This window comes from Psychrobacillus sp. FSL K6-1415, assembly GCF_038003185.1.
Lineage (GTDB): Bacteria > Bacillota > Bacilli > Bacillales_A > Planococcaceae > Psychrobacillus > Psychrobacillus psychrodurans.
This window is the reverse complement of the sequence record NZ_JBBOOQ010000001.1, coordinates 346,029-461,371: the sequence shown is the minus strand read 5'-3', so window position 1 is coordinate 461,371 and position 115,343 is coordinate 346,029. Positions and strand designations below refer to the sequence as shown.

The 115,343-nt window shown below is 36.0% G+C and carries 98 protein-coding genes, 5 tRNA genes, 2 pseudogenes and 1 riboswitch (2 of these 106 cut by a window edge); of the genes and pseudogenes, 48 read left to right on the top strand and 57 right to left on the bottom strand.

Features of this window, described 5'->3' with window-relative positions:
• The 3 genes from MKY60_RS02255 to MKY60_RS02245 all read right to left on the bottom strand — a co-directional run.
• Positions 1-1,944 carry the 5' portion of a response regulator gene (locus MKY60_RS02255; RefSeq protein WP_340928437.1) on the bottom strand. The gene continues 1,302 nt to the left of window position 1, outside the view, so only the first 1,944 of its 3,246 coding nucleotides appear in the window; the start codon lies at positions 1,942-1,944; its stop codon lies beyond the left edge, outside the window.
• A gap of 310 nt (positions 1,945-2,254) precedes the next feature.
• Positions 2,255-3,013, bottom strand: a complete 759-nt coding sequence (locus tag MKY60_RS02250) for a hypothetical protein (protein ID WP_340928435.1) — start codon at positions 3,011-3,013, stop codon at positions 2,255-2,257.
• A 27-nt stretch (positions 3,014-3,040) separates the two neighbouring features.
• On the bottom strand, positions 3,041-6,859 hold the full coding sequence (locus tag MKY60_RS02245; protein WP_340928433.1) for a DEAD/DEAH box helicase: 3,819 nt from the start codon (positions 6,857-6,859) through the stop codon (positions 3,041-3,043).
• A gap of 261 nt (positions 6,860-7,120) precedes the next feature.
• Here MKY60_RS02245 and MKY60_RS02240 point away from each other — a divergent pair, with 261 nt between their 5' ends.
• Both MKY60_RS02240 and MKY60_RS02235 read left to right on the top strand, forming a co-directional pair.
• Positions 7,121-7,531, top strand: coding sequence for a DUF485 domain-containing protein (locus MKY60_RS02240; protein WP_241597459.1), 411 nt, complete (start codon positions 7,121-7,123; stop codon positions 7,529-7,531).
• Entirely contained in the window at positions 7,528-9,051 is a 1,524-nt protein-coding gene (locus MKY60_RS02235) for a solute symporter family protein (protein ID WP_090564934.1), read from the top strand. The genes MKY60_RS02240 and MKY60_RS02235 overlap by 4 nt, the downstream gene beginning before the upstream one ends.
• 690 nt (positions 9,052-9,741) lie before the next feature.
• On the opposite strand, the gene MKY60_RS02230 is transcribed toward MKY60_RS02235, so the two are convergent.
• Entirely contained in the window at positions 9,742-10,299 is a 558-nt protein-coding gene (locus tag MKY60_RS02230) for a YhcN/YlaJ family sporulation lipoprotein (RefSeq protein WP_090564935.1), read from the bottom strand.
• Between the two features lie 136 nt (positions 10,300-10,435).
• Here MKY60_RS02230 and MKY60_RS02225 point away from each other — a divergent pair, with 136 nt between their 5' ends.
• The 12 genes from MKY60_RS02225 to MKY60_RS02170 all read left to right on the top strand — a co-directional run bounded on the left by MKY60_RS02225 (position 10,436) and on the right by MKY60_RS02170 (position 22,711).
• On the top strand, positions 10,436-11,605 hold the full coding sequence (locus MKY60_RS02225; RefSeq protein WP_241597462.1) for a M20 family metallopeptidase: 1,170 nt from the start codon (positions 10,436-10,438) through the stop codon (positions 11,603-11,605).
• A gap of 272 nt (positions 11,606-11,877) precedes the next feature.
• Positions 11,878-12,810, top strand: coding sequence for a DMT family transporter (locus tag MKY60_RS02220; protein WP_241597465.1), 933 nt, complete (start codon positions 11,878-11,880; stop codon positions 12,808-12,810).
• 19 nt (positions 12,811-12,829) lie between these two features.
• The gene (locus MKY60_RS02215) at positions 12,830-13,459 is read left to right on the top strand and encodes an alpha/beta hydrolase (protein WP_093493462.1); all 630 of its coding nucleotides are present in this window, start codon (positions 12,830-12,832) and stop codon (positions 13,457-13,459) included.
• Positions 13,460-13,685: 226 nt separating this feature from the next.
• Entirely contained in the window at positions 13,686-14,303 is a 618-nt protein-coding gene (locus MKY60_RS02210; RefSeq protein WP_241597468.1) for a TerD family protein, read from the top strand.
• Between the two features lie 13 nt (positions 14,304-14,316).
• The gene (locus tag MKY60_RS02205) at positions 14,317-14,892 is read left to right on the top strand and encodes a TerD family protein (RefSeq protein WP_241597470.1); all 576 of its coding nucleotides are present in this window, start codon (positions 14,317-14,319) and stop codon (positions 14,890-14,892) included.
• 125 nt (positions 14,893-15,017) lie between these two features.
• Entirely contained in the window at positions 15,018-16,148 is a 1,131-nt protein-coding gene (locus MKY60_RS02200) for an HpcH/HpaI aldolase/citrate lyase family protein (RefSeq protein ID WP_241597472.1), read from the top strand.
• Positions 16,105-17,466, top strand: coding sequence for a phosphoribosyltransferase domain-containing protein (locus tag MKY60_RS02195; RefSeq protein ID WP_241597474.1), 1,362 nt, complete (start codon positions 16,105-16,107; stop codon positions 17,464-17,466). Before MKY60_RS02200 ends, MKY60_RS02195 begins: the two co-directional genes overlap by 44 nt.
• Positions 17,456-18,571 (top strand): cysteine protease StiP family protein, encoded by a 1,116-nt coding sequence (locus tag MKY60_RS02190; RefSeq protein WP_241597476.1) that lies wholly within the window; start codon positions 17,456-17,458, stop codon positions 18,569-18,571. The genes MKY60_RS02195 and MKY60_RS02190 overlap by 11 nt, the downstream gene beginning before the upstream one ends.
• On the top strand, positions 18,568-19,374 hold the full coding sequence (locus MKY60_RS02185; RefSeq protein WP_241597479.1) for an HAD family hydrolase: 807 nt from the start codon (positions 18,568-18,570) through the stop codon (positions 19,372-19,374). Before MKY60_RS02190 ends, MKY60_RS02185 begins: the two co-directional genes overlap by 4 nt.
• Positions 19,375-19,399: 25 nt before the next feature.
• On the top strand, positions 19,400-21,013 hold the full coding sequence (locus MKY60_RS02180) for a YceG family protein (protein WP_241597481.1): 1,614 nt from the start codon (positions 19,400-19,402) through the stop codon (positions 21,011-21,013).
• A gap of 54 nt (positions 21,014-21,067) precedes the next feature.
• The gene (locus tag MKY60_RS02175) at positions 21,068-22,105 is read left to right on the top strand and encodes a toxic anion resistance protein (RefSeq protein WP_090565178.1); all 1,038 of its coding nucleotides are present in this window, start codon (positions 21,068-21,070) and stop codon (positions 22,103-22,105) included.
• Positions 22,106-22,132: 27 nt separating this feature from the next.
• Positions 22,133-22,711: a TerD family protein gene (locus tag MKY60_RS02170; RefSeq protein WP_241597483.1), complete on the top strand. Its 579-nt coding sequence runs from the start codon at positions 22,133-22,135 to the stop codon at positions 22,709-22,711.
• A 205-nt stretch (positions 22,712-22,916) separates the two neighbouring features.
• On the opposite strand, the gene MKY60_RS02165 is transcribed toward MKY60_RS02170, so the two are convergent.
• Entirely contained in the window at positions 22,917-23,837 is a 921-nt protein-coding gene (locus MKY60_RS02165) for an SDR family oxidoreductase (protein WP_241597487.1), read from the bottom strand.
• A 157-nt stretch (positions 23,838-23,994) separates the two neighbouring features.
• On the opposite strand from MKY60_RS02165, the gene MKY60_RS02160 reads away from it, so the two are divergent.
• On the top strand, positions 23,995-24,168 hold the full coding sequence (locus MKY60_RS02160; protein WP_241597489.1) for a hypothetical protein: 174 nt from the start codon (positions 23,995-23,997) through the stop codon (positions 24,166-24,168).
• Positions 24,169-24,242: 74 nt separating this feature from the next.
• Here the strand turns inward: MKY60_RS02160 and MKY60_RS02155 are convergent, their stop codons facing one another.
• Together MKY60_RS02155 and MKY60_RS02150 are read right to left on the bottom strand one after the other, a co-directional pair.
• Positions 24,243-25,502 carry a cytochrome P450 gene (locus MKY60_RS02155; RefSeq protein WP_241597493.1) on the bottom strand — a complete coding sequence of 420 codons (1,260 nt, stop codon included), beginning with the start codon at positions 25,500-25,502 and terminating at the stop codon, positions 24,243-24,245.
• 524 nt (positions 25,503-26,026) lie between these two features.
• A complete protein-coding gene (locus MKY60_RS02150) occupies positions 26,027-27,235 on the bottom strand; it encodes a NupC/NupG family nucleoside CNT transporter (protein ID WP_340931059.1) in 1,209 nt (402 codons plus the stop codon).
• Positions 27,236-27,524: 289 nt separating this feature from the next.
• On the opposite strand from MKY60_RS02150, the gene MKY60_RS02145 reads away from it, so the two are divergent.
• From MKY60_RS02145 to MKY60_RS02115, 7 genes are all read left to right on the top strand, one after another.
• Positions 27,525-28,226 (top strand): response regulator transcription factor, encoded by a 702-nt coding sequence (locus MKY60_RS02145; protein ID WP_241597499.1) that lies wholly within the window; start codon positions 27,525-27,527, stop codon positions 28,224-28,226.
• Positions 28,223-29,572: a sensor histidine kinase gene (locus tag MKY60_RS02140; RefSeq protein ID WP_241597502.1), complete on the top strand. Its 1,350-nt coding sequence runs from the start codon at positions 28,223-28,225 to the stop codon at positions 29,570-29,572. Before MKY60_RS02145 ends, MKY60_RS02140 begins: the two co-directional genes overlap by 4 nt.
• Before the next feature lie 72 nt (positions 29,573-29,644).
• On the top strand, positions 29,645-30,358 hold the full coding sequence (locus MKY60_RS02135; protein WP_241597505.1) for a PepSY domain-containing protein: 714 nt from the start codon (positions 29,645-29,647) through the stop codon (positions 30,356-30,358).
• 330 nt (positions 30,359-30,688) lie between these two features.
• Positions 30,689-31,255 (top strand): PepSY domain-containing protein, encoded by a 567-nt coding sequence (locus MKY60_RS02130; RefSeq protein WP_241597508.1) that lies wholly within the window; start codon positions 30,689-30,691, stop codon positions 31,253-31,255.
• A 175-nt stretch (positions 31,256-31,430) separates the two neighbouring features.
• Positions 31,431-32,852, top strand: coding sequence for an aldehyde dehydrogenase family protein (locus MKY60_RS02125; protein ID WP_241597511.1), 1,422 nt, complete (start codon positions 31,431-31,433; stop codon positions 32,850-32,852).
• Between the two features lie 646 nt (positions 32,853-33,498).
• Positions 33,499-34,476, top strand: a complete 978-nt coding sequence (locus MKY60_RS02120; protein WP_093493436.1) for a BMP family lipoprotein — start codon at positions 33,499-33,501, stop codon at positions 34,474-34,476.
• A gap of 19 nt (positions 34,477-34,495) precedes the next feature.
• Complete coding sequence (locus MKY60_RS02115; RefSeq protein ID WP_241597513.1) at positions 34,496-36,145, top strand: methyl-accepting chemotaxis protein; 1,650 nt, start codon at positions 34,496-34,498, stop codon at positions 36,143-36,145.
• Between the two features lie 102 nt (positions 36,146-36,247).
• Here the strand turns inward: MKY60_RS02115 and MKY60_RS02110 are convergent, their stop codons facing one another.
• Positions 36,248-36,901 carry an SIMPL domain-containing protein gene (locus MKY60_RS02110; RefSeq protein WP_241597515.1) on the bottom strand — a complete coding sequence of 218 codons (654 nt, stop codon included), beginning with the start codon at positions 36,899-36,901 and terminating at the stop codon, positions 36,248-36,250.
• A 115-nt stretch (positions 36,902-37,016) separates the two neighbouring features.
• Here MKY60_RS02110 and MKY60_RS02105 point away from each other — a divergent pair, with 115 nt between their 5' ends.
• Together MKY60_RS02105 and MKY60_RS02100 are read left to right on the top strand one after the other, a co-directional pair.
• Positions 37,017-38,309: a hypothetical protein gene (locus MKY60_RS02105; RefSeq protein WP_241597532.1), complete on the top strand. Its 1,293-nt coding sequence runs from the start codon at positions 37,017-37,019 to the stop codon at positions 38,307-38,309.
• Positions 38,310-38,557: 248 nt separating this feature from the next.
• Positions 38,558-38,773, top strand: a complete 216-nt coding sequence (locus MKY60_RS02100) for a hypothetical protein (RefSeq protein ID WP_093493428.1) — start codon at positions 38,558-38,560, stop codon at positions 38,771-38,773.
• 133 nt (positions 38,774-38,906) lie between these two features.
• On the opposite strand, the gene MKY60_RS02095 is transcribed toward MKY60_RS02100, so the two are convergent.
• Together MKY60_RS02095 and MKY60_RS02090 are read right to left on the bottom strand one after the other, a co-directional pair.
• Complete coding sequence (locus MKY60_RS02095; RefSeq protein WP_241597534.1) at positions 38,907-39,647, bottom strand: LysM peptidoglycan-binding domain-containing protein; 741 nt, start codon at positions 39,645-39,647, stop codon at positions 38,907-38,909.
• 129 nt (positions 39,648-39,776) lie between these two features.
• Entirely contained in the window at positions 39,777-40,391 is a 615-nt protein-coding gene (locus tag MKY60_RS02090) for a DUF2238 domain-containing protein (RefSeq protein ID WP_093493426.1), read from the bottom strand.
• Between the two features lie 107 nt (positions 40,392-40,498).
• Between MKY60_RS02090 and MKY60_RS02085 the strand changes: the two genes are divergently transcribed.
• Together MKY60_RS02085 and guaD are read left to right on the top strand one after the other, a co-directional pair.
• Positions 40,499-40,864, top strand: a complete 366-nt coding sequence (locus tag MKY60_RS02085; RefSeq protein WP_093493424.1) for a DUF2188 domain-containing protein — start codon at positions 40,499-40,501, stop codon at positions 40,862-40,864.
• 327 nt (positions 40,865-41,191) lie between these two features.
• A pseudogene (gene guaD, locus MKY60_RS02080) lies at positions 41,192-42,546 on the top strand (guanine deaminase).
• Positions 42,547-42,761: 215 nt separating this feature from the next.
• Here guaD and MKY60_RS02075 read toward each other — a convergent pair.
• Positions 42,762-43,541 carry a YqhG family protein gene (locus MKY60_RS02075; protein WP_241597539.1) on the bottom strand — a complete coding sequence of 260 codons (780 nt, stop codon included), beginning with the start codon at positions 43,539-43,541 and terminating at the stop codon, positions 42,762-42,764.
• Between the two features lie 26 nt (positions 43,542-43,567).
• A complete protein-coding gene (locus tag MKY60_RS02070; protein WP_420877788.1) occupies positions 43,568-45,106 on the bottom strand; it encodes a DEAD/DEAH box helicase in 1,539 nt (512 codons plus the stop codon).
• A gap of 235 nt (positions 45,107-45,341) precedes the next feature.
• Between MKY60_RS02070 and MKY60_RS02065 the strand changes: the two genes are divergently transcribed.
• From MKY60_RS02065 to MKY60_RS02045, 5 genes are all read left to right on the top strand, one after another.
• Positions 45,342-45,434 (top strand) — tRNA-Ser (locus MKY60_RS02065).
• A 157-nt stretch (positions 45,435-45,591) separates the two neighbouring features.
• Positions 45,592-45,666 (top strand) — tRNA-Met (locus MKY60_RS02060).
• A gap of 3 nt (positions 45,667-45,669) precedes the next feature.
• Positions 45,670-45,745: transfer RNA gene (locus MKY60_RS02055), tRNA-Asp, on the top strand.
• Positions 45,746-45,938: 193 nt separating this feature from the next.
• Positions 45,939-46,014: transfer RNA gene (locus tag MKY60_RS02050), tRNA-Phe, on the top strand.
• A gap of 5 nt (positions 46,015-46,019) precedes the next feature.
• Positions 46,020-46,090: transfer RNA gene (locus tag MKY60_RS02045), tRNA-Gly, on the top strand.
• A 50-nt stretch (positions 46,091-46,140) separates the two neighbouring features.
• Here the strand turns inward: MKY60_RS02045 and tlp are convergent.
• Positions 46,141-46,368, bottom strand: a complete 228-nt coding sequence (gene tlp, locus MKY60_RS02040) for a small acid-soluble spore protein Tlp (RefSeq protein WP_338106489.1) — start codon at positions 46,366-46,368, stop codon at positions 46,141-46,143.
• Between the two features lie 155 nt (positions 46,369-46,523).
• Between tlp and MKY60_RS02035 the strand changes: the two genes are divergently transcribed.
• The 3 genes from MKY60_RS02035 to MKY60_RS02025 all read left to right on the top strand — a co-directional run bounded on the left by MKY60_RS02035 (position 46,524) and on the right by MKY60_RS02025 (position 49,054).
• Positions 46,524-47,177, top strand: a complete 654-nt coding sequence (locus tag MKY60_RS02035; protein ID WP_093494118.1) for a hypothetical protein — start codon at positions 46,524-46,526, stop codon at positions 47,175-47,177.
• 123 nt (positions 47,178-47,300) lie between these two features.
• Complete coding sequence (locus tag MKY60_RS02030) at positions 47,301-48,176, top strand: radical SAM/SPASM domain-containing protein (RefSeq protein WP_090564995.1); 876 nt, start codon at positions 47,301-47,303, stop codon at positions 48,174-48,176.
• Between the two features lie 65 nt (positions 48,177-48,241).
• Complete coding sequence (locus MKY60_RS02025) at positions 48,242-49,054, top strand: aldo/keto reductase (protein ID WP_241597546.1); 813 nt, start codon at positions 48,242-48,244, stop codon at positions 49,052-49,054.
• A 51-nt stretch (positions 49,055-49,105) separates the two neighbouring features.
• Here the strand turns inward: MKY60_RS02025 and MKY60_RS02020 are convergent, their stop codons facing one another.
• The 5 genes from MKY60_RS02020 to xylA form a co-directional block, all read right to left on the bottom strand.
• Positions 49,106-50,164 (bottom strand): aldose epimerase family protein, encoded by a 1,059-nt coding sequence (locus MKY60_RS02020; RefSeq protein WP_340928413.1) that lies wholly within the window; start codon positions 50,162-50,164, stop codon positions 49,106-49,108.
• Positions 50,165-50,188: 24 nt separating this feature from the next.
• Entirely contained in the window at positions 50,189-51,181 is a 993-nt protein-coding gene (locus MKY60_RS02015) for a Gfo/Idh/MocA family protein (RefSeq protein ID WP_340928411.1), read from the bottom strand.
• Positions 51,182-51,240: 59 nt separating this feature from the next.
• Positions 51,241-52,224 (bottom strand): aldo/keto reductase, encoded by a 984-nt coding sequence (locus MKY60_RS02010; protein ID WP_241597555.1) that lies wholly within the window; start codon positions 52,222-52,224, stop codon positions 51,241-51,243.
• A gap of 63 nt (positions 52,225-52,287) precedes the next feature.
• Positions 52,288-53,787, bottom strand: a complete 1,500-nt coding sequence (gene xylB / locus MKY60_RS02005; RefSeq protein ID WP_241597558.1) for a xylulokinase — start codon at positions 53,785-53,787, stop codon at positions 52,288-52,290.
• A 30-nt stretch (positions 53,788-53,817) separates the two neighbouring features.
• Positions 53,818-55,140, bottom strand: coding sequence for a xylose isomerase (gene xylA, locus MKY60_RS02000; protein WP_241597559.1), 1,323 nt, complete (start codon positions 55,138-55,140; stop codon positions 53,818-53,820).
• Positions 55,141-55,317: 177 nt separating this feature from the next.
• Between xylA and MKY60_RS01995 the strand changes: the two genes are divergently transcribed.
• Positions 55,318-55,956, top strand: a complete 639-nt coding sequence (locus tag MKY60_RS01995) for a YesL family protein (protein ID WP_241597561.1) — start codon at positions 55,318-55,320, stop codon at positions 55,954-55,956.
• Between the two features lie 102 nt (positions 55,957-56,058).
• On the opposite strand, the gene MKY60_RS01990 is transcribed toward MKY60_RS01995, so the two are convergent.
• The 3 genes from MKY60_RS01990 to MKY60_RS01980 all read right to left on the bottom strand — a co-directional run bounded on the left by MKY60_RS01990 (position 56,059) and on the right by MKY60_RS01980 (position 59,261).
• Positions 56,059-56,880 (bottom strand): carbohydrate ABC transporter permease, encoded by an 822-nt coding sequence (locus MKY60_RS01990; protein ID WP_090565010.1) that lies wholly within the window; start codon positions 56,878-56,880, stop codon positions 56,059-56,061.
• A gap of 12 nt (positions 56,881-56,892) precedes the next feature.
• On the bottom strand, positions 56,893-57,771 hold the full coding sequence (locus MKY60_RS01985; RefSeq protein WP_090565012.1) for a carbohydrate ABC transporter permease: 879 nt from the start codon (positions 57,769-57,771) through the stop codon (positions 56,893-56,895).
• A 197-nt stretch (positions 57,772-57,968) separates the two neighbouring features.
• Positions 57,969-59,261: an extracellular solute-binding protein gene (locus MKY60_RS01980; protein WP_241597563.1), complete on the bottom strand. Its 1,293-nt coding sequence runs from the start codon at positions 59,259-59,261 to the stop codon at positions 57,969-57,971.
• A 164-nt stretch (positions 59,262-59,425) separates the two neighbouring features.
• Here MKY60_RS01980 and MKY60_RS01975 point away from each other — a divergent pair, with 164 nt between their 5' ends.
• From MKY60_RS01975 to MKY60_RS01965, 3 genes are all read left to right on the top strand, one after another.
• Entirely contained in the window at positions 59,426-60,625 is a 1,200-nt protein-coding gene (locus MKY60_RS01975) for an ROK family protein (RefSeq protein WP_241597565.1), read from the top strand.
• 204 nt (positions 60,626-60,829) lie between these two features.
• Positions 60,830-62,449 (top strand): glycoside hydrolase family 43 protein, encoded by a 1,620-nt coding sequence (locus tag MKY60_RS01970; protein WP_241597567.1) that lies wholly within the window; start codon positions 60,830-60,832, stop codon positions 62,447-62,449.
• Positions 62,450-62,539: 90 nt separating this feature from the next.
• Positions 62,540-62,713 (top strand): hypothetical protein, encoded by a 174-nt coding sequence (locus MKY60_RS01965; protein WP_241597570.1) that lies wholly within the window; start codon positions 62,540-62,542, stop codon positions 62,711-62,713.
• A 152-nt stretch (positions 62,714-62,865) separates the two neighbouring features.
• On the opposite strand, the gene MKY60_RS01960 is transcribed toward MKY60_RS01965, so the two are convergent.
• From MKY60_RS01960 to MKY60_RS01905, 11 genes are all read right to left on the bottom strand, one after another.
• On the bottom strand, positions 62,866-65,313 hold the full coding sequence (locus MKY60_RS01960) for a sensor domain-containing protein (RefSeq protein WP_340928405.1): 2,448 nt from the start codon (positions 65,311-65,313) through the stop codon (positions 62,866-62,868).
• A gap of 326 nt (positions 65,314-65,639) precedes the next feature.
• Positions 65,640-66,365, bottom strand: coding sequence for a 3-ketoacyl-ACP reductase (locus MKY60_RS01955; protein ID WP_241597573.1), 726 nt, complete (start codon positions 66,363-66,365; stop codon positions 65,640-65,642).
• 249 nt (positions 66,366-66,614) lie between these two features.
• Positions 66,615-67,739, bottom strand: a complete 1,125-nt coding sequence (locus tag MKY60_RS01945; protein ID WP_340928401.1) for an NADH-dependent flavin oxidoreductase — start codon at positions 67,737-67,739, stop codon at positions 66,615-66,617.
• Positions 67,740-67,892: 153 nt separating this feature from the next.
• Positions 67,893-69,302 carry a VWA domain-containing protein gene (locus MKY60_RS01940; RefSeq protein ID WP_241597597.1) on the bottom strand — a complete coding sequence of 470 codons (1,410 nt, stop codon included), beginning with the start codon at positions 69,300-69,302 and terminating at the stop codon, positions 67,893-67,895.
• Between the two features lie 216 nt (positions 69,303-69,518).
• The gene (locus MKY60_RS01935) at positions 69,519-71,243 is read right to left on the bottom strand and encodes a GMC family oxidoreductase (RefSeq protein WP_340928398.1); all 1,725 of its coding nucleotides are present in this window, start codon (positions 71,241-71,243) and stop codon (positions 69,519-69,521) included.
• 23 nt (positions 71,244-71,266) lie between these two features.
• Positions 71,267-72,040: a gluconate 2-dehydrogenase subunit 3 family protein gene (locus MKY60_RS01930; protein ID WP_241597601.1), complete on the bottom strand. Its 774-nt coding sequence runs from the start codon at positions 72,038-72,040 to the stop codon at positions 71,267-71,269.
• A 400-nt stretch (positions 72,041-72,440) separates the two neighbouring features.
• Complete coding sequence (locus MKY60_RS01925; protein ID WP_269923263.1) at positions 72,441-72,698, bottom strand: hypothetical protein; 258 nt, start codon at positions 72,696-72,698, stop codon at positions 72,441-72,443.
• A gap of 644 nt (positions 72,699-73,342) precedes the next feature.
• Complete coding sequence (locus MKY60_RS01920) at positions 73,343-73,981, bottom strand: GntR family transcriptional regulator (RefSeq protein WP_093493387.1); 639 nt, start codon at positions 73,979-73,981, stop codon at positions 73,343-73,345.
• 807 nt (positions 73,982-74,788) lie between these two features.
• Positions 74,789-76,600, bottom strand: a complete 1,812-nt coding sequence (locus tag MKY60_RS01915; RefSeq protein WP_093493384.1) for an ABC transporter substrate-binding protein — start codon at positions 76,598-76,600, stop codon at positions 74,789-74,791.
• Between the two features lie 30 nt (positions 76,601-76,630).
• The gene (locus tag MKY60_RS01910; protein WP_241597607.1) at positions 76,631-78,121 is read right to left on the bottom strand and encodes an ABC transporter permease; all 1,491 of its coding nucleotides are present in this window, start codon (positions 78,119-78,121) and stop codon (positions 76,631-76,633) included.
• 19 nt (positions 78,122-78,140) lie between these two features.
• The gene (locus tag MKY60_RS01905; RefSeq protein ID WP_340928395.1) at positions 78,141-79,586 is read right to left on the bottom strand and encodes an ABC transporter permease; all 1,446 of its coding nucleotides are present in this window, start codon (positions 79,584-79,586) and stop codon (positions 78,141-78,143) included.
• 563 nt (positions 79,587-80,149) lie between these two features.
• Between MKY60_RS01905 and MKY60_RS01900 the strand changes: the two genes are divergently transcribed.
• A complete protein-coding gene (locus MKY60_RS01900; protein WP_340928393.1) occupies positions 80,150-81,889 on the top strand; it encodes an ABC transporter ATP-binding protein in 1,740 nt (579 codons plus the stop codon).
• A gap of 398 nt (positions 81,890-82,287) precedes the next feature.
• Here MKY60_RS01900 and MKY60_RS01895 read toward each other — a convergent pair whose 3' ends face one another.
• On the bottom strand, positions 82,288-82,494 hold the full coding sequence (locus tag MKY60_RS01895; protein ID WP_093496688.1) for a twin-arginine translocase TatA/TatE family subunit: 207 nt from the start codon (positions 82,492-82,494) through the stop codon (positions 82,288-82,290).
• A 419-nt stretch (positions 82,495-82,913) separates the two neighbouring features.
• Between MKY60_RS01895 and MKY60_RS01890 the strand changes: the two genes are divergently transcribed.
• From MKY60_RS01890 to MKY60_RS01880, 3 genes are all read left to right on the top strand, one after another.
• Positions 82,914-83,171, top strand: coding sequence for a hypothetical protein (locus tag MKY60_RS01890; RefSeq protein ID WP_241597616.1), 258 nt, complete (start codon positions 82,914-82,916; stop codon positions 83,169-83,171).
• Positions 83,172-83,253: 82 nt separating this feature from the next.
• Positions 83,254-84,027, top strand: a complete 774-nt coding sequence (locus MKY60_RS01885) for a gluconate 2-dehydrogenase subunit 3 family protein (RefSeq protein ID WP_093496686.1) — start codon at positions 83,254-83,256, stop codon at positions 84,025-84,027.
• Positions 84,028-84,048: 21 nt separating this feature from the next.
• Entirely contained in the window at positions 84,049-85,764 is a 1,716-nt protein-coding gene (locus MKY60_RS01880; protein ID WP_340928391.1) for a GMC family oxidoreductase, read from the top strand.
• Between the two features lie 160 nt (positions 85,765-85,924).
• On the opposite strand, the gene MKY60_RS01875 is transcribed toward MKY60_RS01880, so the two are convergent.
• From MKY60_RS01875 to MKY60_RS01860, 4 genes are all read right to left on the bottom strand, one after another.
• Positions 85,925-86,089 (bottom strand): hypothetical protein, encoded by a 165-nt coding sequence (locus MKY60_RS01875; protein WP_340928389.1) that lies wholly within the window; start codon positions 86,087-86,089, stop codon positions 85,925-85,927.
• A gap of 139 nt (positions 86,090-86,228) precedes the next feature.
• Positions 86,229-86,636: an alpha/beta fold hydrolase gene (locus tag MKY60_RS01870; protein WP_340928388.1), complete on the bottom strand. Its 408-nt coding sequence runs from the start codon at positions 86,634-86,636 to the stop codon at positions 86,229-86,231.
• A 16-nt stretch (positions 86,637-86,652) separates the two neighbouring features.
• Positions 86,653-87,030: a PH domain-containing protein gene (locus tag MKY60_RS01865; protein ID WP_340928386.1), complete on the bottom strand. Its 378-nt coding sequence runs from the start codon at positions 87,028-87,030 to the stop codon at positions 86,653-86,655.
• A gap of 497 nt (positions 87,031-87,527) precedes the next feature.
• Positions 87,528-88,841 (bottom strand): sensor histidine kinase, encoded by a 1,314-nt coding sequence (locus MKY60_RS01860; RefSeq protein WP_340928384.1) that lies wholly within the window; start codon positions 88,839-88,841, stop codon positions 87,528-87,530.
• 196 nt (positions 88,842-89,037) lie between these two features.
• On the opposite strand from MKY60_RS01860, the gene MKY60_RS01855 reads away from it, so the two are divergent.
• Positions 89,038-89,856, top strand: coding sequence for a purine-nucleoside phosphorylase (locus tag MKY60_RS01855; protein WP_093496682.1), 819 nt, complete (start codon positions 89,038-89,040; stop codon positions 89,854-89,856).
• 102 nt (positions 89,857-89,958) lie between these two features.
• On the opposite strand, the gene MKY60_RS01850 is transcribed toward MKY60_RS01855, so the two are convergent.
• From MKY60_RS01850 to MKY60_RS01815, 8 genes are all read right to left on the bottom strand, one after another.
• Positions 89,959-91,332: a DUF4179 domain-containing protein gene (locus MKY60_RS01850; RefSeq protein ID WP_340928382.1), complete on the bottom strand. Its 1,374-nt coding sequence runs from the start codon at positions 91,330-91,332 to the stop codon at positions 89,959-89,961.
• Positions 91,325-91,846, bottom strand: a complete 522-nt coding sequence (locus MKY60_RS01845; protein ID WP_340928381.1) for a sigma-70 family RNA polymerase sigma factor — start codon at positions 91,844-91,846, stop codon at positions 91,325-91,327. The genes MKY60_RS01850 and MKY60_RS01845 overlap by 8 nt, the downstream gene beginning before the upstream one ends.
• 434 nt (positions 91,847-92,280) lie before the next feature.
• Positions 92,281-92,904, bottom strand: coding sequence for a hypothetical protein (locus MKY60_RS01840; protein WP_090565060.1), 624 nt, complete (start codon positions 92,902-92,904; stop codon positions 92,281-92,283).
• A gap of 189 nt (positions 92,905-93,093) precedes the next feature.
• Positions 93,094-93,672 carry a restriction endonuclease gene (locus tag MKY60_RS01835; protein WP_340878825.1) on the bottom strand — a complete coding sequence of 193 codons (579 nt, stop codon included), beginning with the start codon at positions 93,670-93,672 and terminating at the stop codon, positions 93,094-93,096.
• Between the two features lie 309 nt (positions 93,673-93,981).
• Positions 93,982-94,521, bottom strand: coding sequence for a VUT family protein (locus MKY60_RS01830; RefSeq protein WP_269923251.1), 540 nt, complete (start codon positions 94,519-94,521; stop codon positions 93,982-93,984).
• Positions 94,518-95,189, bottom strand: coding sequence for a 7-cyano-7-deazaguanine synthase QueC (gene queC, locus MKY60_RS01825; protein WP_340878824.1), 672 nt, complete (start codon positions 95,187-95,189; stop codon positions 94,518-94,520). The genes MKY60_RS01830 and queC overlap by 4 nt, the downstream gene beginning before the upstream one ends.
• Before the next feature lie 234 nt (positions 95,190-95,423).
• Entirely contained in the window at positions 95,424-95,924 is a 501-nt protein-coding gene (queF, locus tag MKY60_RS01820; RefSeq protein WP_090565066.1) for a preQ(1) synthase, read from the bottom strand.
• Positions 95,925-96,055: 131 nt separating this feature from the next.
• A riboswitch (PreQ1 riboswitch) is annotated at positions 96,056-96,102 on the bottom strand.
• A 452-nt stretch (positions 96,103-96,554) separates the two neighbouring features.
• Complete coding sequence (locus MKY60_RS01815) at positions 96,555-97,883, bottom strand: DNA cytosine methyltransferase (RefSeq protein WP_340928379.1); 1,329 nt, start codon at positions 97,881-97,883, stop codon at positions 96,555-96,557.
• A gap of 117 nt (positions 97,884-98,000) precedes the next feature.
• Between MKY60_RS01815 and MKY60_RS01810 the strand changes: the two genes are divergently transcribed.
• Positions 98,001-99,131, top strand: a complete 1,131-nt coding sequence (locus tag MKY60_RS01810; protein ID WP_340928378.1) for a DNA cytosine methyltransferase — start codon at positions 98,001-98,003, stop codon at positions 99,129-99,131.
• Positions 99,132-99,157: 26 nt separating this feature from the next.
• Here the strand turns inward: MKY60_RS01810 and MKY60_RS01805 are convergent, their stop codons facing one another.
• The 3 genes and pseudogenes from MKY60_RS01805 to MKY60_RS01795 all read right to left on the bottom strand — a co-directional run.
• Entirely contained in the window at positions 99,158-100,246 is a 1,089-nt protein-coding gene (locus tag MKY60_RS01805; protein ID WP_340928375.1) for an HpaII family restriction endonuclease, read from the bottom strand.
• 356 nt (positions 100,247-100,602) lie between these two features.
• A complete protein-coding gene (locus tag MKY60_RS01800) occupies positions 100,603-101,070 on the bottom strand; it encodes a DUF6985 domain-containing protein (RefSeq protein WP_340928374.1) in 468 nt (155 codons plus the stop codon).
• Positions 101,067-101,594 (bottom strand): annotated as a pseudogene (locus MKY60_RS01795) (HNH endonuclease); the annotation flags it as partial. The pseudogene MKY60_RS01795 and the gene MKY60_RS01800, both read right to left, overlap by 4 nt.
• A 469-nt stretch (positions 101,595-102,063) precedes the next feature.
• Here MKY60_RS01795 and MKY60_RS01790 point away from each other — a divergent pair.
• Positions 102,064-103,092, top strand: a complete 1,029-nt coding sequence (locus MKY60_RS01790) for a HAMP domain-containing sensor histidine kinase (protein ID WP_340928371.1) — start codon at positions 102,064-102,066, stop codon at positions 103,090-103,092.
• A 46-nt stretch (positions 103,093-103,138) separates the two neighbouring features.
• A complete protein-coding gene (locus MKY60_RS01785) occupies positions 103,139-104,437 on the top strand; it encodes a HAMP domain-containing sensor histidine kinase (RefSeq protein WP_340928369.1) in 1,299 nt (432 codons plus the stop codon).
• Positions 104,438-104,460: 23 nt separating this feature from the next.
• Here the strand turns inward: MKY60_RS01785 and MKY60_RS01780 are convergent, their stop codons facing one another.
• From MKY60_RS01780 to MKY60_RS21160, 4 genes are all read right to left on the bottom strand, one after another.
• A complete protein-coding gene (locus MKY60_RS01780; RefSeq protein ID WP_340928366.1) occupies positions 104,461-104,841 on the bottom strand; it encodes a hypothetical protein in 381 nt (126 codons plus the stop codon).
• Positions 104,842-104,907: 66 nt separating this feature from the next.
• Entirely contained in the window at positions 104,908-105,237 is a 330-nt protein-coding gene (locus tag MKY60_RS01775; protein WP_090565079.1) for a hypothetical protein, read from the bottom strand.
• Between the two features lie 175 nt (positions 105,238-105,412).
• Entirely contained in the window at positions 105,413-106,348 is a 936-nt protein-coding gene (locus MKY60_RS01770) for an alpha/beta hydrolase (protein ID WP_269915890.1), read from the bottom strand.
• A gap of 408 nt (positions 106,349-106,756) precedes the next feature.
• On the bottom strand, positions 106,757-106,939 hold the full coding sequence (locus tag MKY60_RS21160; protein ID WP_445677996.1) for a methyltransferase domain-containing protein: 183 nt from the start codon (positions 106,937-106,939) through the stop codon (positions 106,757-106,759).
• A gap of 368 nt (positions 106,940-107,307) precedes the next feature.
• Between MKY60_RS21160 and MKY60_RS01765 the strand changes: the two genes are divergently transcribed.
• Together MKY60_RS01765 and MKY60_RS01760 are read left to right on the top strand one after the other, a co-directional pair.
• Positions 107,308-109,299, top strand: a complete 1,992-nt coding sequence (locus MKY60_RS01765) for a catalase (protein WP_445677995.1) — start codon at positions 107,308-107,310, stop codon at positions 109,297-109,299.
• A 304-nt stretch (positions 109,300-109,603) separates the two neighbouring features.
• Positions 109,604-110,839, top strand: coding sequence for a mechanosensitive ion channel family protein (locus MKY60_RS01760; RefSeq protein ID WP_340928362.1), 1,236 nt, complete (start codon positions 109,604-109,606; stop codon positions 110,837-110,839).
• Between the two features lie 79 nt (positions 110,840-110,918).
• On the opposite strand, the gene MKY60_RS01755 is transcribed toward MKY60_RS01760, so the two are convergent.
• From MKY60_RS01755 to MKY60_RS01735, 5 genes are all read right to left on the bottom strand, one after another.
• Positions 110,919-111,668 carry an amino acid ABC transporter ATP-binding protein gene (locus MKY60_RS01755; protein ID WP_245402386.1) on the bottom strand — a complete coding sequence of 250 codons (750 nt, stop codon included), beginning with the start codon at positions 111,666-111,668 and terminating at the stop codon, positions 110,919-110,921.
• A gap of 43 nt (positions 111,669-111,711) precedes the next feature.
• Complete coding sequence (locus MKY60_RS01750; RefSeq protein WP_093496663.1) at positions 111,712-112,368, bottom strand: amino acid ABC transporter permease; 657 nt, start codon at positions 112,366-112,368, stop codon at positions 111,712-111,714.
• Between the two features lie 38 nt (positions 112,369-112,406).
• Positions 112,407-113,570 (bottom strand): saccharopine dehydrogenase family protein, encoded by a 1,164-nt coding sequence (locus tag MKY60_RS01745; protein WP_340928357.1) that lies wholly within the window; start codon positions 113,568-113,570, stop codon positions 112,407-112,409.
• Positions 113,571-113,608: 38 nt separating this feature from the next.
• A complete protein-coding gene (locus MKY60_RS01740; RefSeq protein ID WP_340928355.1) occupies positions 113,609-114,391 on the bottom strand; it encodes a transporter substrate-binding domain-containing protein in 783 nt (260 codons plus the stop codon).
• 637 nt (positions 114,392-115,028) lie between these two features.
• Positions 115,029-115,343: the 3' portion of an immunity 22 family protein gene (locus tag MKY60_RS01735; RefSeq protein WP_340928352.1), read on the bottom strand. It continues 51 nt past the right edge of the window; the window shows 315 of its 366 coding nt (coding positions 52-366); its start codon lies off the right edge, out of view — the gene reads right to left on this strand; the stop codon is at positions 115,029-115,031.

The following is a 115,343-nucleotide window of genomic DNA, read 5'->3' as shown; positions in this document are numbered from 1 at the left end:
GACATCTTTTACTACGTGAAACGTAAGGCCCTTTTCGTATGCAATAGCATTAAAGTTTCTTTCGACATAATCAGTAATATCTTGGATTTTCACTTCATTGACATGGATATCTAACTTTCCTGATTCAATTTTAGACAAATCGAGAATATCGTTGATGAGATCTAACAGATCGCAGCCAGCTGAGTTTATCGTATGCGCATATTCAACTTGCTTAGCAGATAAGTTACGAGAATTGTTATCTGCCAATAACTTCGATAAAATGAGTAGGCTATTTAAAGGTGTCCTCAATTCATGCGACATATTAGCTAAAAATTCTGACTTATATTTAGAAGTTAACTCTAATTGTGTCGCCTTCTCCTCTAACTCAGTCTTCGCTCTTTCTACCTCCCTGTTTTTTACCTCGTATTTTTGATTATGTTCTTCAAGTAAGATTGCTTTTTCTTCTAGTTCACTATTAGTTTGCTCTAATTCTCTTGCCTGCTGTTGAAGCATTAGCTCGGATTGTATTAATGCTGTTGTCTGAGTTTCCAATTCTTCATTAAAACGCTTCAATTCCTCATGTTGGGTAGATAACTCTTCCGACTGTGTTTGTAGTTCTTCTGTCATTGTTTGTGATTCCTGAAGTAATTCCATCATTTTGTGTCGACCTGCAATATTGTCAATTATGATACCTGAATAGTCCGCCAGCTCTTCTAATAACTTCCGTTCAATACTACTAAACTTTTGGAAGGAAGCAATTTCATAAACAGCTCTAACCTTGTCCTCAAATACTATTGGTATGATGAGAATTTGCTTGGGAATAGCTTGCCCGACTCCAGAAGCGATATGAGTATAGTTTGTTGGTATATCTACAAGGCTGATCGTTTCTTTAGACAATGCACTCTGACCTATCAAACCTTCTCCTAACCTAATAGTGCTATTTTTATCGTCTAGTTGCTTATATGCATAAGCACCAGTCAGACTAAATAAGGTCTCTCCATCATTTTCTTCATTTAAATAAAAGACACCATATTTACCACCAACTATTGGAGTAATTTCTTGCATAAAGGTGTGAGAAAATGAGATTAAGTCTTTTGAGCTTTGGAGATAAGTAGTTAAATTAGCGAGGTTTTTCATCATCCAGGCTTGCTCTTCATTTCTAGTACTTATTTCAAGTGCTTTTTTCACTTGATTTTCAAGCGCATCTGCCATGGTGTTAAACGAAATAGACAGTTGTCCTAGTTCATCATTGCTTATATTATCTATACGGCTAGACAACTTAGATTGTCCTGACGAAAAGTCACCCATAACACTTGAAATATGATTGATTCCTTTGACAATACCTCTCGTAATAATGATAGAAATAATAATGCCAACTGCAATTCCTATTAGAGCGAGAATAGTTAAAATCATTGAGGTTTTCTGGTAGTCAGAATCCGCTTTAACAAGTGCTGCATCCATGTCAATTTCATAGTAATTAACAAGGTTGAACAGTGAATTGAAGTACTCCTCTTGTATCAACTTTCCCTCAGTTCTAACAAGCTCAGATGCTTCCTGTTTGCTACCAGCTTGTACCAAAGTAATTTCCTTTTCCACAAAATCGTTAAAATTTATTTGTTTTTGCTTAATTTCTAATAAAAGTTTTTCTCCCTCTTCTGTATTGACTAATCTTTCAAGCTCCTCAATCGCCATACTCCCTCTATCCCCTGCTACACGGATATTATTTATTTCACTTTTAATTTCGCTTTCGGATTCATTTAATATGAGATAAGAAATTCCTTTTGCTTTATTATTGAATTCATAACGTATGTCAGATATAAGACCAATTTTTTTATATTCATCATTAACTATATCGTTCATTTTATTGAACGTTTCCATTACTGATCTAATCCCAATACCTGCAACAAGACTTAATATAAGTATTAACGCCAGGAATCCTAAGGTTAATTTTTTCTTGATATTCATATCCTAGTCTCCTAATAATCAAATTTATAGATTTTTCAAACTTTTATTTCGTACTACTAATTTACTTGAAGAACACTCAAAAAAATAGTACTAATCTACCTAAATACCATACTCTATATTTTTAAATTGGATCGAATATCCATAACGTTTTGCCTATAAATCGCTAAAATAATGATATTATCGCAACACCTTTTGAAAATCGAAAAGCCGATAAAAAAAGTCTATTTCGCAACTAAGCGAAACAGACTTTGATTAATATTCATATTTGATATTATTAAATTCTTCCAACAGGACAACCCATTACCTTTTCTTACTCTTTTAAATATTTCTCCCGCCAAACAACTCGTTCTCTTTCATTCAACTCATTTTCTAGTGTTTCATCCCATTGGTCAAGAAATGTATTCCATACCCGGGCGTATAGAAGATCCTCTGATTTATTATGCAAAATAAACTCAAAGCAGGGAACATCATCCACATATAATTCAGAGCTGGATACAATTTCAGAAACTACTGTTTGAAGGTCTCCATCCACAGTTTCCATCCCATTTGTTTGGAGGGCGTCTATTAGTACCGCATCTTCCCACTTTAACCTCACCTTTTCCTCAGAAGCATAACGATATAGGTTCAGTGTTTCCTCGCCGTCCAGTGCTGGTTTTATTTCACCTTGCAAAAAGCTACAATGACTTGGGCTATAAAGTAAATTTTGACTTCGGGCATCTAGTTCTTCTTCAAATATTCCTTCTTCCAGTTGATTGCACCCTTTTTCGGTCAGCGTAAGTATTTGGTTTTTTATTTCGATTAAATGAGTTCTCTTCATAATATTGATCAAGTCTTCCATAAAAAGCTGCTCTACAAGCAATAATTCACTGATTTGTTTACCACTTGTTAATTCTGCTTTTTGGCATGTTATCAACATCATTTTCATGAGAACATCCATTTTAATACGCTTTACAGGTTTGTATTCCACTTCAATTGTATGAAGTGGAATCGTCCATGCAGTGGACGAAACTATTTTAGCTTGTACATTTTGTTGTAATTCTTTTTTTAGACGTTTTTCTAAATCAATCATTTTAATATACTCCTATAGCTAAAAACGTTATTTATTACCGTCTTTCTGAAAGTTAATCAGTCCATTATTCCCTTTTACAATTTGAAGCAAGCGTTCATACATTTCTCTAGAGGTTCTTTGTTTTGCTCGTTTTGTGAACATATGGGAGCTTCCTACTAAGATAAGTAGCTCTCTTGCTCGTGATAATGCAACGTTTAAGCGGCGGTAATCATTGGCAAATCCAATATCTCCACTCTTTTCTTGATTGTTTCTAACCATACTTAAGAGAATGACATCCATTTCCATCCCCTGGAACTTGTCTACAGTTCCAGTTCTGAAGGTCAAATGTGATAAGTTTGCTTGTTGCCCTATAAGACGGTCAATTCGTTTAACCTGTTCTCCATAAAAACTAATGACCCCAATACTTTTACGTTCATCTGGATCCATTCTTCCTTCTTTTTTTGCATTAGCTGTAGCATCATTCAAATCGATTAGTACATCACGGATAGCATCTAACTCTGCTTGGTTGAATCTACTTTTGCCATCCTTCATACGTTCTTCAAAATATGGTTTTTCGCTTGGCATATCTAGCCATAGCAAATGGTCTTTTCTTTTCACATATCTGGACTCAAGTAGATGATCACGAGCAGTATCTGAATCGGCCAACCCGCATTGTAGTCGATAATTTTCTTCCTCATAAAATGGAGTGATAGTCTCCATTATACTTTCATGCATTCTATATTGAATTGCTAGCATCGTCTTGCTCGTCTTTGGTAAATTTTTGAATAAACGTTCGAATAATGATTCCTTCAAAAGCTTTTTCAACTCGTCTTTTTCTTCTAGATTATCACTTTCTTCTAGTATTGCCTGAAGTGTTTCATCTAGAGTGTCTTCACCGACTAGTGGAGGAAGCTGATGATGGTCACCTACTAAGATAATCTTCTTACCTTTTAACATTGGCAGAAGCAACTCAGGTGGTGTTGCTTTAGAAACCTCATCAATAATAACAACATCGAAAACAGGATAGTTTTCCATAAACTCTTTACGAGCTGATGCAACACATGTTGTTCCGATTACATTAGCATGTCGAACATATAGCTTACGAATTTCATCTAAATCGTGGTCATTTGCTTCTTTCAATAATAAGTACCACTCATTTTGAACTGCTTGGGTGATCGGAAGATGATCCTTCTCTAGTTGAAGTTTTACCATTTCCCCTTTAGTTCCTTTTATCGCTTCCACCGTATTTTCGAGTGCTTGCTCTGGATTTTGAAGCAATATTTCATCTAAAGCTTTTAGTATGCGCTCTTGCTCTAAACCATCTGCATTCACTTGTTTAGTTTTTAGTTCATTGTCTTGGAGAACTGCTTCTTTCTCTTCTAGTTCCTTGGTTACCTTTTGAAGATCTCTCTTTTTCATTTCCAGTTGTTCCATATAGCTTGTTACGGTTTCTTCCGTTTTTTTCAATGCTACAATAGAGCTTTCCATCTCCAATTTCTTGTCTTTTAGTTCTGCTGAGGTAGAAAGTAGTTTGGTTGTATCAATTTCTATCTCTAGCTGCTTCACTGTTTTTTGTAGAAAGTCTAATTGATTCTTTTCATTTATAGCCTTATTAGCTAATTCAGTTTTCAGATGTTGCAGTGACATCATCTCTCTATTGGTATCACTGAGGACTTGAGACTTAATCGATTGAAATTTAGTTATGGAACTATTTTTTGCCATTTGAACGGTTGATTTCTGTTTTATAACAAATTTTTCTCTTACATATAATCCTTCAAGTAAAATAGCTAACTTTTCGGTAGTAAGTTCATCATCAGCTGTCATTATATGTTTCATCCGATTCATAAACTGATGAATTTCTTTCACTGTGTATTCAGAATCAAATAGAATGCCACTTCTCCCCATATTATTTTTAACATTTTCAAAAGGAAACTTATATTTCTGAAGAAGCTTTTCTACATAATCTATTGCTGCGAATAAGCGAGAGTTTAGCTCTTGCCAATCAGTGAAAGCTAATATCTTACCAATTAGCTCGTCTAATTCAGTCATCTGAAACTGCAGCTGAGAAGAACATTCTATTTCATATTCATTCATTTTACTTTTCAGTTGATCAACCTTGCGAATAGAATCAATATCACTCTTTAACATTTCTAAATGATTTAGCTTGACCAGTACCTCTTGATATTTTTCTCTATATGTCTCCACATTTATTTCTGTTTGCTGCAGGGAATCTATAGTTTCTTTATATAGTATATAATTTTGAATATCCTTTATCTTTACCATAAATTGATCTATCTCTGAGTTTAGCTCTTCCCTTGTAGGATTAGTTTGGATAAATCGATCCATTGTTTCTAATTCATGAGCTAAAGCTTCCGACTTTACTCGTACGTCGTAAAGACTTATTTCTAGCTCCTCACGATCTTTTTTTAATAAAACTATTTGCTTTTTTAACTGTTTAATTTCTTCTAATCTAACTTCGTGTTCCACTTTTGCTTCCGCTTTTTGTTCAATAGCTTTTTTTATTAATATTTGTTCTTTACTAAGTTCTTCAATTCGACAGTCACATCCAGCTATTTGTTCAAGAAGCTGACCTTCTCTTAAAGAATGCTCGTCCAATTCTTTCTTTAAAGAAATTAACGTTTGCTCTTTCCAGTACAGTCCGACATTTTCTTCAATAAACCTTTTGCCTTCCTCTTCAATACTTTCTGTCCTACCGAATCGTAAAATACGAATTTCTTTGTTTGAAAGTAATCTACTAAGGGCATTGTCTACTGCTAAATTAGACTGGGATGCTACAAGTGTACGTAAGCCAGCCTTCGCATTTTGCTGACATATTTCAGAAATCACCGTCGTTTTCCCAGTTCCTGGTGGGCCTTGAATTACATATAAATCTTCAGCCGACATGGCACCAACAACCGCTTCTTGTTGAAATTCGTTTAGCTGGTTATGGAATTCTAATTCTCGACGTTTTGCATTCACGCGAATGGTTGGTCGATCTTCAAATAAGATCTTTTCCAGATTTGGATTGGCTGCGAGTCCATTTTGTAAATCTTCAAAACCCTTTCGAAGTCGTCTAATTTGGCTTAGGGATGCGAAATTACTAAAAACTACCTCTTTCGATTTGGGATTCCACTGATTTTTCCTTGCTAATTCTCTAAACTTTGGTTTAATCTCTACTTCAATTGTTTGTTTTGCCCGATCTGCTTTCAAAATATCTCCTACGTCATTTTGAAATCCCTTTAACGTCACACTGAGGCCTCTTAGGTTTTTCCATTCGTTGGCATTCATCGTGCAGCCATGCAATGTCATACGACTAAAATCCGCATTGAAAGCAAGTTTTGAATAAGGACTTGCTATATCTGCAATATCGGCATTACGTTCTTGAATCTTCAAGTAACCTTCCCAGCTAGAAATCCGTTTTTTTACATACTCTGAACGCTCTTCTGCAACAGGAAGATCTTGAATTTTGGTGTGCAACACAAGTGGCATTCCTGCTCCATTATTTCTAGTAGTAACAAAATCCAAATCAACCGCAAGACGACGATTAGTACGTACAGGAACTTTAGGACCTCTAACATGTAAACCCGTTGCGAGTAAACCATCCTTTTGCAGGATGCACTCCATCACGACTACTCGACTATCTACTTTTTCCGCTAACTTAACGTTCGTTATATTATCAAAATATATGGAAAGTGATGTATTTCCATGACTATTTACTGGGCGTTTTTCAATGTATACCTCAAAAGAATTTTGTATGTTAAAAAAGGCATGTTCATCAGTTGACCATTCCTGAATTCCTTTGCGTGCCTTATTTGTAATCATTAAATTGCAGCGCATCGTTTTAACTAAGGTTGCTGATTGGCTCATGAACAACCCTCCTTCTTTATTGTAGTGATTACGTAATTTGTCCAACTTGTCTATGTTATCATTTTTACCTTAGAAATTGCATAATCCAACTTATCTAAATTCTAAAAAGCACTACTTAAATATCATTTCAATAGTTTCTTTAGGTATATTTATGTATTTTTTGTGAATTTTTATTGTTATCTCTTTTAATGTTTATTATGATAGAATTACAGTTTTTGGCTGAAAATTCTAAATACTGAATATATTTTAGGAGGAACATGAATGGCTAATAATATCGAAAGCTCTGTTAACTCAGTAAGTTCCCTAGAAAAAAGGAAACAGAATTCGTCAAAAAGTTCTAATCTCAGACCTTCTCCAACTGTTGGTATGACAAATTATTCTGCAATAGCAGAGAGTGAAGAATTCAAAGCATTAAAAAAGAAAAAGAATAAATTTATTTTACCTATTACAATATTTTTCTTACTAAGTTATATTTTGCTACCTATTTTGACTTCTTATACGACTATTTTAAATAATAATGCTTTTGGTGATATTGCTTGGGTTTGGATTTATGCCTTTGCACTTTTTGTGATGACCTGGGTGTTATGCATGATTTATGTACGCAGAGCTAATGAATTTGATAAAGATGCTGAGAAGATTTTTGACAAAGAAAAGGCCGGTGATTATGAATGAATGCAATAGGATTATCTTTTTTTGTAGCAATAGTAGGACTAACTTTATTCGTTACATACATTGCCTCCAAACGGACAAACTCAGCTAGTGAATTCTATACTGCGGGCGGAGGATTATCTGGTTGGCAAAATGGGATCGCGATTGCCGGAGATTACTTATCTGCCGCTTCTTTCCTAGGTATCGCTGGAGCAATAGCACTTTTTGGTTTTGACGGTTTCTTTTATAGCATTGGTTATTTAGTCGCTTACTTGGTTGTGTTATATATTGTAGCTGAACCACTACGAAATCTCGGGAAATATACACTCGCTGACATGATTACTGCTCGATTTGATCAAAAGAAAATTCGCGCAGCTGCTGCAATAAGTACGTTAACAATTGTTTTATTTTATATGATTGCACAGCTAGTAGGTGCAGGCGCACTTATTCAATTATTATTAGGGATCGACTACTGGATTGCCGTTCTTTTAGTCGGTGTTATGATGACTATTTATGTACTTTGGGGCGGAATGGCTGCAACTAGTTGGGTACAAATTATAAAGGCTGCTTTGTTGATGATAGGGACTGTACTTATTTCTATTTTAGTATTGTGGAAATTCAATTTTAATATTTTAGGAATGTTTACAGAAATGAAATCTGTAACCGCTAATGGTGAAGCATACTTACATCCTGGTGTGAAATATACAAATGGCTTAGATACGATATCTATGATGATTGCATTAGTACTTGGAACTGCTGGTCTACCACATATATTGATGCGATTCTTTACTGTAAAAGATGCAAAAACTGCACGTAGCTCTGTTGTTTACGCTACTTGGATTGTAGGTATCTTCTATGTATTAACTATTTTCTTAGGTTTTGGCGCTGCTGCTTTTGTTGGTTCTGATGCAATTATAGCTGCTAATCCTGCTGGAAATATGGCTGCTCCTCTACTTGCTCAGGCTTTAGGTGGCGACATACTAATGTCATTTGTCTCAGCTGTTGCATTTGCTACAATTTTAGCTGTTGTAGCAGGTCTTGTTTTATCAGGAGCATCCGCTTTCGCACATGACTTATATGGACAAATTATCAAAAAAGGAAAAGTAACAGAAAAAGAACAAATGAATGCCGCACGTCTTGCTTCTGTTGGTGTTTCTGTATTCTCTATTTTGTTAGCACTTGGCGCACAAACAATGAACGTGGCATTCTTAGTTTCCCTTGCATTTTGTATAGCGGCAAGTGCAAACCTTCCTGTAATCATTTACACAATTTACTGGAAAAACTTTAATACAACCGGTGCCTTGACTGCTATCATCACTGGTCTGATTTCTGCTCTTGTTCTAGTTGCCCTAAGCCCTAATCTTTGGGCTGCAGACGGCTCCATGGCCTTCACCGGGGAAGCTCTCTTCCCACTTACTAACCCTGCCTTAGTCTCGGTTCCTCTTGGATTTTTAGGTGGTTGGATCGGCACACTAGTAGGAGCCCGTGCAGATCAACGAAAATATGCGGAAGTAGATGTAAAAGCAAACATTGGGTTAAAGTAATATTTAAGAAAACCCGGACTAAAAAGATGTCCAGCCCCCTTCAAGTTTCAAAGCCTGTTTTTAAAGTTGCCAAAGTGCTTCGGATAACTTGTTGCTATATAATGATTTTTTGGAGAGGTTGGTCGTGGCTTAGGTCACGACCAACCTCTCTTTTCTTATGACATTTATCTGTCCATCTAAGGAAGCCCCCGTAGATACAATTACGGGGCTCAAACGCTACTCTATACGGTAGATACCAGCTATTTTTATGTCGGATACTTTTTTACTAGTTGAAGACCCTTTTTGCAATCAAGGTACTATAAATACTGATTTTATGCACTCAAGTAGCATGAACATCCTTAAACTTAATGAATGATTTGATCTCACTTTACCTTTACTTGCTCTCACCAATTCTTTACTTGCTTCCAACTGTGTCTTACTTGCGGTCGTAGATGATTTACTTGCTCTAAGACTACATTTACTTGCGGTCTACTCCCCTTTACTTGCGGAATGGATAATTTTACTAATTCACAGCCTGGATGTGTAAAATCGAATTACAAATCGTTGCTCTCTACAAAGCCAAGTCCGGGGAAAGCGTCCGCCTGAAGCTGAAATCATATATCAAGAACCCTATGATCACGAGACATTTTTATATACCTTTTTAACAAAGAAAACCGATTCCTTTGAGGAATCGGTTTTCTTCATTCAAATTTACTGGGCTTGGTCGGGAAATACTCTTTCTACTGTATCTGTAAATTCATCAAAAAAGCCTTCAACTGGTTCATCTGCTCTAATTCTGTCACCGTAGTCTCTAAACTGTTGGCTAAAATCAGGGTTTGCAGAAACATATACATTGTTGAAATCAGCATTTTCTGCTTTTGCTGCATCGGAAATTTTAGTTTTTATTTCTTCCGTTTCTTCCGTACCTTCACTTAGCTCTACTGCTACGTATGCATTATTATCAGTAACTAGTACACTTGCTGACTCTACTTCCTCTAACTCTGTTATTACATCGGCTACTTCATCCGCTACTTCTACATTTTGGTCCTCTGTGTTGTTTGTAGTACCTTCATCACCTGTACCACCATTTGTAGCATCATCATTAGTAGTACCTGCATCTGTTCCATTAGCACCTTCATTTGCAGTGTCCGTGTTTTCTGTTGCATTATCCGTACCATTGTCTTTTGCCTCATCGTTATTATTATTTCCGCAAGCGGTCAATATACCGATTAGAAGCATCATAAATACTATTTTCAGTAGTTTATTCATTTACCTTTCCTCCTTATGATTTGCTATACAAATAGCTTGGTCTATTTCAAGTGAAATATGCGTAAGTTCATAAAAATGGAATCAATCTCTGATATAATTTATTTAATTAAAAATGGATAAGGGGAGATTATCAAAAATGAGTATGGATATTATAAAGCAGCTTGAGGCATCATACGATGAAATGGTCAGCATCCGACGCTATTTACATATGCATCCCGAAGTATCATTTCAGGAAACCGAAACAGCAAAATATATACAAAATTTCTATACACATTTAGAAATACCTTTCCAAGCTAACGTTGGCGGTAATGGGGTAGTCGCTCGAATAAAAGGTGCATTTCCAGGTAAAACCGTTGCGCTTCGAGCAGACTTTGACGCTCTCCCAATCCAAGACGAAAAAGACGTTTCCTACAAATCGACTTTTCCAGGAGTTATGCATGCATGTGGTCATGATGGACATACTGCCGCATTACTCATACTTGCCCGTACAATCAATGAATTCAAAGACCAACTCGCAGGTGAATATGTATTTATCCATCAGCATGCAGAAGAATATGCTCCCGGTGGCGCTAAACCGATGATTGAGGCTGGTTGTCTAGATGGAGTAGATGTAATTTTCGGTACACATTTATGGTCCCAAACTCCTTTAGGCACTATCGAATATAAGAGCGGACCCATTATGGCTGCAGCCGATCGTTTTTCTATCACAGTCCAAGGTAAAGGTGGACACGGGGCAAATCCACATGACACAAAAGATTCTATTGTAATAGCTTCTCAATTAGTTGTAAACTTGCAGCAATTAGTGGCAAGACGTGTAAACCCTACTGAATCTGCAGTACTTTCTGTCGGTTCTTTTATAGCGGATAACGCCTTTAACATTATTGCGGACACTGTGAAAATGACTGGTACCGTTCGAACATTTAAACCAGATGTTAGAGATTTGATGGAAAATGAACTAAAACGCGTTATAGAAGGCACATGCTATACAGCGGATTGTTCTTATTCTTTCCTATACGAAAGAGGCTATCCCCCAGTAATTAATCATAAAGAGGAGACAGAGTATATTGCAGACATTGCTAGAGCTGTTCCAGGAGTTAATAAAATCAATGAATCCGAATTATTGATGATCGGGGAGGATTTTGGTTATTATTTAGAAGAAATCCCTGGTACGTTCTTCTTTACCGGTGCTATGCCTGAAGGGGATGTATTCCCTCACCATAGTCCTATGTTCGATTTTGATGAACGCGCAATGCTAATAGCTGCCAAAACGTTGGGTATGGCCGCGATTAACTTTCAAGGTAAATAATATTATAGTCAAATTAAACAACTCAATTGCCAGTAATCCCAAGGAGTAGAGAACCGTGATTAATTTTGCGGTACTCTACTCTTTTTCATTATCACGGCTAAATATTGCTTATCATACTTAACAATTGACTACTTACTTTCTAACACCAAGCACTTGCGTATAGGATACTCAAAACCCTATCTCCCTCTACTTGTGGGATATAGGAATTTGTTGTACGATTAGTTGTTTGCATTAACAATAATTATTACTGTTAGAAAGTTTGGTGGAAGAAAATGAATACAAAAGCATTAACACTTGCATTATTCACCGTCGCTATTTGGGGTTCCTCTTTTGCAGCGATTAGCGCAAGTTTACAGGGTGGCTATTCTGCAGGGCATTTAATATTAGTTAGATTTCTGATTGCTTCTATTATATTTCTTGTTATCGCAATTTGGCCTGGAGTCAAATTTCAGTTACCTCAAAAGGAAGATATATTTAAAATTGTAATTCTCGGTTTTATCGGGATTAATATATACCATCTTTGCATCACGTTTGGACAACTGTCGATATCAGCCGGAACGGCTGGTATGCTGATTGGTTCAGCGCCTATCTTCACGACTATTATCGCTATTATTGTATTGAAGGAACGACTTGGTAAAATCGGTTGGTTCGGATTAGCTTTTGGATTTGTCGGTATTATTTTAATAGCTATAGGGACAGGCGGAAGCACTTTTGGTATTTCGCCAGGCGTATTTTTAGTTCTGATTGCAGCTTTTTCAACCGCAATCTTTTTCGTTTACCAGAAGCCTTTGTACAAAAAGTATAGTGCCATTGAATTGACGGCTTATTTTACCTGGGTAGGTACTATACCTTTTTTGTTCTTTGCACCTGGACTGTTCGAAGAAATTCAGCACGCGACTATAGAGGCTAATTTATCTGCAGTTTATATAGGAGTATTCCCAACTGCAATCGCGTATTTAACTTGGGCTATGGCATTGTCCTATAGTGAAGCAAGCTCTGTTTCCAATTCCCTGTATTTAGAACCGGTCGTTGCGATTATCGTGACGTGGATTTGGTTGCAGGGACTCCCTACAGCTCTTTCTATTGTAGGAGGATTCGTGGCAATCGCTAGCGTCATTATTGTTAATTTGTACGGCAAGAAAAATCAGCTAAAGCTTTCACAACAAGCTACCATCAATACTTATGATAAAATAGATATACTTTAATTGAAAGGAAGTACGATACATGAAATCTCCTTTTACATTTAACCATACAGCACCCATCAACACTTCAAAAAAACAACCTGCTATATTTTTACTACATGGTATGGGCAGTAATGAAGCAGATCTACCTCAGCTAGTGAGAGATTTCGAGAACACCCATCATATTTTTAGTTTACGTGGGCCAATAGTACAGAAACCTGGCTATTCATTTTTCGAAATTGAAGAAATCGGAAAACCAATTAGAGATATATTCGACAAAATCGTGACGCATATTCAGGCATTCATTCGAGAGGCAATTGTCGAGTACAACTTAAATCCTGATAACATTACGATACTAGGGTTTAGTCAAGGTGCTATCCTTGCCCAAACGGTGGCGCTGACAATGGGAAATGAAATTAGTAAAGTAGTTGCTTTAAGTGGATATATACCTGAGTTTGTAAAAACAGAATATAGCAAGCGAGACGTTAATCATTTATCCATCTTTATCTCACATGGCAATTATGACTATGTGATTCCTTCACAGTGGGGGATTGAAAGTAATGACTATTTTGAAGCAATGGGAGCAAAAGTAACTTTTAAATCATATAATGATGGTCATGGAGTTACACCAGAAAATCATCAAGACTTAGTAGAATTTTTAAATAAAAACTAATTATTTTCGAAGCCGAGAGTATAAGAAACATATTTCTCCGCTTCGATTTTTATTATGCACCAACCTGAAAATATTCACTAGGTGTTTGCTATTCAACTTAATAGCAAAAGCTGAAAAATTCTGATAAAATTATAATATCCTTTGCATAAGAATGCGTTGTTTTTTATGAAACTTATTGCATCGTATCCTCGTATAAATGGTATGACTAAAATTTGGAGGTAAAAGAATGGGCATTAATTTAGTTAAGGGTCAAAAAATTGATTTAACTAAGGGTAGATCTTCCCTTTCAAGTGTTATGGTAGGACTAGGATGGGACCCTGTGGAAAAGAAAAAAAGCGGTGGTTTTTTAGGTGGATTACTAGGTGGAGGCAGTGGTGGCGGAGCAGCTATCGATTGTGACGCATCAGTACTTTTATTAGATGAAAAGGGCAAATTAGTATCTAAGCAGCACGTTATTTATTTTGGAAATAAAACAAGTCAAGATGGTAGCGTTGTCCACTCTGGAGATAATTTAACTGGAGACGGCGATGGAGACGACGAAGTGATCAACGTGAATCTGAGTGCTATTTCGCCATCTGTACATAGATTGGTGTTTATAGTAAACATTTATCAAGCAAAACAAAGAAAACAAGACTTTGGACTAATTCAAAATGCATTTATCCGTCTAGTGGATAATGGTACAAAAGAAGAATTAGTTCATTATAATTTAAGTGAAAGCTATGCTGGTAAAACATCTCTTATTCCCGGAGAGCTGTACCGCAACGGATCAGATTGGAAATTCTCAGCAGTAGGAGAAGGTACATCAGATTTAGATATCGGTTCAATTGCAAACAAATACTTATAAGGAGTGGTTAAAAGTGGGCATTAACTTATCAAAAGGACAAAAGGTAGACTTAACAAAAACGAATCCTGGTTTAGTAAACGTAACAGTAGGCTTAGGCTGGGATACAAATAAATACGACGGAGGAAAAGACTTCGACTTAGACTCCTCTGTATTTCTATTAGGCAGCAACAGTAAATGTTCTTCAGAAGGTGACTTCGTATTCTATAACAACACTACTGGTGGTAACGGATCTGTTGTCCATACAGGAGATAATCGTACGGGTGATGGAGACGGAGATGACGAGTCAGTAAACGTGAATCTATCTACTGTTCCTACATCTATTGAAAAAATTGCTTTTTGTATCACTATTCATGATGCCGAAGACAGAGGTCAAAACTTTGGTCAAGTAAGCAATTCATACGTGCGTATTTTAAATGCAGATACACAAGAAGAATTGATTCGCTATGATCTTGGTGAAGATTTCTCCATTGAAACTGCAGTCGTTGTTGGTGAACTATATCGCCATAATAACGAATGGAAATTCAATGCAATCGGAAGTGGATACCAAGGCGGTCTTGGAGCATTAGTTTCAGATTTCGGCTTGAATTAATAACTTCTCTCAAAAAGCAAGGGCTTGCTTCCTTGCTTTTTGTTTTAGGTTTTAGTATCTGAAGAATGCCGAGGTATTTGGGTATACCTAATAACTCCCCTTCTTCATTCTTAGGAGTGGAAAATATGAGACAATTCAGAGGGGTTAGTGAGAAAGAGATACGTCAATTCTTTCATATACCACCTAGCGACTTTTCCAAAAATTTGGAGAGAAAAAAATTAGGGATGGCTATGGGAGCAGCTTTATACTTACCAGGTTCAATGCCCAATTTCACCGATAAACTATCAAAAAATAATTTAAAGAATTTAACAAGTGCTATCATTTGTTTAGAGGATGCTGTCTCCGATTCGGAACTTTTAGAAGCAGAACTAAACGTTGTAAATGAATTAAAATTAATTGAACAAAATGATCAAAATAGCTTAATAGATATAAATAATATTCCTCTCTTATTTATCAGAATAAGAACCGTCCAACACCTAGAAAAGGTTGCTACTTTATTAGGAAGTGCTATTCAATATATTACCGGATTCGTTTTTCCAAAGTGCACCTCCTATAATGCAAAAAGCTTTTTTTTATGTTTAGAAAGTATTAATCTTCAGTATTCTACTCATTTATATGGGTTACCTATTTTAGAAACTAAAGAAATTATTTATACAGAAACTAGAGAGCAAGAACTTTCTAAGCTTTATACAGTTTTAAAGCAGTTTGAAGACCTTGTACTCACTATACGAGTTGGTGCTACGGATTTCACCAGCCTTTTCAGTCAAAGACGTCCTGGGAATAGAACAATCTATGAACTGCTACTAATCACCAATTGTTTCACCGATATATTAAACAAATTTAATCGTAAAGAAGATAACTTCATCGTTTCTGGACCTGTTTATGAGTACTTTGAAACTCTAGATTCCTTTCGTCTCTTCACGGATGTAAATAGTATAGAGTCCATACTGTGGAATGAGGTTCAACTCGACCTTTTAAATGGTTTCTACGGAAAGACCTGTATACACCCTTCTCAAATCGATATCGTAAATAGTGGATATATAGTGCCTAAGGAGTTATTTGAAGATGCATGTTTAATCATTGAAAATAAGGCTGAAACAAATGGAGTTTTGCGGAGTTCTGCTAAAAACAAAATGAATGAGGTTAAACCTCACTACAGCTGGGCTATGAAGATTATTGCTCAAGCAGAAATATATGGGGTGTTAAAAGAAAATGTTACATCACTCGACTTCCTTCAATACATCAAAAACCTATAATTTACATGGAGATTTAAAGCTAGTAATAGACATTAAAGATAATCCTTATAATTTCTCGCCGGAAGCACTTTTCCAAATGGCTGTGAGAATTAATAAAAAACGCCAATTTTTATTCGTAAGTCGACTTCTTGGTAAGCATTTAGCAGTGGATCCAGCTATTTCACTAGGTACTGGAACTATTCTAGCTTCAATGCTTATGAAGAATGAAAGCTTAGATACTCACCCATTAGTAAATGAACTCGTTCAGATGATCAATTCAGGAATACCCAATCGAAAACTAAGTCTGGACTCTTTAAGCTATAAGTCCAACTTACCAAGTAAGACCGTATTCATTGGATTTGCGGAAACAGCAACCGGCCTAGGTCATGCAGTATTTCATCACTTTCAAGACGCTTATTATATTCATACAACTAGAGAAGAAATTCTACATATGGAACCTTCCTTCTATTTTGAAGAAGAGCATTCACACGCAACCTCTCACAGAGTCTATGCACCTGAGCAAACACTAAAGGATGCGGACACGATTGTGTTAATAGATGATGAAATAACGACAGGTCTTACACTCTCCAATTTAATCGTTGCATTAAATAAATCTTTTCCAGGTAAAAAATATAAAATTCTCTCTATATTAGACTGGAGAACTAAAGCACATCAACATGATTTTAATGAACTAATGAATACACATCAGATTTCTGCTGAAATTATTACGATTATGGGTGGCCAATTCACTCTACTAAATCAGGCATCAATCGAAGAAAAGGACACTCCTATTCTAAGCGGTATGCAACCATTTTCAGTTTTCGTTGACGAAAAATCAGCTCTAGAAATTACCTCTAAGCATCGGAGTGAGCATGGAATCTATTGTAACTTCACAGGGAGATTTGGTTTATCAAGCAATCTTCACGAAGAAATGGATGCTTGGATAGAAAGTTTTATAAATAAGCTTCCTAATTTAAATAAGAGCAAATCCACTCTAGTTATAGGCATTGGAGAAAACATTTATCTCCCGCTTAGATTTGCACTTGCCTTTGGAAATAATACAAAAGTACAAACTACCACAAGAAGTCCTATCTTAGCAAAAACAGAAGAATTATATCCTATCCAGCATAAATGTAAATTTATGTTACCTGATTCCAAAGGTATTAACCAATATTTATACAACCTCTCAGAAATTGATGCCGAACAAATCATTGTTATTTCTGAGTCTGTTCAAGAACCTGCCACCTGGTTTCCACTTCTTTCCTACTTGGAGACGTTAGCGCCGGTTTCGTGGGTATCTCTTACTCACCCAGTTAGAGGTGAAAACAATGACTATTAATACAGATGGATTGGTAAAATCAAGCTACTCTAAGGAAGACATCACTTTCTTACTTAAGGATTTATCGGGTGTTCAGATTGAGTCTTCTGTAGAATCTAGAGAACAACTATTTCAAACAGGCAGTCACTACTCCGAAACTTTGCCCATTGAAAATCGACCAACCTCTGAGTATACGGAGTTATATCAACAGGCTATGCAGGATTCGGCTGATCATATCGCACAATTAGTAGGGGTATTATGTAGAAGGGTAAGACGATATGCAGGTACTGATGACGTCGTGATCGTTTCACTCGCAAGAGCAGGAAGCCCAATCGGGATATTAATGAAGCGATACGCAGAAAAATTTATGAAACTTAAATGGCCACACTTTAGTATATCTATACTAAGAGGAAAAGGAATCGATGAGAAGGCTGTCCGAACTATTAGAGAGCAATATCCGAAAAGCCATATTCAATTCGTTGATGGGTGGACTGGAAAAGGTGCTATACAAAACGAGTTAACTAAGTCCATTCAAAAGTTAAATGCAGCATACAACCTTAACTTAAATGATGACCTCGCCGTTTTAACCGATCCAGGCGAATGTGCCACATTATTTGCAACAAGAGAAGACTTTCTTATTCCGAACGCTTGCTTGAACTCAACGGTCTCAGGATTAGTTAGTCGAACTGTATTGAATAATGCCTTTCAAGATGTAGATGATTACCACGGAGCTAAGTATTACGTTGATCTTGAGGAAATGGATGTATCCAACGAATTTATCGAAAATATATCCAGTCGATTCCAAGAACAGGAACCAATCATAACTGAACTTATAAAAAATTTTCCAATCACAAACATACGGACTTGGAAAGGCATGCAGGAAGTGGAGTCCATTGCCAGTAAGTTCTATAAGAATGCTGATATTAGTAAAGTAAAGCCAAGTGTTGGAGAAACGACTAGAGTGCTGTTAAGGAGAAAGCCTTTTAAAATATTACTTAGTGATGATAAACACCCATCCCTACGTCATATTCTCCTCTTATGTAAGGAAAAAAATATTCCAACTGAAATTGTACCAGGGCTCTTTTACCTTGCCATCGGGTTGATAGAATCGGAGGATCGAATATGACAATCCTATTTGCTAGTGATTTAGATCGAACACTTATATATAGTAAAAATTCAAGAGGACAAGAAGTTAGCAATGAAGATTTTGTAGCTGTAGAATGGGTCGATGAAAAACCAACTGCATTTATGACCATTAAAAGTCTACAGTTGTTTCAACATATAGCCTCCTCTACAACCTTTTTGCCCGTAACAACTAGAACAGCTGAACAATACAATCGAATTACAGGTTTATATCATACAGTAGAAAAACCAAAATATGCAGTTGTATCAAATGGTGCTGTTATTTTGCAGGACGGCGAACCGCTTGCAGAATGGTCAGATAAAGTAATCGCACAAATGCAGCAGAATCGCACCTCCATAGAACATGTACTCCCTCAGCTGGATGCATATATAAAAAACAAATTTGTCCTTAACGTTATGCAAGCAGAATCATGGTTTGTATATCTAATTATTGATGAACATGCATTTTCAGTCGAGGATTTTGAAAATCTTTCTCAAATCTTTTATCAGCAAGGCTTCTCTCTTTCCCACCAAGGGCGAAAGGTATATATCATGCCTACTTGCATAAACAAATCGTCTGCACTCCAATTTGTAGCAGAGCGAATTGCTGCAAATACGGTCATAGCCGCTGGGGATTCCATGCTCGACTTCGATATGGTTATAAGTGCCACTCATGGTTTTATCCCTTCCCATGGTGAAGCAAATCATAAAGGCGTACATCTTCCTCCTCACGTATCTATTACAACCCAAACAGGTGTATTAGCAGGAGAAGAAATATTAAAAAAGGTGAACGATTATTTGTTATAATATGTATGAATAGGAGGGAAAGCCCATGGTTAATTTAAATCCCATCAGGATGAAGTCGTGGGATTCATCTAATATCGGATTATGGTTGAAAGATTCTTTAGGAGATCCTTCTCAAGTAACATTAGACGGAGAGAACTTAAAATATCCTCAATTAGTTTGCCAGTATATTGGCATGTCCTTAGATGAAGATGAATATTTCTCAATTCTGCATACACAAGTTAATGAATCCTCAGGAAAACTAAGCATACTGACTGGGGTACTTAACAAAGGAATTTCTGCCGAGAAATTACGAGCACTCAACCAACTCTTTGATATGCATAGGAAAGAAAAAGGACTTTCTCCAAATCGAATGGTTGCCTTTCTTGATGGATACTCATTATTGCCAAATTTGAAAGATCTGGGTCTAAATAGACGAATTAGAACTGTCCTAATAGATTTACTAAAGAAGTTACAAAACAGCTACACAGAAGGCACACTTCATCATGAATTTCGCCGTATTACTACTGATCTTGTAAAGTGGATTTTCAATCATGTAGAACCAGTGTTAGAGAAAATAGATTTCGAACAAGGTCTTCCTGCATTTCTTTGGTACGGCAGTGCAACTCCTAGCGAAAAATGGTTTCTTACATACTTAGCTGATTTCGGTCTCCATGTAGTTATTTTCAATCCAAGTGATGAATCATGGCCCAAAAGCCTACTGGCAATCGCGGATGACCTTAGTTTCCGTTTCCCTAAGGTTTCTCAAGATATAAAACCGCTCCCAGATGAGATGCCAAAAATTGCAGGTACTGTAGCATTTAAAGCAACCCAAGAAATTAACGAGCTTTTACATCATGAAGATTCAGGACTTTATAAACCTTTTCAATTTAAAGCGTATTCCATTAACTCCATCCGTTTGAAAACTACAGAAGATGAAGCTTTCTTGATTTCTAAAGAAAGAGCAATGATTCGTCCTCACTTCCAGGTTAGCAACCGACAGGTAACAATTCCTGTAGTCTTCGCAAAACTGTTAGGTATAGACAAAAATAGAAAACGGTTTTGGAATAACGTTCATTCGTTAACAGAGCGAGATGACACACAAGTAATTCGCCAATTCCCTTTCACGAAGGAGCAAAAAACGAATCAGCTATTCCATTACCGAGATGCATTAAAAGCAGATGGTATGCTAGATCCCGAAAAAATGAAAGCTGCAAATTGGTGGACATATGATAAACTCCCTTTAGGCACGCAAACTGTTATCGGGGAGACAATCGCCAAACACGTAAGCGAACCAATACTTATTCTCCAGTCCAATGAAACATTGGAGGACCTCCAATTATACGCATTTGCACAATCCATGGTATTACCTGATTTTGTTATTCGTCTTTTACAAACATTTGATTACCCTCAATTTGTTCCAACAATATTTATTTATAACGAGGAGAATGGTCCTGAACTTTCAAGAACTGATGCCAACGCCTTATGTATGATGCACCATTTAGGTCTAGATATTGTTATCGTGAATCCTAAAGGGCATCTTGATATTGAAAAATGGGTACTAGAAGGCACCTTCGATATACACTGGATGGACGATAGAAGTTTCAATGATCCATTTAAAGAACCAAGTGTAGTTCAGAAGATTTTCAAGAAATTTCTATAGAAATGGGGAGAAAACGTGGAATTACAAAAACTAGAAATTGAACAGCAAGAACAAATGATGGAGGAAAGTAACGATTTAAAAGCACAGCTGAAACGTGACCCACAAGTATTACAGCTAGTAGCAAAAATTGACCCAAAAAACCAAGTTGGTCTATTAGAATTTGGTCGTGAGCCAGCTGATGAAATCTCCAAGTTTACAGGACAAATTTTAAGCACGATCAAGTCCAGTAGTATGGAAGAATCCAGTGAACTATTAAAACAGCTCGGTAAGATTATGGATAAATTTGACAAAAAAGACTTTGTTGAAAAACCCTCTTTCTTCGGTAAAATCTTTAAACAAGGTGAGAAATTAATCGAAAAGCTATTCAATAAATATCAAACAATGGGTGGCGAAATCGATAAGGTATTTGTTGAGATAACAAAGTATGAAACTGAGATGAAAAAATCTACAGTTACATTAGAAGATTTGTACGACAAAAACTTCAACTACTTTATGGAATTAGAAAAGTATATTGTAGCTGGTGAATTGAAGGTCAATCAGTTAAGACAACTCGTGCCTAATCTACAGCAAAAAGCTGAAAATGGTGATCAACTAGTACTGATGGAATTGAATTCATTGCAAAATGCGATTGAGCTACTAGATCAACGTATTTATGATCTTGAAATGGCGAAACAGGTATCCTATCAATCAGCACCACAAATCAGAATGCTTCAGCGAGGCAACACAAAGTTAATCGGTAAGATAAATTCAGCATTTGTAACAACTATCCCTATTTTTAAAACAGGACTTATCAATGCAATTTCGGCTAAAAGACAAAATCTTGTTGCACAATCGATGAGCGAGCTAGATCGTAGAACAAACGAAATGTTACTTCGTAATGCCAATGATATATCCAAGCAAAGTGTGGATATCGCTAGAATGTCAGGGCAACCTAGTATTAAAATTGAAACAATCGAACAAACATGGGATACGATTATGCGCGGGATGAACGAAACAAAAGCTATTGAAGAAGAAAATCGTAAAATGAGAGAACAAGGTCGTCTTCGTTTGGAAGAATTGCAAAAGAAATATGAGGATGGGCAAAGAAAGTAATTTAAAAATGGATTAGGGGGAAATAAAATGTCAGTTATTAACCTATCAAAAGGACAAAAAATTGATTTAACGAAAACGAATCCAGGATTAAAAAATGTCTTAGTTGGACTGGGCTGGGATACAAACAGATATAGTGGCGGTGAAGACTTTGATTTAGATGCTTCAGCTTTTATTGTAGATGGTAATGGAAAAGCCTTTAATGAAAAGAGCTTTATCTTTTATAATAATCTACAAAGCGAAGAAGGTTCAGTCGTCCACACAGGAGATAACCGTACTGGAGATGGAGACGGTGATGACGAGCAGCTTCTAGTTAAATTACCAATTGTACCCAACGCTGTTCAAAAAGTTGTTTTTACTGTAACCATTCACGATGCAGAACAAAGAAAACAAAACTTCGGTCAAGTTTCAAACGCTTTTATACGAATAGTAAACGAAGATACAAATGAAGAGATTGTTCGCTACGACTTAGGGGAAGACTTCTCAATAGAAACTGCACTGGTTGTTGGAGAAATATACCGCCACAATAATGAGTGGAAATTCAATGCAATCGGAAGCGGATTCCAAGGCGGTCTGGCATCACTAATTACTGAATTTGGATTGAGTTAAAGGAGATTGATTGACAGACAAACTTGATTAGATTACCTAAAAAAATGATATTAGTTGTGATATCCGTCACAACCAATATCATTAATAAACACACGGTAATCATAGAGCAAAACATCTGTCTAAAAGCCTTCGAATACAATAGAATTAGGTTTTGACCTTAAAGGATCGGGCGTCTTTTCGCCCGATTCTTTTTAATTAATATGCACTACGATGAAGTAAATTGTCCGCCGTTTACATGGAGCGTCTGTCCAGTCACAAAACGTGAATCATCTGAAGCAAGATACACAAACGTCGGAGCTACCTCAAAAGGTTGACCTTGACGTTGCATTGGATTGCCCGCTTGCGTCACTTCGTCCGCTGAAAAGCTTGCAGGTATTAGTGGTGTCCATATTCTTCCTGGCGCTATAGCATTTACCCGAATACCTTTACTAACTAAACTATTGGCAAGTGCCCGTGTAAAACCGATAATAGCACCTTTTGTTGCAGTATAATCAATTAGTTGTTCATTGCCATCAAATGCAACGACGGAAGAGGTATTAATAATTGTGCTTCCCGGATTTAAGTGTGGTAACGCTGCACGCGTTGTATAAAAATGTGAATAGATATTTACTTTAAAAGTATCGTCGAATTGCTCATCAGAAATGTCAAGTAAACTCAGCTGCTGAAATTGAATCCCAACGTGATTACAAAGAATATCAAGCTGCTGAAATTCTTGAACTGTTGCTTCTACTATCTCAACACACTGTTTTTTTTCTCGCAAATCTCCAGGTAATAATATACAACGTTGTCCAAGTTCTTCTATTCTTTTCTTTGTACGATTTGCATCTTCGTGTTCATCTAAATAAGAAATTGCAACATTTGCTCCTTCTTTCGCAAAAGCAATAGCGGTTGCAGCCCCTATTCCACTATCACCACCTGTAATGAGCGCAACTTTCCCTTTTAGTTTGTTACTTCCTTCATAATTAGGGTTTTCAATAATTGGATGCGGATTCATTAACCCCTCAACACCTGGTTGTCTTAGTTGACGTTGCTCTGGCACAGTAATTGGTACATCTTCATATCTTGTGATTTTCCCGTAATTAGGATACATTGGATAGATTTGATTTGTTTCGTTTTTATGGGACATAGTAATCCTCCTAAATGTAATAATCCAATTATCTTATGTCCCAATTACAGTTAAGGTGAATATATACGTATGATCTTAAGTGAGGATTGATGGACGTTACCATTGCAGGTAGCGCAGAATAGATTAGTAAGAAGTAATCTACTAAGGAGGAAACATTGTGCAAAGTTCAGTACCCAATAGAGAAGCAGAAGTACTACTGATCAATTATTCAGAGGATCAGGTTAAGGTATTATATAACTCCAATTCTAGTCCATTTTTGCTACCAAAAATTGGAATACGACCTCCCTTTTTCTATAATCCTAGATATGAACAGTATTATCCAATTATCTAGCATCGTGGTAATCATTATTAACTTTTTGGTAGGCTGGTCATAACTGACGTTACATCCAGCCTCACTTTTTTTCATCACATTATTCTTTGGATATTCTTTAGAACTATTCCGCTACGGGGGATACTTGGCATACTAACCAAGCTATAGCTCAAATCTTGTTCCGGAAGCTGATAAGCTAAATGATTAACTAAAAAATTGAGCGATACTTCCATTATTTCAATGGTCACAAATTCTCCCGCACAACGGTGTCCCATCATATAATCTCCTCCACCTTGAGGTATAAAATCGAAAGGGCTTTTATCCCATCCGGTAAACCTATCTGGATTAAATATATCTGGGTTATCCCACAACTCTGCATCATGATTTGTTCCATACAAATCAAGTAGCGTTAACGTCCCTTCCTTAAAAGAATAACCTTCCCAAGCAAAATCTTTCCTTACTTTTGCTGCTGCCATTGGAAAGAAAGGATAAAACCGTCTCACTTCTTGAACAAACATTTGAAAATACTTCGCATCTGCAGTCTCTAGCTTTGCTTTTTGCTCAGGGTAATGGTGAATTGAGAGTGCAGTAAAATTAACATAAATAGCAATTGCAACAATTGGTCTTAAAATATTTACAACTTCAACAGCTGCTACTTTTTCCTCTAGCCATTTCCCTTCCAAATCTTTGTGCAATGAGATTTCTCGTAGCGCAGTACCTTCTGGTGGAGTAAGATGCCCCTCTCGAACTTGATTAACTAAACCTACTACCCATTGTTCCAACTGCTTACGGGCATACCTCCCTTTCCAATGCTGTGGACCAAGGGCGGTTGGTGATTCAAATAAGGCGGCCAACTGCTCCGCTTTTTCTTTTAGTTCCTCCTCCTTAACCGGAACTCCACTCCATTCACATGCGATTCTACACATGATTTCTTTTGCTTCATCATACAAAACGATCTGTTCCATCTGCTCCCACTTCATTGCAGCAATTTGCCATTGCATTTTCGTAATTTCATGTAAAACTTGTAGACGACTCTTCGTCATCAACGACATAAACATCGACTTACGATGGCGATGTGCCTCATCATCTAATGTTTGGACCCCTTCCTCTCCAAATAATGTCTTTTGCAAACGTTTAGGAGCTACCCCTTTTCGCATAAATTTCTTTTCATCATAAAACAATTCTGCTGCTTTTTCTCCACTCATACAGATTGCACTCTGCCCTAATAAGCGAGTTTCAAATATGTTAGAGGCGAAGCTTTTCTTTCTATTTGGAATGTACATATATCCTTCTCTTAACAAACTCAGACTGTGATCTAGCCCTTCTTCACGAGGAATATTATTAGTCATGCTCATACACCCTTTCCTACTAAAACTTTCCTTATCATCTTTTCCCTATTGCATCTTATTGAAACTTGGTAAAACAAATAGTAGAAAACAAGCAATTCAAAAAGCAGTCAAATAAGAAAAACCGGGAAAAGACGCCTGGTACTTTAAGAACAGAAATATGGATATGCCGTTAATTACAGCGAAGGACGGACGCTTTCCGTGGGCACGGCTTCAGCCGTTTCCTTCGCTTCGTCCAGGGTCTTCAGCTCGCGCTGTTCCCACTTGAGTCGCCGCCCTGCGGCTCCAATCAAGTTGATGGAAGAGGAATGTGGAGACTCCTGTGGGATAAGCGAGAAAGTCGAGACTCCTCAGGTAGCTACGAGGAAGCTCGGCATCGCACGTGGAAAGCCTTTACATGAAACGAAAATCACAGGATTATTCGTTCTTTAAAGCTATACGAATCCACATATTTATATATTTCCAATCTCTTAAAATAAAACCCCATCCAATCGAAATGGATGGGGTTTACTCTCACTATATTATATTTAAATTTAAATGAACATACCTGCAATAGATGCACTTAAAAGTGAAGCTAACGCCCCTGCTGCTACAGCTCGAAAACCTAAACGAGCAATATCTGAACGACGACTCGGTGCCATTGAACCAAGACCTCCAAGTAAAATAGCCATAGAGCTTAAATTGGCAAATCCACATAACGCAAAACTAACCACAATGACAGTTTTAGGCGATAAATTTGCAATTTCAGGTGCAAATGAAGAATAAGCAACGAATTCATTCAATACAAGTTTTTGCCCGATATATGAACCTGCTTGTACTGCTTCTGCCCATGGAATACCAATTGCAAATGCTAATGGAGAGAAAATAAATCCTAAAACACCTTCAAGTGAGAGATCACCGTATCCGAACAACCCACCTATACCTCCAAGTAAACCATTAAGCAACGCAATAATTCCGATGAAGGCTAACAGCATCGCACCAACGTTCAATGCAAGCTGCAGCCCTTCGCTAGCTCCTTTTGCAGCTGCATCAACAACGTTTGCTGAACTTTCATCCTTTTCCATGACAAAATCAGTTTCATCTACCTCTTCTGTTTCAGGAATCATTATTTTTGCTAAGATCAAGCCTGCTGGTGCTGCCATAAAGCTAGCAGCTAACAAGTATTCTAGCGGAACGCCTAATAATGCATACCCTACAAGCACAGAACCTGCTACAGACGCCAATCCTCCGGTCATAACAGCGAAAAGTTCAGATTTAGTCATTTTTGCTATAAAAGGTCGAATAACTAGTGGAGCTTCTGTTTGTCCCACAAAAATATTAGCTGCAGCAGAAATGGATTCCGCTTTTGAAGTTCCAAGAATTTTAGAAAGAACTCCTCCAATAATTTTAATAAAGAACTGCATAACTCCTAAATAATATAGAATAGAAATAAGTGAAGAGAAGAAAATGATAATTGTCAACACTTGAAAAGCAAAAACTACCCCAGATTGATTTGCCACTAAGGGTCCAAATAGGAAAGAAATTCCTTCGTTTGCGTAGGAGATTAAGTTTTGTACTCCATTCGAAAACTTAACTAGAACTTCACGTCCTGTTTCCCACTTCAGCACCACAAAAGCAAATAAAATCTGTATCGTCAACCCCGCTAGGATTGTTCTTAATTTAATCGATTTTTTGGCACTTGAGAAAAGAAAAGCAATACCTAAAACGACTAGAATACCGCAGATTCCCCATAACACATTCATCATTGTTCCTTCTTTCTATACAGTAGTTAACACTACTTTTAATATCCGGGTTGATTGATGTCTGACGACAGACGACTCAATCGCATATTACCAAATAGAATAATCGATGTAAAATGAAAGGCTATTCAAACTTTTCAAGTATAAATTATTATTGTTGGTTTACCCTATTTCCTCTAAAATAATATTATTTTTTTCAGATTCCTCTTTAAACCAAACCCTTCTCTTACTCCATGGGTTATTAATTATTGATATAATAGAGCCACTAATGGATTCGAAAGGTGTGAATAACTTGTCTAAGGAATCGATTTTAATCGTAGAAGATGAAGAAAAAATAGTAAGGCTACTTGAAATTGAATTGGACTATGAAGGCTATGAAACCGGCAAGGCTTTGGATGGGATTGAGGCTTTTGACATGTTCCTTTCACAAAAATGGGATTTGATCTTACTAGATATAATGCTTCCAGGTATGAGTGGAATTGAATTACTACGACGCATTCGAGGAAAAAATTCTGTGGTTCCAATTATCTTATTGACTGCCAAGGATTCTATTGAAGACAAAGTATCTGGTCTCGACCTTGGCGCCAGTGATTACATAACAAAGCCTTTCAGAATGGAAGAATTGCTTGCTAGAATTCGCGCAGTGCTAAGAATGAGCCAAATCACTATTCCTACAAGTCCAATAGATGACGAGTGGATTCAGTTTAGTGACTTACGAATTAATGAAAAAACAAGAGATGTTTTTAGAAGTGATTTAGAAATCAGTTTGACTCCAAAGGAATATGATTTGCTTTTATATTTACTGAAAAACAAGCGACAAGTATTGGATCGTGGACAGATTCTTGAATCGGTATGGGGCTACGACTACTATGGGGATACAAAGATCGTCGATGTATATATCAGATACCTTCGTAAAAAAATCGATGCAAATCATGAGACTGCACTCATACATACAGTGAGAGGCGTAGGATATGTCCTGAAGGATGCCACATGAAGCTACGCAATAAAATAAATCTATATACGTCGGTATTATTTATAGTGCTGTTGATAATCATGAATACTTCTATCTATTTTGTATTTAGTCATTTAATGAAAGAAAATGAACTAGAGCGTACACAAGCTGAGGTCGAAAAGGTCGTCACCGATATCAAAAAAGCAGCTGACAGTATAGCGCCAAGTGAATTATTACGTGCTAACGTACCGGTGGACGGCATGATTCAATTATTGAAAGAGGACTTAACTACTGACAATAAAATCACCTCCCTATCTGAGGGAAAACTAAGTTCACGGGACAATAACTTTTACAACGGAGAGTTTAGTGAGTTGTTAACATATGAGGGAACATCATATGTTTTTGTATCATTCCCCATGGTGTGGCTTGACGGATCTGTTGTGAATTTACAGATGACCACTAGTATTGAACCTACTAACGATATGATTCATTTATTAGGAATCGTTTTAATATTTGTAACTTTAATTGCAATCTTACCAACCCTAATTTCTAGTCGAATTCTAAGCAATTTAATCATCCAACCAATTCGTACAATGATTAATACAATGAAAGATATACAAAAAAACGGTCAATTTAAACAATTAGAGCTAAAGGATACTACCGAGGGAGAACTGGTAGAAATGGGCGAAACGTTCAATCATATGATATCGCTGCTTCAAAAAAACTATGAAAAGCAGGAACAATTTGTCTCCAATGCATCACATGAGCTTCGAACTCCTTTAACAATTATTGAAAATTATGCAGATTTAATGAAGCGACGAGGTTTAGATCGGCCAGACTTATTTGAGGAATCCATTGATGCCATCCACTCTGAGGCTATTCGAATGCGAGAAATGACAGAGCAGCTATTGTCCATTGCAAGACAGGAAAAATGGATTCTCCAAATGGAGCAGATTAACATTTGCCAGCTTGTCCAGGAAATAGCGAACACCTTTCAAACAACTTATCACCGCGATTTATTTGTCGAAGGGAGCAAGAAGATAATTGGTTATGCTGACATTCAAAAGCTGAAGCAATTACTCTTCATCTTTTTAGATAATGCGCGTAAGTATAGTGATGGACCAATTACTATTCACGTTGGACAGACAGAAAAAGAGACCACTATCCAAATCAAGGATAGAGGAATTGGCATACCTAAAGAGGATCTACCGAAAGTTTTTGATCGATTTTACCGAGTTGATCAAGCAAGAAGCAGGAAGCAAGGTGGTTCCGGCCTCGGTTTAACTATGGCAAAAGATATTGCAGATGCACTCGGTGCACGTATTGAACTAAGTAGTAAAGAAAACCAAGGCACAGTCGTGACGCTTTTTATGCAAAAAGAAAAATAGATTTTCTCCCCGAATTCTAACTTTCGAGTTGTACACTATTGCAACAGACAGAATCATGAGGTGACGCATACGATGAAGGTAAATAAATCCAGTTGGATAATTGGAGGAACCATATTAGTAGTTTTGTTAGTATTCGGTGTGCTTTGGCTATCTCTTTTTTCTACTAAGTCTCTCACAGAAAAGGAATTGAAAGAAACTGCACTAGCAAAATATCCAGGTGAAATTATCCACGCTTCGAAATCCGATAACGAGTATCAGCTTGAAATTCAAATGGAGAATGGCGTTTACACTGTTAGGATGGATACAAAAAAAGGAGATATACTTTCACTAGAACAAATGACGACTGAAGAGGTAGCACCTCCCTTCAATAAACTGACTAAGGATCAAATAAAAAAAGAAATTGCTACACAAGGTGAGTTAAAATCCATTCATTTTATAAATAATACAGATACCCCATACTACGAAGCAATTGTTCTGAAGGAAAATGAGAAAATTACGCTAAAGGTAGACCCATATAACGGTTCCATAATAGATTCAACTCATGCTCCAACAGAAGAACCAGTAACAACAGAAAGCACAATCCTCACTGAGCAGGAGGCACTCATTATTGCAGCAGAACATTTAAAAGGCGTTGCTGATGATGATGTAGAACTTCATCACCCTTCTGGTCAAACACCATACTACTTGGTGGAGGTTGAGATTGAAAATGGAGAAAACGATCGTGAAGCAGTTGTCCAAGTTGATGCTTACACTGGTACAGTGAAATCGGTAGATTGGGAGGATTAAAAGAAGCCCTAAATGAGGTTGGTCGCGGCAACTACCGCTACCAACCTTTCTTTTTTAATAATTGTTCTGCTCCATACTCTTTTATCGCTACGCGCTTGTGCAGAAGCACTTCATTGTGACGTTTCGATGTTTACTTGCGTTCATTTTTATTTACCTGAGGTCTATCAATTTACTTGCTGACCCTTACTTACGAATTAGAAATCTTATTCAATCTTCCTATGAGTGTAAATTTATTTTCTATCCAAATTTTAACCTTCCCCTCCCCATCCTTTCTTTTAGGTTGTTTATAGTAGTACATGTAAGGCAAACAAAACTTAGGAGGAGAAATAAATGAAAAAAATAGTAATTGGTTCATTAGCAGCTGCACTTGTGATTAGCGGAGGAATTGCGATTAATGCTCTAGCAGATGACGACAACCTTAAATTAAGTAAATCGCAAAACGAAAAATTGATCGGCATGGAAAAGGCTAAAGAAGTGGCACTTACCCAAGTAGATGGAATAATTGAAAGTGTAGAATTGGAACAAAGAAACGGAAAGACATTTTATGATGTAGATATCGATGCAGAAAAATCTAAAGAATACGAAGTACGCGTCGAAGCTTACACAGCAAAAGTCTTAAATATAAGAGAAGATGACGATGACCAAGACGACGATGATGATCAAGTGCCTACTAATGCTAAGCTTATAACAGAAGCTAAAGCAATTGAAATTGCTCAGAAACAAATTAAAGGAACACTTTCAGAAATCAAATTAGATTCGGATGATGGTCAGTTTGAATATGAAATTGAGCTTCGCACAGCCAAGGGCAAAGCAGAGTTTACAGTCGATGCAACCACAGGGAAGATCCTCGAATCTGAGCTAGACGACGATGATGACGACGATCGTTATGACGATTAAAATATAATACTAATCGCTTGATGTGCACGCATCAAGCGATTTTTTTGATTACTAAAATACATAGGAATATTAGAACTGGTATTAATGGGTATGGTAGAGTTAGAACAGGTATTTCACCTATATTGCGATCCATATCGGCTAATCACACTAAGTATAATCTTGAAAGGATGATTCGATGAAAAAGCATTATTACGTAGATGGTGAATGGAAATCTTCAAATAAATATACAGAACTACTTTCTCCCCATACAAAAGAAGCTATAGCACAGATTCCACAAGCTACTCTTGAAGATGTTGAAACAGCAATTGACATTGCGTATGAAACAAGAAAACAAATGGCAGCTTTAACTGCATACGAAAGAGCTGCCATTTTAGAACAAATTGCGCAATTATTTATGGATAATCGTCAGAAAGCTGCGGAAATCATTTCTTTAGAAGCCGCTAAACCTATTAAATATGCATTAGGTGAAATTGATCGTACGATTGAAACCTATAAATTCGCTGCAGAGGAGGCTAAACGATTAACTGGAGAGATGATTCCTATGGACGCAGCAAAAAACGGGGCAAACCGTTTTGGCTATACAATTGAAGAACCAATTGGAGTAATTGGGGCGATTACACCATTTAATTTCCCACAAAACTTAGTAGCACACAAAGTTGGTCCTGCAATTGCTGCTGGCAACACAATCGTTTTGAAACCAGCCTCACAAACTCCCCTTTCCGCACTCTTTTTAGCAGAGTTAATCGATCAAACAGCACTGCCAAAAGGAGTATTCAATGTAGTGACGGGTAGCGGAAAAACTATTGGAGATGCATTAGTCAAAAACGACAAAGTCAAAATGATAACATTTACTGGTAGTCCAGCAGTTGGAAAAGGTATTCAAGAAAAAGCTGGATTGAAGAAAGTAGCTCTTGAACTTGGTTCTAACTCAGGTTTAATTATAGACAAAAATGTAGATTTAGCTAAAATTGTTCCAAAATGCGTAATGGGTGCATTCTCTAACCAAGGTCAGGTATGTATCTCTTTACAGCGTACATATGTAATGGATGAAATATACGATGAGTTTCTGGAGCAATTTTCTACTTTAACAAACCAGCTCGTAATTGGAAGCCCAGATGAGGAATCAACAGATATTTCGGCTATGATTCATCCCGACGAACAAGCACGTGCGCTAAGCTGGGTACAAGAAGCAGTCGAACAAGGCTCTAAGATTATCTCTGGTGGCACAATAGAAAATGGTGTTTTCTTACCTACTATTTTAGCAAATGTGTCCTCAACCTCTAAAGTTTCTTGCCAGGAGGTTTTTGCACCAATCGTTGTAGTTAACCGTATTTCTTCTATTCAAGAAGGCATTTCCGCTATCAACAATTCCGATTTTGGTTTACAGGCTGGCATTTTCACAAATGACATACAAACAGCATTTAAAGCTTCAAAGGAATTACAGGTTGGAGGTGTCATGATTAATGATATTCCTACCTATCGTATTGACCAAATGCCATACGGAGGTGTGAAAGAAAGCGGTACCGGTAAAGAAGGTGTTAAATATGCAATTCATGAAATGACAGAGACAAAGCTTGTTGTTTGGAATCAGCAATAATCTAAGATATAAATTCGAGTAATAAATAATAATGTTTTAAGAACAGAAACATAGATATTGTTGATTTCTGCTCTGGGCAGACGCTTTCCATGGGCACGGCTTCAGCCGCTCCCTTTGCTCCTGCGCAAGCTCGTCGCAAAAAAGATTTTCTCTACGCTCCTTCCAGGGTCTTCAGCTCGCACTGTTCCTACTCGAGAAGCCGCCCTACGCTCCAATCAAGCATGTACGCTTGAAGTAAACGCATAATTAAAGTCTATGGTACTTACTATTTTACAGCGTATTTGAAAATCATTAATGTTGGACTGTAAGCTATCACAAAGAAATTTTACTATCCGCATTTATCATTGAATATCAGCATTTCTAATTCAATAGAAATCATAGATGATATTTTCACTAAATAAATTTGGACTACTCTTACCATCAAAGTGATAGGCTTGCCCAATCTTATCTTTAAAACCCTACGAATCCAGTGTTCACAGAACATTTTATACCTTATCTCTTAAAAGTAGGAGCCAAACTATGGCTCCTCTATTTCTTCCCCTTCTAAATTTCTGAATTATTAATGTAAACAAAACCTATTAAATATCTCGGGTTTGAAACGATAGTAGTATAGTACAACAATATTTATTATGTTAGGAGTGGCTTTATGAAAAACAGTATTGTGATTGGGTTATTATGCATGTTTTTATTGATTATAAGTGGATGCACTGAGAAGGACACGACTTCTGAATCCCATCAACTAAAAGTCGGTATTATGCTTTCCGACGCTGGACTTGGAGATCAATCATTCTCTGATTTAGGATTCCAAGGTTTAGAAAAAGCACGTGACGAGTTAAATATTTCATTTGATTACCGCGAAATTGATGATACAGATACATATGCAAAAGGCTTAGAAGAGCTAGTGAAATCCGATAACGACTTAATAATCGGACTAGGGTTTGCCATCCAGGAGGATCTCGAAACTATTGCAAAAAAATATCCAGATGAATCATTTTTACTGATAGATGCTCAATCGGAGCTACCCAATGTATATAATGTAACATTTAAAGAAGAGGAAGCATCGTTCTTATTAGGAGCAATCGCTGGCATGAAAACAAAAAGTAATGTCATAGGATTTGTTGGAGGCGAGGATGTTCCTCTCATTCATAAATTTGAAAAAGGTTTTACGGCTGGAGTGAAGTCTGAAAATCCGAATGCTGTTATTTTGTCTAAATACGCAGGTGAGTTTGGTAACGATAAATTAGGTGAAAGCATTGCAGCGGAAATGATTTCAGCTAAAGCTGACTTTATATATCCAGCTGCTGGATTTACAGGAGTAGGCGTTATAAATGAATCACAGCGCTCAGGTACTTATTCATTTGGAGTAGATAGCGACCAGTTTTATTTGGCTGAAAAAGCAGTGGTCTCTTCTATGCTAAAACAAGTGGACGTGGCTATTTTTAATACTGTTCAAGAACTTGTAGAAACCAATAAAATACCCCAAAAAGATCAATTATTAGGAATAAAAGAAAATGGTGTAAGTATAGCACCAATTCGTGTAATCAATCTATCTACTGCTGAGCAAAATCGATTAGCTAAGCTACAAGAAGATATCGCAAATGGTTCCATTAAAATACTACAATAGAAATTAGGTGACTTGAATAATGAAGCTTAAACAGAAGATATTAATGATATCAATTATTCCTTTGCTACTATCTGCTTGCATCATCGCCTATAACATAATTCAACTAACGGCGTTAAAATCCTCTACGGAAGAAATTGTGGAAGCTTTAGTTAAAGTAGAAGAGTTAAATAGTTCAGCAAAAAGTTTACAAAAATCATTAAGTGTATATTCCCTTAACATATCAGAAAGCAATAAAAATGATATTGAGGTAGATTTAGCATCAACAAAATCTATAAACGATCAGCTAACTCCTTCCTTAACAACAACCGATCAGAAACAACTGAATACTAGCATAGCTAAAAAGTACGAAGAAATATTAAATTATTCCAATCAAGCAATTTCAGAGCAAAACCTTGCAGAGATAAAACGACAATCCACACGTACCAAAGGATTAATCAATGATGTGATTCGATTAAAACGAAATATTACTGCTGAATATTCGATTATGCAAAGTAATTTGCAAAACAAGATTGATGGAATTATTTACATTTCAATTATTTTAATAGTCCTCTTACTAGTTGGTAGTATTACATTGGTGATTTTCTTTACAAACAGGATTGTTCGACCAATACGCGACATTACCAAAAATGCTGAGGAAATTGCAAATGGAAACCTTGCAGTAGATATTGTACAGGTAAAAACCCGTGATGAAGTGGCTACATTACAGAAATCCTTTGAACAAATGACGCTGAATTTAAGAGAAGTCATTACCCATGTCTCTGATAGCTCCAGTCAAGTAGCAGCTTCCGCTGAAGAGTTAATGGCAAGTGCAGACGAGACCATGAAAGGTACCGAACTGATCTCTACTTCAATTCAACAGGTTTCAGAAGGAGCAGAACACCAAACAAATATGGCAAAAGAATCAGCTCGCTCTGCTGAAGAAAGCTCAAATGCAATAACTCTAATTGCAGAAAAAGCAAAAGACACAATGGAAATAACGATTGCAACAAATGAGAAAACCATGCAAGGATCTGCATTCGTTCAAGATACTGTAGCACAGATGAAATTAATAAATGATGCAGTATTAGAAACAGATCAAGCACTTGTTACGCTCAATGAGCGTTCTAAAGAGATTGTTCACATATTAAAACTAATAACGGACATTGCCGACCAAACTAACCTGCTTGCCTTAAATGCGGCAATCGAAGCTGCACGTGCTGGTGAAGCAGGTAAAGGCTTTGCAGTAGTTGCAGATGAAGTTAGAAAACTGTCGGAACAAACTAGAAAATCGGTCTCTGACATATCCGATATTGCTACCGAAATTGAAAAGGATACGAAGCAAACAGTAACATCTATTAATGGTGTTAAGGAAAAAGTTGATTCTGGGCTTACAATCGCGCATCATACAGAAGAAACTTTCCAGGATATCCTGACATCTGTAGGGCAAGTAAAAGAACAAGTTGGAGATATATCGTCCATAACAAATAACATTCATAACATTGTAAAAGACGTTGCAACACATGCTAATAATATGTCTACAGTAGCAAGCGACACATTTGATAGTTCATCTTCTGTTGCTGCAGCTTCCGAAGAACAACTTGCATCAATGGAAGAAGTATCTGCTGCGGCTGTCTCTTTAGCAAACCTTGCTGAGGATTTACAAGTAAGAGTATCTAAATTTAATATTTAATAAAATTATCCCTGTGTATAAATTTCATACACAGGGATTTTTTTAGCTATGGTTAATGGACCTTTAAAAGCAGTCGCCCAGTTTAAGAAAACGTCCGTTATTTTAATATTGGTACTTTACAGTAACGGTTGCAGTTATAGAAATTTCCCCTTGCTCAATCGGTGTTCCCGCCTGTGAACTAGCCATAGAAAACGTTTTATAACGCTCTGGTCCACTTTGTTGTTGCTCCTCCACGATGGAGATCGGTTGTGGATGTAGTGTGAGCTTCATCGTTTGCGCAATGGTTTGTGCTTTAACTTGCGCATCATGTAGAGACCGCTGAAGTGCCTGTTGATAAACAAGCTCTGGATTATCTAGTCCAAATTGAATTGACGATATACTATTGGCACCATTCGCCACCGCAGTATCGATTACTATACCAGCTTTTCCAACATCGTCTATTTTAACCGTAATAGCATTCGTCACCTCATATCCTCTAAATAACTGTTTTCCTTCTATATAATCATATTGAGGAAAAACATTAAAAGCCGCTGTTTGTATATTTTCCCTCGGGATATTTAAAGCCAACAAAGACTGAATAACGCGGCTCATGATTTCCGCATTTTCAGCCTGTGTTTGTTGTACCTCTTCCCCTTCTGTCCTTACTTCTACTTGAAGTTGAACATAGTTTGGTGAGACCTCTACCACCCCACTACCAGTTACCGTAATGACTCGCACCATAGGAACCGATAGTGTTGGAATACCTGAATACAACATGGAATTACCACCTTTTTTATATGTTTATTTTAACAACAACTTTATTCATCACAAATAACAATAACGTTCATAAAATAAGGCATAATGACTTTCTGTGTAAAAGGAGTATGGAGAAGTGAAAGAATCGAAGGTCCATTTAGTTTCCGCTGCCTTGGAAAAGAATAACAACCAAGATCATTTTTACAACAATCCCCATTTAGAGTTTCTAGAAAAACAAACTTCCGTAAATAATCATCTTATGAACTGTGTTTCTCAGCTGGACCAATCCTGCAACACAATTTTAAAAGATATACGTGACCAAAACATAATCCTTAACAAGTTAAATAATAATCATAGATATGATTATGGAAATATAAAAAAGATACTGCTCAATTTTGCACAAACCTCCAAAGAATCCAAGTCCCAATTACAAAAAGTAGGGCAAACACTTCAAGTAATCCATGTACATTTGGATAACCAATCTGAATTTAACGATGTAACTAATAAACGAACAAAAAATTTAGAGAGAGCATTAACCAAATTACAAGGAAGTGTAAATAGGCAACGAAATTTTCTTAATAACTTTGCCATTAAACAAAACAGTTCTTTCGACAACATCAATGCTCAATTAGGCCAACATGGAAAACAATTTGATACGCAAAGGGAAATAATACAAAATGTAATAGAAGAACAAAAGCGCTTTTTTACTATCGTATCGAAAAACTTAAAAGAACAGAACCTCTTGCACAAAATATATTCCGGTAAACAAGATGATTTAATACACAATAACACCATTTTGTCCAATGACATCCTATCTAAGATTGATCACCAGGCAGAAATATTTAATCTATTAAACGAACAATTTAACAGACAAAAAGAAATTTTAATTGAGTTGTCAGAAACTCAAAATAATCAGTTTGACTTAATCGTAAATCAGTTTAAAGAACAAAACGATTTCAATAACTGTCTGAGTGAAAAACAGGAACTTTCCGAGGAAATGGATGAATTAATATTTGAGGAAATCAAACTTCAAATAACACAGCAGGATGACATATACAATTACTTACAAGATAGCCTTAATAGACAGCAAGGTTTTTTGCTTCAACTATCCGATAATCAAAATCGGCAACTTAAAAAAGTAACCGATAGCTTAGGGAACATAAAAGAGACTGAAGTAAGACATAACGACACATTAACTGAAGTAAAAGCATCTATCGAAAAAATATTATATGCTAAAGGAAATATAGGTAGACATCTATCCAAGCTCCCCCCAGACTCTCCCATCAAACAAGTTATTTTAAGTGGTGTAGCAATTCCCGTAGAAAAACTAGTTTTAGTCAATCAAAATACGGGAATTGCTTTCTTTGCAAGTGGTACTCAAACTATCTCCATCGATATCGAAAAAATAGAAGGCATTCATTGGGAATAAGAGTATATAAAAAGTTGGTTATGACTTCAGTCATGATCAACTTTTTTATTATTCCGATTCTAACATTATTTTAAATTGGAGACTCACTACTTTATAAACTTCTTTTACTTGCTAATCTCAGTGTACAACCCTCTCTACAAATTTATTTTCCACTATTAGGATATTAACTTAGACTCTGAGATTCAAAATTAATATATTATAGTATCTCCTCCAGTACGAGGAGAATCTTTTAAAGGAGGTGAATAAACATGAACCAAAGAAGAGAAGAAGGTATTTGTGGTTTATTAGCAACGCTCTCTCCAAATCAACGTGTAAACGAAATCGTAGTGGATGGTTTCAGTGAGTCCGTATTTCGTTTTATAAACTTTGAAGAAGATACGCATCTTGCATATTTTAGAGAAGAGTTCGGCGGATTAGTAGTTGCTGATTGTCGTCGTATTTCCTTGATAGACTTCCCTGCATAATGGGTAGTGAATTTACTTTCTAATTTATATCTTCGTAACCTTAATAGATCAACGCTTATGAAGATATATATTAACGAAATTAAGAGAGACCAAGCGAATATACTCGCTTGGTCTCTACATTTATTGATACGGATTAATTTAAGATTTTAACTTTCACTGTTTTATGTCCCCAATTGATCGCTGCTTGTTTAGACGGGATGAAAATATCTATTTTATTTCCTTTTATACTACCGCCAGTATCACCAGCGATTGCTTCTCCATAGCCTTCTACCCATACTCGAGAACCTAGTGGAATTACATTTGGATCAACAGATATAACTTTTTGATTTGGATTTGCCTTTAAGTTAATACCAGTAGCTGTAATCCCCGAACAACCTGCGCATGACGCTGTATAAGCTGTTGAAGTCATCGTTAACTCTTTCTCAACAGAAGCAGTTGCTTTTGTCTCCGAAGTTGGAGCTTTTGAAGTAGCTGAAGTGGTCGTAGCTGCACTTACCTTAGGCTGTATAACATTCGATTCTTCCAACACTAATTTTTCTCCAGGTATGATTAAATCACTAGTTAGCTGATTACTAGTCATTAATTGTTCTATAGTCATATTATGTTTTTTTGCGATACTAGATAATGTATCTCCTGAAACAACAACATAAGTTTCTAGAGCTTCCTCTACTTTTAATTGTTGAGATGGAAATATAATAGTTGAATTAAGATTGTTCCATTGCTGTAAGTCCTGTACACTAACATTCTCTGCTTGAGAAATAGACCAAAGTGTATCTCCTTTTTCTACCGTATGAACACTTGATGCAGACGCTTGTCCTGCCGCTCCTACTGATAGTGTTGCAATTGCGGTTAGTGCAATAATGTGTTTTTTCATAAAATGAATTTCCTCCTTTTCACTAACGAGATTCATCATACCACCTACATATGACAGAACCATTGCAATATCATTAGAAGAAAATATCATTTAAGTGACAAAATTCGACACGTTGCAACATTTGTAACATTACCTTTTTAGTAACTTATTTTGCCATTTCGATAAGATTAGTAAAGCGATTAAACAACCTGTGAAGGCTAACGCCATATCCCATTGAGCATCCCATTGATCACCCTGCATACCTACAAAGTCTTTAGCAGCTTTGCCACCTTTCGAAATCTTGGTACTTAACCACTCAATTATTTCGTATAATGCTGCAATGGATAAGATGATGCTTGTCGTGATCCCAAACAACCAAGCTCCTTTTGATAATGGTGTAAGGCGTAGTAATAACTCTCTTACTACAATTGCGGAGAAACCTTTAAAAAAGTGACCCATACGGTCATAATGATTCCGTTTTAAATCAAACTCTTCCTTGATCCAATTGAACAGCGGAACCTCAGAATATGTAAAATGACCTCCTATAAATGTTAGAATACACAAAAAGGCTATAATAAAGTACGACAATGTTGTAAATCGGAACTTCCTATAGGTTAAGGTCAGTATGATAATAATAACCAATCCGGGACTTACTTCCGCTAGCCAATCTAGATAATCTAATGGGTTAATAGCTGACCATATTAATACGATGATAACAATAATAAGTAAGTTAATATGTATTTTAGAGCTTGCTTGATATCCCAAGCTTCCTCCCTCCTTTCATCATATAGAATGTCCAAAAAAGCTTTTAATGATTCATTTACGTTTCAGACCCCAAGAAACGGGAAAACGGATGCTAAGGAGGCGTTAGTATGCCATGGAATAAAAACGATTATCCTGATTCAATGAAAAACTTAGATGCAGATGTAAGGGAGAAAGCCATTGAAATTGCCAATGCATTGTTAGAAGATGATTATGAGGAGGGACGAGCGATTTCTATCGCTACTTCTCAGGCAAGAAAAGCAATACATGGTGATGGAGAGGAACGTGTCACATACGAAGTTATTTCTCGTGAAACTGACTGGGTCCTCATGAAAGCAGACGGTAAACGTGCCATAATAGTAGAGGAAACGAAAGAAGAACTACTTCAAAAAGCAAAACCATATGTAAATGAACAAAACGGAATATTAACTATTTATGAGGAAGATGGCTCTATACAGGATACTTTATACGATTGATGAAAGCACAGATACTTTTCTGTGTTTTTTTAAAGATAATGCTGATGGTTGCCATTATTTCAGATGAATTTTTCACTGAATGACTTAATGTTCGGTTCTTAGACTTTTATTAAAAATGCCTCACCATAACGGTGGGGCATTTTTTGAATGAGAAAGTATTAACATATTTGACTTTCTCGCTTATCCCGCTGAAGTCGCCACCTTTCACTCAATTAAGAAAGTAGTATCCAACAAGAAGTATTTGCATAGCCTATCGCATGGCTAAACTAAAGGTAATTAATCCATTACTTTGGTACAATAAACTTATTTAAATGAGGTGGGAATTGTATGAGAGATTATACACAGATTTTTCTAGGGACAGCTTTTACGAGCAAATCCCCAACAGAAGTACAAATATTAAAAAATAATCTTTTCTTTGTGAATGCAGATGGAATGATCGATAAAATTATTGCTCCCGAACATTCAGAATACCAAAATTTAGTTAATTCCTATAAAGGAAAAGAAAATTTCCATCAGTTAGAGAATCATCAATATTTTCTGCCTGGATTTGTCGATTTACACGTTCATGCTCCACAATGGGCGCAGGCAGGAACAGCGCTGGATATTCCACTAAATGATTGGTTAAATACATATACATTTCCAATTGAATCTAAGTTCTCGGATTTAGATTTCGCCCAAAAAGTGTACAACGATGTTGTCAGTACCCTTCTAGCAAATGGAACAACGACGGTTCTTTATTTTGCAACAGTGCATAAAGAAGCAAGTATATTACTCGCACAAATATGCGCAGAAAAAGGCCAACGTGGACTCGTTGGAAAAGTAGTTATGGATAATCCCGAAGAAAATCCAGACTTCTATCGAGATACTGATACAAATACTGCTTTATCCGATACAGAAGAATTTATACTAGCCGTCAAAGAATTAGGTGAGACTTCTAAGCAAGGAGTATATCCAGTTGTAACTCCTCGTTTTATACCAAGTTGTACTAATGAGGCATTACAAGGATTAGGAAATCTTGCAGCTAAATATAATACGCACATACAGTCTCACTGTAGTGAAAGTGATTGGGAGCATAAATACGTCCAGGATCGGTTTCAGAAAAACGATGCGTTTGCTTTAAATGATTTTGGTTTGTTAAGTGATAAATCCGTATGGCACACTGTAATTTTATAAATGACGAGGATGCTGATTTATTTGTTGAAACAGGAACTGCAATAGCTCATTGCCCTATTTCCAATGCCTACTTTGCCAATAGTGTCATCCCAATCGCACACTTCCATTCAAAGGGTGTAGAAATCGGGTTAGGGACAGATATATCAGGAGGTTTTTCTCCGAGTCTTTACGATAATATAAAACAATCGGTAATTTCCTCTAGAATGCTAGAGGATGGAGTGAATACAAAACTACCAGCAGATGAACGTGGAGTTCCTGGGTCACGTGTCACGGTCAACGAAGCCTTCTACCTCGCTACTGTAGGTGGAGGTGACAGTCTTAGCCTGCCTATTGGTCGTTTAGCTGAAAATTATATTTGGGATGTACAAGTAATCGACACAACTAACCTCCCTCTTTATGATTCTAATGATGACTTACAGGATGCTTTTCAAAAAATGATGTATCTTATACGACCTGAAAATATACGAGAAATTTGGGTTCAAGGAGAAAAAGTCCACTCTCGAGGTTAATAATGAATAACTTCTAAAGTTTTTGAAATCATAAACACAGAAAATTTCATATACTTTAGCAAGTCAGTTACTGGTAAACCGCTGATAGGCAGCTAACTCTAAATAGATTAGTATTAACCGTCTACTTCTGCCGCTTTATTTTTCTCATAAAGCGTAAGCATATAACATTGAAACCCATCTTGAATAAAAATTCAAGATGGGTTTTTTAGAGCGGACTATTTTAAATAAAATAGACCTCCGTTTATAATTTCTATCTTTATTCTTGCTTCATACTGTTGTTGTAATGCTGTTTTCTCCATTTCGTAGCTCTCGGGTTTTTCTTCTACACCTTCATAGAAAAATTCTAATACTCGTATATCACGTTGCCACCTTTTTTCCGCTTGTTCTGCCCATGAATGATCATCATTCTGAATGAAATTTTCAACTACTCCATCTAACCGTTCTAAACCACGAATTGGTTTTATAACAAAAGGTAATAGAAAAGCATTAGATGGCATTTCGGGAGCGATATTTATCTCGCTTAAAGAAGCATGAAAGTCCTTTATGATACTGCCATTCATTAGATTAAGACCAAGTGAATGGAGCATTTCTTTCGTTTGGTTACTGTAATATGAAACTTTATAATTCACCACTAGCCACGGAGTTAAAATTGGACGTTTGTTCGATTCCTCCACTTGTTCAAACATTTGGATAAAAGTACCCATTTCATGCGTTACTTGAAAAAGTTGGCCAAGTCGTGGTGATCCGAAATGTACCAATTCTCCTTTAATGTTCTCTTTTAATTTTGTTTGGTCAGTTATTAATGTGAGCTGTGACGGACAAGGTACCCCGCCAACGTTTTCTACGTATTGCCAATAATAGGGTCTATTCATTATTCGTTTATCCATATCAATCGTTAGCTGAACGGTAAGATAATGATCCGTATCATTCACAAACTGACAATTATTTTCAGTGAAAAAAGTTCGCAAATAATGTTGAACCTGTTGCGGATACATATATATCCTCCTTTACATGTCGCAATTTAAATCGTTTTCTTGAAAGCGGACAATATATCATCTAAATCACCTACAACCTTTTCAAAAACATCAATTTTTTTGTAGAGCAGCTGCAAAATATCTATTTCAATGGTATTATCAATTGCCAAATTATATATATGAACATCATGTTCTTGGCCAAGCCGGTGCACACGTCCTATACGTTGTTCTAACTTCATCGGGTTCCACGGTAAATCGTAATTGATCACATGATGACAAAATTGAAGGTTAATCCCTTCCCCACCAGATTCGGTAGCTATCAATACTTGGGCGTGTTCTTTGAATAAATGCTTCATATAATCTCGTTTATTTTTATTGAATTTCCCATTAAAAAGCACACTTGTAATACCTTTTGTATGCAAATACCACTGTAAGTAAGCTTGACTTGCTTTATATTCTGTAAAAATGATTACTTTATCCTTTGCTTGTGAAATTATTTCATATGCTTTTTCTGCTTTTGAGTTTGTCTCTAATGCCATCAACCTTTGCATAACATTTTCTACAGAAGCATTTTCCTCGGGATTTGAACAATTTTGCCGCATTTTATTTAAAGTAAGAAATGTAGCTTCCTTACTACTACACATTTCCTTTTGAAGTGTAATCATCGAAAATGCTCCTGAAAATATAGGAGAGATATTTTTGAGGTTCACTATCATTTCATACACTTCTTTTTCTTCGTTGGAAAACTGTATCGGAATAATATTTACTTGGCGATTCGTCCATTCTATCCCTGTATCTTGTCTACGGTTTCGAACCATCACCTGGTTTACTAATTCTTTCAAGTAATCATCATGCTCTAAATCATGTTTGCTAGCAGAAAATGCCGACTGAAATGCCTCGTAGTTTCCGAGATGCCCAGGTTTTAATAGAGAAATGAGATTAAATAGTTCAAAAACATCATTTTGAACAGGCGTAGCAGTTAAAAGTAAGCAAAACTTCTTCTTTAAACTCTGCACAAATTCGTAAATTTTGGTTTTGTGATTTTTTAACTTATGTGCCTCATCAATAATAATCATGTCATAATCCTGTGCAAAGATGAGCTCTCTATGAGGACTTTTTTTCGCAGTATCCATACTTAAAACGACAACTTCACAATGTTCTAATGGAGTATTTTTCTTATAAGGCACAGCTGGTATATAAAATTTATAATGCAGCTCTTCCACCCATTGATTGATAAGAGAGGCCGGAGCCAATATTAAAGCCTTCTTTACCAATCCACGAACAAGATATTCTTTCAATATCAAACCTGCTTCAATTGTTTTACCAAGTCCCACCTCATCGGCCAAAATTGCTTTTCCATTCATTCTTTCGATAACCGTTTCTGCAACATTCAATTGATGTTCGAGTGGTTTCAAATTAGTCAAATACTTAGGAGATTGAAGGCCTGTAAACTCAGTGATTAAATTGTTTTTTACAATTTCATAGCTCATATTATAAAGGGTCCAATTATCCCATGGCTCAACATTTTCCAACCGTTTGATCAAACCCTCTGCCCATTCCGATGACTTTTCTATAATCATTTCCATCACCTCAAATTACTTTTCCTTAGGTTGTCCCAAAAAGAGAAGTGTATGTTTAAGTTTGTGAAATAAAGAGAAAGTCGATTTTCCGGCTTTAAAATCACAAAGAATCTCCCAAAGACTGCCGTTTTAAAACTAAATTATTTTTTTCACAAAAAAAGATTGCCTTTCTGGTCGATAATGCTATATAATATAAAAGTCGCAAATGATTTGGATTATATCGAATCTATCATTTAACTTTGGAGGAATACCCAAGTCCGGCTGAAGGGATCGGTCTTGAAAACCGACAGGCGGGTCATACCGCGCGGGGGTTCGAATCCCTCTTCCTCCTCCATTTTTATTTTTTTGTTGGTAGTTATAAATTTCTTATTGTCGCGGGTGGAGCAAATCGTCAAACGAAGATGACGATTAACACCGATGCAGGCGAAGCCGAAGCAGGTGTCCTACTTTTTTTGAGCGCAGTATCATGGTGTTTGTAAGTATTTTAACGTCGCGGGGTGGAGCAGTGGTAGCTCGTCGGGCTCATAACCCGAAGGTCGCAGGTTCAAATCCTGTCCCCGCAACCAAATGGTCCCGTGGTGTAGCGGTTAACATGCCTGCCTGTCACGCAGGAGATCGCCGGTTCGATCCCGGTCGGGACCGCCATTTATTATTTTGTGAGATTTAGGATAAGCAAGCTGACAAAGAGATTCGCAGCTTAGCACAAATCGATTAGAAGTTTGGAATAAGCAAACAGGTCGAGGAAACAAATGAGTGAAAGAAGGAACGTACTAAAGTACGTGACTGACTGAACGAATGAAGTTGACGAAGAGATGTGCAGCTTAGTGCAAACTGAATTGGCTCAGTAGCTCAGTCGGTAGAGCAAAGGACTGAAAATCCTTGTGTCGGCGGTTCGATTCCGTCCTGAGCCACCATATATGCGGGTGTAGTTTAGTGGTAAAACCTCAGCCTTCCAAGCTGATGATGAGAGTTCGATTCTCTTCACCCGCTTCATAATGTTAAAAGACCTATTGATCAAAAATCAATAGGTCTTTTTTTGATTATTTCTTTCGATTTTCTGCTTCGTCTAGAATTTCTCTTCGGAAACCTTCAATACTTTCTTTTCGACGTTCGTTTTTCTCTCTAATGGCTTCCCGATTGTTTCCAATAGTGTGTTCCATTGTTTCTTCAGCAGCTTCCATATTATCGATTGTGTTTTTTACCATTTTTTTTAGTTTTTTTGCATTATCTGAACGATCATCTGGGTTTGGTTTATTATTATGAGTCACTTCAATTCCTCCTCTTATTTTTTTGTCATACACATTTTATCGTCTCCTATCTTTTTAAAATTATTCGGTCGTACTTAATTTCTTTCATTCTCTGGAATAATATTTTTTAGTTGGGACAAGATAGAAGGAGAAAATGATGAAGGGCGGTAATGACTATTACTACGGAATGGTTTGACAGAGTAACAGAGGAGCTACAGGATCACTTGAATTCGATTTGTGAAGATTATGACCAAGTCGGTCATATGAATATTAACCGTGCTTCTAAACATCCAAGAATTGAATTTTTTGTTAGTACAGAAGACGAGGAACGAGACTATTTTTGTACCATTCTGTTTGATCCTTATAATGAAGAGTTCTATGTAGAAAGCTTTGATGTTGAACTTCTACAGCCTACCAGAATAATATTGGATGATATAACTGATATTGTAGAAGCTGTTCACGAAAGTTTTCACGAGTTTCTTACGGACGATAGTGATAGTGAACTGTATTATTTGGACGATAATGATGATGACGACGTTGAAGATGACACTGACGAAATCACAGTCGAAGAAATTGATGTGGAATGGGAAACTCCTGAAGTCACTGCATTTCTAATTGATGATGAAATGGAAGTAACTTATCAGTTCGGTGTAGACAGCGCTAATGGTGATGGTGTTCTCCGTAGAGTGAGTCGTATTTGGACAGATGATGAAGAGCTTGAAGACGAAAGTACATTTACTTTTAAAAAAGATGAAGCTAGCACTATTATAGCTATGATCGCTAGTCATATGGATAGAATGGTCGGTTATGATGAAATTATAGACCTATAATTTTATTACACCCCAATTGGTCAGTTGCCATTTGTGGGTGTTTTTTTATATTCAAAATCTAATCAACAATAGGAGATATTCTGATAAAATGAGAGTAATAAGAAATGGAATGGAGAACATACCTTGAAAACCTTTAAGAAAATGTATATTGAAATTACTAGCGTTTGTAATCTTGCTTGCAGCTTCTGTCCACCGACAAGTAGAGCAAAAAATATCCTCAAACTAGATGCATTTAATAAAACATTAGATGAGATTCGACCACATACAAAATATATTTACCTCCATGTAAAAGGTGAGCCACTTTTACATCCACGGGTGGATCAATTATTGGATGCTAGTCATGCCAAGGGTTTTAAAGTTAATATTACAACTAATGGTACCCTTATCAATAAAAATAGACATAAACTATTGGGCAAACCAGCACTTCGTCAAATCAATTTCTCTTTACATAGTTTCGATGGACATGAAGGATCAGAAAATCGCGAGAAATATTTAGGAGATATTCTGGATTTTGTACGAGAAGCCAAGGAACACAATGTTATTATTTCCTACCGATTATGGAACTTACAGAGGGATCAAGTTTCAGAAGTTGCACAACGGAGAAATCGAGAAACATTGGAAATACTTGAAAAAGAATATAATCTAGATTTTAAAATTGAAGAAAAAGTACAACCTGGTAAAGGGATTAAAATCGCTCATAATGTCTACTTGAACCAGGATCATGAGTTTCAATGGCCAAGTTTACTTGCACCAGAGGATGATGGAAAAGGCTTTTGCCATGCTCTTCGCAACCAAGCGGCTATTCTCGTAGATGGAACCGTCGTACCATGTTGTCTAGATGGTGAAGGCGTTATTAACTTAGGTAATATCCATAATAATTCTTTCTCAGACATTATTGAGAGTGAACGGGCAAATAATTTGTATGATGGATTTACAAGAAGAGAAGCAGTCGAAGAAATGTGCAGAAAATGTGGATATAGACAGAGGTTTGGAGTTTGAAGCACTTCTAATGGAAACTAAGTAGTGCAAATGGTAATATTAAATTTTCGAGAGGAGAGATAAATATGGAATTTATTACACTTAGCAATGGTTTGAAAATCCCTCAAATTGGTTTTGGGGTGTGGCAAGTTGACAACGAAACAGAAGCTCCCACTGCTGTAGAAGAGGCTTTGCGAGTCGGTTATCGTCATATTGATACTGCTGCTACTTATGGAAACGAAGAAGGAGTCGCAAAAGGAATTACTTCTTCTGGTGTTGCACGTGAGGACATCTTCCTAACTTCAAAAATCTGGAACGATGATATTCGTGCCGGCCGTACAAAAGAAGCATTCCAAGAATCTCTTAACCGCCTAAAAACTGATTATTTAGATTTATGTTTAATCCATTGGCCAGTTGATGGTATTGTAGAAGCGTGGCGTGCACTTATTGAGCTGTACAATGAAGGAAAGATAAAAGCAATTGGCGTATCCAATTTTAAAGAACATCACTTGGAACAATTAGAAGCAGCTGGATTGATGACTCCTATGGTCAATCAGATCGAGCTACACCCGCAATTACCACAGCACGACTATGTGAATTATTTATCCAAAAAAGGTATTCATGTAGAGGCTTGGAGCCCACTAATGCAAGGGAAGTTCTTGGATTTTGATTTATTCCACCAGCTAGCTGAAAAGCACGGGAAGTCTCCATCACAAATAGTACTTCGCTGGCATTTACAGTTAGGTAGAGTTGCTTTGCCAAAATCGATTACTCCTACTCGCATTAAAGAGAATTTTGATGTCTTTGACTTCGAGTTATCATCTGAGGATATGGAAGCAATTGCCACTTTGGCTACTAACGTTCGCATGGGTCCTGACCCGGATGAAATTCAATTTTAATAGAAAAATGCCGGAAGAAGTGTCTATATACTTCTCTCGGCATTTTTATTATCATTCAATCATGGTAACCCCAAAAGAATAAGTAGTTGTTGATTTATACACTTTTCCTTCTTGTAGGATGGACGAAGGAAAATGAGGATGATGGATGGAATCAGGTGGACCTTGTGTTTCTAAGCATATACCTAAATAATCCCTTAGTTGTTCTCCTCTCATTATTTCAGAGTTGCCCAAGTTATTACCTGTATAGAGAACAACGGCAGATTCTGTCGTTTCTACTACCAGTTGCCGACCACTTGCCTCATCCGTTAATACCATTACACTAGATTCGTTTTCTTTCAATAAAAATGGATGATCATAACCGTTGCCTACTAATACATTTTGGGGATGAACAGAAGTTGCTCCATCAGCAATTTTACGACTCTCTCGAAAATCGAATACAGAATTCTCTACTGGAACTAAATTTCCAGTTGGAATAAACTCCTCATTCAACTCCAAATAAGCAGGACTATCAATCATTAGTTCATGTTCTAATACATCCTTTTTCAGATTTCCACTAAGATTAAAATACGAATGGTTCGTTACATTTAATAATGTGTCCTTATCGGAAATACCCGAGTATGTAATAGATAACGTATCTTCATCATGTAGAATTGTATAAGCTACTTTCATTTCCAGGTTTCCGGGGTAACCCTCTTCCCGATCTCGGCTTAAATAAGTAAACTCGATTGTTGTTTCGTGGTCACCTTCCAGTATAGTAGAATTCCATAATACATGACTGAATCCTTTAGGACCTCCATGTAAATGGTTGTTATTCTCATTCATGGGAATATTGTAGACATCCTCTCCTAAACGGAAGGAACCTCCCTTAATACGACCAGCAACTCTACCTACAACCGCTCCTAAATACTTGGCATTTCGACCGTAATCCTCTAATGTATCGTATCCTAATACTACATTTTCATATTGTCCCCTTCGATCAGATGCTAAAATTTCCGTAATTACGCAACCATAATTCATGCAGGATACTTCAAAACCGTTTTTATTTCTTACTGTAAATAATGTAACGGGTCGATCATCTATAAATCCAAATAGCTTCTCTTGCACTAACACTCACCAATTCAACCCTCTCTTATGCTACTTTATCACTGCGAGTTCTCCAGTTTGAATAGATTGATAACAAGCTTCTATTACTCGCATATTATTAATAGTAGAAGTCCCTGTAATTTCTGGATCACCATTTGTTTGTATGACATCTGAAAAATGCTCCACTTCAAGTCGGTATAAATCCCCGTATACACTCTCTTCACGAACCATATTTGCTACTTGTGTAATAACTTTTCCTACTCCTCCATTGTTATCTGGTCGGAAGGCAAAAGGTACTTTGATTGTGCCTTTTGTACCTATTACTTCATACTCATTCCTTCCAGTCATATCAAAGCTACAGTCAAATATAGCCCGCACGTTTCTACCCATGTTTAAATATCCAAATGTACTCGTATCTACACCTGTTTCAGGGTCTAATTCCGCAAAACATTGCACGGAAACCGGTTCTGAATCTAACAAATAGCGAATTACATGAATGCTATAACAACCAACGTCATAAAGAGCCCCACCACCCATCGCTTTGTCCATTCTAAATTTATCAACACGTGATTGTAAGTAAAAGGAATGACTTGATTTGATAAGCTTAATATCCCCAATTTCGCCTGAGGAAATTATTTCTTTCACTCGCTGATGCTGCGGGTGTAACTGATACATGAAGGCTTCCATGAACTTAACGTTGTTTTCACTACATACTTCTACCATTTCTTCAGCTTCTCGGGCTGTTAGCGCAACTGGCTTTTCGCAGAGTATGTGCTTTCCTTGCTTAGCTGCTTTAAATACCCATTCCTTATGTAAATGATTAGGAAGCGGAATGTAAACAGCTTCTATTTCTGAATCGTTTAGAAGCTCTTCATAGCTTTCATAGGCTTTAGTAATACCTAATTTAGAGGCTACTGGATGCACTTGACTTCCACGACTCGAAATTGCTACTAGCTCTGCATTACTTGCTCTGGAAATTGCAGGTATTAGTTGTTGCTGTGCGATATTTGCCGTACTTAATACTCCCCAACGAATGTTTTTCATCCAATCATCCACCTTTACTTTTAAAATTCAATAACTCGTTTCATTCACACAGAAAGTTACTAATAAACTCCTTTAATTTCCCTGTGGACTTCTTCTTTATAAAATTTAGCTAGTTTCTGCATTTCTTCTGCTTTATATGAACTTACATTCACTGCTTGCAAGTTATCCTTTACTTGAACAACTGTTTTAAAGCCTGGTATGACACATGAAATTTCATCATGCTCCAATATCCACTTCAATGCAGCGCGGGTCATATTATCTCTACCTTCCGCGATCCATTTTAGCTTGCCTGCTAATTCCACGCCTTTTTCTAATCCTAGTCCCGCAAAGGTTTCACCAACATTAAACGCTTCTCCACTTTGGTTAAAGTTACGATGATCGTCTGATTCAAACTTGCTATCTACATTAAATTTTCCAGTCAGCAGTCCACTAGCAAGTGGAACTCGCGCAAGAATCCCAACACCCTTTTCCTTTGCTTTAGGAAATAACTCATCCAACGGCTTTTGTCGGAAGATGTTGAAAATTACTTGAAGGCTACGAACGTTAGGCTGCTCCAAACATAGTAATCCTTCCTCAACTGTCTCTACACTGACACCGTAATAGCGAATTTTCCCTTGCTCCTTTAACCGATCAAGTACATCAAATACTTGACCATCCTTTAAAATTTCTAGAGGCGGACAGTGAATTTGAAACAAATCAATTTGCTCTCTCCCAAGTCGTCTTAAGCTATCCTCACAGTATTTAGTTACACTTCCCATGGAATATGTATGAGGATCATGCACATCAGCTGCTCTACAAAATTTTGTAGCAATATGGATATCTGCATGCTTTCCTTGTGTTGCTTTAGCTAAAAGCTCTTCGCTATGCCCATCACCATATACATCCGCAGTATCGAAAAAGTTTACCCCGTTACCAATTGCATAATCTAGTGCTTTTAATGATTCCTCGTCATTTGTCTTTCCCCATGCTCCACCTATCGCCCAAGTACCAAAGCTTAGCTCACTTACCTGTAAATCCGTACTACCAATTTGACGATAATTCATCATACTACCCCTCCCTTTTGTAAATAAGAGCCCCAACTATTTAGTTGAGACTCTTCATCATTCTTACTTACGGAATTCCAAAAGTGCTTTATTTAGATTCTTCGTTTGGCTGTAGACTTCTTGATAAATAGGAAATAACTTCTTATACTTTTCCACATTTGCTTCAATAGGATTAAACTGTTTATCTTCCTTTAAAAATTCATCTGCACAACCTTTTAATGAATCAAACCATTGACATCCATAAGCCGCCAGCATCGCTGCTCCCATTCCTGGTCCCTGTTCGCTAGATAATCGAACAATTTTTGCATCGAAAATGTCTGCTTGCATTTGAAGCCAATCATCATTTTGTGCACCGCCGCCAATAGATACAATTGTATCTATCAACTTTCCATTTTTCCGAAAAATTTCAATAGATTCATGCAAGGAGAATGTTATTCCCTCTAAAACAGCACGAACAAAGTCTTTACGCTGATGCGAACTATCCATTCCGATGAAACTAGCACGAATAATTGCATCTGCATGCGGGGTTCTTTCACCTACTAGATAAGGGGTAAACAGCAACCCATGTGACCCTATCGGAACATTCCCTACCCCAGATAATAATTCCTGGAACGACTCTTCACTTGCAAAAACCTCTTTAAACCAAGTCAAACTATGACCTGCGGCAAGTGTTACACCCATTGTGTAAAAGGATTCTGATGCTGCGTGATTAAAATAATGAACCTTCCCCTCAAAATCCTTATCCGGGTTTGCTTCATACGATAGTACAACACCAGATGTTCCTATGCTACAAAGTGTTTTTCCATCCTCTAAAATTCCTGAGCCAATTGCACCACAAGCATTATCCGCACCACCTGCAAACACACGAGTTGTTGCTGAAAGACCGGTAGCTTGTGCAACACTTAAAGAAATAGTACCAACTTCGTCATGCGAATTTAACAATGGTGGACACAGACTAGGTTCGATATCCAATGACGCACATATAGGTGTGCTCCATTCTTTCCTACTAACATCCAATATAAGTGTTCCTGCAGCGTCCGAATACTCCATATGAAGCTGGCCTGTGAGCCTGTATCGTAAATAGTCCTTCGGGAGTACAAATGTCTTTGCCTGCTCAAATATTTGTGGTTCATGTTCTTTGACCCATAATATTTTGGGTAATGTAAAACCCTCTAAAGCAGGATTTTTTGTTATTTCAAGCAGTCTATCCTCACCTATCACATCATAAATTTGCTGACACTGAGCTGTAGTGCGTGTATCATTCCAGAGAATTGCAGGACGTAAAACATCATTTTTCTTATCTAATAGAACAAGGCCATGCATTTGTCCTGAAAAACTCATCCCTTCAATATTCGCTACATCGCCTTCAAAATCCTTCAACAGTTCTTTTAATCCCAATAGCGTTTGGTCCACCCAGTGCTCGGGGTTTTGTTCACTATAGCCCGTTTTCTCCTGTATTAAAGGATAGGATTTAGATACACTTCGAACAACTTCCCCATTTTTATTAACTAGCAATATTTTCACAGCGCTCGTTCCTAAATCTACACCAATAACATATTTCATAGCTCAGCTCTCCTACCAAATGCATTCAAATTATTTACTAAATGATTGCAATAAATACTGATTGATTGTCGCCTTGATTTGCTCCAAACGTCCAGAAGTCTGTTTAATATCTTGAAGTCCCAAAGCATACGCCTCTAGCTTATGGAAATCTGTTTTGCCTTCAACAATATCTAGTCCGATACCTTCTTTATACGTTTTGTAGCGTTCATCTACAACATTTTCAAGCACTTTATCATCTATCAAGTTTTGTGCAACTCGCAAACCTACTGCAAAAGCATCCATTCCAGCAATATGTGCATGGAATAGATCCTCCGGTTCAAATGATGCTCTTCTAACTTTCGCATCAAAGTTTAAACCTCCCCTGCCTAGTCCACCGTTTTGCAAAATTTCATACATTGCAAGAGTTGTAGTCCATAAATCTGTTGGGAACTCATCTGTATCCCAGCCTAAAAGTGGGTTACCTTGGTTCGCATCAACGGAACCTAACATTTTATTAATACGAGCATAATGTAGCTCATGCTCAAATGTGTGACCAGCAAGTGTTGCATGGTTTGCTTCGATATTAAATTTAAATGAATTTTCTAAGCCGTAGCTTTGTAAAAATGCATGGGCAGTTGCAACATCATAATCATATTGGTGAGTAGAAGGTTCTTTGGGTTTTGGTTCGATTAAGAATTGTGCATCAAATTCAATTTCTTTAGCATAGTCTACAGCCATATGATAAAAGCGAGATAAGTTATCCAACTCTAGTTTCATATTTGTATTTAGTAAAGTATCATAGCCTTCGCGTCCACCCCAGAAAACGTAATTTTGTGCGCCAAGCTCCTTACCAATTTCTAATCCTTTTTTCACTTTAGCAGCAGAGTATGCAAAAACATCTGCATTACTTGAAGTTGCTGCGCCATGAACAAAGCGAGGGTGCGTAAAGTTATTCGCCGTATTCCAAAGCAATTTTGCTTTACTTTTTTTCATATAATCCTTTATCATGCTAACAATCACGTCTAAGTTATGATTACTTTCTTTAAGATTACTTCCTTCCGGTGCAATATCGATATCATGGAAGCAGAAGAACGGGACATCCATCTTTTCATAAAACTCAAACGATGCCTCTACTCGCGCTTTTGCTAAATCCAACCCACTAAATTTATCCCAAGGGCGGTTCATACTTCCTGCTCCGAAAGGGTCCGATCCATCCATCGTAAACGTATGCCAGTAAGAAACAGCGTACCTTAAAATTTCTTCCATCGTTTTACCGCCAATTTTCTCTTCTGGATTATAAAATTTAAACGCATAAGGATTTTTAGAAGTTGCACCTTCAAATTTAACTTTCTCGACATTTTGGAAATAGACCATTATTTTTACCTCCTGAATTTTATCTACACTAATCACCAACGGTTTTTGTGTGAAATTAGATTGTTTAATTAGTTTGTTAATCATACGAACAAAGTTGTATTATTGTAAATAAAAAGTGTATGCTATTAATAATTATTAAACTCTTGCAAATAAATTGATAACAAAGGACGGTTCTCTATGAATGCAACAAGTAGTTTTATATATAATATTGCCGAATGGATTACGAGATTTGCCTATTTAAACTTGCTATGGATTTTATTTACGATACTCGGCGGTGTGATTTTCGGGTTTTTCCCTTCAACTATTTCGATGTTTGCCATAGTGAGAGAATGGTTGAAAGGTGAAACAGATATACCATTGTTTAGCACCTTTTGGAAATGTTACCGAGATGAATTCGTTAAAAGCAACTTGTTAGGAGTCATAGTCACGCTAATTACAGTTATAATAGTATTGGATCTTTTTTACATACAATCTACTGATAGCAATTTGTTAACTTGGACTTACCTGCCATTGTTTTCTTTTATGTTAATATTCATCATGTTCCTATTTTATCTTTTTCCTTCTTTTGTACACTTCAACTTAAAGTTAGGACAAGTTATCAAAAATTCATTTTTTATCATGCTTATAAATCCAATTACAACTCTACTAATTTTCCTAAGCCTATTACCGTTTTTCTACTTAATAAGCCTTCTCCCTGCAATCGGATTCATATTTGGCGGAAGTGTATACGCTTTTATATCGATGAGGTTTAGTTTACATGCATTTCAGAAAGTCAGCGAAAAGCAAGAAGCATTAAAAATGAGCAATGAAATATAATTTCCCATAGCGTGAAGCTATTTTCTTGTTGTCTAATTCCTGTGCCTATCCCTTCAAGTCTCTTTAGGATTCAGAGCTTACATAGGCACATGATTTTTCTTCTTACCCTTTTACAGCACTTGCAGAAATACCTTCCACTACTTTATTACTAAAGAAGATAAAAGCAATAATGATTGGTAGTACACTTATGATAAGAGTTGCCCCTATTGCACCCCAATCCGTCATATATTGACCGATGAAATTTTGGATACCTACTGTTAATGTTTTGTATTTCTCAGAGCTTATAAATGTATTAACGAACACAAACTCATTCCAGTTATAAATCATATTAATGACTACAGTAGTTGACATTACTGGCACTGTCATAGGTAGAATAACTTGGAAAAACATTCGATTCACTGAGCAACCATCTATAACGGCTGCTTCCTCTATTTCCCTCGGTAGCGTGTAATAGAAACCAAGCAAAATCATCATCGTAATTGGTAGATTATAGGCTGTATATGTAATAACAACTCCCAGCGGATTATCTATTAAATTTACACTTAAAAACATACTGTATAGAGGAATTAGTGCTGAATGGATAGGAATCATAAGCCCTATGATGAACAGGCTAAGAACTGCCCCACTTAACTTCCATCTCATTCGAGTTATCGCAAATGTTGCCATACTTGCAAAAAGTACGGTTAACACTATCGCTAGTGCCGTGATCCAAACACTATTAAAGAAGTAAACTCCTATACCTCCATCCCACACTTTTAGATAGTTTTCCCATCTAAACTCCGAAGGTAATGCAAATGGTGAACCCGCAAATATTTCTCGATTATCTTTTAATGAGAAGATGAATAACCATATTAGCGGGACGATTTGAAACAATGCTACAACCAATAGACTAAAATATAGAAAAAAGTAGCCTACACGCTTCATATACAAACCTCCTTAATATTCTATTCTCTCTTTTGGTGTAGTTAATTTACGAACGATAAAGGTTACGATTAATGTAATGATTAAAAGCAGGAATCCAATTGCACTTCCGTACCCAAAGTTATAGCTGGAAAATGCTAACTTATACATATAGGATGCCATTACTTCACTTGCACCATTCGGTCCACCAGAGGTCATCACATATATTAAATCAAAATATTTTAACGATCCAACTATTGCTAGGACGACCGTCACACTTACTACTTCCTTGATCAAAGGCAACTTAATCTTCGTAGCAATTTGAAATGCAGAAGCACCATCGATTCTCGCCGCTTCGATTAATGACTCCGGAATATTCTTTAATGCAGCATAGTAAATCAAAATATAAAAGCCCGCATATTGCCACAAAATTGGGATGAAAATTGCAAATAAAACTAAAGATGGATCTGCCAACCAAGCAGGAGGATTTTCCACTCCTATTTGTTTAAGAAACACATTTAAAATACCATTCGATGGGTTATACACTTTAATCCAAAGCTGTGCAATCGCAACAGAGGACAATAGCATCGGTATTAAATATATCTTTCTCAACAAATCCGATCCTTTTATCTTGGATGCCAAGATGAAAGATATGGTCAAATAAATGCCTAAACTCAATGTTGAGAATATCGCCAGTAAAAACGAATGATAGGCACTACTCCAAAACTTCATATCTTGCAGACCATTTATATAATTCTCTAATCCAATGAATGTTTTATCCCCTATTCCATCCCACTCCATTAAGCCATAATACCCTGATAGAATTAGCGGAATGAATACTAACACCAGAACTAACAACAGTGCAGGAGAAATATATAAAGCTATTAACAGTTTGTTAGACATTACCTTGTTCAAAACAGTCAACTCCTTCCTTACCAGGTAGAGAAGGGCTATCCAACTAGGCAGGATAACCCTCGTTTTTAGAAATTTCTTTTTAATCCAAAGTCTGAATAATGTTGGTTTCCACTTCAGACGGATACTTTCCGTGGGCACGGCTTCAATCAACGAAGTCTACTTTATAATAAGTTAATTATGAAATTGACTCGTTCATTCTATTTTGAAAGGGCATCCTCATGTGCTTTTGCAAATTCTTCAGGAGTCATTTCTTTTCCAAATAGAGCTTGAATCGAGTCTAAATGTACTTGTGCTACATCTGGACTCATTTGAACATCCGCAAATAGCGTAATATTACTTGCTTCATTTAATTCATTTAAAATATCAATATACATTTCCGGAAGATCTAATGAATCAGCATCCACTTTAGTAGCAGGGATTACGCCAGCTTGTGTAACTGCTTTTTCTCCCCATTGCTTAACAAAGTATGCTGCAAAATCTTTCGCTTCTTCTTTTACTTTAGAATCCTCAGCTACGAAAAGTCCAACTCCAGGACCACCAACAAAACTATTCATATCCCCGTTACCACCTACTGTAGGGAACTTCAGGTATTCAACGGAGTCTCTAAATTCCTGCGGTACAGTTTCATTCGTTGTATAGTTTGGCAAATCCCAAGTTGCGATTAGATACATTGGCACTTGCTCACTCATGAACATACTTTTTGCTTCCTCATCTGCTAATCCGTTAAATCCATTAACAAATGCACCCATATCTACAAGGTCTTGAACCTTTTGCGCCGCTTCTACTAATGCAGGATCTTCGAAAGAACCTGAGCGATCGATTGCCTTATTTAGAACTTCAGCCCCACCAAGGCGGTCCGCTAGATACATATACCAAAGTGATCCTGTCCAAGCATCTTTATTTCCTAATGCAATTGGATCAATTCCATCTTCTTTGAATACTTTTATTACATTCTCTAATTCTTCAAAAGTTTTTGGTGCTTCTAAACCTTGTTCATCAAACATCGCTTTATTATAGTAAAGAGTTACAATGTTCAACTCTAATGGTAAACCGTATGTCTTACCATCTAATGCATATGCTTCTGCAGTTCCCGGTACAAAGCTATCACTTAGTTGATCTCCAATAACATCGTCTAATGGGGCGAACATGTTACCACCAACATAAGGCTCTAAGAAACCTGCTGCCCAAGTCATTCCTACATCAGGAAGTTCTTTAGATGTCGATAAAACTCTCAGTTTATCTTTATATTGTTCGTTACTTAACACTTCGAGATCCACTTTAACCCCTTCATGTTCTTTTTCATAATCCGCTATTATTTCATTTACAACATCGTAATGCTGCTTGGAGCTTCCTTCTGGCCATAAATGCATAAACTTTATTTCTTTGTCTCCACTTGAACTTGATGATGATTCACTTGAATCTGAACAGCCTGCCAATAAATAAAATACAGAAGCAAATAATAGAACTTTAATCATTTTGTTGATTTTCATTCTTATTTCCCCCACCCCAATTATTTTTACAACAATATTCTGAATATTGTATGCGGTTTCATTGTAGCAAATAAAACTATGTTAGTCTAGTGGATAAACAAAGTTTTTTTATTCTTCGTTTATATGATAGAATGATGAAAAAAGATAGAAAGAGCTGAAGAAGGATGAAACTAAGCGCCAACCAAACATGGAATCATCATGTTGTAAAAAAAGGGAACAAATCGCTAGTTCTAGATAAAATAAAATACAACTCCCCTATCTCCAGAGCCTCTGTTGCAAGCCAAGTTGGATTAAATAAAGGAACTGTGTCTTCTTTGGTAAATGATTTACTTGAGGAACATCTTATCTATGAATCCGGTCCAGGTGAATCTAGCGGCGGAAGAAGACCAGTTATGTTACTGTTCAATGAAAACGCAGGCTACTCTATCGGAATAGATTTAGGAGTTAACTATTTACTCGGAGTGCTCACAGACCTTAACGGAAATATTCACACAGAGAAGCAAATAACATTTAAGAATCTATCTTATGAAGAGATTGAGACTAAGTTATTTGAAACAATAGAATACCTTCTTAAGTCCACACCTGAATGCCCACACGGAGTTATTGGAATTGGTGTTGGGGTACCAGGTATTGTGGATAAGGATGATAACATTCTGTTAGCTCCTAATTTAAACTGGCGTAATATAAACCTGAAAGAAGTTCTTGAAGAAAGATATAACGTTCCAATCATTATAGAAAATGAAGCCAATGCAGGTGCATACGGTGAAAAAAATTTCGGTGCCGGAAAAGACTTTGAAAATGTTATCTACGTGAGCGCTGGAATTGGTATTGGAGTTGGTCTAATACTTAGTGGTTCTTTGTACAAAGGATCCAATGGCTTTTCAGGTGAACTAGGTCATATGACGATTCAAGCAGAGGGCGCTAAATGCCGCTGTGGAAATGAAGGGTGCTGGGAGTTATATGCTTCGGAGCAAGCACTCACTAGACAGGCAGAAAAGTTGGATATTCCATCAGATATGCAGGACTTAGAGGGCTTAGTAACACTTGCTGAGCACGGAAATGATGAGGTCATTGCATTATTTGAACAAACTGGAGACTACTTAGGTATTGGTATTAATAATATTATTAACATCTTTAATCCTCAGCAAGTCATTATCGGTAATAGATTAGCATCCTCTGAAAAATGGCTAAAGGAACCGTTAAATAAAAGAGTCGCAAAACAAGCATTATGGTTTCAACAAAATGATTTACAAATCGATTTTTCTGAGCTATCGACAAGATCAACTGCATTAGGGGTTGCTGCTTTTTCCATCGAAAACTTTTTGAGTGTCAGTATTCAGCAAAACAACACTGCCCAGGAATAAAAAAATTTTTTTCTGTTTAACTATCAAAAAATTTAGACTTGCTAATTTTTTTATTCTAGTGTTATATGTATTGTTATATTGAAAAAAATTCTATTTTAGGAATTATTAGGAGTAAAAATAATACTATGAAGTTTAGATTCATCATGTATTGTTACGCTTAAATAGGCTTGAAATGGAAAAACTAGATGCAAAGGATGATGACAGTTGACAACTATACGAAATCCAATATTACCTGGCTTTAACCCAGATCCAAGTATTTGCAGAGTTGGAGAAGATTATTATATTGCCGTTTCTACTTTTGAATGGTTCCCTGGTGTTGGTATTTATCATTCCAAGGATTTAAAAAACTGGCGTTTAATTTCTCGCCCTCTTAATCGTATTAGTCAATTGAACATGATGGGAAACCCTAACTCTGGTGGGGTTTGGGCACCTGCGTTGTCCTACAGTGAAGGGCAGTTTTGGTTAATATTCACGGATGTAAAAGTGACAGAGGGACAATGGAAAGATTGCCATAATTACTTGGTCACTTGCGACACCATCGATGGAGAATGGTCCGAGCCTATCTATTTAAACAGCTCTGGTTTTGATCCATCCTTATATCATGATGAATCGGGTAAAAAGTACTTAGTGAATATGAAATGGGATCATCGTCTCCATCATCATAATTTTTATGGTATTGCACTTCAGGAATATGATGTGGAACAGCAAAAATTAGTTGGGGAATCTACTATTATCTTTAAAGGAACAGATATTAAATTAGTGGAAGCTCCTCACCTTTACAAAATTAATGGCTATTATTATTTGTTAACTGCTGAAGGTGGTACAAAATACGACCATGCAGCAACTATTGCACGTTCCAAAAATTTAGAGGGACCGTACGAGGTGCATCCGGATAATCCTTTAATAACTTCATTTCCCTATCCGAGAAATCCATTGCAAAAATCGGGACATGCTTCTATCGTCCAAACCCATACTAATGAATGGTTTTTAGTACACTTAACCGGTCGTCCACTACCAAAAGAAAACCAACCGTTACTGGATCCACGAGGATATTGTCCACTTGGAAGAGAGACTGCTATCCAAAGAATAGAATGGAAAAATGACTGGCCATATGTTGTTAATGGGAACGGACCTTCCCTTGAAATTGAAGGACCTGCAATCGAGGAAGTGGTTTGGGAAAAGGATTTCGAGGAGAAGGATGATTTTAATGGGAAACGATTAAATAATCATTTCCAATCACTGCGTATCCCGCTTGACGAACATATAGTTTCACTAAAGGACAATCCTGGTCATTTGCGACTATACGGGAAAGAATCGCTTACTTCAAAGTTCACACAAGCATTTATAGCAAGACGCTGGCAGCATTTCAACTTCACAGCAGAAACAAAAGTGGCCTTTAATCCGAATACTTTTCAGCAATCTGCTGGATTAGTTAACTACTATAATACAGAAAACTGGACAGCACTTCAGATTTCCTGGAATGAGGAAAAGGGAAGAATTTTAGAGCTAACTACATGTGATAACTTTACCTATGACCAACCGTTAAAAGGCAAAGAGATCATTATTCCAAAGGAACATGAATATGTTTACCTAAAAGTGGATGTTCAGACTTCTATTTACGAATATTCTTATTCATTTGATGGGGAGAATTGGACATTAATTCCTATTAAACTTGCTTCACATAAATTATCCGATGATTATATTCAAGGCGGTGGCTTCTTTACAGGAGCATTTGTAGGAATGCAATGTCAGGATACATCGGGTCAAAGTCTCCCAGCAGATTTTGATTACTTTATCTATAAAGAATTGGATTTACTCAACTAAATAATCTTTATTTATATCATAGTTACGCATTTTTTCAGTATTTCAAGCCATATTAAATAAGCATCAAAAATCGTCGAGAGGGGTTTTCTTATGAAAAATGGTACTCATATAGGAGCTAACAAAAGAGGTTCTATGGCGAAACGACCAACTAGTAAGAAAGAAGAGATTTCTCTAGAGTTAGCCGAGCTTGGTTATTTAACACCAAAGCAAGGTTCAATGTCTCCAAATCGACGTGATATGAGTGAGAGGGATAGATCTTACTAATTGAAAGATGCAAAAAAAGGACACAACGCTTAGTTGTGTCCTTTTTTAATCTACTATTGAATCAGCCTTAAAATGACTTAATACATATTGTAATACTTCCGCTAAATGCGCTGTTTTTCAATTGCACTATCTGCCTTGCTGTAACTGATAACCTATTTGAACTTAGCCGGAATCATTTCTGCAGGCAATGGACGGCTATATAAATATCCTTGGAACATATCGCATTTATAACTTTTTAATAAATTTGCCTGTTCTTCTGTTTCTACCCCTTCAGCAATGACCGGCATGTTTAAGTTATGACCAAGTGCAATAATTGTTGCGATTATACTGCGGTCTTCTTCATCCTGTTGAATACCTTGCACGAAGGCTTTGTCAATTTTGAGGTGATCAATAGGAAAACGACGTAAGTAGTTCAATGAACTATATCCTGTACCAAAGTCATCCATCGCTATCAGTACACCGATTGCTTTCAACTCATTTAGCACATGAATAGCAATATCAGGCTGCATCGCAATCGTTTCCGTAATCTCAAGTTCCAAATACTTTGGGTCAAGTTTAGTTTCTTTTAGAATCAATCCTACCTTCTCTACCAGATCGGTTTGATAAAACTGTCGTAAAGAAAGGTTGACCGATACGGGTACTGGCGGCAAACCTTGTCTTTGCCATTCCTTGTTCTGGCTGCATGCTTCTCGTATAACCCATTCACCAATCGGTACAATCATACCCGTTTCCTCGGCAAGTGGAATAAAGTCAGCAGGTGAAACCATCCCCAAATCTTTACTATTCCAACGCAACAAAGCTTCAATGCCTGAAACTTCATGTGTGACCGCATCGTATTGAGGCTGGTAGAAAAGTACAAACTCTTGTTTATCCAGTGCTTTATGTAATAGTGTCTCCATGTGAAGGTCTGTCTTTGAGAGACCTTCTATTTGGGCATTGTACATTTGATAATTGTTGCGCCCCTGTCGCTTGGCGTAATACATTGCGTGATCAGAAGCCCTCATTAATCCTTTAATATCTGTGGCATGTTTTGGAAACAAACTTATACCTATGCTCGCAGTTAGAATCGCTTCAAAACCGTCAAGATCGAAGTGTTTTCCTATTTCTGATATTAACGACTGAGCTTTTAGAAGGACTTTACTTTCATTAATATTTTGCATAATAATAGTAAATTCATCTCCTGCGTATCTATAAACTGTACCATCATGGCCCATTATTTTCACTAATCGCTCCGATACTTGTTGTAATAAAGCATCTCCCATTTCATGTCCAAGATAGTCGTTGATAAACTTAAAGCGGTCAAGGTCGATCATTAAAACTGCGGAGTTATGTTTTAATGAGGTTTGAGTCTCAATCACACTTCGCAGATCCTTCTGGAACAAGCGTTGATTCCCTAGTCCAGTTAGCATATCATGATATGCCATAAAGTTTGCCTTATCCTCATTACGCTTTATGTTTGTTATGTCTTTCCCAATACAATGAACAGCAGAGAGTTTACTTTCGATGAACACAGGGATTACTGTAATGTGTAACAAAACATGTTCACCTTTATGATTATGCAAAGAGGTCTCATATTGATGTGGACGTCCACTTTGAACCTTTTGAAAATTAGCTATTGTCTCCATTTGCTTGTTTTTATCAATGAAGGGAAGGAAAGGCTTTCCAATCAATTCTTCAGAGGGAACACCCAAAATTTTCTCTGTAGCATCATTTACGACTAGAAAATTGCCTTCTAAGTCAAAGGTAATAACAGGATCAATGTTGTGCTCAAATAATGCCCTATACCTCTGTTCACTTTCCTTTAGGAGGTTTTCTATTCGTATTTGTTCAGTAATATCACGAGCGACACAAATAACCTCTACTACTTCACCATCCAGTATAGTAGGAACTGCTGTTATATCAATATTAAAAACTGAACCTTCTCTATTGACGACCGAGATTTTAAACTCCGCTGTATTTCCTTTCAATACTTCAAAAAAGTAATCATTTGTAACATCGAGGTCTTCAGGTACAATCAAATTTCGAAAGCTCATACTAGTGATTTCATCATACGAATATTTTAAAATCTTTAATCCTGTTGCATTTGAGTTTGTGAAAATTCCCTCGGGATTAATGGTAAATACTATATCAGGGTTATGATAAAACAGTGATTCAAACTCTCTCGTCGATTTTTTTAACTTATTTCGTGTATCTTGATGTTCAGTTACATCAATAATAGTTAAAATTAAGTATCGATTCCCATCTTCAAGCTCAATTGCATGCCCTGATACTTTTAATGCTCTACCTTCCAAGTTTTTCTTTAATGGCGAAGAGTCAGCCTTATGCAGCTTTGAAGAATGTTCACTCTTCAAAGCTTCGAAGTCCGAATCACTAGGAACTCCAAACATGTCGTTCCAGTTATATAAACAGATTTCTTCTTTTTCCATACCTGTTAATTTCACAGCAGCCTCGTTTGCATATATAAAATGATCTGGATACTGCCTTTCTTTTAAGGTTAATATACATATTGGTTCAGGAAAGTTCTCAATAAATCGAACAAAATCACTTTTGCTAAACTTTGAATTTAAAGTAGAACTCTCATTATAGTAGATTTCCATCATAGTCACCTCGCTTTTAGTTACTCTTAATAACAAGTCTTTTGTAATACATACTTAAGAAGATTATAACAACCAAGAGCATGCATTACAACACGAATATAAGTACTTAGACTTATTTTTTAACTTATACATTTGCAAAAATAAATCCTTATACCTATAAACAGTGACGATGAATTACCAAAAACTTATTATTGTAACTAAATACCCTCACCTAGAACTTTAGTAAACCTTTGAAGGACTCTCACCTATTAGAGAAATAAGTGCTTCAAACACAAAAACGCCCCATACCTCAAAAGGAATGGAGCGAATTTATAGGATTATTATGCAAATTAGAATGGATTAGTCGCTAATAGACTAGCTGTCTTCACGTAAATTCTTGTGTTTAATTTCAATTGAGAAACTATAAATTCTGCTATGTCTTCTGGTTGCATAAATTGCTCAATTTTATCTTTATCCACTAAAGATGATTTAGTAGCAAGTTCGGTTACTACTGTACTTGGAGTCAATGCTGTCACACGTATATTATTTCGACGAACTTCCTGTGCCAATGATTCTGTTAGCCCAATAACGCCGAATTTAGATGCACTATAAGCACTTGAACCAGGTGCTCCATTTAAACCATTCGTAGAAGAAATATTTATAATATCTCCTCCATTTTTTTCGATCAATTGCGGAAGTACTGTATGTGTCACATAATAAGTACCCATTAAGTTAACATCAATGATTTTTTTCCACTCCATAGGGTCTGTATCTACTAGTTTCACAAAGCCACCAATTCCTGCATTGTTGATCAATATATCGGCAGTTCCTAATTCATTAGTTAATTTCTCTATTGCTTGATTCACTTCTTCTAATGAAGAAACATCAGCTGGTGCATATGCCACTTTAACACCTAAGCCATCTATTTTCTTGGCTACATCCTTTAACGCTTCCTCTGTTCTAGCTAGTAGTCCAACGTTTACTCCTTCTTTTGCCAAAGCAAAAGCTATAGCTTCGCCAATACCTCTCCCTGCTCCCGTCACAAATGCTACTTTACCCTTTAATGATTGTCCCATTTTTAGCAACTCCTTTGAAATAATAATCTATCTCCATCATAATGCTGAAGAATGGAAAACTCCAATAAACGCACTTTATTTGGTAAACCTCGCGAAATTGCATAAGCTTCTCTATGGTTAGCATCTGATGCATCATCTTACGTGACGGATACGGCTATTCACGCGGATGCAGGTTATACTTCACGTTAATTAAAATAAAACTTTGCATCTAAAAAACGAGAGAAGTGATAATCACTTTTCTCGTTTTTTTTAGTCTTCTACCGGTAACCAGCCTTTTACATTCATCAGTCTATCCCACAATGGATCTGGAATAACTAGCTCTTCCTGCGCTTGCCTAGAAAGGGTTTTACGTATTTGATCTTCCTGACCAGCTTGAACTTTCTCCACCCAGTTTGGTTCCATCAATAATTCTCGACCTAGTGCAATGAAGGGTACACCTGTTTCAAGTGCTTCTACTACTTCATCTGGTGTATGCAATGAACCTACCCCAACTACTGGAGTATGATTCCCTACTCTTTCATGTATCTTAATAATTCTAGACTCTGTTTTATCTTCTTCACGGAAGGAGCCATTCCAAAAATGATTAACAGACACATGTAAATAATCTAAGCCTTGATCTGCTAGCTTATCTACAAAATGAAGTGTATCTTCCAATTGAATACCTGGATTACTGCCCTCTTCTGGGGATATTCGATAACCAACTACAAATGTTTTTTTTGCATGATCCTTGACTGCTTTTTTAACAGAATCTACGATCTTCATAGGAAACTTCATCCGATTCTCAAGGGAACCACCCCATTGGTCTTCTCTTCTATTTGAATGCGGCGAGAAGAATTGTTGTAATAAGTAAGTGTTTGCTCCATGGATTTCTACACCATCAAAACCTGCTTCAATAGCTCTTCTAGTAGCATCTCCAAAGGCCTGGATTGTATTATTAATTTCATCCTCTGACATTTCTCTCGGAACTATTGCACCTTCACGTTCCGCAGCAACAGCACTTGCTGAAACAGGTTGTTTATCTGGAAGTAATTCTGGAGGTGACTGTCTGCCTCCATGATAAATTTGGATAATCGCTTTTGTTCCATTCGACTGAATAGCTTTTGCTAGTTTTTTCAATCCCGGCAGAAATTTGTCATCATCTATACTGAATTGGCCTGGAAATCCCTTTCCATCCTTACTTACATACGCACAAGCTGTAATGAATGTCCCCACTCCACCAGTACGTTCTTTATAATAAGCTAGCTCTCTTTCAGAAACTTCCCCACTTTCTTCAGAGGAATAGTTAGTCATCGGCGCTACCATTATTCGATTTTTCACTTCTACTCCTGATGGAAAAGTAAATGCTTGAAAAATCTTCTCGTATTTTTGCTTCATAGTTTTAACTCCTCTACTAGCCCTTCCGGCGAAGGACAATGTGATATTCCTTTTTAATAGTACAGAAGTTGGCCCTAATCTTCCAACAATCTGCAATCCAAAAAATCCCTATGAACAAACTATTCAATGATAGTATGCTGCATAGGGATTTATTTATTGCTCTGCTCTAATTTTTTCTATTTCATCTGCCCAAGCGTCGATGTTTTGATGAATGCGCTCATACTCATCATCGACCTCTTTGTCTTTAGCGGTTTTTAGTTCTTTATTGATGGCAAGTAATTGGTCCTTACGCTGATTAACCATCTCGGTAAGTTCTTCTCCTTGTTCCTTCGTAATCATCTCTTCCGTAACTAATAACTGAATCATTTCTCTGAAGCGACTACTTTCTATTGTGACTGCATTATTTAGTTTCAATGACAGTTGTCCTATTGAATATTTTGCATTAGATACCGCAAAACCATTAGGTCCTGATAGCTTAATATGAACTACATCTGTCATACTAGGGATAACCCACTTTTCTGCAATACTATTATTTAATTCTTCGCTATTATTTGCAGAAATATACTCTCCATTCCCAGCTTCAGCTACTGCTTTTAACTGGTCTTCTCCTTTTTGGTCCACATTAAATCCAATAATATTCACTTTACGATTCTCGTTATCCTGTGAAAACTCTTCTGCTGCTTTAATCGGATCTCCATCACAAGTTTCTGCTCCATCACTAACAATATAAACTGTTAATGGACCTTCCATATCTTTGCTCGCCGCATTGACCGTCTGAATAGCAGCAGCTAATGGAGTCCATCCTTTGGCAGCCACCTCATCTACCGTAGTATCAAATTCTTTTTCCTTATAACTTTGGAATGGATATACTTCATCTATTTGTGTACATGAGAGTTCTTTATCCTTATCTTCCTGTGTTCCAGCATGTCCATAAACATAAAGGGAGACTTCATTGTCTTCTCCTAAAGTTTTCGCAAACCGTTTAACCGCAATTTTAGCAATACCCATTTTTTGCTTCCCATCTACTGAAAGTAGCATACTGGAGCTAGCGTCCAACAACAGAAAGGCTTTTGGTGGTGCAACCTTCTCATCATTCTCCTCTGCACCAAATTCTTTTGTTGGTTTTGGTAAATATGGCTCGTTCATGACCGCAGCATAGTTAATCTGCTTATCTAGTAAATCTTTATATACATTACTTCCAAAGTAATATTGTAAAGCCTGCAACATTACACTGGTATCATCTGTTGCTGTTACTACACTTTCTATCTGTTTCTTTTCCTCCGAGCTTAGTTCCCTAGCATCCTTTGGCCAGCTAGATGTTTCATAATCTAATGTATAGTCAAGTGCAAACAATCCAGGCTCCGTATGCTTCCATTCTTCTATTGTTGTGGGAATCACTACTTTGTCGATGACACTAAGGTCTGCTTCTTTAGATTTCTCCATACCTTTTTGTTCCTTTACAACTGTCTCCTCTAACTGCTCAGTGACCTCCGCTTTTTCATTTTCACTACAGCCCGAGACAAGCAATGCGAGTAAAACAACTAGAATAATTTTTCTCAACATTGAAGACCTCCTTTATTAACCTTTAGTTTCTATACGTATGTACCTAGTATTTGTTTCACTAAAAGTGAATGTGATTTTAGAAATCAGAAATAGCCCATTTGCTCACTAGACGTTATTTTGTAGAAACACTATATACTTTTAGTTCTCTATAAAAAAACTCCTGACCACATATTAAATACGGGTCAAGAGCTCTTTTGAAGAATAACTAGTTGTCATTTATGCTTTAACTAGTAATCCGCCTTCTTTTAAATATTTTTGAATACCTTCTGCTGCACGATAAGAAAGTGCACCCAGTGTACCAGTTGGATTAAAGCTACTATTATGTGGAAATGCAGATGCACCTAAAACAAATACGTTTTCAGCTTCCCACATTTGTAGGTAAGTGTTTAGCGCTGATTTCTCTGGGTCTGTTCCCATAATTACTCCACCTGTATTATGTGTGTTGGAATCTTTGTTTACGTTAAATGGACCTTGCTCTTCATTTGTATCAATAATATCTGCACCAATTTCCTCTGCAAATTTACGTGTGATAGCCGACATGTATTTACCCATTGCACGATCATTATCTGTATATTCATATGTCATGCGTAATAATGGATATCCAAATTCATCTTTAAATTCCGGATCAAGATCAAGGTAATTTTCTTTATGTGGTAAAGAAGCGCCCTGCGTTTTAACTGGGAAGTTTGAATTCGCATATTTAATAGATTTCTCTTTGAACTCAGCACCCCAGTTTGGTGTTCCTGCGGGTACACGGTTTACAGCAATTGGACGGTCGCCGTATTGTGTTGAACGAATGCCAGCTCCATGAATGAAGTCTACTTCGGAATGGTCAAAGTTATCACCCATATATTCAGCAATTTCCATTCCTAATGCACCAGCACCGCCGTACAGGTTGAACTCTTTATCCTCGAAGAATAGCTGAGAACTTCCAGCAGTTACTTGGTAACAGTAATTTTTACCAATTGTCCCTTTACCTGTTTTTGGATCATAAGGAGTACCAATACCAGAGTTTAGAAGCAAACGAGAATTGTTGAATACATAACTTGCCACAACAACTACATCTGCAGGTTGTTCAAACTTTTCTCCAGTTAGCATGTCTACATAAATAACTCCGCTTGCTTTACCACTACTTTTAGTTAATTCTAAAACATTAGAATGTGTACGAAGATCTAGCTTACCTGTTTGTTTAGCAACCGGAATTACTGTAACAGCAGGGTCACCTTTAGCTCCATATTCACATCCGAAGTTTTCACAATACGCACAGTACTGACATGCTCCACGAGAGATGCCATCCGGATTTGTATAGCTTTCAGAAAGGTTAGCTGCTGGAATAACGAAAGGTTTGTATCCTAAGCTTGTTGCTGCTTTTTCGAATTCTTTCATTAATGGAGTTTTCACTAGAGGAGGCGTTGGATATGGATTAGTACGTTTCCCCCATAGTTCGACTGTTTCACCTGAAATACCAGCCATTTTTTCGAATGTGTCATAATATGGTTCCATTTCATCATAAGTTATACCCCAGTCGTTAAGACCTTCCATCCAAGCAGGAATTTTCTCGATCCCGTAACGCTCAATTGTTTTTGAACGAATTTCGAAATCATAGGGTAAGAAACGATAAGTTTGTCCATTCCAGTGACTTCCTGCACCACCAACTCCGTCTCCTACTATGAATGTACCATAATGACGCATCGGTAAAGCTTTACCTGATACTGTATTTCTATAAGTAATAGTTTCTTTAGAAAGATCTTGCATTAATTCTTGACGATGTTGGTAACGAAGTTCATCATGTCCCATTGTATAATCAGCTGTTGTCCGGTCTTTACCGCGTTCTAATCCAACAACGTTTATCCCTGCTTTTGTTAGTTCAGCTGAGACTATGCCACCAGCCCAACCCATCCCTACTACTACGACAGGTACTTTAGGTAATTTTGTAACCATTTATAAGTCAGTCCCTTCTATTATTAATGTCCCATATGAGAATTTAAACTTTGTGGTTCAAGTTCTATAAATTTTTCATCTTGTATTTCAGCCACGTATTGCATGCGTGATCCTGGATACTTACGCATACTCCAGCCAAGCATTTCATTATTACCACCATACATTGGGTCTGCATATACACCTTCAATAGTCAATGTGCGTAGTAAATTGAAAAATTGAGAAGAGGAAACCTTTCCATATAATTCAACTTCCCCTTCACTAAAAGCCAGTAGAACTTCATCTTGTTGAGTAGCTTCTAACTCTTTAAAGTCAACTTTAAATTGTTTGTTACTATACGTGTTTAAGCTGTCTAAACCAGCTAGAAACAAATCTTTACGAAGAATTTTCGTTTGTGGACCTTGGTTTTCTTCCGCTTTATAAAATGCACCCAAACGGTAATCTTTTACGTTAGAACCCCATGGACCTGCCAATTGGTGATCAATGTAAATAGCAGCATTAAGTTCTTTGGCACCGGGGCCATTTGCATCTTCAGGAAAAATACGATCCACTGCTGCTTGAGTAACCTGATATTGGCTTGGTGTGAAGAACATTAGAGCTACATTTGGATTAGCAGCAGGCGTTTTTGCGTGATTCTGAGTAACAGTATTATGTGTTGTCGATTTATCATCTTTTATTAGAAGACTTCCTAAAGCTCCACCTAAAACAACTCCGCCTACTGTCAAACCAGAGTTTTTAATGAACGTACGTCTAGACGAACGTTTATCTAAAACGGACTCTTTCTTTTCTTGTTCTGACATTATAAAACCTCCCATAAATTTAGTAATTTTCTATTTGAATCAATTTCATAAAGAATAATATATAGTTAAATCCGAACAACGTTGATTTCCGCTCTAGGCGGACGCTTTCCTCGGGCACGGCTTCAATCTCCTCGTCACTACGAAAACATATGCTCCTGCGTTACTCGTCGCAAAGGCATTGGTCAAACAAAGCTCGACCAATGTCTTTCCTGCGTGGCTTTCAGCTCGCGCTGTCCCCGCTGGAGTCGCCGCCTGTCACTCCAATCAATGGGATTGCTTTAAAAAACGAATAATATATTTCGATATTAAGTAAACATTCGTATTTTTAAATGAAACAAGTAATTATAAAATTGACTCATTTAACTAGTTAAATAGAAAATGTGCAAAATTTTTTCTTCTTTTAATGCACAATGGAGCTCCAATTATAAACAATTGTATGTAGAGCTGAAAAAACAAGTAATGAAGCTATAAAAATAGTGTGTTTTCTTCCTGTCCAACAAAGAACAATAATGGATAAACCAATTCCAGAACCTAATAGGGCAAACCAAGGGAATGGACTATTATTAAAAAAGAGTAAAAGGGCAAAATCAGCTACGATAAAAAGGGCCAGTAGAACTTGATTGAGCATCCTCAATTCTTCTAAGTTGTATTGCGTCATACTTATTCTCCTTTTAAATGCAATTAAAATTATCTTAAATAATTTTTGTATACAAAAACATACTTTTTGTATACAAAAATAACATCTATTATTCTACTACACTCCTTTGTTATTTGTATATATTAAAAACTTAGCAAATGAGGATATATAATCATTGCCTTCTTTCCTATCCCTCAACTTGCTAGTTATAAGAAATATCTAATAAAATTTGCGGTAAAAAGATTTTGTTTTTCTTAGTGATGGAGAGAGACTATTAATTAGTTTCCATTAAAAGAAGCATTTAGAAAATATGGTTCTTCACTTTTTTTACTTGAATGTGCTATTTGCTTGGGCAAAACTTTAAAGTAAATTGGAGATTTAAAAGAGATTGTAAAGGAACAATTAAGTGGACTAAAAAGAAGATATCGTATAAGAGATGCAATAACATCTTATGCCGTTGGCGGAGAAATCTTAAATTTGCATATGCTGATCACTCGATGGTTATTTATTAATTTCGATGATTTCACAAGTAAATATATACAAAGGTAGCACTAATTCATTTGCAAATTGGAGAATTAGTGCTTTATGTATGTTAAAAAATTATTTATTTTCGTATTGCGGATAAATTCGTTTTTGGAAATGCAATTTGATCATCTTGGTGTACTCTAAAACTGTCCATTCCTACCGATAATCTCCAGAGTAAAATTCATGTCTTTATATAAATGTTTAGACATTAGATCACCAGCAAGTTGTTCATTTTTATTCTTAATGGCTTTGTAAATTTCTTCATGCTCATCTATTATATGTGGTCGACTATATATATCGAGCCTTAAGCTAAATAAATAGAAAATTGTCTGAGCTTGTTCTAACCTTTCAATCATTATTGGGTTTTGACATTCATTTATAATTAATTCATGAAAGCGTTGGTTTGCATTGTATATATTTTTTGACTGTCCTTCCATAAGCGAGTCACGAGATTTCTGTATGGTATTCTCAAGTTCTTTAACCTTTTCTGCTGTCATATTTTTCGCCGCTCTATTTGCTGCAAAACTTTCTAGTACTATGCGCATCTCATATATGTATATCAAATCCTGTGCTGTAGGATTATAAATATGCTTGTTCTTAATTAAACCTTCTTGCTCTAATCTTTTAATCGCTTCACGAATTGGTGTACGACTAACACCAATCTCATCAGCAAGACGTTCTTCTACGAGCTTCATTCCGCCTTTATAAGTTCCATTAAGCATAGATTCTCGAATGTATTCATAAGCCAATTTTTGCGCATTCATTTTGTTTGAAACCATATCTTAACCCCCTGAAGCTATTTTAAATTTATATACTCACTAATTATACTTTACAAATTATTTTTTTAAAGAATACTACATCCTTTGATGAAAGAAGACACCCGGTCCTTTAAGAACAGAAACATAGACATGCCGTTGATTTCCTCTCCGGGCGGACGCTTTCCGTGGGCACGGCTTCAATCTCCTCGTCACTCCAAAAACATATGCTCCTGCGGTTACTCGTCGCAAAGACATTGGTCAAAAAAAGTTGACCAATGTCCTTCCTGCGGGGCTTTCAGCTCGTACTGTTCCCACTGGAGTCTCCGCCCTGCACTCCAATCAACCATGTTCACTTTACAAAACGGATAATTGGAAACAAGTCAGCTAAATAAACGAGGATTATATGATAAAACGTCCAGATGAAATTAGCGCTAGTAATAAGGAAAATCTTATCATCAAAGCAATATTCTTTGCCAAATCACCTAGTGGAGTAATACTCATTACATTGATTGGAGTGAAAGGTGGCGACTCCGGCGGGATGAGGGAGACAGGTGAAACATCACAACGTACCCGAAGGGGCGGTGGTGGTTCATCGCTCCCCCCGCGGAGGCCAACAGGATGTTGGTCACGAAGGCGTTGCCACACGACGTGGCGCACTTAGCCTTCGTACTCCACCTGAAACGGAAATCAGCAGGATTATTCACTCTTAAAAGTGTCGAAAACCCAGTGTTCACGGGACATTTTTTTATACTTTCTTATCTTTTTCAAAAAAACACCAGCCTCTAATACAAATCGAAATTTGTATTAGAAACCGGTGCTTTATAATTATTATTTACTTGCATGGTAAGCTTCTAAGAACTCCTTCACTTTCGCTGGATCTGCAACTACCTCATTTCCAGTATCAACAAGTGGACTTACAGTAGAAACTGCTTTGTTTTTGTTTCCTTGGTAATAATTCAAAATTTCATCTTGGTTAATGGAATACAGAATAGCTTTTCTTAAATCTTCACTATTAGATACTTCACGATTTTGAGTATTGAACAACAGATAGGATACAGCGTTACTGTCATTTTTTTGAAGGGTTAATTTACTATCACCCTCTACTAGGTCATATTTTGTTTCTGGTACTCCATTGAATATATGGATTTCTCCATTACGTAATGCTGAGAGCGCGCTATCCGGATCTTGTATGAAACGTACAGTTACATTGGAGATTTTAGCTTCATTTTCTGTTCCTGTCATGTACGCTGGATTCTTCAAGAATATAGCTTCGTAATCATTTTTAAATGACAAGATGTAAGGACCGCTTGCATACAACGTATTGTTATACTTGTCACCTTCTGTAACTGTGTTTTGGTCTCCATAAGGAATATCTGTATTTACATCAAATGTTTCGACATCGTACGTATTTATGCTTTCTACTTGTTTCTTAGATACGATTCCAGCAGATTGGTGAGCTAAATAATTTAGTACTTGCGGGAAAGGATTTACAGTAGTAATTTTAACTACTTGATATTTTCCTGCTGCATTATCTGCTGTATTTTTGTCTACTACTAATTCTGTGATTTTAGCATCTAAGCCATTTTCAAGAGCTTCTTTTACAGTAACATCGCTTCCAGATTGTTTGACATCAAGCTCTGACAGGTCCGTTACTACTTCGATTGCTTCCATACTTTCATGTAAGCTATATGTGCGGTGATCTGGTACAGACTTTTCGTCTTTAGCACGGTTCATCGAGAATACAACATCATCTGCACCAACGCGTTCCCCAGTATCAACTGCTTTTTTATCTGCAACGGCAGCAAAGTTTATATCATCACGAAGAAGGAAGTAATAAGATTGATTCCCTTCGGCAATTGCATGATTAAGTGATAATGAGCCATCTGAAACAACTTTATCGTCATCTGTTAAATTTACAAGTCTTACATACATATTAGTGTTTAACGTATTAATAGAACCGTCATTTCCCTTAATCGGATCTAAAGATGTTAGTGCTCCAATTGCTTGCTGCATTATTAATGGTTGTGTGGCTCTGTTAGAAGTGTCTGTAAAGTCAATAGACTCCCATGCAACTGCACGTGATTTTGCCAGTCTTACCGTATCTGCATTTAAAATTTCTTTGTTTACGCCCTGTGCTTTGAATGAATTATAAAGAGGTGCAATATATGCTTTATCCAGAACAAGATGTTGCTCTAATTGTTTATATGTTTCTGTAAAATCTTCTTCCGTTTCTGTACTTGCTTTATCAATTAACTTATCCACTTCTTCATCAGACATAATACTATTGTCACCGTCTGATTTGAATAGTGAACGTACCGCATAATCAGGATTCCCTGTAACTGTTGTCCAGCTAGATAGTGCTAAATCATAGTTACCAGCATCTTTTTGAGCTGTAAAGCTTCCGTAATCTGGTTGGATATTCAGCTTCACATCAAAACCATTTTTAATCAGTTGATCACGTACGATGTTCATATCCGCTTCCCCAGTACTCATACCTAACAGTTCAATAGCGACCGGAGTATCATCCGTTTTTACATCTTTATTATCATTTCCTTTGTCCGCTACGTCAGACTTCGTATTTACGCATCCAGCTAATATCAATACAAAGCTAAACAGTATTGCCAATAAACTTTTTTTCATATCCATGTCCTCCTATATAATATTATTTTTTTAATCCATCCTCGGATCAAAAGCATCTCTTAACCCATCTCCTAAAAAATTGAAAGATAATACAAGACCTATAATTGCTAGCCCCGGTATAATTGCTAGATAGGAATGAGATTCAAGATAAGTACTTCCTATTTTTAAAATATTTCCCCATTCTGGAATATGTGGTTCAACCCCTAGTCCAAGGAAACTTAAGCTACTAGTTGCAATTACAGCGCCACCAATAGTTAAAGTGGCTTTTACAATCATTGGCGCAAGAGAGTTTGGTACAATCTGCTTAAAAATTATAGATAAGTCAGACGAACCTAATGCACGTGCAGAATCTACATATTCATAATTCGATACCATAAGTACGTTCGCCCTCATCGTTCGTGCATAGCTTGGAATGGCACCAACACTAAGAGCTAGTATTAGATTCATCGTGTTAGCTCCGAATGCAGCAATAATAGCTATGGCAAGTAAAATTCCTGGAATAGCATACAAAATATCTAGCAATCTCATAATAATGTTATCCGCTCGTTTCGTATAATAGCCCGCTATTGCTCCAAGAAACCCGCCAATAATTAGCGGAATGATTGTAGACGCAAATCCTACCAGAAGAGATATTCTTGCTCCAAAAATAATTCTTGAAAATAGGTCTCTACCAAAATCATCAGTTCCAAAGGGATGTTCTAAGCTTGGTTTTTGTAGCAAACTTCCATAGTCATTTTCAACAGCCAAATCATAATCGAATGTATACTTGCTACAAACTGATAGAGAAAGCATAAGAATGATGAAGAACAATCCTAATATTGCAGTGGAATTCCGAGTAATTTTATTCCACATCGTGTTCCACTTCATAATTCTAGAACGATCGTAGCTGCGAGCCTTAATGACTAAACTAATACCCAGTAACAGATTAAACAAATTTCCAGTTAGTGATGAAATAATTAATAATACAGCAATGATAAGGAACCAAGATGGCGCCGATTCATCCTGTACATATTTCCCCACAAGAACTAAGGTCACTATTTGAAAAAACAGGATTCCTAGAAGAATACCCATAGCAGGAACAAAAGTATCTGTCACATACGGTTTAAATAAGTTGAAAGCCGAGACAGCAATTACGAAAATTTGTGTAAATAACATATATACAGCAAACGTATACTCTGGTGTTTTTTTCTTTTTAATCAAGTTAAAAGCAAATGATGCCGTAAAAACATTTGCACTCAATATACTTAAAAGTTGAATATATCCGAGCTTTCTTGTAGTAGGTTGTATTGCACCAAATTTCAAAAGATCTTTTTTAATTTTCCAGGTTAGGAATAATTGATATACAGTGAATACGGCGTAAACTATAAATATAGTAAAAACAAGCGACTTAATCGTTCCTTCTTTGTAGTTGAAACTATTTATCAGGAAAACCAGGCTTACTGCGAAAGAAAGAACCCATGCAAAGTTTGCTTGCGTATACTCCCGAGACAATTTCAAAGCATGTTTTTTAAATGAATTCACCTCTACACCTACTTCTAAATTACAGTTGCTTCATCTTAGATCGAATGCGAGGGTCGAAAAACGCATACAAAATATCGATGAGCACGTTTACTAATGAAATTGTTATAGCAATATAAATTACCCCACCCATGATGGCAGGAATGTCAGGAATAAACTGCTTATCAACGATATAGCTTCCTATACCACTAATATTGAAAACTTTCTCAGTAACAGCGGCTCCACCGAGCATATCCCCAAACAGCAATCCAATTACTGTAATGATGGGAATCATAGCATTACCAATTGCATGTTTCCAAAGTACCTGACGCTCATTAAGCCCCTTAGCTTTTGCCGTAATAATATAATCTTCATTTATTATTTCTAGCATAGAGGAGCGAGTCATTCTTGCAACAGATGCTGTAAGCCCCGTCCCTAAAACTATTACAGGCATAATAATAGATAACAAATTCTGAGGATTATAAGTCGCTGGTAACCATTGCAATTTAATAGAAAAATTCAAGATAAATATTAAGCCCTGCCAGAAATTCGGAATAGATAAACCAATTAACGCTATAAACATAAACGAATAATCTAAAAATGTGTTTTGTCTAGTTGCTGAAATGATTCCAACTGGTATTGCTATAACAACTGCCATCAAGAGTGAGAAAATCGCAATTGTTAAAGTGATAGGAAACTTATTAGCAATGCTTGCTGCAACGTCTTCATTTCCAGTAAAGGAAGCTCCTAGGTCAAACGTGAAAATGCCTTTTACAGCATTCCATAATTGTGCCAAGTAAGGCAGATCCAAACCATAGGTATGATTAAAAGATGCTATTTGCTCTTTTGTTGCAGCTTCTCCTAAAAGATTCGCTGCGGGATCAAAAGGTGACAAATACAAAATAGTAAACACTAGAACCGAGACCCCCGCAATAACTAAAACACTCATAACTAGACGTTCGAAAACAAATTTAATAAAGAAATTACTAATCAAAAAAAGCAGTATATACATTAGTACTCCAGGGATAAACGAAACAATTAAAAACAGTGGTTTTTTTAGTAAATCTCTAAAATACGAAATATAATTGAGCTTTACTAAACCTTGCTGTTCATACTCAGCATCAATATTTTCCGCAAGTAACTTCGAGTATTTTTCTTGTGCAAGCCTATCTACTTCACTGTTCATATGCTGTTCATCCACTGTCTCATGAAAGAAAGCATGTTTCCGGACGTATTGTTCTTTGAATTCACTTTTTAATTGTTCTTTGAGCCCTGACGTTTGTAACGAAGCATTTATTTTTTTATGAATAATAGAATATGTATCATTGTTTCTCTTCAATCGGTAGTTGATAAAAATAACGACATGTAAGGGAAACCCTAGAAGAAGCAACAAATATTTATACGTATTTCTCTTCATCATTTTTTCAAATATATACGCAAGATGATCAAAAAAAACCAAATTCACCGATGGTTCTTTATTTATTCCCATCGACTATTTACCTCCTTTCTGATATATTAGAATTCCTAGTGGTATTGTATAGTATAGATTTTGAATTTTATTAAGTCAATGACATTTATTTATTAATTGAGCCAATTTCATAAAGAAGTAATTAGTAGTAAAATCCGAACAAAGTTGATTTCCTCTCTAGACGGATGCTTTCCGTGGGCACGACTTCAATCTCCTCGTCACTGCGAAAACATATGCTCCTGCGGTTACTCGTCGCAAAGACATTGGTCAAACAGAGTTCGACCAATGTCTTTCCTGCAGGGCTTTCAGTTCGTGTTGTTCCCACTGGAGTCGCCGTCTTACGCTCCAATCAACGAAGTCCACTTTAAGTAAAGGGATAATTCAGTAAAATATCACATAAGTATTCCTGGTTTTATATGATTTCCATTCTAGTCGAACGCTTGCCGATCCAAGCGATGGAATCGACTTTTAAAAACCCATTAAAAAGTTTCTTTATTAAATAAATATCCGTATTTTTAAGTAAAACAAGTAGTTATGAAATAGACATGATTAATTACATATACTGAATTAGGTAGGTGTTTATATTGGAGACTGTTCTAAGAGTGAAAGATTTAAATATCTCGTTTCTAACGAACGAAACAGAATTTGAGGCTGTGCGAGGGGTAAGTTTTGATGTGAAAAAAGGTGAAACTATTGGAATTGTTGGAGAATCCGGTAGTGGAAAGAGTGTTACTGCTCGTTCGATCATGAGACTTCTTCCCTCCCCTCCTTCTTTGCTGAAAAACGGCGAGATTGAATTTCTCGGTGAAAATCTTATAAACAAGTCAGAAAAAGAGATGGAAAATATCCGAGGTCAGGATATTAGCATGATCTTCCAAGACCCAATGACCTCCCTTAATCCTACTATCCGAATTGGAAAGCAAATAGCTGAAAGTCTTATGAAACACCAAAAGTTATCCAAGAAGGATGCAAAAAAACAAGCACTTGAACTTCTCAAGCTAGTAGGGATTAAAGATAGTGAAGGTCGGTTCAATCAGTACCCTCATGAATTTTCTGGTGGAATGCGTCAAAGGGTCATGATAGCAATAGCATTGGCTTGCCGCCCTACTCTACTGATTGCGGATGAACCTACAACTGCACTTGATGTTACGATTCAAGCACAAATATTAAACCTAATGAAAGATATGCAGATACGTTTCGGAACATCCATTATTTTAATCACACATGATTTAGGTGTAGTTGCAGGGATGTGTGACCGAGTAGCAGTCATGAGAAATGGGGAAATTGTTGAAACTGGGACAACAGAAGAAATTTTTGAAAACCCTCAACATGACTATACAAAAAAACTACTCAATGCACTCCCACGCTTGGATGAGAAAAAAAAACCTAAACGCCCTTCTCTCCGTTCTATCGGAACAGAAGACGGAAAGCCTTTACTAGACGTACGTTCTCTTAAGCAACATTTCAATTCTGGAAAAGGAAATGTACTTAAAGCTGTTGATAACATTAGTTTCTTCATAAAACCAGGTGAAACACTTGGGTTAGTAGGAGAATCGGGGTCAGGTAAATCTACAACCGGTAGAGCAATATTACGACTCCATGAGCCAACAGATGGCGATGTACTATATCAAGGGGTAGCTATAAATAGGCTAAGTAAAAATGAAATGAAAACAATGCGTAGACATATGCAAATGATCTTTCAAGATCCTTATTCTTCATTAAATCCACGATTTAAAGTGCTGGATATAATCGGGCAAGCTCTAGATATTCATCGTTTAAGTAAAAGCAATGAGGAAAGAAAAAAGCGTGTGGAAGAATTACTCATTATGGTTGGTCTAAAACCTGAACATGCTATGCGTTATCCACATGAATTTTCTGGTGGACAACGTCAAAGAATTGGAATTGCTCGTGCACTTGCTGTAGAACCTGATTTTATCGTTTGCGATGAACCATTATCTGCTTTAGATGTCTCTATACAATCTCAAATCGTCGAGTTACTTGAGGACCTTCAGCATCGTTTAGGACTTACCTATTTGTTTATTGCTCATGATTTATCGATGGTCAAGCATATTAGTGATAGGGTAGCAGTAATGTACGCAGGAAAAATTGTTGAGCTTGCAGAAAGCGAGGAGCTATATTCTAACCCTCAGCATCCATATACAAAATCACTACTAGCTGCAATTCCAATTCCAGATCCTAAAATTGAAGCAAAGAAAAAACGGGCCCTAATGGAAGAAAATTTAGAAATAGACAAATACCAATTAAGTCAATCGGAGTTAGTAGAGGTATCCCCAGAGCATTGGGTAGCTATACCGAAATATTAAGCAAGACCGTTTTGTAAAAGGATATACTGGTATTAATACAAATCAGAATTAATTTGAATCTGCCACAGTATATAATAAGAAAAACCAGGCAAAAACGCCCGGTCCTTATAGTTCAAGATCTGTTTCTAGCGTTTTCGAAGTACTCTCGACAGACTTATCGTTGTATGAATTACCGAATGTTTTGTTAGAGCTATGCTGAATCTTCTAATGGAGTACTACACACTGATTGATTGGAGTGCAAGGTGGCGTTCTTATCCTTCGTTCCTTCACCTGCAACTGAAATCAGCAGGATTATTCATTCTTGAAAGTGCCTTGATCTCAGTATTCATGGGACTTTTTTATAAACTTTCTAATTTTTCAAAAAAGCCAACTATTTTAAAATAGTTGGCTTCTTAATATTAGATTTTCTTTTTATCGTCTGTATCTTTATCATCTAATTTAAATTCTTCTGCTACATCGTCCACGATATCTTTAGTCGAGTTTTTGAATTCTTTTAACGTTTGTCCAACTGCTTTACCTAATTGAGGTAACTTTTTCGGACCGAACACGATTAAAGCAATTATTAATATAATGATTAAACCTGGTACACCGATATTTGGCATTATGTTCCCTCCTCATAACTGAATATATATAATGATCCTGTAAATTTATGCATAAGTAGTATTCAAAAGTATTGGTTGTTTTGTAACAATTACACATTATACTCCTTCGTCCCAATTTGTAAACACATAGTTATAAAAACTATTTACTGATAATGAAATCAACCCCTAAAAAAATAAGATTACATATAGTCTATTGGCATGTTTTCTCAGAGATTTAATTAGTCGTTTTGTACCACTAACATTGTGTATCCTCCATATTAATTTGTAGAAAAGAGAGTAATTTAACGTTATTTTCAGAATAAAACTATATTTTATTTTTTTTGCAAATGTGTAGAAATCGTGAAAAAAAAGGAGTAGACTTGGAAACGGTTGTTTTGTATCGGTACATTTTTAAATAGTTTATTAATCGAAGGAGAACAAAAGTGACTCAATATAATTTAGAAGAATTAAAACTCTTGAATCAAGTTCTTTTTGCATTATTTATAGCGGCAGACTTATCACTAGGTCTTTTTTTCTATAACAATGAATTCCCTTGGTTTGCATTATTAGGTTCAGGTATTGGACTAGCTATCATTGTTCTTTGCTGGACAGGAACAAAACATATATACTTTATCGCTTCTTTATTGGTTTATACTGTCTTATTCTCATTAGTATACAACTGGCATACTATCGTTCATTAATGAGTATATTTTTTTAATTTATTATTTACCTAAATAAAGAAATTCGTTCAATTTTCTACTTATTTATACTGGAGGTTATATTATGTCAGAACAGGAAAAAAATGCTCCATACTTAGACAAACGTTCATCTAGACGTACATTTATAAAGAATTCTGGGTTAACAGTAGGTGGGGTTGTACTAGGTGGAGCTCTAGGTTCTTTACTAAGTAAAGACTCAACAACTCAAACTCATGAAACAGGTGTTCATACTACAGCAACAGCAGTAAATTTTAACCAAGCACTAATGTATTTTGACAAAACACAATTCGACACAATTGATGCAGCGGCAGAACAAATATTTCCAAAAACAGAAGTAGGACCAGGAGCAAAAGAATTACTCGTTGCTTTTTATATTGACCATCAGCTTGCTGGAAGTTGGGGACTAAATTCTAAAGAATATATGTCTGGACCATTTTATCCAGCAGAAGCTACACCATTGTTCGGACATCAAACACACTTAAACAGACAACAAATTTTCAATCTAGGGATTGAAGCTTTAAATTCAGAAGCAGCAAAACAATATAAAGCAAAGTTTTCAGAAATAACAGCGGAAGAACAGGTTGCTATTTTACAAGCTTTTGAAGCAGGTGAAGTCACATTAAATGGTGCTGTTACTTCTACATATTTCTTCTCATTACTAAAAAGTGCAACTATTGAAGGTGCTTATGCCGATCCTTTATATGGTGGGAATAAAGATATGGCAGGATGGAAGATGAAAAACTTCCCTGGTCATCAAATGAGTTATGCAAATATCATTGAAAAAGATGAATTTGTAAAAATCGAACCGACAAGCTTGAATTCACAACATAAACATTAATCGGAAGGGAGCTAATTAGACATGGCTAAGAAATTACCAAAAACAGATATAGTATTGGCAGGAGTTGGCTGGACTGGCGGTATTATCGCAGCTGAACTAACTAAAAAAGGATATAAAGTAGTAGGTTTAGAACGCGGTAAAGAAAGAAAGACAGAAGATTACCTAATGGTTCACGATGAACTTAGATATCAACAAAGAAACGAAATGATGCAAGATCTTTCTAAAGAAACTTTGACAGTGCGTCATGACCGTTCAAAAAGAGCTCTACCTTATCGTCAACATGGTTCATTTTTAATCGGTGATGGTGTAGGTGGTTCTGGTGAACACTGGAATGGATTAACTTATCGCTTTCTTCCTTATGATTTTGAAATTTACACAAAAACTCTAGAGCGTTATGGAAAAGATAAAATCCCAGCTGATATGCCCCTACAGGACTGGGGAATTACTTATAACGATTTAGTACCATATTTTGAAAAATTTGAAGCTATGGCTGGTATCTCTGGGGAAACTAATCCACATCCAGAAGTCCCAGAAGTTAAGTATCCTACAGTTCCACTTAAAGAAACGCCTTCAATGAAAATGTTTAAGGAAGCGTCTAAAAACTTAGGATACCATCCTTACATTGCACCAGCGGCTACACTTTCTGAAAGCTACACAAATCCAGATGGAATCTCTAGGGCAGCATGTCAATATTGCGGTTTTTGTGAGCGTTTCGGTTGCGAATATGGGGCAAAAGCATCACCAGTAGTAACTGTTTTACCAGTGGCAAAAGAGACAGGTAACTTTGAAGTAAGAGCGCACTGTGTTGTTCGCAAAGTCTTACATACGAACGGAAAAGCTACTGGAGTTTTATATGTTGATACTCGAACTGGAGAAGAATATATTCAAGAGGCTGACGTTGTAGTTGTTTCAGCGTATGCACTTAATAACATTAGAATTCTATTAAACTCTCAACTTGGAAGTCCGTATAATCCAGAATCGGGAACTGGCGTAATTGGAAAGAACTACGCTTATCAAATGACGTCATCAGGTTCAACAGGTTTCTTTAAGGAGAAAGAATTTAATTTATATGCAGGTACAGGTGCACTTGCAGGAGTACTAGACGATTTTAATGGAGATAATTTTGACCATACTGATTTGAATTTTATTCACGGTGGTAACATAGCACTTGGTCATTACGGAAAACGTCCTATTTCAAATAATTCTGTCCCTAAAGGTACACCAACTTGGGGTAAAGAGTTTAAAGATGAATCTATTTATTGGGCGAACCGCAGCTTGTCAGTAGGCTCACAAGGCTCAGTTATGCCAAACAAAGAAAACTATATTGACCTAGATCCTACGTATAAAGATCAATTTGGTGATCCATTATTACGTATGACATTTAACTATAAAGATAATGAAAGAAATCAACAAAAATATATTAGAGATATCACTACAAAGATTCTTGAAGAAATGGGAGCAGACATGATTAATACCCCAGGAGATCAAGGTGATTGGGATACGACAAAATATCAAACTACTCATAACACGGGTGGAGTTATCATGGGTGCAGATCCTAAAACAAGCGCATTAAACAACTACCTTCAAATGTGGGATTGTGAAAATGTATTTGTTCCTGGCGCTTCAGCATTCCCACATAATTCTGGTATGAATCCTACAGGCACAGTTGGAGCTCTTGCGTATCGTGCTGCAGAAGGTATCGAAAAATACTTAAAAACTGGTGGATCTTTAGTTTAAATAAGAGCCACTTATGAAAGAGCAAAGAATAGAATTATATTTGTTAAAATATTAAAGAATTTTACTATATATAGAATTAGCCAACAACTTGAAAAGCTACTAACCTTCTTTCGAAAAGAAGTTAGTAGTTTTTTCAATTATATTTAACATTTACTTCTCTTTACACTGCTTTTCCAATAAATAATTCTACTATTTTAGTATAGATTTCTGGTTGTTCAGTATGAACTAAATGACCTGCAAACGGCACAATCGCAACGCGAATATTTGGGTTCTTTTCAGGGTAAATAGTTGCTCCGATTGTTTCATTCGGTTTATTCTCTCCCACGATAAAAAGCACAGGGAATTCAAATTCTGTTACCGCTTTTACATCCTCAAATGGATACCATTTTTCGTCCTTTCCAAAATGAATAAATTGTCTCCAATCTGACGCATGTATTTGATCGAAGTAACTACCTATTTCTTTACTAGTCTATAAAGTCGGTTTGTCTTCTGACATCTTCCTCATGCATTTCCAACCAGTCGTCCGGCTTTATCGACGTAATTCCCGAAATAACTAATGAGCTAATCCTATCAGGGAATAGTTGAGCAAATTTAATCGCGACAAGAGCTCCCAACGAACATCCTACTAGATGAATAACAGATATTTTTAAGCGATCCAGCGTTTCCAATAAATCCTTAGCCGAGTCCTCAAAAAAATTTTTGATATTGTCTATTATAGATTGCCCATGGCCTCTTAAATCAGGAGAAACCACTCGATAACTTTTACTAAAATAATCTCTTTGAAACTCAAAATCTAATAGACCGGTTTGTAGACCAGTATGTAGAAAAACGATGGGTTTACCATCACCTGTAACATTTGTATGTAATTTCAATTTATCCATACTCCTTTTACTTCATTACATATTCAGCTAATACACTTTGAACTTTATATATATTCAAGGATTTGTTGAATTTCTTCTGTATAGGAGCTACACTTCCCGACAACCATATTTTTAACTCAGCATCTAAATCAAAAGTTCCTGCTGTTTCAATTGAAAAATGAACGATGCTTCTATACGGTATCGAATGATACTCTACCTTTTTCCCCGTCACTCCTTGTTTATCGATTAATAATAAACGTTTATCCGTGAAAACAATTAAATCACGAATAAGCTTATACGCATGCTCTACCCTCTCCGAAGGAGCAAGTAAATCTTTTAATTTACTTTCAACTTGACCATTTTCTATCTCCGATGCATTACCCATCAATCCATCTAAAATCCCCATCTATATTCCTCCTAAGTACACATTTTCATATTAATTCAAGAACTATATCCTAATCTCCTGCAAGTATAGAAACAAAGTAAATTATTTGAATCATTTTCATAATAGTGATATACGAATAATGCTAATTTACGATCTATGCGGATGCTTTCCGCTGGCACGGCATCAAACTTCTCGTCACTACTTTCCTATTCGACTTTCAGTTCGAGCTGTTCCTGCTGGAGTGACCGCCTGCCGGTCCAATCAACAGGATTAACTTTTAAATAATGAATAATAAATTGTGATATCGAAGCTTCAGTTATATCTTTAATCGTTCATCCCCTTGGTTTTCCGTTTCCTCCTGTTAAGGATTAGCATTCAACTCTTTCAACTAGTTGGTTCTTTTGTGATAGGTGTTTCCATATCATTTCAAACCAAAAGCAAACACAAAAAAATAGATACTTCTACCTGAGTAGAGTATCTATTTTTTTAAAGCAAGCTGTATAACAACTAAAAAGCAATTACTTTAGCGGAATTTCCACAATAGCAGTTGTCTCTGATTCATCTGTTGATTCAATGGAGATTCTTCCATTGTATTTATTTACTACTTCCTTCACGATAAATAATCCTTGCCCTCTAACCTGCCCTTTTGCTTCATTTTTGGTTGAATATCCTTGTTTGAAAATTTGTGCTTCCTTACCTATACATTGCCCGGTATTCGTAATGACAAATAGATAATTAGTATCGTTAACAGAACAATCAATCGTTATTTTCCGTTCCCCTTCTGGCAACTCTTTCGCCGCATCAATAGCATTATCGATTAAATTCGATAAAATAATTATTAAATCTGTGCTTTTTATTCTACCAAATGAAGCATAGGGGATTGTCATCTCCATATTTATACGATGATTTTGTGCAGCTAGCTTCTTTGATTGCAATAATATCGATAGACCAGGATGATCTATATTTAACTTAAGAGATTCAATAGTTTCTACTTCTTTAAAAAGGGTGGATGCATATTGTAATGCCTTCTCCGATTCCCCTATTTTTAGAAGCCCATGCAAAACAAGAATATGATTAGAAAAATCATGTCGTAATGATGAAACCGAGGTTATCAAAGTTTTTATCTCTGTTTGATAAGTATTCTCCGTATGACCTACTTCCTTTTTAACCTCTCTTTGATACCATTTTTGCATAAATAAGAAGGAGCCTAGCACGATGAAAATAAATAAACCATTAAATGCAAAGATTAATATATTCCTTTTTAACCCAGCCCCTTCAATCTGATTAATGGTATGTATACTAGTATCTATACCTAAATAACCAAGTATTTTCCCATCATCGTCCTTTATAGGTGCTCCAACGGATAAATAATCTCCATAATCTGGATCTTTCAGCACTTCGGTTACATATACCTGACCTTTATAGGCTTTAGTAACTTGCTCTTCCGGAACTGTACATGCAACGCCTATCTGATAATTATCTAAATTATCTATTTTACCGTAGTGCGCCAAAATCATCGTTTTAGAAACTTTAGGATTATCGACTTCTAGTGTGTAAACATATAAGGAACCTAACTTTTCGCGCACATCATTCAAATAAACTTGAATCTCTCGAAAATGTTCATTTTTCTCGGGGTTACTCAAAAATTTTTGATACGTGTCGATATCTATTGATGAAGCTATTGACCTAGCTGCTTGCAAACTTTGGTTTGCAATTGACTCTTGTACGGTATTTTTCATTTTCACGTACGAAATATAAACATTTAAAGCAGAGAAAAAGATTAATAAAACAGTAGACAAGACTAAAATTTTTTTTACTTTATGACTTTTCATATGCATATGTACTTCCTTAGCTTATTTCTATTTAAAAGTAGATTATTCGACAATTATCTTGTAAATAATGTAATTATACTATAATACATCATCAATAACCTTGTTTATGAGCATATTCCTTTTTTTGCAATAATACACTTTGAGTGTATACTACATTTGTATTGTTTTTTATGTACCATCTCAAGGAGGAATTATGATGTACAACATTGGAGATATTATAGAAACTAGAGACTTCATTATGAGTAAGACAGATCATCGCCCTGTGATTGGAATGATTTTAGGGTCAGGCTTAGGTACGCTTGCTGATGAAATTAAGAACCCCATAAAAATTCCATATAGCGACATTCCACATTTTGCAAAATCTGAAGCAATTGGTCATGCAAACGAACTAGTCATTGGAGAATTAAATGGAAAAATAGTTGCTGCCATGAAAGGTCGCTTTCATTATTATGAAGGCTTTACTTTGGACGAAGTAACCTTCCCAGTACGTGTAATGAAAGCACTTGGTATAGAAAAAGTTATTATTACAAATGCCTGTGGTGCCGTGAATACAAGTTTTAATCCAGGAGACTTAATGTTAATAACAGACCACATTAATTTAGTAGGAAGCAATCCATTAATTGGTCCAAATAATGACGAATTAGGTACACGCTTCCCTGATTTATCTGAAGTATATAACAAAGAGCTACGCAGTATTGCAACTAAAGTAGCGAATGAACAAAACATGGAATTGCAAGAGGGTGTTTATGCTTGGTGGAGTGGTCCTACATACGAAACCCCTGCAGAAATCCGTATGTTCCGCATATTAGGAGCTGACGCTGCAGGTATGTCCACGGTTCCGGAAGCGATTGTAGCTACTCACGGTGGTATGAAAGTACTTGGTATTTCATGTATAACGAATATGGCGAGTGGAATATTAGATCAGCCTCTAAATCACGAGGAAGTAATTGATGTTGCAGGTAAAGTAAGAGTTAAATTTGTTGAATTAGTAAAAGGTATTTTGAAAGAGATTTAAAATTAATTGTTTAACTAAATTGCACATATTATATATATTTGCCTCTTTTAAAAAACGAGATTCTTGAACAATGAAGAGAGTTGTTCTCAGAATCTCGTTTTATTATTTGACCTCTATCTCGACGTCCTCTTCTATCCATGATGGGTATAAGTCTAAATCCAATCGAATAGGATTTGCAAAAGTATTAACCGACTTGTCCGGAAGTTCAAATTCGATTTTCGCCTCTCCCGGAACATTTATCTTCGAACCTTTTACGTAGTTAGAAAAGGTTGGTGTACGCCCTCCGTAGTGTATATAAAATTCTTGTTCATCAGCGTCTATAAATTTTATAAAACTAACCATATTCATATCATAATCCTTATTTACTTTTATAGTAAAACTGACCAGATTATCGTCCACCTGTAAATTTGAGAATATTGATTGGAAAGGCTTTTCTATAAACTTTTTGGTTTCTGTATCAATTATAATATGCGCTTCTTCTTTATCAATTGCTGCAATTTTCCCAAATGTTAATGTTAACTTTTGAGGCTCATAAAAGTAAAAACTTTCTTTCAGTGGGATCTCCCATACATTTCCTTTCTCCAGAGTTTTATATGCATTTCCAGGCATAGCAGACCATTTCCTGCCCTCTTCATCTACCAGTTCTAATTCATCAAATGGCCGAGAGAGAAGTTTCATAGTGTTATTAGAATTTTCTTCTAGCTTAACCACTGTGCGTATTGGGTCGACTATTAACTCTTTCACTTTAAAATATTGACCTTCAATCTCAACTTCTTCATTCACAACGATACTCTTACTTGTCACTTCCATCTTTTTATATGTAAATGGTATTTTGAAATTTTCTACTTTTCCCCCATTTTTTATTCCTATTTTCCAAGAAAGGTCCTTACTATATGGAATCGTCTGGATATATTCAGAGCCACTGAAAGTTTTAGAGTTTGCCGTTTGAGTCAAGGGATTGACAAAATTCATAAAATCGAAACTATACCGCATATTCATTCCTGACCATAATTGGAGATATTTGAGTTCAAGTGAGCTTACGTCCATATCTTCTGTACGAATAGAGTAAAAAACAACCATTCCCTTTTTGTCTGCAATGACTCCATCAAGTGTTACTGTAATACCGTTTTTCTCTTGCGACTTATTAATAGGTTGAAAATAGTCATTTTCAACGGCAGCGGTTAAACCTCTGTCTTGCTGAATTAGTGCAATAATTCGTTCCATACCTGGAATAGATGAAACCTTATTAGCGAAAACAGGCGATACAGAGACAGATGTGATAAAAGAGATAAGAAGGATTGCAGCAATTACTACCGACCATGAACTCCGTTTTATTAACTTAGTTCTTTTTAACATTCTTTCTTTTTTGGCTTTCTCAAATCCAATTTGTACGGCGGAATGTAGCTTATCCTTTGATATTTGGACCTGATTAATCGACTTCTTCCTCTGCACCAATTTTTTTCTTTCCTCAAACACGTTTAACCTCTCCTTTCTCTTCAAATCCTGCCCTAAGTGCCCGCAAGGCTTTATGTAGCCGGGTTTTAATTGTTCCTTCCGGTGTATCCCACATAACAGCGATGTCCTTTATTTTGACATCTTCAAAGTATTTTAAATGTAATAACTCTCTCTCATAATCGGATAAACTTAAAAGAGCCTCCTCTACTTCTAAAAAGGTAAAGTCCTCGCTCATTCCCTGTATGCAAAATATTCTTTCCCCTAATACTTCCCTCTTGCTTTTCTTGATGACATCTTGACAATAATTCATCATAATTCTAATTAACCAAGTTTTAAAGTAGGCAGGTTCTTTTACTGTTTTTATACTTTTAAAAGCTCTATATGTCACTTCCTGAATAGCTTCCAGTGCATCCCCTTCATTTTTCAAATATGAGATAGCTGTCCGATATAATACATCTTCATATGAATGGATTAATGCTAAAAATGCTTCTTCATTACCTTTAATTGCGTTCCTCACTAACATCTTTTCACTCAAGATATCACCCCAATTCATTTGGCCCTATCTATTAGACATACAACTTTGGAAAAAGTTTTTATAAAGTATATAAATTAATTCACATTCGAAATCTTTCTCGAAATTAGTAAGATGAATATACAAAAAAACTAAATTACAAACAAAAAGAGTGATCCAAGGGATCACTCTTTTTGTGCTGTCATAGCTGCTCGGAGGAGAAGAAAGGAAGTTTCAAATCCTACAGCACCTGTTACCCGAGATTTTATAGATTTTTTATCGCTAAATAATGAGCTTTAGGATGTAAGAGAGTTGATTGTTAAGCTTTTAACTTTTAAGGTTGAGCTTTAAGCTTTTTACCTTACTCAGTAATTGATTTTGGGAGCAGGGATTTACCCAGACCCTGCAAACGGGGAAACTTTCTTCTTTTTCGCTATAACAGCAAGTTCCAAACTTATTTATTGTTTAATAGTGATTAACGTACGTGCATTAATTTCACTTAGCGCTACATCCACGTCATCTTCAAAAGACTCAATATCTAAAGCCATCTTTGTTGCGATTTCTTTTACATGAATTGGGTCAATTAATTTAGTTTCCTCGGATTCCCAAAACAACTTTTTGTACCCTTCAACCGCAGTTAAGTCTGTTTTACCATCTTTTGAAATCATGTTATTTAACTGAGTGTCTAATCTATCTTGGGCAATTTCGTTATTAACTTCTACCTTTTCTTGAGACTGAGCATAATCGGTATTCATTTTACGAAGGAGTGTTTTTTCGATTTCAATAAAGTTTTTACGCTCAATTGCATCTGCCACCGTCATTTTGACTCCAGATACTTCAACAACAGTTCTTGCATTAGATTCTACAATCGATTTTTTGATTTGCTTTCTACGATCCATTAAATCTTTTATAGATTGTATACTTTCTTTGGCTTCCTTTTCAAACGCCTCAACAGTCTTAAAACCACGAATATTCTCTTTTGGTTTTTTAGACGCTGCGAAAGTTGTCTCGTTAATCTTCTTTAAAATGCGTGCATCCAATGTCTTTAACTCGCGTAAAGCTTTTGTAATTGAAATTTCCATCGGCATTTCACTCCTCAGTTGTCTCTTTATGGTAATTATTAGTCTATCGGAGATTACTAGGTTATTCAAGTAACCACATCATATGCTGCAGAGTATTAAACGATTCAACTTTTTGTCTCTCTTATTTCTTGGATATCGCTCAAGTACTGTACTGTTCATACTATTTATTAATAACTTTTGATCTCCTTTTCATGGTTTGACATTTTTAGTTGTATTTTTCATCTCCAGGTTCATTTGTATTAATTCTTTACGGTCTATCATTCGTACACGGTTTTTCTTGGCCAGTGTCAAGGCCTGCGTTGTATAGGTACTATTCGTTATAACCCATGCCACTCCTGCATTATACATATTGATGGATGGAATAACTTCTTGTACAGCTTTTACACCAACTGCTTTCTTATAGCGTTTTGCTTGAACCACGATCGTTTCTTGTCCTTTGTTTAATATTAAATCTGCTCCAAAATCCCCTGTTGAAGGTGTATAAGTGACCTTGTATCCTTGATACTGAAAAAGTGTGCCTAGATAATCTTCAAATTGTCGGCCAGTCATTTGATCAATCTCCGCTATACCAGATTCCCGCATCCTTTTTTCAAAACTAGCTGTTCTCCATCCCATGATTATAATTATTACAACTACTCCAACACCTATTGCAACCCCTACCCCTATAAATGACTTTGTAGTATACCAACCTATTAACGCTGCTACAATAATTAGAAACCCGGTCAATTCGTCTACTATTTTCTGATCCTTTTTGGTTCGATTACGCATTAAATACACTTCCTTCTAAAATAGCTACCTTTGATTCAACATGGAACAAAGTATTTTTTGTATTATTTTTTCAACTATATAATTTATATATTGGTATTTTAAGTATTATTTTTAATCTATTTTAATTATACGACATTCCTATATAACATCCAGTACCTGTAAAAAATGTTTTTTATACCTTTTTTTTAGATCTATCTAGAAATAGATATATGTAATAAAAAAGATAAAGTGGTCACTGTACAATAAATTAATAAAACTAAAAAAACCTCCCAAGATTATGGAAGGCTAAACTTTTCACTTTTCATAAAATCATTCAGACAGAAGACGCTTCTCCTTTACTATTACTACTTGATTCAAAATAAGCGCCCCAATCATCTGAATAACCGTTTTCACGATAATTTGACCTACAATGGCAGCAGGAACTGCTTCCCATGGAAGAAAATTTGCTCCAAGAGGACTTAAGCCAATTACAACAAAAATTACAGAATCTAGGAATCCGCCAACTATCCCGCTATAGAATACACGCCATGCCATTGGTAATTTTAGTCTTGTGTAAATCTCTGTATCTGCTGTTTCAGCTACAACAAATGAAATTGCCGAAGCAAGTACAATTAATAAAGTATCCCCCAATATAAATGAGGCTAGTGCAGAAAATGCTAAAGCCACAAAAATAAATAAGTAGGTTTTTGCTCTCCCATATTTATTTTGTACAAGGTCTCGGAAAATAAAAGTAGCTCCCACGAAAAGTGTTCCCATAGGGACGATAAACATGGCAAACTCTAATGGTGCAAAAGCTGCTGTTACGACATTAGCAGTCACTATTGATATTAAATAAAATAAGATTCTCATGCTATTACTCCTTTAGTAGATTTTGAACTCAAGTACTCGTTCAGTCCTTTATTTCTCAGCTTACACGCCGGGCACTTCCCACAGCCATCTGCTATTACTCCGTTATAACAGGTCAACGTTTTCTTTTGGACAAACTCTAGTGCTCCAAGTTGATCTGCCAGCTCCCATGTTTGTGCCTTGTTCAACCACATGAGTGGTGTTTCAATCACAAAAGTAGAATCCATTGTAAGATTTAGCGTTACGTTTAATGACTTCACGAAAATATCACGACAATCTGGATAGCCACTAAAATCAGTCTCACACACACCAGTTACGATATGCTTTGCTCCGACCTGGCTAGCTAAAACACCGGCAAAAGATAAAAAGAGCAAATTCCGACCAGGTACAAAAGTCGACGGCAATTCACCTTTTTCTCCGTCCTCTACTTTTATGTCATCTCGCGTCAATGCGTTCGGTGCAAGCTGGTTTAAAAGTGACATATCCAGTATGTGATGCTTTACACCGATTTCCTTCGCTATCTCTTTTGCACATTCAATTTCAAGACTATGTCTTTGCCCATAATCAAACGTCACTGCCTCGATTTCTTTAAAACGTTCCTTCGCCCAAAACAGACAGGTCGTGCTATCCTGACCACCACTAAACACTATAATTGCTTTTTCCTGCTTCATCCGTAAACTCCCTTATACTGAAAAAACAGCACCCAAGAAAGAATGCTGTTATCTTCTTAGTTTTTTTAAATTGTCTAGCTTCAGCGCCTAGCCCCTCGTGTCGCTTTAGGCTTTCAGTAAAGGCATAAAGAAGCCTTTACGTGTAATCCTTCCAGCGCTTTTCGGGACTTACATAGGCACTTCCGCTTTTCTAAAGAGGGTAGCTAAAACCTCTTCCTTAAAAGGATTATTCAATTATCGATTATCAATTTTCTCTGGATACAGATCGTGGTTCATCAATCGAAAATCCGCCATTTCTACATACTTCGTCCCCGGTCTTCCATAGTTACACCACGGATCAATCGAAATACCTCCGCGTGGTGTGAATTTACCCCAAACTTCGATATACCTTGGATCTAGCAATTCAATTAAATCGTTCATGATAATGTTCACACAGTCCTCATGGAAATCTCCGTGATTTCTAAAGCTGAACAAATACAATTTTAACGATTTACTTTCTACAATTTTTTTATCCGGAATATACGAGATATACATCGTTGCAAAATCGGGCTGATTTGTAATTGGGCATAAACTTGTGAATTCAGGACAATTAAACTTCACAAAATAATCCCGAGTAGAATGCATATTATCTACCGACTCCAATACCTCAGGTGCATAATCAAATGAATATTTTGTGCCTTGATTACCTAACAATGTTAAATCCTTCAAACCTTCATCATGACTTCTTCCAGACATAATAAAAAAACCTCCTATTAAAAATGTTTCCCAACACTTTCAAAAGAGGTTTCATAAACCAATCTATACAAACAAAAGGATAAAAACAAAAAAAGCCACGTCCAAAATATATGGACATGGCGAATAGTCATGTATCCATAGTTTTTTATAGAGGGTATTAGCTATGAACCTCTCCCGGTCAAGTACGGGTACTCAATCATATTATAGAATATTGACCAAAACGTCAATTAGGTATTTTAGTCATTGGATATTCAAATCTTATTTTAAGAGATTCAAATTTTTTTATAATATCATGCATAAACTCAAACTATATTGACTATATTGTTAATAGAATAAGAGATTAAAGGAGGAACAAAAAATGAAACATCAACTTTACTTACCGGAACAATTACCAGAAACAACAGAAGAGTTATTAAAGTTAATATTACAAACTATCTTAGCCTAGGAGAGATTTAGATTATCAAAGAGACTCGGAAACATAGAAAAGTAGATACCTCTACTTATGTGGAGATATCTACTTTTTGTATTTCATTATTAGGAAACTACATCATCCATATTTTCTGAATTATGTTCAACTTTCTTATGTATTTCCGAAAACAAAAAGTTCTTTAAAATGATTTAAGTTTTTTGTTAATTCTGCGTTATTTCATTCAACGTATTCACAATTTCTTCACCTAATTTAAAAGCAACCAAAGGTGGGACTGCATCGCCTATTTGTTCATATCTATCTTGTTTAGGATCCGAATGGAATATTACATACGGACCCTTAAATACATACCAATCTGGAAAGGTCTGAAGTCTTGCTACCTCTCTTGGAGTCAATGCTCTATCTTTACTGGGATGAATCATTTCATCGAAGCAATGAGAAGTAACCGTAAAGCTGGGACTATTTTCTTTTAACCGCCTGTACCTTGCCCCATATGGCTTCCTAGGGAAATACTCATCTCTTACTTGATTTTTCCCTTCATTAATAAGCCTCTCCGCTGCAGTTTTCATACTTTCTCCTGGAAGTATAAACGACATTCTTTTTATTGTTTTATCAAAGTGTTTACTAGCTTTATGAGAGTCTAAATATTTTCCATCGTAATTAATTCCACTTGGTATTTTGGGCTCTACCCCTCTAACAAATTTTAAATATTTATCGTGCGCTATAGAGTTTATTTCCAAATTTTTATTGCAATATATGAAGTTTTCTTCCTTACTGTTTATTAAAGGAAGATCTCTAATTGCCTGTCCTACTGTAATAACTGGTAACTTGCCTTCACCATGAGTCTTTTCAGGGTAATTAAAAAATGCATCTTTATATTTATTATTAATAGCTACTAGAAATACTCTTTCTCTATTTTGAGGAACTCCGTAGTTTACACAATTTAGTAGGATTTCATCTTTATGCCAAGAGGCAAGTCTAAACGAATTAAAATTAATTAAATCATTTCGTTCGAATTCCTCGCAAACTAGCGAAAAGAATGTATCTATTCCTTCTTTATTTTTCTTTGATAAAACTCCTTTGACGTTTTCAAACAAAAACATTTTAGAATTAACCGCTTTTGCAATTCTAGATATATGAATGAAAAGATAGTCCCTTTCATCATCCACCATTCTTTTACCGGCTATTGAGTAACTTTCACACGGTGGACCCCCAGTAACTAAATCTACACTTTCTTTTAAGAATCTTTTTTTTAATATCTTTTTTATCAATGAATCCGATAATTTCCTTACGTCACCTAATATCATCAAAGGCTTATTATTAGGGAGGAAAATATCATTAAATTTATTAGCTTCTTGTAGATATAAATCTAGTTCAAAAAGTTCAGACTGATGATTTTCACAATAAGTTTCTGCTGTTTCTCTATTAATCTCAACAGCGATTAAAGGAAGAAATCCAGCCAACTTTAATCCTGTCGCTAACCCTCCTGGACCAGAGAAAAGATCTATACTTGTATATTTATAATTGTTCATTAATTCACCCCTATATATTTTTATGGTACTATTTAAGATTAGATAATCCTTACTGACTCACTGTTATTATATCTTATTTCAGTGATCAAATATTGAATGGACTTTGGAGGTATTACTTTGACATATAAAACTTTGGATCTGTTTTCAGGAATAGGTGGTATCCGTAAAGGATTTGAGCTTACTGGTAATTTTACAAATATACTCTCCGCTGAAATTGATAATTTTGCTTGTAAAACTTATAAGCATCTTTACAAGGAAAACCCTAAAAATGACGTATGTAGTGATGATTTTAAAAACAAATTAATAGACATGAAATATGACGTACTTTTAGCGGGGTTCCCATGTCAATCATTTAGTTCAGCAGGTAAAAAGGAGGGTTTCCGAGACAAAACTAGAGGAACTTTATTTTTTGAAATTGCAGATATTATTGAAAAAACAACTCCTAAAGCATTTTTATTAGAAAACGTTGAGGGCTTAGTTACTCATAAAGGAGGCAGTACTTTTAAAGTAATTCTAGAAACTTTGGTTAAAGAGTTAAACTATAGCATTGTTGGGGTTAGTGTAGATTCAAATGGAGAGTTGATATATAATCCTAGAAGTTTCTTATTAAATTCTAAAAACTTTGGAGTTCCACAAAACAGACCTAGAATCTATATAGTAGGTTTTAGTAATAAACGTTTCCCGAATAGTAACAGACCACTATTTGAAACACTACCTACTAAAAGAACAGCTGAGCCCATTTATGGATCCATACATGATATTTTAGAAGAAACTGTTGACGATAAATTTTATTTATCCCAAGGATATCTTAACACTCTCATTAAACATAAAGCGACACAAAAAAGTAAGGGAAATGGATTTGGGTATTCCGTTATAAATAAACCTAATTTAGAAAAACCTATATCTAATGCTTTGCTAGCAACTGGAGGTTCTGGAAAAGAACGAAATCTAATTTTTGATTATAAAGAAGAATTAGTAGGAAAAAAAGTTAGATATAAACAATCACCACTAAATGATCAAGGAATACGAACTATGACTCCAGTAGAATGGGGACGTTTACAAGGATTCATCGGTTACGCTTTCATAGATGAAAAAGGAGAAGATAAATTTGAATTTCCTCCTGACATTAGTGACACCCAGAAGTATAAACAACTAGGAAACTCAGTAACTATCCCTGTAATTGAAGAAATTGCTTACAAAATTTATGATTCTTTAGTCTACTTAGAGTCTATAAATAAAAAGTATTAATAAATCGCCGACTTATAGGCGATTTATTAATGAAATCTAATTTGTAAATTTAGTTTTATAAACAATTTTCCCTGACTTTCATATATTTCTCCAAACCTGTATCTACTACTAGAAGGTGTATCTAAAAAAGTATTTCTTAGTAAATATTCTTGAAATTCATTTCTATTATAGATATGATAACAAACTATTTCCCCGTCTTCTCTAACAATAATATATCCGCCTGTCGCATCGTAAAGTCCTGTCCACTTTTTCTGGGGTGTCATACCAAGCGCTACATCAGTCAAAAAATTTTTGATTTTCGTTTCGTAAAATTTGTGGTCACTTGACTGATCGAAATCTAATGGATTATTCTCTTCTAGTAAATCAACTAATTCTTTCATTGTCGTTGCTTGACCATTATAATAATATAATAACATTTCTCCAACCATTTCTGGCAATAAAGTATCAATCATCTGCAAATTTAACTTAAAGTTCTTACTACCTATGTTCTTAAAATCTAATAAATATCGATTAGATAATAAATACTTTATGCGATCTTTTATCTTTGATCTACTATCAATTGCGTTTACTAAACTTTTGAGTTTAATATTACTAGCAGTATCTAATGCTGGTGAAATTTCAAAATTAAAATTTGTTGTCTCACCTGAATTCAATAATGTAGAATTTCCTCCTAGTCTTGATTTAATACTAAATCCTAAAGTAGGACTAGTATTTGTGTTCAAATCATGGACAACAATTGTAATATCTCTTTTAATGCTCGAATCAGATTTCATTTTTTTCACATTGATATTGTTTAAAAACTCTTCAATTTTAGGGAATTCAAAAGACCTACCAGACATCATTCCTAAAGAATGATATAAACTTTCACTCATTTCTCTAAATCTTTGATCATTAACAGTTAATAATATATTACCGTCACCATTTATAACCTTAATATTTGTACTTTCCCTATTATAGTAATAAAAGTTACCCTCTTCTTCACGCACAATAGAGATTAATGGATAGAATATAGAATTCATAGTATTTGAGTTTTCATCCCCAGCGTAAATAATTCCATCGCCTAATAGTTTTAAAAATGTGTATATTTCACTCCACTCGCCTTTATTTCCCTTCATTTTTTGCACTTCCTTTTTTAGATTCACCTCTAGTCCTAGTGATCCCATATAATGTTATTTTCATTATACCTTACTTAAACTTTGAAAACTTGTTCTAAACTGCAAAAATAGAAAATATCGCTATCATACTTTCAATACAGTTATATAATTTATTATACTTTTGAAAGAGAATGGCATGTCAATTCAAGATCTATATCTAAAATTTGTAGGAAAAGCGTGGACTATTAATGAGGTTTAAAATTGAAAATTGAAGAGTTTAATTGCTTTTTTTGAAATAGTAGGTATTAGTTTTCAAACAAATTTCGAGATAGCGTTTTTTTCAGAACCTGGTACCCTAATCTTACAAATAGTAATATTTAAATTGCAACATCTTGATAACCGACTTCTCTTACTTTCTCATTCAATAATCGAAGTCCCAATCCATTTTCTGTATCCCAAGTACAATTAAATGTAATTCCGACATGGCGGGCTTCAAAAATATCAGCATATGGAATAATAATTCCATCTAAACTTATCATTTCAAGTATTTGATCAGTAGTTTCAACAATTGGATAATTTTCATTTAATTCAACATCATAACCTAATTCTTGTCGCTTTTGATTGTAATAATTTAGGATGGAATCTAATAAACTTAGTTGTAAATCATTCCACTTACCCATCAATGATTGGTATGCCGTATATTGACCTTCATCAAACTGCTCATCAACTTCACCATCTATTATTAAATCTAGTTCAGTTGTATTTCTAAAGAAATCTAAAGTAATAACTCTTGACCAGCCATATTCATACTCAAGTTCACCAAAAATCGCATCATTTATAGTCATTTTATAATCTCCTCACTTTGTTTATTGGCAAAACCCCCAGGTTCGAAAGCTCCCGCATTTATCTCCCCTACACCACCCAGGTTTCCAAATTCACTATTTATTTTTGTTGGTACAAGTTGCATTTTTTTAACATCATTCAACTCATGCCATGTAAAATTATCTATTTCTCGGTATTTTTTTATATCTCTTGCGCTGATTTTATCATTCCAAATTGCTTTGCTAATTCTGAGGAACCATTAAGTTGATCAGCTAATTTTTGATCTGATTGTGTAAAATTAGTTCTTCTAGCTTTTCCTCCATAGACACTCTTTCCACCTAGCATATAATTAATTTCTACTTGAGCTTTTGCTACTGGTGAAAAATCTGGAATTCCATTTTTATAATGAATCCCAGTAATACCAGCTTCGTCTAATATTTTCTTCACTTCCGGATCTGGTGGTGGTTTAAGAGTACTTAGAGATTCACCCCTAACCCCTTCAAAAACCAATCTTCTCATTAACTTCCTCTGGCGTTTGATTAATTCTTGGTTTAATAAAGCCTCCCAAAATCTTTATAAATACCTATAATAATGATTTATAGTTATAAAATCCCTGCGTTGTTTTTAATTTGAGGAAAGAGAGTTAAGAATCTGGTCAATTCATTAGCCTTTTCTGCCACTTTTAAACAAATCCCCCTATGAATCTTCTGAATATTCATTGAAAAATATTGTGCATTCCACATTCTTTCGTTAATATTAATTTATAAAATTATTAGGAGAGATATATATTGGGAATTATAACAATGCATTTTCTATTTAATCTTTCGTTACTAATGATTTTATTTTTTGTTTTTTTTCTATTAGATAAGAGAGTCGGTAGTATCCATTTACATAAACGAGCGGGATTATTTTATTTTGTTTTTTCGTTAGTAATTTGTACTGTATTTTCTTATCCCATACAAAGTGAGTATGTTCTGGATCTGAGGATAATTCCTTTTTTATTGGGTGGCTTATATTTGAGGTTCAGTCCTATACTAGGATTTTTGGTTATTCTATTTCGGGCATTCCATGGAATAGACGTTGGATTCTTTATAGCAGTTGCATTTTATACCGTGTTTAGTTTTTTTATATGGTATATTTCTCCTTGGTTTTTAAAACTCACTTCTAATATACGAATACTTTTTTCCACTGGTATTACTTTACTGATAAGTGTTGGTATCTTATTCACTATAGCATTAAACAAAGTATCTCCTGACCAATTTATAGATATATTCATCGCCTATGTGATAGTCCCTCCACTTGGGGTTGCCATTATTTCTTCCACCATTGAAATAAGAGAAAAGAATCAACAGTTGCAACAACAGTTAGTAATCGAAGAAAAGTTGGCTGCAGTCGAACAAATGGGGGCTGCAATATCTCATGAAATTAGAAATCCGTTAACTACAGCAATTGGATTTATTGAGCTCCTCGACCAAGTTTCTCTTGATAATAATAAAAGAACCAAATATATCTCCATTATAAAAGATGAATTAGATTCTGCAGAAGGTATCATACAAGATTACTTAACCTTTTCTAAACCAATTATTGAATCAATAGAAGAACTAGATATTCAGAATGAACTTACGCATATTTTAAAATTACTACATCCTCTGGCTAATTATCATTCAGTAAAGGTTTCTACTGATTTTTCTACCTATGGAACAATCCAAGGGGACAGATCGAAATTCCACCAATGCTTCATTAATATTATAAGGAATTCAATCGAATCCATGCCTTATGGCGGTGCATTATTGATCAAGACAATTGCTACCCAGAATAAGATAACTATTTCTATACAAGATACTGGAACAGGATTGAGCAAGGATCAAATTAACCATCTAGGAGAACCACACTATTCTCCGAAGGGACCTAAGGGAACTGGTCTTAGCATGATGGTTGCTTACAGTATATTACGTGCTATGAAAGGAACAATTGAAGTTCAAAGTGAGATTGGCAAAGGCACCATCTCCCTATTTCATTTTAAGCTCCATAAAACTAAGGTATAGAGAAGATGAATCTTTTTACATAAAATAGTCTTGGAGGAATAATATCTTGGAATTAACAGTATATTTCTTTTTCAACTTATCCTTATTAATTGTAATACTTTTTTTGGGAGTTTTATGGGCAGAAAAGTCAAAAAGATTTTGGTCTCACCAAGCTATTTTCATCAGCCTTTTAATAATTAGTTTAATGCTTTGTTTTATTTTTACTTATCGTATAGAAGGCAGTAATGTCGTTTTTGATTTAAGAAAAATTCCGTTCATTGTCGGCAGTTTATATATCGGTTTTGGTCCTTTTTTCGCTGCATTCATTATGCTCGTAAGAGGTTTTTTTGGAATTGATTATGGGTTTTGGATGACGGTACTTTATTATGGAGGGCTTGCTATTCTTTTTTGGCGAATCTCTTCATGGTTTTTAAAACAATCTCCCAAGCAGCGAGTTCTTTTTTCCGTAGGCGTAACATTTCTGTTCAGTTTTGCCCAAACTTTTACAATGGGAATTTGGCACTTACCTCATAGTAGTACCGAGGTTTGGTTTGCTTATTTAGTCATTCAACCCATTGGAGTCGGAATCATTTCTTATATTATTGAAGAAATTATTATGACTATTCAATTGCGCCAACGGACTATGAAATCCAAACGGCTAGAGGCCGTTGAACGAATGGGTGCAGCTATTAGTCATGAAATTCGTAACCCCTTGACAGCAGCAATTGGTTTTGTTCAACTTTTGCAAAATGACTCTATTTCAAAAGAAAACTATACTCAATACCTTTCCATTATTAAAAACGAGCTAAAATCTGCTGAAAGAGTCATTCAAGAGTATTTGAATTTCTCTAATCCTGAAATTAAATCGATGGAACCCCTACTTCTTCAGGAAGAACTAGAACAAGTAGTTCAATTGCTACAACCATTGGCAAAGCGAAATTCGGTCAAAATAGTTTCTATGTTTTCACCAGGAGAGGAGATTGAAGGAGACAAACAAAAATTTCATCAATGCTTAGTAAATATCATGAAAAATGCAATAGAAGCAATGCCAAAAGGAGGAATTTTAACGGTAGAAACGGAGAGCACACAAACAACTGTAAGTATTCTCATTAAAGATACTGGCTCAGGTATGACACTTGAACAGGTGACCCGTTTAGGTGAGCCTTATTATTCAACAAAAGGAAGTAAGGGGACAGGTCTCGGCATTACGGTAGTGTATAGTATCGTACGTGCTATGAATGGTACGATTCATGTAGAAAGTAAAATTGGAGAAGGAACGACATTTAAATTTACATTTCCTTCCTTATCACCTATTTTTCTAGAACCAGAAACCAAGGAAACTGAGAAAGAACTGGTTATGAGTTGATAAGTGCTCATTACAAGTCTATTTTAATAGTTAAAATGTGATGGTATTTTAACTAGCGTATAATCAGTCGTCCACTTCTGAGTCGTAACTATCAAAATTTTTCCTTGTTTATCAAAGAAAAGCCCACTCCCATCTTTTCGTTTGAAAATCCAACCATGCTGAATGACCATTTTCTTAGTAATTTCATCTGCCACATTTGTACTTCGTTCATTTATGATATACCATTCATAACCATTTTCGTCTGATAATTTAACAATTTGTTCATTAGAATCATTTAGCTTTTCTATTACTTCCTTCTTGTTAATACTTTCCATAGGAAGTGTAGGGTAGCAGAGTTTGTTGTAGAATACGATTGCTCCCAAAAGTAAAATGATCAACCCGATTGCAAATAACGATTTCTTCATAAAACACCTCTATATAGGGGTTATAGTGTTCAGAACTGTTTAAGTTCCCTATGTGCCAAACAAATATTAACGCCGAGTACGATTTTCTTTTTTGATTCTCGAAATTCTATAAATTTGATTGCTTACCGGCATCGCTTTAAAACGATTATAGAACATTGGGAGAACGAGACCCACATAATCATCTAAAAACTTGTTATCCATTCTTTCTTCTATGAGCACTCTATATTTAACTAAAGCACTTACGATTAGTTTTTCGTTTGGTTCAGACATACTAATCGTCTCTATATGTTGAATCGACCGAGTCTTGGATCGCAAAACCTTTTCAACTTTTTTTACATAATCTTTCGTATTTTTTACTTCCACTAACATATTTACTACTGTTATTACTTCAATCATTATTAGTCCTCCATGCTAGAATCGCTGATACTTTTTACTAATGGTAGCATATTATATCATCAGTAAAACGTATAGAGAAAACTCCTCGACTTTAGTATTACATAATAATTAATAACTGAAGTTTTCACTAATAATTAGCTATAGTAACAACTTTAGCGGTAGGTACCACGCTTATTCAATCATTTGCAAATGATTTGGTAAAATCATTAACATATTTACTCATTTCCTTGTATTGAGTCCAGTGTAGATAATGATGTCCTTCTAAAGGAACAAGTTTATGTAGAGAAATATTACGTAATTCCGATTGATAAAAAGTTATATTTGATTTGCCTTCCTCATTTACCTTCCCATCGTTCGTCGTAAAGATCATAACAGGCAAATCTGAAGGAAATGACATATTACGTGTTTCTTCAATGTTATTTTTTATTTCATTTGCTTCATTTACTATATTTTTGTTATACCCTCTCTGTGCGGACAGGATTTTGGTCATTTTTATATTTTTTTCCGAATAAGTTCCTTCGTTTGCTATGGGAAGGAAGTCTTCGGGACTTAAATATAATGCCAATCTAGCAATTCCAGTTGGGGCGATGTAACTCATATATTTGGGCATTGTTGGAACAGATTCATCAAAGTACTCCAAGGCATTAGGTAACGTCGGATCGATTCCTATAATAGCTTTAATTTCCTCTGGGTATTTATTCGCGTAATACATACTATATATCCCAGAAATAGAATGAGGCATTAATATATATGGACCCTCGATATTCAATTTTATTAAAGCTGTTCTTAGTTCTCCTACTATACTCTCCACTGTACGATTCTTATCAGTAAGGTCGCTCCAGCCATAACCGAAAGGCTCTACAACAACTACTTTATTACTTTTTGACATCTCATCAATCAAAGGCTCAAAATCCAACACAGGTGCGGTCGTTCCTAAACCACTTAACAAGACAATTGTATCTTGGCCTTCACCCTTCGTATATACATGTATATTCTTTCCATCTACTTCTACTAACTCTCCTAATTCGGGGTATTTCTTTTGTTCATATGCAGCCATAACTTGATGGATTGTAATCCATATAAGGAATAAAGCAGCTAATGCTAAAACCACGTTTCTAATAATAATCCTAAATCTAAATCTTTTCTTGGTTTTCACTATTCTTCACTGCTTTCATATATAAATTTGTACTAGATTGAAAGGCAAAATCGTTCTGTCTTTATATTACGATTAATATTTTTTTTAGTTTCCTCCCCCATTATTTTGACCATAAAAAAACGAGGGAATTTCTCCTCGCTTATCTTCTTTATGCAATTGTATATGTGATTAAGAACAATAGTTTTTTATTTTTCTCTAATAATACTTTTCTTCTAAATTACTTTTCTTTCTGCGCTCTTACAATCATAAAGTAAGCATTTTTCATAAGCTTTTCATACTTTTCTGGTTCTTCCTCTTTAAATGCTTTTGTAGGTTGCGGTTCGATTAACTTTTCCAGCGAAAAATACGTTATGGTTTCATTAACTATCTCATGGAGTGGTCGACGATAGTACGGAACCTCAACGAGTTTCCATTCACTGACATTTTTATATCCATAAATGGGTGGTGTACAGAAAAAAGCAAGCTCCCATTAGGTTTTAGTATTCTTTGAAACTCGCTAAAAGGCTTGCTCCAATCCTTTATGTAGTGAAGAACTAAGGAGCTTATAATTATTACATCAAACGTTTCATCTTCAAAGGGCAGCTGTTTCTTCTAAGTCCACACATAATATCTTTGCTTTTTCTCCGCCCATTCTTTTAGTTGCTTCAACCATTCTAGGGCTAATATCAGTGGCTGTAACGTCAGCACTGAATGTGTCCCTGTGTAAGAAACAAACATGAAATTTTAAACATTCACGATTGTTTGAATTAACGTGAATGTTCCTTACACAGGGTCCGGATTCTAAGCTACAAAGGAAATACATATAGTATACATAAAGCGCAGACGCGGCGTAGTTTGTTAGATGGAAGGAGGATTACTTGGATAGGTCATCGTCAGATCAAAACAAAAAGGAACGACAGTTAGAAGAATTTCGGATGAACAATGATGGGAAAAAGCTCACAACCAATCAAGGCCTTAGAGTATCCAACGATGAGGAATCATTGAAGGCTGGTATACGCGGTCCGACACTCATGGAGGACTTTCACCTTCGTGAGAAAATTACCCATTTCGACCATGAGCGAATACCTGAGCGAGTAGTGCATGCTAGAGGATACGCTGCTCATGGAGAATTCGAATTGTATGAATCGATGGCGGAATTCACTAAAGCAGGATTTTTACAAACAGCCGGAACAAAAACCCCTGTATTTACACGGTTTTCAAATGTAGTAGGGAGCTTGGGATCCTCTGATACAGTTCGTGACGTTCGTGGATTTGCAATCAAATTTTATACGGAAGAAGGGAATTATGATTTAGTTGGAAACAATATTCCCGTATTTTTTATTCAAGACGCGATGAAGTTTCCAGATTTGATACATGCGGTTAAACCAGAACCTCATAATGAAATGCCACAAGCGGCTTCTGCTCATGATACATTCTGGGATTTTATCGCAAATAATCAGGAATCAGCCCATATGATTATGTGGCATATGTCTGATCGCACATTACCGAAGAATTACCGAGTAATGGAAGGCTTTGGGGTAAACACATTTCGATTTGTCAATGAAGCGGGAGTATCCAGATTTGTGAAGTTCCATTGGAAACCTGTTTTGGGTGTACATTCGCTCGTATGGGACGAAGCACAGAAAATATCTGGGAAAGATCCTGACTTTCAACGACGCGATCTATGGGAATCAATAGAAAATGGCAATTTTGCCGAGTATGAACTTGGTGTGCAACTAATAGACCAAGCAGATGAATTCAAGTTCACTTTCGATATTCTTGATGCAACCAAAATTTGGCCTGAAGAGATTGTACCTGTAAAAATAATTGGGAAGATGACGCTAAATCGAAATGTGGACAATGTTTTTGCAGAAACAGAACAAGTAGCATTTCACCCAGGAAATCTTGTACCAGGTATAGACTTTACGAATGACCCACTTTTACAGGGGCGGCTGTTTTCTTATATAGATACACAGTTACTCCGTCTTGGTGGCCCGAATTTTACGGAAATTCCAATCAACCGTCCTGTTTGCCCGTTCCATAATAATCAGCGAAATGGTTTTAGTCGCCAGACGATAAATGTTGGGCAAGTAAGTTACCACAAAAATTCACTCGCGAATAATACACCTTCCACAAGTTCTGCCGAAGAAGGTGGTTTTGTACATTACGCTGAAAAAGTAGAAGGACGCGTCATTCAAGCAAGAAGTGAATCATTCAAGGATCACTTTTCGCAAGCGAGACTTTTCTGGAACAGTATGTCACCTCCAGAAAAACAGCATATTATTGATGCATTTTCTTTTGAAGTTGGAAAAGTTAACAGCCGCGATGTAAGACAACAGGTGGTAGATATGTTCGTTCAAGTAGATCAAGCAATGGCAAACACTATCGCGGATAACTTAGGAGTAAATAGACCGACCGGGGAGCAATCCCAAGTCACTGCTTCCTCTCCCGCACTAAGTCAGGCAAACACTATAAAAGTGCCCCAAACTTTGAAGGTCGCTGTACTCATTGGCAACGGATTTAATCTTCCAGAAGTGGAAATGACCATAAAAACACTAAGACGTTATGGGGTAGATTATACAATTGTAAGCGAAAAATTCGGGGTTATTAGAAGCTCTGAAGGACAAAAAGTAAGGGTAAATGAAACATTTCTTACAACCGCTCCTGTACTGTTTGATTCCTTGTATGTGGTCGGGGGAAAAGCTAACAACCAAGCAAAGTTATACTCTGATATCGCCTATTTTATAGATGAAGCATATAAACATTATAAACCGATAGGTATAGCGACTTCTGGAGTTCCTTTTTTCAATGCTTCTAATGCAAAAGCAGGACCTGGAATTGAATTTGCTTCAAGCAATCCCGAATTGGGGAAAGCATTTGTAAATATAATCGCTCAGCAACGATTCTGGAATAGAGATATCTACTAAACTGATCTTTGGTACCATGTTCTAAGTAATTTAGACAATTGTACACTGTTGAATAGAATAACTAAATGAGTGAAAGCCTTGTAGAGAGATTTCTGCAGGGTTTTTCAGATTTTAATAGCACCCTGTGTAAGAAACAAACATGAAAGTTTAAACATTCATGTTTATTGGAAATATCACGAATGTTTCCTACACAGGGACGAAGATTAGTTTTTTCTGATACAATAATAATTATCTCATTTCACTTGTTACAAATATGAGCTGCGCATTAGGATACCGATATAATATATACAATGAGGTGAAATATATGGATTACATTCATAACCAACTATTAAAACTAGACATGGATTCCACCTTAGCAGGGTACCTTTCCATTATTATTATGTTTCTTTTAATAGTTCTTATCTGTATTATTGCTAATTTTATTACGAAAAAGGTAGTAATCAGGATAATCTCTAAAATCGTGAAAAACACTAAATTCCGATGGGATGATATGCTTTTGGAAAGGAAGGTTTTTCATAAGCTATCGCATATCGTTCCAGCGATTATTATTTACTTCTTTGCTTCCGCCTTTCCAGAACCCCTTAAATATTTAATCCAAAAGGTTGCAATAGCATATTTAATAATTATGGGGTTAGTCATTATTAGTAGTGCTTTAAATGCTATGAATGATATTTATCAAACCTATGAAGTATCTAGAACCAAGCCTATTAAAGGGTATATTCAAGTCGTTAAAATTGTAATCATAACGCTTGGGATCATTCTGGTGATCGCGAACCTTATAGGGAAAAGCCCGCTTCTTCTTCTAAGTGGAATTGGGGCACTCTCTGCAGTGTTCATGTTGGTTTTTAAAGATTCTTTATTAGGTCTTGTTGCGGGGATTCAGTTGTCGACCAATGATATGGTTCAAGTTGGGGACTGGATTGAAATGCCAAAGTATGGTGCAGACGGAGACATTATTGATATTTCCCTAAATACAGTCAAGGTGCAAAACTTTGATAAAACTATTACAATGATTCCAAGTTATGCTCTAATATCCGATTCTTTTATAAATTGGCGTGGGATGCAAAACTCTGGAGGACGACGGATCAAACGTTCATTATTTATCGATAAGAACAGTATTTCATTTTGTACTGAAGAGATGATTGATAACTTTAAAAATATCCACTACCTTTCGGATTATGTAACTCATAGGGAAAGTGAAATTACAGAATACAATACAAGAAATAAAATTAATCAGAGTAATCGAGTGAATGGAAGGGCTCTTACAAATATTGGTGTGTTTAGAGCATATATTAGCAACTATCTTCGTCATCATCCTGGAATCAATCAGGAAATGACTTTAATGGTTAGGCAATTAGCCCCAACCGAGAACGGTTTACCATTAGAGATATATGCATTTACCAACGATATACAATGGGCAGTGTACGAAACGGTTCAAGCAGATATCTTTGACCATCTTCTCGCCGTAGCACCGGAGTTTGGAATTCACCTTTTCCAGAATCCAACCGGAAATGATTTTAAAAAAATTACTGATATATGAGTTAAATAAACTTATAAATTGAAACAGGTGTAGAAAAACGTATCTTTTCTACACCTGTTTTTTGCTGACTTCATTATTTTTACTCAACTATCGACAAGAACTGTTTTGTTCTTTCTTCTTTTGGTTTAAGGAAAATTTCTTCTGATGTTCCTTGTTCAACTATTACTCCATTATCCATAAAAATGACTCGATCCGCGACATCTTTAGCAAAGCTCATTTCATGTGTCACAATGATCATCGTCATTCCTTCTCGCGCTAAATCTTTAATAACCTGTAGAACTTCTTTCACAAGCTCTGGATCTAATGCAGATGTAGGCTCATCATAAAGCATAACCATCGGATTTAATGCTAGCGACCGAGCAATTGCGACTCTTTGCTGTTGTCCGCCTGACAACTGAGCTGGGTAGTAATCACATCTATCTCCAAGACCAACTTTTGTCAGAAGAGCCTTCGCTAATATTCTAGCTTCTTCTAATTTGGTTCCATGAATAATTATTGGTCCTTCCATAACATTTTCGATGGCAGTTTTATGTGGAAATAGATTGAACGATTGAAATACGAACCCGGTTTTCTTCCTTAGTTCTCTAATTTCTTTTTTTCGTTGGCGATTTGCTTTTCCACCTGAATCTATTTGGAATTCCCCAATACGAATAATACCCTCCGTTGGCTCCTCTAAGAAATTTAAACATCGCAGTAAGGTAGATTTCCCTGAGCCGCTTGGTCCCATAATTACAACCACTTCACTTTTAGCTATTGTTAAATCTATACCTTGTAATACCTCATTCGTTCCAAAGCTTTTTTTCAAATTATTAATTTGAATGATACTCATGGACATCTCCTATCATTCGTATTTAAGGGTGCCGATGCTGTACTTATCGAACCAAATATTTTGATGTACGAATTTCTAATTTATCTAAAATGGTTGTGAAGAAAGTTATTAATATCCAGTAAATAGCCGCAGCTAGTAAATAGATTGTTAGGGGTTCAAATGTTTTGGCAATGATCAAACTCGACATTTGCAGTAGTTCAGTTACCGTTATAACAGAGACCAGCGAGGTATCTTTGATAAGCACAATAAATGTGTTTGATAAGGTAGGAATAGCTATTCGAAGACTCTGCGGAAGAATAATTCTCCTTAATGCTTGCGAGTATGTCATTCCCATTGATAGTGATGCTTCCATTTGACCATTGTCTACAGCAAGTATTGATGCCCTAAAGGATTCTGATAAATAAGCACCAGCATTTAAACTCAATGCCACTACACCAGAAGATATCGGGTCTAAAGAAATACCAATTTGCGGTAACCCATAGTAAATAACAAAAATCTGAACAAGAAGAGGAGTTCCACGAATAATTGAAACATAGGCCGTTGCAATTCCGTTTAATATTCTTACTTTTACTATTCTTACGATCGCAGCGAAAAATCCAATAACAAGTGCTATTATAATGGATACCGCAGCCAATAAAACGGTCATCAAAGTTGCCTGAAGTAAAGATGGCAATGAATCAATAATTATCGTAACATCCATACATCAACCTCCTTTCCGACGAATTACAAGGTTGATAATCACTTAGAGTAAATATCTTCTTTAAAGTCTATTTGAATTCCTAGATTGTTTAGTTCCTCCATAAATGGATGGAAGTTTTCTCTAATGATTAAGCTCTCTACCGGTACAACACCTGCACCTGTCTCTATAATTTTTTTACTAGCAATCCATTTTGCCATTATAGCTGCAGGAATTGCCGTAGTTTTAGCCATGGATGTGATGTTTCGTTCATAATCGTATAAGTCAACCATTTCCCATGTAAATTTGGTTAGTATGCCATCCCTTATTCCACTTACTTCCACTCTTAACACCGTTACATCTTCATGAGAAGCACCAAGCATTTTAGGTGCTAGAACTCGCTCTGCAAATGCTCGTGGTGTTATTGTAATTCCAGCTACCGTAATAGGATTATTATCGAGAAATCCTAGTTCTCCTAAAACATTCATTTTGTCCCAATGGCCCGGATACCTAACCGTTTTTTCGTATAGGTTTTTCACTTTATCTTTTAGAATATAAGCAGTGCTATGCGCATCCGTAATAACAGCTTCACAGTTACCAACTGGCTGAGGGAATGTCATCTTTTCTAATCCTGATAAAGGAGATAGTTCTACAAGTTGTCCATTTTCAACCGCGATAGCGGGTTTTGTATAAAGACCTAGCACACTTTCTAGTCGAAAAACGACTTGATACCACAAAGGGGGAACTGGATGTCTTGGAATTCCACCACAAATCATAGTCGCTTCTTCTGCTTCATCTAGCATCTCAATTCCTTGAGCCGCTAAGAAGTTCGTTATTCCAGGAGCTACTCCACAGCCTGGAACGATAATTACACCTGCATCCCTGGCTGTTTCATGTAATTCTATTTTTTCTTTGAACATAGATCCTACCAAATCTACTAAATGACATTTGGTTTCTATCGCTGCTTTTATAGTAACTAGGCTCAAAGAGTGGGGAAGACAAGCAACCGCCACATCGCCATCCTTCAACACTTCAGCTATATCATCTTTTGTTTCTAATGAAGCAACTTTCCCAATAACTTTAGGACTATTGGAGTTTTCTAAACATCTATCAATACTCTCTTGTCGCACGTCTACCGCTGTGATTAAGTCAATTTCCGTGAATTTTGCAAGTTCACTTACGACCGTTGTTCCAATCATCCCTGTACCTAAAACTATAATATGCAAAGGTTATTTCCTCCTTATTATGTTTACACTTTTGTTATTTATTGTTCAACAGGATCTGATCCAAACCATTTTTTATATATTTCGTTATAAGTTCCATCCTCTTTCATCTCACTTAATGCCTCATTTACCTTCTCAACAAAATCTGCGTTACCTTTGTTAACTGCCATTCCAACTTCATCCACCTTGAGAATGTCGCTCGCAACTTTTATCGGCAGATTATTTTCTTTAATGTTATAACTTACTAACAGTTGGTCATTAATAATGACATCTAATCTTTCATTTTTAAGATCTTCTAAATAATCACTAAAAGCTTTATATAATTTAACGTCTGCACCTTCCACACTGTTCGCGATTTCTTCAAAGGTAGTTCCACCACCAACACCAACTTTTTTACCTTTAATATCTTCGAGTTTACTAATATCGTTTGTTTCCTCACGTGTGATTAACACAGAGCCTGTAATAACGTATGGATCCGTGAAATCTACACTTTTTTTCCTTTCCTCTGTTACAGTCATCTGCCCAATGATAATATCGAATTTATCTGCCTTTAAACCACCTATTAAGCCTTCCCATTTGGATGTTATAAAGTTGGCTTTCACACCTAATCTTTTCGCAATTTCATTTGAAATATCTACATCAAAACCTGTTAATTCACCATTGTCATCTAAATAGTTAAATGGTGGATACGTTCCCTCAAAAGCAACATTCAGGACTTCAGTCTTTTCCATACGATCAAGTACTTTTCCTCCCCCAAACCCGCAACCTGTAACAATACTCATGACAAGTAATGTAATAACGGTCAAAACAATATTCTTCTTCAACGCTTGTCCCCCTTTATCATGTAAAATAACGAGAAATCGCCAAAATTCATTTTGGAAAACCAACTCCCTTTCAGACAATGTATTCTTTATGGTCGTCTTTTATTATCAGATAACTTAATAAAACAACATCCTAGTTTTAAATAAACAATTATAATCACGAAATAAACAAAATCCCGTAGGAACAGTTTTAGTTGTTCCTACGGGATTTTATTTGCATGGAAATACTTAACGATAACTTTTAATCATTTATATCTCTTGTAAAACCTAAAAATGAAAGGGTCAGATTGTAATATAATTATAAATTTACCGGAATGTAGAAATAATGTACTATATTATATAGTAAAACTGTCAAGTTCTTCTTCCCAAAATTCACCCTCTGTTAAAGTTGCTTCGTCAATATAATGAATAGTTTAATGTTTAATTTCATATGAATCTATGCGGCTTTAGCAATACATTCAACCCCTTTACCGATACAAATTTATTGTGTATCGGTAAAGTAACAAGGAGAAGAGGAAGGGAAATTCCTTGCCAATTTCAATCAACTAAAGGAATTCCTAAAAAACGTGACCTTTCACAACGTGGGGTATATCAATCTCTTTGCCTGGAGACTTACTAATTAGAACCTTTAAGAGTTATTTTATTCATAATTTGTAGTAGCAATAAAATCAAAAGCACCTGTTGAACTAATTTCATTTTTATATTCAAAATTATATATTAAAATTACTGCATTATATGATTTCTTTAGGTTTATACTTTTCTGGATTTTTGAGATGACAATTTCTTCATACGAACAGCCATCTAATAATGCTGAAATATCACTACTACCATTCTTATAGAACACTTTTTCTATAGTATCCTCATTTGCATCGTCCATATCAATATTAAAATCGATAAAAAATTGGGAAGGGACAGACTCATCATACGTTAAATCAACATACTCTCGTATTGAGTC

Excerpts from the sequence above, each read along its gene's own strand:
- MKY60_RS02245 (WP_340928433.1), bottom strand. The coding sequence starts at position 6,859 with ATGAGCCAATCAGCAACCTTAGTTAAAACGATGCGCTGCAATTTAATG.
- MKY60_RS01840 (WP_090565060.1), bottom strand. The coding sequence starts at position 92,904 with ATGGAAATTTCAATTACAAAAGCTTTACGCGAGTTAAAGACATTGGAT.
- MKY60_RS02220 (WP_241597465.1), top strand. The coding sequence starts at position 11,878 with ATGAATACAAAAGCATTAACACTTGCATTATTCACCGTCGCTATTTGG.
- MKY60_RS02235 (WP_090564934.1), top strand. The coding sequence starts at position 7,528 with ATGAATGCAATAGGATTATCTTTTTTTGTAGCAATAGTAGGACTAACT.
- queC (WP_340878824.1), bottom strand. The coding sequence starts at position 95,189 with ATGAAGCAGGAAAAAGCAATTATAGTGTTTAGTGGTGGTCAGGATAGC.
- MKY60_RS01750 (WP_093496663.1), bottom strand. The coding sequence starts at position 112,368 with ATGGATGTTACGATAATTATTGATTCATTGCCATCTTTACTTCAGGCA.
- MKY60_RS02115 (WP_241597513.1), top strand. The coding sequence starts at position 34,496 with ATGAAGCTTAAACAGAAGATATTAATGATATCAATTATTCCTTTGCTA.
- MKY60_RS02025 (WP_241597546.1), top strand. The coding sequence starts at position 48,242 with ATGGAATTTATTACACTTAGCAATGGTTTGAAAATCCCTCAAATTGGT.
- MKY60_RS02175 (WP_090565178.1), top strand. The coding sequence starts at position 21,068 with ATGATGGAGGAAAGTAACGATTTAAAAGCACAGCTGAAACGTGACCCA.
- MKY60_RS02010 (WP_241597555.1), bottom strand. The coding sequence starts at position 52,224 with ATGAATTATCGTCAAATTGGTAGTACGGATTTACAGGTAAGTGAGCTA.
- MKY60_RS02125 (WP_241597511.1), top strand. The coding sequence starts at position 31,431 with ATGAAAAAGCATTATTACGTAGATGGTGAATGGAAATCTTCAAATAAA.
- MKY60_RS01935 (WP_340928398.1), bottom strand. The coding sequence starts at position 71,243 with ATGGTTACAAAATTACCTAAAGTACCTGTCGTAGTAGTAGGGATGGGT.
- MKY60_RS01885 (WP_093496686.1), top strand. The coding sequence starts at position 83,254 with ATGTCAGAACAGGAAAAAAATGCTCCATACTTAGACAAACGTTCATCT.
- MKY60_RS01755 (WP_245402386.1), bottom strand. The coding sequence starts at position 111,668 with ATGAGTATCATTCAAATTAATAATTTGAAAAAAAGCTTTGGAACGAAT.
- MKY60_RS02185 (WP_241597479.1), top strand. The coding sequence starts at position 18,568 with ATGACAATCCTATTTGCTAGTGATTTAGATCGAACACTTATATATAGT.
- MKY60_RS01920 (WP_093493387.1), bottom strand. The coding sequence starts at position 73,981 with ATGGTTTCAAACAAAATGAATGCGCAAAAATTGGCTTATGAATACATT.
- MKY60_RS01965 (WP_241597570.1), top strand. The coding sequence starts at position 62,540 with ATGAAAAATGGTACTCATATAGGAGCTAACAAAAGAGGTTCTATGGCG.
- MKY60_RS01865 (WP_340928386.1), bottom strand. The coding sequence starts at position 87,030 with ATGGGGATTTTAGATGGATTGATGGGTAATGCATCGGAGATAGAAAAT.
- MKY60_RS02100 (WP_093493428.1), top strand. The coding sequence starts at position 38,558 with ATGAACCAAAGAAGAGAAGAAGGTATTTGTGGTTTATTAGCAACGCTC.
- MKY60_RS01775 (WP_090565079.1), bottom strand. The coding sequence starts at position 105,237 with ATGATTGAAGTAATAACAGTAGTAAATATGTTAGTGGAAGTAAAAAAT.
- MKY60_RS02210 (WP_241597468.1), top strand. The coding sequence starts at position 13,686 with ATGGGCATTAATTTAGTTAAGGGTCAAAAAATTGATTTAACTAAGGGT.
- MKY60_RS02150 (WP_340931059.1), bottom strand. The coding sequence starts at position 27,235 with ATGAATGTGTTATGGGGAATCTGCGGTATTCTAGTCGTTTTAGGTATT.
- MKY60_RS02095 (WP_241597534.1), bottom strand. The coding sequence starts at position 39,647 with ATGAAAAAACACATTATTGCACTAACCGCAATTGCAACACTATCAGTA.
- MKY60_RS02135 (WP_241597505.1), top strand. The coding sequence starts at position 29,645 with ATGAAGGTAAATAAATCCAGTTGGATAATTGGAGGAACCATATTAGTA.
- MKY60_RS01975 (WP_241597565.1), top strand. The coding sequence starts at position 59,426 with ATGAAACTAAGCGCCAACCAAACATGGAATCATCATGTTGTAAAAAAA.
- MKY60_RS02070 (WP_420877788.1), bottom strand. The coding sequence starts at position 45,106 with ATGGAAATGATTATAGAAAAGTCATCGGAATGGGCAGAGGGTTTGATC.
- MKY60_RS02200 (WP_241597472.1), top strand. The coding sequence starts at position 15,018 with ATGAGACAATTCAGAGGGGTTAGTGAGAAAGAGATACGTCAATTCTTT.
- MKY60_RS02170 (WP_241597483.1), top strand. The coding sequence starts at position 22,133 with ATGTCAGTTATTAACCTATCAAAAGGACAAAAAATTGATTTAACGAAA.
- MKY60_RS01800 (WP_340928374.1), bottom strand. The coding sequence starts at position 101,070 with ATGACTATAAATGATGCGATTTTTGGTGAACTTGAGTATGAATATGGC.
- MKY60_RS02015 (WP_340928411.1), bottom strand. The coding sequence starts at position 51,181 with ATGAAAAACATTCGTTGGGGAGTATTAAGTACGGCAAATATCGCACAG.
- MKY60_RS02110 (WP_241597515.1), bottom strand. The coding sequence starts at position 36,901 with ATGTTGTATTCAGGTATTCCAACACTATCGGTTCCTATGGTGCGAGTC.
- MKY60_RS02195 (WP_241597474.1), top strand. The coding sequence starts at position 16,105 with ATGTTACATCACTCGACTTCCTTCAATACATCAAAAACCTATAATTTA.
- MKY60_RS02250 (WP_340928435.1), bottom strand. The coding sequence starts at position 3,013 with ATGATTGATTTAGAAAAACGTCTAAAAAAAGAATTACAACAAAATGTA.
- MKY60_RS02130 (WP_241597508.1), top strand. The coding sequence starts at position 30,689 with ATGAAAAAAATAGTAATTGGTTCATTAGCAGCTGCACTTGTGATTAGC.
- xylB (WP_241597558.1), bottom strand. The coding sequence starts at position 53,787 with ATGAAATATGTTATTGGTGTAGATTTAGGAACGAGCGCTGTGAAAATA.
- MKY60_RS02225 (WP_241597462.1), top strand. The coding sequence starts at position 10,436 with ATGAGTATGGATATTATAAAGCAGCTTGAGGCATCATACGATGAAATG.
- MKY60_RS02215 (WP_093493462.1), top strand. The coding sequence starts at position 12,830 with ATGAAATCTCCTTTTACATTTAACCATACAGCACCCATCAACACTTCA.
- MKY60_RS01780 (WP_340928366.1), bottom strand. The coding sequence starts at position 104,841 with ATGAAGAAATCGTTATTTGCAATCGGGTTGATCATTTTACTTTTGGGA.
- MKY60_RS01940 (WP_241597597.1), bottom strand. The coding sequence starts at position 69,302 with ATGTTGAGAAAAATTATTCTAGTTGTTTTACTCGCATTGCTTGTCTCG.
- MKY60_RS01760 (WP_340928362.1), top strand. The coding sequence starts at position 109,604 with ATGGATTACATTCATAACCAACTATTAAAACTAGACATGGATTCCACC.
- MKY60_RS01855 (WP_093496682.1), top strand. The coding sequence starts at position 89,038 with ATGTACAACATTGGAGATATTATAGAAACTAGAGACTTCATTATGAGT.
- MKY60_RS02190 (WP_241597476.1), top strand. The coding sequence starts at position 17,456 with ATGACTATTAATACAGATGGATTGGTAAAATCAAGCTACTCTAAGGAA.
- MKY60_RS02240 (WP_241597459.1), top strand. The coding sequence starts at position 7,121 with ATGGCTAATAATATCGAAAGCTCTGTTAACTCAGTAAGTTCCCTAGAA.
- MKY60_RS01830 (WP_269923251.1), bottom strand. The coding sequence starts at position 94,521 with ATGAGAATCTTATTTTATTTAATATCAATAGTGACTGCTAATGTCGTA.
- MKY60_RS02180 (WP_241597481.1), top strand. The coding sequence starts at position 19,400 with ATGGTTAATTTAAATCCCATCAGGATGAAGTCGTGGGATTCATCTAAT.
- MKY60_RS01995 (WP_241597561.1), top strand. The coding sequence starts at position 55,318 with ATGAATGCAACAAGTAGTTTTATATATAATATTGCCGAATGGATTACG.
- MKY60_RS02155 (WP_241597493.1), bottom strand. The coding sequence starts at position 25,502 with ATGAGCATGACTAATAATATTCCTCGTGAAGAAGGGCTAGATCACAGT.
- MKY60_RS02230 (WP_090564935.1), bottom strand. The coding sequence starts at position 10,299 with ATGAATAAACTACTGAAAATAGTATTTATGATGCTTCTAATCGGTATA.
- MKY60_RS02075 (WP_241597539.1), bottom strand. The coding sequence starts at position 43,541 with ATGTATCCGCAACAGGTTCAACATTATTTGCGAACTTTTTTCACTGAA.
- MKY60_RS01960 (WP_340928405.1), bottom strand. The coding sequence starts at position 65,313 with ATGATGGAAATCTACTATAATGAGAGTTCTACTTTAAATTCAAAGTTT.
- MKY60_RS01835 (WP_340878825.1), bottom strand. The coding sequence starts at position 93,672 with ATGCGTAATCGAACCAAAAAGGATCAGAAAATAGTAGACGAATTGACC.
- MKY60_RS01880 (WP_340928391.1), top strand. The coding sequence starts at position 84,049 with ATGGCTAAGAAATTACCAAAAACAGATATAGTATTGGCAGGAGTTGGC.
- MKY60_RS02165 (WP_241597487.1), bottom strand. The coding sequence starts at position 23,837 with ATGTCCCATAAAAACGAAACAAATCAAATCTATCCAATGTATCCTAAT.
- MKY60_RS01815 (WP_340928379.1), bottom strand. The coding sequence starts at position 97,883 with ATGAACAATTATAAATATACAAGTATAGATCTTTTCTCTGGTCCAGGA.
- queF (WP_090565066.1), bottom strand. The coding sequence starts at position 95,924 with ATGTCTGGAAGAAGTCATGATGAAGGTTTGAAGGATTTAACATTGTTA.
- MKY60_RS02120 (WP_093493436.1), top strand. The coding sequence starts at position 33,499 with ATGAAAAACAGTATTGTGATTGGGTTATTATGCATGTTTTTATTGATT.
- MKY60_RS01925 (WP_269923263.1), bottom strand. The coding sequence starts at position 72,698 with ATGACGCAATACAACTTAGAAGAATTGAGGATGCTCAATCAAGTTCTA.
- MKY60_RS01805 (WP_340928375.1), bottom strand. The coding sequence starts at position 100,246 with ATGAAGGGAAATAAAGGCGAGTGGAGTGAAATATACACATTTTTAAAA.
- MKY60_RS01945 (WP_340928401.1), bottom strand. The coding sequence starts at position 67,739 with ATGAAGCAAAAATACGAGAAGATTTTTCAAGCATTTACTTTTCCATCA.
- MKY60_RS01990 (WP_090565010.1), bottom strand. The coding sequence starts at position 56,880 with ATGAAGCGTGTAGGCTACTTTTTTCTATATTTTAGTCTATTGGTTGTA.
- MKY60_RS02085 (WP_093493424.1), top strand. The coding sequence starts at position 40,499 with ATGCCATGGAATAAAAACGATTATCCTGATTCAATGAAAAACTTAGAT.
- MKY60_RS01915 (WP_093493384.1), bottom strand. The coding sequence starts at position 76,600 with ATGAAAAAAAGTTTATTGGCAATACTGTTTAGCTTTGTATTGATATTA.
- MKY60_RS01930 (WP_241597601.1), bottom strand. The coding sequence starts at position 72,040 with ATGTCAGAACAAGAAAAGAAAGAGTCCGTTTTAGATAAACGTTCGTCT.
- xylA (WP_241597559.1), bottom strand. The coding sequence starts at position 55,140 with ATGGTCTATTTCCAAAATGTCGAGAAAGTTAAATTTGAAGGTGCAACT.
- MKY60_RS01955 (WP_241597573.1), bottom strand. The coding sequence starts at position 66,365 with ATGGGACAATCATTAAAGGGTAAAGTAGCATTTGTGACGGGAGCAGGG.
- MKY60_RS01905 (WP_340928395.1), bottom strand. The coding sequence starts at position 79,586 with ATGGGAATAAATAAAGAACCATCGGTGAATTTGGTTTTTTTTGATCAT.
- MKY60_RS01860 (WP_340928384.1), bottom strand. The coding sequence starts at position 88,841 with ATGAAAAGTCATAAAGTAAAAAAAATTTTAGTCTTGTCTACTGTTTTA.
- MKY60_RS01765 (WP_445677995.1), top strand. The coding sequence starts at position 107,308 with ATGAACAATGATGGGAAAAAGCTCACAACCAATCAAGGCCTTAGAGTA.
- MKY60_RS01980 (WP_241597563.1), bottom strand. The coding sequence starts at position 59,261 with ATGAAAATCAACAAAATGATTAAAGTTCTATTATTTGCTTCTGTATTT.
- MKY60_RS02140 (WP_241597502.1), top strand. The coding sequence starts at position 28,223 with ATGAAGCTACGCAATAAAATAAATCTATATACGTCGGTATTATTTATA.